Here is a 115,343-nt window from a genome sequence, read left to right as displayed (position 1 = left end):
CCAAGAATCAGCGCGAGTGCGTAACGAGGCTGCCGCAGCCGGCGCGCCTGTTGGCCGAAGCGGTTCCGAATGCTGACGCGCGTGAGGTAGAGCAGCGCGTCCACCATGACTATTCGCTCATTCGCGATCGCTCGTGAGCGCAAGGAAGACATCCTCCAGTCCTCGGCCCGCAAGCTGCGGTCGCTCGGCGACGATGGCGTCGAACGCGCCGTAAGCGATCGCCCGTCCGTGATGGATGACGAGCAGCTTGGTGCACAACTCCTCGACGAGGTGCAGCAAGTGCGAGCTGAGAATGACGGCGGCACCGTCGCTCGCGCGCGCGGCGATCGTCTGGCGCATGCGGCGCATTCCGGCGGGATCGAGGCCGGTGAGTGGTTCGTCGAGAATGAGGGCCGCCGGGTCGTGCAGCAAACCGCACGCAATCGCGAGCTTCTGTTTCATGCCGCGCGATAGTTCCGTGGGAAGCGCGCGATTCTTCTCGGACAGCTCGAGCTCGGCCAGGAGCGGTGGAATGCGCGCCGGCGCGTCGGCGACGCCGTACATGCGTCCGACGAATCGCAAATGCTCCTCCACCGTTAGGTACTCGAAGAGCTGTGGTTCGTCGGGAATGAAGGCCAGCCGCTGCTTCGCTTGAACGGGTTGAGTGGCAAGCGGGTGCCCGGCGATCGAGATGGTGCCGCGCGTTGGAGCGATGATGCCCGAGATCGTACGCAACGTGGTCGTCTTCCCGGCCCCGTTCGGTCCGACGAGACCGAGCACCTCTCCGGGCGCGACGCTGAACGAGAGATTCTCGACCGCGACGAGATCTCCGTACAGCTTCGTGAACGCGTCGACGACGATCAGCTCCGGCCTCTCACTTCGGAGTGATCGGAGATGGTCATCTCGCCGTGAATTCCCTCGACAACGGCTTCGTCTCCGACCATCGAGTTCTTGAGCGTCGAGCGGCGGACTGACGATTTCGAGCCAACGATCGTGTCACTCAACTCGGAGTCTTCGATCGTACTACCGGTGCTCACCGACACGTTTGGACCGATCTTCGAGGCCTTGAGCGTCACGTGGTCTTCGATGTACACGGGATCGACGAGCGTGACGTCCTTCGGCACCGACTTGGGACGTCGCGCCGCCTTCCGCTTCTCGAGGATCGTGCGATTCGTGTCGAGCAGGGTGTCGAGCTTCCCCGCGTCGTACCATCCCTCGACGTCGATGACTTTGATCTTCGCACCCTTGTCGATCATGTACTGGAAGGCGTCCGTGAGATAATACTCACCTTTGTTCGGCGGCTGCTTCAACACCCAATCGATTCCGTCGAGCATCAGCTTCCAGTTTTTCACATAGTACAAACCGATATTCGCGCGCTTCGAAATCGGCGTCGACGGCTTCTCGACGATCTTCGTCATGTTGCCGTCACGATCGGTGACGACGACGCCGAATCGCTGATAATCCTCGACCTCCTTCACCCAGATGATCCCGTCGGCATCGTGGCGCTTCACCACCGAGAAGTCGGCGTCGAAGATCGTGTCGACGAAAATGATCATGACGGGTTCGTCGATGTACGGACGGGCGAGCGCGACCGCATCGGCCGTCCCTCGCTGCTCCTTTTGCTCGACAAAAACGCTGGGAAACGCATACTTCGCGCGGGCGTACTGCTCGACCTTCTCCTTGAGGTGACCCGTGATGTAGATGACCTGATCGACGTTGCCGAGCGCTTGCAGGTCCTCCATTACATAATCGATCACGGGCTTGCCCGCGATCTTGAGCATCGGCTTCGGCGTAATGTGAGTGTGGGGCCGGAGACGGGTGCCTTTCCCGGCCAGTGGTATGATCACCTTCATGGTGCGCTCGTTCCCTCCCGTCCGTAGCGATCCGTGAGCCGCACGACGTCGTCGAGATGCGGCGTCGAGACCTCGAGGACGTCGCAGTCCGTTACGGCTTCCATCTGATGGATTGTGTGCGGCGTTATGCGATAGGCTTGGCCGATCCGAAGTCCGATGTCAGTTGGCTCCCCGTCGCCCCCATTCTGCCAAACGCGATAGATGATTTTTCCCGACAACAGGTAGACCGTCTCGTCCTTCACGTTATGGTACTGCACCGAAAGCGCCTGGCCGGCATTGATGTGCAGAATCTTACCGACGTACGTGTCGGTGCGCGCCCAAATGGTCTCGTGACCCCAGGGTTTCGGAACGTGCGTGATGTTGACGGGACCCGACATCGCGTAGAGGGTAGAGAGCTGAAGGTAGAGGGTAGAGAGCTGAGGGCAGAGGGTAGAAAGCTGAGGGCAGGTGGCTTCGAAGTACGCTTCACGCTAAACGCCGCGTTTGCGACGCGCTACGAGCATCGCTTTAGGCTCTACCCAGTACCCTCAATTTCTCTAGCCTCTACCCTCAGCTCTCTACCCGTAGCCCAGCGGGCATGCTCCGTGCTTCGGACGTGTCCAATGATCCTCGAACCGAAGTATCTGCCGAAGCTCGCAGCGACGGTGGGGCTGTTCACGCGCTATGGGCTGGCCGATTTTGCGAAGCAGCAAGGGCTGCAGGGCATCGCCCCCGAGCCCGAAAGCGCCGATTCGAATGGAGCACCCTCGCCGGAAAAGGCGAAAGCATTCCGCAAGCGACTGGTAGAGCTCGGACCGGCGTACGTCAAACTCGGACAGGTGCTGTCCACACGTCCTGATCTCCTTCCGTCGACGTACATCGAGGAGCTGGAGCTGCTGCAGGACGATGTCGGACCGATTCCGACCGAGGACGTGCGCGCAACGATCGAGGCGGAGCTGGGCGCACGAATCAGCAAGCTGTTCGAGACGTTCGACGATGAGCCGATTGGCACGGCGAGCCTCGGTCAGGTACACGCCGCAACGCTGCGCGATGGACGACAGGTAGTCGTGAAAGTGCAGCGACCGAACATCCGCGCGCAGCTCGCCGACGAGATCGAGTATTTCCGTGAGCTTGCCAGATTTCTCACCGCGCATACCGAGGCTGGATTGCGGGTCGACATGGTGGGAATCATCAAGCAACTCGAACGAGCGTTGGCCGACGAGCTGGATTACCGCATCGAAGCGCGCAACGCAGCGGCGTTCCGGCGGTCGCTCGCGGAATTTCCACGAATACTCATTCCGCGCGTCATCGAAGGCTACACGACCCACCGAGTACTCACGACGGAACGCATCCGGGGCGAGAAGATCAGCGAGGTCTCGCCGCTCACGCGCATCGAGCACGACTTCCACGCGGTCGCGGACGAGCTGACGCGGGCGTACCTGAAGCAGATCACGATCGACGGACACTTTCACGCCGATCCGCATCCGGGAAACGTCTTCGTCGTTCTCCCTGACGCGGAGAATCCACTCACGCCCTCGGAAGCGAAAGCCATCGATCGTCGCCACGCGACGCGCCCAGCCGTCACGCCGCTCGCACGCCTCGAGGCGCAAGCACAGCAGCACGCGGCACCCCAGCCGGACGACATCGACGTTCGACTCTCGCTCATCGACTTCGGGATGACGGCGCGACTCTCGAACGCGCTCCGCGATCAGATCATCCGCCTGCTGATGGACCTGTCGGACAATCGCTCCGACGACGCGGCGGCGACGCTCGTCGAGATCGGCGAGGAATTGCCGGAATTCGATCGCGCCAAATATATCCGCGACATCGCGGGACTCGTGGCCCGCAATTACGACCTCGCCGTCGGCGAGGTGCAGGCGGGCGCGATTCTCTTCGAGTTGATCAACATCTCATTTCACCGTGGGCTCCGGCTCCCCGCCGAGCTGACGCTCCTCGCCAAAGCGCTATTCAATCTGGACGCGGTGACCCGCGCGCTGGAACCGAGCTACAGTCCGATCACGACCATTCGCGAGTACGGCAGTCAGATCGCCGCCGACAAAGCCCGCCGCGAGCTCAATCCCCGCAAGCTCATGCAGCTCGTTATGCAGAGTGGCGATTTGCTGACGGCGTTGCCGCATCGCCTCGATCTCGTGACGCAGCGTCTCGCCTCGGGCGAGTTCGCGACGCGGGTGGAGGTGCCACAGCTGAGAATCCTTCTCGATGGCTTGCAAAAGGTGGCGAACCGGATCTTCTCCGGGCTGGTGCTGGCCGCGATCATCGTCGCGAGCGCGATGGTGATCACGACGCGCAAGACGCTCGGCACGTGGGGGTTCGTGGTCGCAGGTGCGGTGAGCGTTTGGATGGTCATCGCGATCTGGTGGAGCGATCGCCGGAAGCGGCGGGAGTAAGTCCCCAACAGCTCGTGAGGCTTGACGCCTCGCGCGCCAGACGACACCTTCCAGTCACCATGTGACTGGAAGGCTGGCGCACGTACGCGGACGCGGTGACACGCGTCCTTTCCCCTGCCTGACGAGGACCAACCGTGAGCCCACAAGGCGGTCGATCGTTTCGATTTCCCTCGCGCACGACGAAGCGCATTCGTGCCGACGTCGACGACGAGCTCTCCTTTCACATCGAGATGCGCGCGGCGGAGCTCATCGCGCGCGGCCTCAGCGAATCCGACGCGCGCCGCGAGGCCACGCGCGAGTTCGGGGACGTCGAGTTCACGCGCGAGTACTGTCGTCGCCTCGACGAAGGCGGTGAACGCGCCGACCGTCGCGGCGAGTGGCTCGGCGATCTTCGCCAGGATCTCACGCAAGCCAGTCGCGTGCTGAGGCGATCGCCGGGATTCGTCGCGATTGCTCTCGTCACTATCGCGTTAGGCGTCGGGGCGAACAGCGCGATCTTCACGGTGGTCCGCGGCGTCTTGCTTCGTCCCCTTCCTTTTGCGCAACCGGATCGCCTCGTCGCCGTTTACGAGGACAACCGGCCCGACCATTCGCCGCGCTCCCAGTTGGCGGCCGCCGACTACGTCGATTACCGCAAGCAACAATCGACCCTCACGGATATCGGCATCGTTGGCTACGCGACGCTCGATTATCAGGGTGCAACGGAACCCGTCGCCCTCCACGGTTTGCGCTTCAGCGCGAACGTCTTTTCGATTCTCGGCAGTCCGCCGATGCTGGGTCGCACCTTTGCGCCAGACGAGGACCAGCCCGGGCAGACGAGTGTCGTCGTCCTAACGTTCGCTACCTGGCGCGGAGTCTTTGGCGGGGACTCTACGGTTGTCGGACGGTCCGTCATGATGAGTGGCGTGCCGATGACGATCATCGGCGTGATGCCGCCTCGCTTCACGTTCGGCGGCGACGAACAGTTCTGGACGCCGTTCAATATTCAGCGCCAACTCGCTGACGTGAATCGCTCGCGCAAACTGCACAACATGGTCGCCGTGGCGCGACTGCGAGCGACTGTCACGCCGGCACGCGCCGAGAGCGATCTGCTCACGATTGCGCACCGGAACGAACAGGCCTTCCCGGCGTCGAACACCGGCCATCTCGTCAGCGTCGTTCCACTGCATTCGGCGCTCGTTGGCGATGCGCGGACCGCTTTACTCGTGCTTGCCGGTGCGGCCGCGTGTGTGCTGCTCATTGCCTGCGCGAATCTGGCAAATCTCGTCTTCTCCCGCACGTTGGGCCGGCAACGGGAGCTCGCCGTCCGCGCGGCGTTAGGCGCTGCGCGTGATCGACTCGTCAGACAACTGTTGACGGAAAGCCTGCTCCTCGCGCTCGTCGGCGGTATGGTCGGGTCGGCGATCGGCTGGGCGGCGACGCGGGCGCTGCTCGCCGTTGCACCCGACGCCCTGCCGCACGTCGGCGACGTCGCGATCGACCCGATGGTAATCGGTTTCGCACTGATCGTGTCGCTCGGCGGCGGCCTCCTGTTTGGTCTCGTTCCGGCTTGGGCGGGCTCGCGCGCGGACGCCGAACGCACGCTGCGCGACACCAGCCGCACGGTTGTGGGCCGTCGCGCCGACCGATGGCGACGTGTTCTCGTTGCCGGCCAGACAGCGCTTACGGTCGTGCTCCTCGTGTGCGCGGGCCTGCTCGTGCGTAGCCTCGACCGACTGCAGCGTGTCGAGCTGGGCTTCGACCCGGATCATGTGCTCCTCGTCAGCCTCGCGTTGACGTCGAACGCGTACGACACGCGCCCGAAGATCGCTCAGTTCTACGAGACGCTGTTCGAGCGCATCCGCGCGACGCCCGGTGTTCGCGTCGTCGGTGCGGCGTCGAGTGTGCCGCTGCGCGGGACATCGACCGCCGGACTGCACATCGAGGGCGAGGCAATGCCTAACGGTCCGCTGCCCTCGATCGGATACACGGCCGTGAGCGACGATTATTTCCGTGCCCTTGGCATTCCACTCCGGTCGGGTCGCGGCCTCGTCTCACAGGACGCGGCTGGCGTACAGCCCCGGGCCGTCGTCGTGAACGATGAAGCAGTCCGTCGCTTCTGGGGCGGACACGATCCCATCGGCGCTCGTGTTCAACTCGGCCCCGATCCACACGACCCGTTCTATCTCGTGGTCGGCGTCGTGGGCAACGTTAGGCAGGACGGTTTTGACGTCCAGCCCCGCCCGATCGCGTACACATCGTACCGGCAGGAGGGAGAGGCATACCTATCCCTCGTCGTCAAGACGACGAGCGACCCGTTGCAGGCGCTGCCCGCGATTCGCGCCGCCGTTCGTGAGATCGATCGTACCCTGCCGCTCATCGGCGTAACGACGATGGATGACGTCGCCGGCAATTCCCTGAGTCGGCGCCGCTTCTCGATGCTGCTCCTCGCGACCTTTGCCGCACTGTCCCTCGTCCTCGCGGTGGTCGGCACGTACGGCGTCTTGGCCTATACCGTCAGCGCCCGCACACCGGAACTGGGCGTCCGCATCGCCCTCGGCGCCACGACGCGCAATGTCCTCGGCCTCGTCGTCGGCCAGAGCATGACGATGTCCACGTTAGGCGTTGCCGCCGGCGTCGTCGGTGCCGTCGCCCTTACGCGGACGATCCGCGGCATGCTCTTCGGCATCGAGCCGACTGATGCGATCACGTTTATCGTGGTGACGACGGCACTTCTCGGCGCATGCGTTCTCGCCGCATTCATCCCTGCACGAAGAGCGACGCGCATCGATCCGGTCGAAGCGCTACGGCGCGACTGACTTGGCCTCGCCCGACGCCCCTAGCCCTCACCAGACGTCTTGCAAGCTGAACACATACCTGAAGCCTAAGCTGCCCTTCTGCGCGAACGACGGTCCGCCGGCGAGATCGGGTTGCTTCACGAACAGCGGGAAGTCGAGCCGGAAGCGGACGTCGCGATCATAGAGACGCCCCCGGAGGGAGAGGCCAACCCCCGCATCGAGCAGCATGCTCCCATCGAATTGCACGAAGTCCGACGAGGCGGCGGCAATGTCTCCGAACGCCGAGAACCAAATCGATCGCCTCCCGCTCGACCGATCCCCGAACTCACGAAGTCGCTGTGCCAGCTCGACATTCGCGGCGCCAACGCGCGAGAGCGCGGTACCGAATGAGTATCCTCTCAGCATCGCCCCCCCCAGCGGCATCACGTTGAGCCAGTCCTGCTTGTAGAGGGAGCCGAGCGGCCGGTACCAGTTGCTCCAGAACGACGTCAACGGGTCGGTCGTCGCCGCGAATACCGCCCGTTGAAGCGGGGCCCGGCTCTCCCCGCCAGCGTAGAGACGTCCGATCAGCGCGATCGTGCCGTTTTGGAAATACTGAACCTGAGTCCCCGAGAGGTCGCCGCGGACGTAGCCCTGCGCCATGGACCCGCCGACGCGCGGTCGCGCCAAGCCAACGCCGAGCGACCCGCCGAACCATTGATAGCTGCCGTCGTCCTGTTCCGGCATCCGCACCGTCGCCGTTCCTCCGAGCTCCGTTACCTGGTCGTCGGCCCATTGTTCGGGAAGGATGAAGCGATCGGTCGGGTACGCTCCCGTTAGGCGCGCGGTGACATCGATCCGCGGACCAGCGACGTAGGTGAACGGGCTCAGGTCCCAGTGACGCTGTAAATCGACCCGCGCGATGCCGTCGAGGAATGCGGCGTCGAAGCCCACACCGATCCATGGCCGTGACGCGCCCGGCATGTACGGATTGTCGATGCGCGCCCACGCGTTCACGTGACTCAACGTCGGCCGAATCGGACCTGCGGCGCCGGCGAGGCCGAGATCGTACTTATCGACGGTCGCGAGATAGCTCGCGCGCGCGCGGAGTCCGAGGCTCACCGCCTGCCCGTGGCAGTCGGTCGTCGAACAGAGCCCCCGCGAGAGCGGCTGCGAGTACCACAGTTCGGGCATCAAAGCGACGAGCGAGTGGTCGCGATCGTTCTGTTGCAAGAAGGGCCAGTCGAACACGACGCGCGGATTCCTGATGCCAAGAAAGCCACGCGACTCGACATCGTCGCGCCGATCCCAATCCCACGTGAAATGGTAGGGATCGATGCGCACCTCCTCGGGCTTCGTCGGGGTGATGATCTCGAGCGTCTGGCGATCCTTCAACGCGTCGCCGCGCGCGAGCGTCCACGTGGTTCCAACGCGCGCACCGACGAGCATCGGGTGCCGATACTCGCCGCGCTTCACGAGCTCCACGCGCGTGACCCACTGTCCGTCGGGACGTTGCATCGAGTGCACGTCGTGAAGCGCGTAATCGAGGAGGCCGCTCTGGTAGACCCACTCATTGAAGAACCAACCGAGGTCGTGGCCATATCGCCGCTCGGCTGACGCGCGCATCGCGGGCTCGTCGACGTGCTTGAGCGCCCAGCGGCTGAAATAGTCATGGAAGAAGTCGCGAAACGTGCTGTCGCCTAACACGTCGCGGAGATGCGAGTACATCAATTCGCCGCGACTGTAGATCATCACGTTATAAACTCCGAAGTCGCGGAAGTCGGCGGCGTTGGTTCCGATGGGCTCCGAGCGTCCCGCAAACTCGAGCGCGATGAGATCCAGATTCGCCGACTGCGACGGCGGGATCGTCTTCGCGTTGACTCGGTAGCCCTCGGGGATGCGCGGAGGCGGCAACGCCTGCGTCGCCAGCTCCTGCGGCGTCAGCCTCTGCGCCCACGACGTCTGGTACGAGGTCAGACCTTCGTCCATCCAACCCGAACGCCACTCGTTGTTGCCGAGGATGCCGTAGGTGAAGTTGTGTCCCGCCTCATGGAGAATGAGACCTTGGCTCGCGCCTCCGTCCATTATCATCATCGGGAACTCCGTGCCGCCGCCCTCGAGCCGGTGCACGTTCGAGAATTGAGGATACGCGTACGGGCCCCAGATGGACTCGAGCCACTTCAACGCGGTAATCGTCCGGTTGAGCGCGCGCCCGCCTCCCCATGTCGTGTCGTCCGCCGGCTTGTAGAGCACGTGAATCGACACGGTGTCCCACGTCTTGTATTGCGTGGGTGGGAGCTGCCTGACGTAAATGCCTCCCTCGTACCGATAGTCCGGCGATGCCGACCACGCAAAATGGTGCACGTTCTCGGCGAGGAAGCGCACGGCGCGGTAGCCCGATGGTACGTCGACGTTAGGCGCTGGGACTGTGTCGTAGGCGGTCTGCGCGAGACGCACTTCGCCGCCACGCTTGGCGCGCTCCCATCCCGGATCACCGGAGACCGGCACGCCCGTCGCGACGACGATCTGATCCTGCGCCAGCAGCAACGTCACGTCATAGGTGCCGTACTCGCCGTACAATTCGCCCGCTGGCACGAACGGGTTCGGCTCCCAACCGGCGCGATCATAGACGGCGACCTTCGGATACCACTGCGCAAAGTCCCAGGTGCGTCCGCGACGTCCTTGCCGTCGCAAAACCGTCGATGGACGCGCGTCCCACTCGAAGCCGACGCGAATCGAGTCGTGAGGTGGTACCGGACGCGGCAAGCGAAAGTGAACAACGGTGCTGTCCGGAGCGCCCGGGTAGTCGATGAAGACCGGAGCGCCATCAACCGTTGGGGGCGCCGTGAAGCGCTCGTAACCGTAGTCCGGATCGCGCAGATCCTGAAAGCGTACGCGTCCCTCGCGCTCGTCGACTGCACTCCACTTCGATCCCGGACGAAACGCGTTGAGGTACTGATGGAAGTACATCTCGCGCAGCGTGTCGGGGGAGTTGTTGACGTACACCAGCTCGCCTCGCGAGCGAAGACGCGTCGTTGCCTCGTCCAGTCGCGAGACGATCCGATAATGCACGCGCTGCTGCCAATAGCCGGTTGTGTCTCCGCTTGGTGGAGACGACTCGGCTGGGTTCTTGACGGCGCCCGGCTGTTGATACGGCGTTTGCAGCAGCAGCGCGGCAAAGAATGGAGCGAGCATTGAGAGTGGATTAAGGTTCGGTGAATTGTAGCAAGAGTGCGTTAGTCGGTGTACCGAAGACCTCGCATGCTCCTTGCGCCCTGTACTCCCGTGTGCGAACCATCACACACCGCTGGTTTGTAGACACTCGGATCTCGCCACTAGCAAGTAGCCCCAGGTGTTCTCCACCTGTCTTTTCTGCAACGGGCCCCTCGGCGCGAACGATTCAATCGAATCGTTCCCGGTCGGCCGCCGCATCGCCTTCGACGCGAAGAAGGGACGCCTCTGGGTGGTCTGCGCGCGTTGCGCGCGGTGGAATCTTTCACCACTCGACGAGCGCTGGGACGCGATCGATCAATGCGAGCGCGCGTACCGCTCCACGACACTGCGCGTCTCGACGGGCAACATCGGGCTCGCGCGATTGGCTGATGGACTCGAGCTCGTGCGCGTTGGAGCGCCGCTACGGCCGGAATTCGCCGCCTGGCGGTACGGCTCGCGTTTCAACCGGCGGCGCCGGCGGGTGCAGTTCGCGACGGTCGGTGGCGTCACCGCCGTGGCCGCGTTGGGCGTCGTCGCCGCGCCCGCGCTCGCGCCCTATCTGCTCACCGGAACCATCTCGATCATCGCCATTCCCGGGCTGACGACCATCATGGGTGCGATACCGATGGCTGGTCTGGTCGCCGCTCGCGATTACTGGCGCGAGGATCGTGTCGTGGCGCGGCTGCCGGCTCCGGCTACGGATAATTCCGCGCACGCGCCGGCGTTCGCTTTCTCTCGCGAACAGCCGCTCGTCGTGCGCGCGAACAAGATTGGGAGCTCGACGCTCGAGCTGCATTCCGACGGCTCTTCGACCCTGCACCTCGTGCATGACGGAGGCATTGCCCGCTATGTGGGCACGGCCGCGCTGCAAACCGCGAGCGTCCTCGTCGCGAGCTCGAATCGGCTCGGCGCCTCGGACGGCCAGGTTCGCACGGCGGTATCGCGGATCGAGCGGTTCGGCGATGCGGCGGGCTATCTCGCCTCCGTCTCGCACCTCGGCGCGGCGCGTGGACGCGTTATGTCTTTGCTAAACTCGTACCGGCAACTCGGCGCGCTGCGCCTCGATCCGGCCGAACGACTCGCGCTCGAAATGGCGATGCACGAGGAGACCGAACGTCGCGCGCTCGAGGGCGAGCTCGCACTGCTCGCGGCGGCCTGGAAGGAAGCCGAGGAGATCGCCGCGATCGCGGATGAATTGTGATTGGGGTGGTTGGCGATTGGTGGTTGGTGGGGAAGGAAAAGGCCAGCGAGCTTGGCTCGCTGGCCTTCCGAATTACAAACAACCAATCACCAACAACCAACCCGACAATCAACCATCCACCACCGTCACGGCACTACGGCAATCTTCTTGTCTACCTTCCCCGTTGGCTTCACGTACAGATCGAGCCACGCCGTGAAGCGCGCCCACTGATCGAGGATCGTCTCCTTCGTGACCTGGCCGTGGTCCTCGTACGGATAGATGTACAACGCCGCCGTCTTGCCCATGCCCTGCAGCGCGTGCAGGAGCCGCAACGAATTCGTGGGATCGGTGCCGACGTTCTGATCTTCGGCGCCGAGGTACATGAGCAGATTTCCGGTCAGATGGTCAGCATAGAGGAACGGAGACATCGCGAGATAGGTGTCCCGCGCCTCCCACAAGTCGCGTCGTTCGCTCTGGAAGTTGTTCGGCGTCAGCGTCCGGTTATAGGCGCCGTCCCCGGCGATGCCCGCCTTGAAGAAGGGCGTGTGCACCATCGCGTTGACCGTGCTGAAGGCGCCGTAGCTGTGGCCGCCGATGCCTAACCGCGACCGATCGATATACCCGAGCCGATCGAGCTCGTCGATCACCGCCGAGAGATTGTTGCGCAGATCGTTGACGTAGTTGTCGTTCATCCGACCCGCTGGTCCCACAACGGGCGCATCGGGCTGAACCACGGCGTAGCCTTGCGTGATGAGCAGTTCCTTATTGCTGGGCGCCGACGCATGGAACTGATTGCGATTCTCCGTGCGCTTGGTTCGGTCATATCCAGCCTGATCGGTATATTCATATGGATAGAACCAGAAAAAAGCAGGCAACCGTGTTCCTTCCTTGTAATCGCGGGGCAGCGTGACGTTGACGAAGAAGTGGTAGCCGTCGGCGCGCGTCACGAGCACGCGCTTCCTGATCGCCTGGCTGATCTCGGGCGCGTAATCCTTGTTGTGTGTCAACTGCGTGAGCTGACCGCTCTTCGTGTCGCGCAGGTAGGAGTCCGGCACCATCGACGGCGACTCGCGGACGACGATCGCGCGCGTGAAATCATCGTCGAGGGGCGCGGCAACACGCTCGTAGACGTCGGGCGAACTGAAGAAAACCCGCTCTTTCCTTCCCGTTTTGATCTCGACACGGTCGACGAAGGGCCGCGGCGCGCTGTCAGACCATGTGTGGTAATACTGCGTCCCGGTGAAGTATGCGGAATTGCCGTCACTCGAAAGCAACGCAACCTCGGTGACCGCCCGTCCTGGACGCGACATCAACGTCCCCGGATTCTCGTAGAACGTCATCGAGTCCGCCCCCGCCCCACCTCGCCCTGCGCCACCGCCGCCGAAGCGGCCACCACCTAACGTGCCAACCGAGAGGTTCACACCGCGAACGCGCGCGAGCGGATAGTGCTTCGTCGGCTCGCTGAGATACGTCGCATAGACCTGACTCGTGCCGTTCGTGTTCTCGGCGGCGAAAACAAGCTGGCCGTCCTCCGACCAGAGCAAGTCCCCGATGCGGCCATTGCTCTGGAAGATCTGCTTTGCGCTGCCGGCAGCGTATGGCGCTTCCCAGACATAGAGATGGTCACGGCGTGAGGCGCCGCCTCGTCCACCGCGTCCGCCCTGCGGCTCGTCCGCGGCGCTATCCGTCTGGGCGCCACGAGCCGCGGCCTCGAGCTGCAGATAGTACAGCCCTTTGCCGTTAGGCAGCCAGCCGAAGCTACGCTTCGCGGTGTCGCCGGTGATCGGCGAGCCACCGGCATCGTCGCCAAGCGCATTGTCGCCGTTGCGCAGCGCACGCTTCGCCAGTTCGGCGACAGCCTTGCCACTCGTGTCCCAGATCTCCTCCACCGTGCCGAAGTTCTGGTATTCCACGAGGTAGGAGAAAGGCTTCTGCATCGTCGTGACGCGGAAGAACGCACCGTCGGGCGACGGATCGACCGCCATGATCATCGCCGGCGCGCCGACTTTCTTCGCGGCGCCGGTCTTGACGTCGATGATTGCCAGCTGGCCCGTCGTGTAGTACTCGAGCTGAGCCTGCTCGTGCGGGTCATGAAGCAACGCGTACTCGCGATACGTGCGCGTCTTATTCTTCGCGCCGCCAACCATTCGAACCTGCGGGCCCGTCTCGATCGTAGGATGCTGTGGCTCCACGCCACGACCTTCGGGGACGAGAACAGTCACGAGCGACTTACCGCCGTTCGTCCACTCGACCGTGGTCACGAGCGTTGCGAGCAGAGGGGTCTTGGTGATCTTGCGCGACTTTCCGGTGGCGATGTCGGCGACGTAGACGTGGCTCGCGTCATCGAAGTTCGCGAGGTAGGCCAGCTCGGTGCCGTCCGGGGACCACTTCGGACTACTCACCGAAGCACCCTTGGGTGTCTCGATCGCGCGAGCCTGGCCCGTAGAACCATCGATTACCTCGAGGCCGGCGGCGCCACGCGTCGTTAGGACGCGCGCCCGATTCGCCTTGTAATCGACCTGCAGTCCGGCGAGGTAGTAGTGCGCCTTGCCGAACTGCTGGACGCTCGGCATGCCCTCGGTCTCGAGCTTCAGGAAATGTTTGTGATCGGGACTCTGGTTAGCAAAGGAGACGTTCTCCTGCCACGGCGCGCTCACGATCTTTTCGATCGCGACCGGCGGTTTGATGAACGTCTCTTTGGCCAGGATCTCCTTCAGTGCGCCTTGTTGCGCGACATCCTGCGCAAACAAAGGAAGTGGTGCCGCCATCGTGGCGACGAGAACGGCGGCAAATGGCCAGCGACCGATCAGCTGGGGCCGACGGGTAGGCATCGTGGGAACTCCGGTGTGGGCGTGGCATTGGGAGAGTGCGGACGGCGCACTGCCCCGTGCAAGTACGCTTTCCGGAACCGACCCGTTGAGGTGACTGGTGCTGGTCGTTGGTGGTCGGTGGGTGGTGGTTGGTCGGAATAGGAAAGGCCAGCGAGCTTGGCTTGCTGGCCCTCCGAATCACCAACGACCCGTCACCAACCAACAACCAATCACCCACAACCAACCACCAGCGGTTCACATCCGCAGCGCTAGCATCCTCGAACGTAACGATGTCAACCGACGCCGTACGGACCCGTCGAGTACGGTATCACCGACACGCACGACGACGCCCCCGAGGATCGCCGGATTCACGCTGAAGTGCGGGACGACTTCTTTGCCATACGCCCGCGACAGCTCCTTTGAGATCGACCGGCGCTCGCGGTCTCCGGGCTCCTGTGCGACGGTGACATTGGCGTGCAGCCGGCCCTCGACCTGGTCGACGAGATCGTGATATTCTCGCGCAATCACCGGTAGGAGCATCTGACGACGGTGGCTCACGAGGGCCTGTAGATAGCGCACGAAGAGCGGCGCCAGCTGTCCATCGAACGCACGACCCAGAATGCGATTCTTCTCCGCCGCCGAGACGCGCGGCGATTCGAGGAAGAGTCGGAGCGTGCGATCGGTCTGCATCGCCTCGGCGACGTCGCTCACCGCCTGTCCCCAACCGCGGAGATCTCCAGCGCGACGTGCCAGCTCGAGGAGCGTTTCGGCGTAATTGCGCGCGATGGTGATCTCACGCATCAGCGGCCACTCGTCGACATCGCCGGCAGTGATTCGAGAAAGCTCTCGACGAGCTCGCGATTCTTGGTGTTGTCGAGATTCTGCTCGATGACCTTGCTCGCGCCGGCGATGGCCAGATTCACTGCCTCGCGACGCAGCTGCGCCACGGCGCGCTCCTTCTCGTTCTCGATCTCCCGCCTCGCGCGTTCGAGGACGGCCTGCTGCTCCTGGCGCGTCTGCTCGAGCAGATCGTGCCGCATCTTCTCGGCGACGGCGCGCCCGTCGGCGATCAGCTTCTGTGCATCGCCGCGTGCCCCTTCGATTTCTCGGCGCCGCTCCTCGAGAAGCTTCTGCGCCTCTTCGCGGTCGCGCTTGGCACTCGAGAGCGCATCCTCGAGCGCCTTTTCTCGCTTCTCTACCGCGCCGAAGATCGCTGGAAACGCCTTCGTCTGCAGGATCCAGTAGAGGATGCCGAAGATGATCAGCGTCCAGAACATCAGGTTGACCCGGAGCTCGACGAGCGGAGGACTCTTCTCCGGCTCCTGCGCAAGCAGGATCGAACCGTTGCCAATCATGATGACGAGCGATAAGAGCAGCGTGCGCATAGTGAAGCTCGGTAAGTCTTCGTGTATTGAGTCGCTGCCGGAGCTCCCGGAGGCTCCGGCAGCGCGAGTTTAGAACTTGAGCGAGATCAGTAGGGCAACGACGACGGCGAACAGCGCTACGCCTTCGATGAGCGCGGCGAGAATCAATCCGCCAGTCTGGATCGTTCCGGCGATCTCAGGTTGGCGAGCCATCGCCTCGGTGGCCGAGCCACCAATGCGGCCGATACCGATGCCGGCGCCAATCGTTGCCAGGCCGGCACCAACGCCCGCGCCAAGCATGGCCCATGCGCCCTGATATTCCTTCGGCGCGTAGCTGGTCGCCGCCTGCAGCAGCGGAAGTATTGACATTTCTTGAATCTCCAATCGTGCTACGTGAAGTGCCCATGCTCCGCGCCGTTAGGCGCTACCCGTCAACGAGGTCCGGGCCTCAACGGGAATCGCTGGTCGCTCGACCAGTTACATCAGGCCGCGTGGAGCATGTGCGGCCGATAATTGGTGATTGGTGATTGGTGGTCGGTAGTTGGTCGTTTCCGCAAAAAGAATCACCAACCACTAATCACCAGTAACCGTCAACCCTAATGGTGTGCTGCCCTTATCTGCCCGATGAAAACTGCTGCGAGCAATGAGAAAACGAACGCCTGGATGAACGCCACCAGGATCTCGAGGAACATGATGAACAGCGCCATCGGCACCGCCGCAATGGCGATGAACCAGCCGAATAGGAAGATCAGACCGATCAGCGCGAGAATGATGACGTGGCCCGCGATCATGTTCGCGAAGAGTCGAATCGTCAGCGCGAACGGCTTCGTGAACTTCCCGATGATTTCAACCGGCGTCATGATCACCGACAGCGGCAGCCGTAGGTAGATCGGCATGTCGTGCGGCCAGTAGAGAATGGTCGAGATGTAGTCGCGGCCGAGCGCTTTCATGCCCGCGATCTCGACCACGATGAACGTGATGATCGCGAGCGTCGCCGTCACCGAGATGTTGCCGGTGGGCGTTGACCCATAGGGTACGAGGCCGAAGAGGTTACAGAACAGAATGAAGAAAAAGAGCGACAAGACGAATGGGATGTAGCGCTCGCCACCGTGGCCGCCCAGCACCGGCAAGAACACGTCCTTGCGCAGATAGAGCATCACGGCCTCGAGCCCGGCGGCAAAGCCGCGCGGCCGACCGATACGCTGGGTGCTCCGCACATGCGCGCGTGCCGCGAAGCCCACTACGAGTGCGACGCAGATCGCCGCGATCAAAAGCCAAACGACGTGCTTCGTCGGACCAAAATCGATGGTCCATTTGCCAATCCTTACATTCCATGTCGGCAGCGTGAACTCGCAACCCCACTCGGCGAAGCTCTTCACACACGGAAGCTCGATCTTCTTCGAGTCCGTGATGTGGGGCATGATGATGGCAGCCGGACCGATCGTCTTCTGCAGCGGCGCCGCCGGCTCCTGCGCGGAGGCAGAGGGGAGCGCAACGGCGAACGCCGTGATGAGCGCCAAAACGAGCGACCGGTATTTCATCGTCGCAGAAAGAGCGGCTCGAGAAGCGTCGAGAGGAAGAAGAACAACACGAGGCTGATGAGGGCCGGAACTGGAGCAAGGCCGATGACCTTCACGGCCAGCAAACCGTAGATGACCAGCGTCAGAAAGCGCAGGAGCGAACCAGCGCCCCAGCCCGCGACGGCGTTTTGAGTCACCATCGAACGGGTAACGGCGAACGCGGCAATCTGGACGACGGCAGCGACGCCGGCGCTGATACCGATCGCCGATACGGCGCCCGGACCCGTCAGCGCCAGCGTCAACAGCCAGGCGACGAGCGCGATCGTCGCCACGATCGCGAACGCATAGCGCGCGACGGCATGTGTCATCGTGATCCTCCGCCGAGGTCGCGCTTGGCCGATCCCATGAGCTTTCTATAGATGGAGTAGAAACCGGCGGCCGCACCGACGAAGACGCAAATCAAAACGAACCAGGGCGAGCTATGGAGCCGCTTGTCGAGCCAAATCCCCAGGAACACGAAAACAACGATGGTCAGCGCGAATTGCAGCCCGACTCCGGCGAACTCCGCTCCGGATGGCGGCTTCGACGCGTTTCGGATACTCGGCCGGCTGCCGGTGGGACCTGGGTCGTTCATGCTCCGCCCCGGGGTCATTGGCTCATTTCGGCGCGAAAGCTAGGAGCTTGTGAAATTTTTCGCAAGCGATCCATCGGCCAAAACGGGAGGATGCGCCGAAAGCGAAAATGGTGATCCAAGTCATTTTCACATCGCGACTTCTAGTGTTACTACTAATGTTGACCGTTCGTCACCGGCTTGGTAAGTTGCGCCCCGCTTCGATCTGTGAGCGGATCGCTTCGGCCAAACTCGCCGGCTCCGGCCGACTCCGCTCAACGCTGGTTTTCGTTTGGGGTTCATGTCCTCCACATCGCTTTCGCCGTCCCGCGTCGCCATCGCGCTCCTGTGCGCCGGCGCGCTTGCCTTTGCTTGTGGTCCTCGCACGCATTCGGAGGCGGCGTCTACCGCGAGCCTCGCGACCGCGGCACCAGTCGTTCAGCAGGGCACGCCGCACGCACATAACGACGGCGCGCCGCTCGCATCGAATCTCGACGTCAAGCCGGAGCGTGACGGCATCCGCTTCGCGCTGCGCGTGACGAATGAGACGAAGAAACACGTGGAGCTGTCATTCCCCAACGGTCAGACCCACGAATTCGTCGTCGTCGATTCCATCGGACGCGAAATCTGGCGCTGGAGCTCCACACGCCTGTTCACGCAGGCGGTCCAGAACAAGCTGCTGAGCAGCGGCGAGTCGATGCGCGTGAGCGAACAGTGGTCCCACCCGTCGCAGCACGGAAAGTATACGGTCATCGCGACGCTCAACAGCACGAACTTCCCCGTTCAACAGCGCGCGGATTTCCTCATCCCGTGATCGCCTAACGGCTGCGACCGTGTGAAATGGTGAGCCCGGCAGAAATGCGCCGGGCTTTGTCGTTCATGGCAGGCTAAACGCGGCGCGCGACGGTCTCGTCAGGCATCGACGCGGCGAAGAGGAGTGCCATGTCGGCGGGCAACTCCGGAGCGAATGGCAGCGGTGCGCTGCGCGCGGTGACGGCGCCGTCCATACCCAGCACGTGCGCGAGTGTCAGCGCACCGAAGCTCGCGTAGAGCTCCGCAGGCACGTCCGGCGCGACGATCCTCGCGCCGTACACCTGCACGGGACCGATCCCAACGAGATCGCTTCGGAGATCTGCCGCGCTCAACTCCCGAAGCGTGCGCACGAAATCCAATGCTTCGCTTCCGCGCGTGAACGTGAGCCGATGCAAAATGTTTACGGGTCGGCCGTCGTCATTTGTGGCGCGCATGAGTGGCTGCCAGGATTCTGATCCGTGGCGTCGGGTGCAGCATTGATGCCAAGCCTGGTCTCGAACCCGGAGCGGCGGGAACGATGCGTTTGCAATCGGTTAGCATCATCTCCACTCTTACCACCGCCCGCCGGCGCGCGTTAGCTTCAACGCGTTATCAACGGAGCGGACGGGGCGTGGCGACGCAGACGAAACCGGCCGACGACTCGCGCGATCTCGAGCTACTCGGTCAGCTCGCGCGCGCTCGGCGAGCGCTGGTCGAGCAAATTGGACGGCGCATCATCGGCCAACACAAGATCGTGGACGACCTTGTCGCGGCGCTGCTCGCCGGTGGACACGCGCTCCTCGTCGGTGTTCCGGGCCTGGCAAAGACGCTGCTCGTGCAGACCGTCGCGCAAGCGTTGGATCTGAGCTTCTCCCGCGTGCAGTTCACGCCCGATCTGATGCCGAGCGACATCACGGGAACGGAGCTGCTCGAAGAAGATCATTCGACCGGCCGACGCATCTTCAAGTTCGCGAGAGGGCCGATCTTCGCGAACGTCGTCTTGGCCGACGAGATCAACCGCGCGCCCCCGAAAACACAAGCGGCATTGCTCCAGGCAATGCAGGAGCACGCCGTGACGGCCGCGGGACACACGCATAAGCTGCCCGAGCCGTTTTTCGTGCTCGCCACGCAGAATCCGATCGAACAGGAAGGCACCTATCCCCTGCCCGAAGCGCAGCTCGATCGATTCATGATGCAGCTCACGGTCGGCTACCCGACGAAGGATGAAGAGGAGCGCATCGTCGCGGCCACAACAAGTGATATCGACGTCGATATCCGGCCGGTGCTGTCGGCGCCGGAGCTGTTGGCGCTTCAACACCTCGTCAGACGGTTGCCGGCGCCGCCGACGGTGGTGAGCTATGCCGTCCGGTTAGCACGGTCGACGCGGCCTAACGCGGATGAAGCGACGTCGATGGTGAAGAAGTACGTGAGCTGGGGCGCCGGTCCCCGCGCGTCACAATATCTCATCCTCGGCGCGAAGGCGCGCGCGGCCATGGACGGGCGCGCCGTGCCCGATCTCGAGGACGTGAACGCGATGGCCGTCCCGGTGCTGGGCCATCGCGTCGTCGTGAACTTCCAGGCCGAGGCCGAAGGCGTTACGCCGGAAAAGTTGATCAGCCTTCCCGTGAGAGCCTAACGGCTCAAGATCATCGATAGGCGGGAGTTACTGGGAATTCACGTGAGAGGACACCGCGGCGTTGCCTTTCATCGCCGCGGCCACGGCCTGGAGATTCGTCCAGACGGCGAGGGCACGGCCGCGTGAGGATGGACCGATGCGGACCGGCGTTCCTTCGCGAGCGCTCGCGTTGGGATAATGCGTCTCTTCGCCGAAGAGCGTGACGTGGGTGCCGCCCTTGGCGGGGACGATCACGGCGCGCGCGAATACGTCGTAGTAGCCGAGGATTCCCTTTTCTCGTGGCCCATAAAACTCTACGACGCCGGGCTGCGACGTCGCGACCGGCAAGCCATGCTCGGCAAAGGCTGTGACAAGCTGGTCGCGTGCGATGGCGGGCGCGGTCGCAAAGTCGAGGATGATCTCTGGCGAGGGAGCGACCGCCGCAAGGCGCGGCCGGACCGGACCGCAGGCGGCAAGCAGAACGAGGACCGCGAGGGATGGGAGCGAGCGGCAGGACGGCATGTAAGCCTCGGCGATTGCGACGGGGGATTATGCAGAGCGCGCAGGTCCCACGCTAGTCCAGGCCCTACCGATCGGCTCCCACGCTCGGCGATTAGAGTTTGCAAACTGCGTTACAACTCTCGCAATGCGCGACTCGGGCAATTTTCGAGGATTCCGTTGCAGGTTGCACGGGAACGTTCGAATGCTCGAACGCGTAGAGCGACACATCTCTTTCTGTAGCAAGCACGTACGGATATCGGTACTGCTGTTGCGTATGGGAGGACCAGAGCCCGCTTACAGTCGCGGGTTTGTCTCTCCTCCTCTGCAGCCCTACCTCTTCAGGACTTGCTCATGTTCAACTCCCGTACTGCCCGAAAGGGCTTCACGCTGATCGAGCTGCTGATCGTAGTCGTGATCATCGGCATCTTGGCGGCGATCGCGATTCCGAAGTTCGCGAACACCAAGAACAAGGCGTACGTCACGGCCATGAAGTCGGACCTTCGCAACCTCGTCACCGCTGAGGAAGCGTTCTTCTCCGATTCGACGTACTACACGACCGCGACGAACCTGACCGCGCGTAATACCTGGAAGAGCAGCTCAGGTGTCGGTATGCCCGGCGTCATCCCAGGCCCCGGCTATTGGTCGGCACAGGTTACGCACAGTCAGCTTTCTGGTGCGACCTGCGGTATCGGCGTGAACACGACCAGCCCGATCATCACCACGGCTGGCGACGGCGAGCCCGCCTGTTACGTGCCCTTGCCCTAACGGATAGGTCTAGAGGTTCGGGCCTAGAGGATCTCCGAACCGCCCCGCGGCTTTCCGCGGGGCGGTTCGCATTTTGTGCACTGGCGTCATGCCCATTCCACCACGTCGCCGACATGTACGGTGCCACCCGACAGCACCTGCGCAAATGCGCCACCGCGCCAGTCTGGTCGCATCGTTGCCTGGAGGCCCGCGAGTGCCTCCTCCATGCGCTCGCAGGGCGTGACTTCGCCGCCGATGAGCAATCGTGCATCGCCAATGCGCAGTATGCGGTCTCGCGTTCGCGCGAGCTCGATTCCGCTCACGAGCAGATTTGCGCGGCGGGTCGATGGATCGAGCCATGCGTTCAGTTCGGCCATGCACGCGCTCCATGCCTCTCGTGCAAGGATGGTCACCTGCCGGCGCCGGCTACGATCGACGCTGCCGGCGACGCCCTGTCCCTCGACGAGATCGGCCGTTGTCACCGGATCCATCGGGCCGCGGTGCGCTCGCTTGAGCCAGATCGCTTCGAGCCGCCCTCGCTCGCCAAGGACCTTCTCGGACATTCTTCTCGCTCACCTTTTGTCCCTAACGACGAGGCGCGCCGCCATAGGCGACGCGCCTCGTGTAAACTCTACGATTCGAGAGGTGCGCGAAAGGTCCTAGAACAATTCGATCCAACTACGCTGCGGGGCGCGGCTACCCATCGCCGAGTTGAGGAACACGGATGTCACGGCACATCGCGAGTAACGAATGGAACTGTTACCGGACAGTTTGCTTGCATCCGTGCTGTCGACAACGGTCGCGGCCATGACGCCGCCGTAGACGTGGTTCCCGGTACCCGTGAGCTTCACCGTTCCACGCACGATGATCTGTCCATAGAAGGTAAAGCCGCCCTGGATGCTCAGGTTGCCGTTGACGAGCAGGACCCCCTGACCCTGGTCGCCGTTGATCGAGATGTCGCCTGGCGCATAAACAACCGGGAAGTAGCTCTCACACGCGCCCGATGGCGTCGCGCGATTCGGGTCGCCCCAGTTCGTGTTGACGCTCGTGGCGCACACGGTCGTCCCACCGCTGCTGAGCGTCGAGGCCCTCACGTGCGTGAGCGTACCGCTAACCGATTTGTCGGCCATGGCGACGAGCTGTGGCCACTTCATCGTGCCATAGCTGAAGTAGGTATTGGTATCATTCGCGGCAGGGCTGATAGACACGAGCGGAGAACCCTGGATGCACGTACCACCTGCGCAGCTACCACCCCAGGCGAGGTTGGAGAACGAAGGCACAGCCACACCGGCCACGCCGGATCCTGCGGTTGGACAATTCCAACCCGCGAGCGACGTATCGTTTCCGCTGATCGCGGTGCTACCCCCGATCGTTACGGTACCGCGGCTCGTGAGTGCGCCGAGCTGATTCACCTTCGGCATGTTGAGCACGACGATCATCGCGACACGGCGACGAGCACTGAGCGGCGTGCCGTAGCCGCCCGCACGGCCTTCGGACACGATCAGCGACGAGAGCTGATTGAGCTTTGTGATACGAACCGTATCGACCCAGGAACCGTTCGCCGCGGCGTACGAGAGTGTCGTCACCGTGCCGGTCGTCTGCGTGTTCCAGGACTTGTTCCAGAGCGCATACGCGGAGTCGAGGCCGAGCTCCGTCGCCGATAGGGCGCGCTCTTCGACGAGCGAGTTGCGTCCGATTCGATAATACTGAATACCGGCCATGTAGCCGCCCGCGACCATCGCCCCGATAAGGACGATGGCGAGGAGCGACATCGCGAGCGCGAAACCGCGGCGCTGCCGGGTATGAGTCGAAGAATGCATTTGGGTAACCTCGTCAGGATCGATTGCGCAGAGCGACGGTGACGACGAGCGAATCGCTGTAGTAGTCCTCCGGCCGCCCGGGCATACGAATGGGATTCTCGGTTTGCGCTTTCGCGACGATGTCGATGCGCGCGACTTGCGGCGTCGTCGCCGTCACTGCGCCCGTCGAATCACGGAACACGAAGCGAAGGCCCGTCGACCCGGGGTTGGCGGAATAGGCCAGATACGGTCCGGCGACGGGCTGCATGGTGCCACACAGGCCTGCCGGACACTCCTGATAGCCGAGATACCACGAGCTCGAGCCCACGGGTTGAAACAGCTTGTACTTCGCGTGGCGATAGAAGCGGATGACGTTGCCGGGAACGACGTTCGCGGCAAGCGCCGTACTGAAGGTGAGCGTTATCGAGTTGCTCGCTTCGCTCGTCGTCGAGGTGAAGCCGGTCGACGTCGGGCATGTGCCAACGCCGAGTGCCGCGGTCACGGGAATGGGCCCTTGCCACGAGTCGTCGGAGAGGGCGCTCGTCGAGCCCGGATTGTACACGAACATCGTGTCCCCGGTGGTCGGGGCCGAGATCCAGGTGGTGAGAGCGCTCTTGTTCGACAGATTCGTTGGAGGAATGACAGCCGTTAGGCGCGCGACGCCGATGCTGCAGATGACGGAGATTCCCGTCGAGAGCCGAAAGTCGATCGCCGAATCCGACATCGCGTAGATGTCGCCGCCGACGGACGAAATGCCGCGCAGATCCGAGGGCAACGCCTCGCCGATGTCGCGCAGCGTCGTGCGCATGGCGATGAGATCGGTCGTGCTCGCGTAGAATCGCTGCTGGCGCAGAATGATCCGCATCAGCGCGCCAGCGACGAGACCGAAGATCACGAGCACGAAGAGCATCTCCGGGAGCGTGAAGCCGCGGCGGCGAGCAGCTAGACTCAGCATGGCAAGATCGTGTTGTAGGACTGTGTCCGCATTCCCTTCGTCGTCGGATACTGCACGGTCATGCCGATGCTCGCCCCGCGCGTCGTGCCGCTGACGCTGACGGACGTCACGGTCCAGCTCGTGATGACACTGCGAACCGTATCAGTACCGCTCGAGAGACTCGCGCAGGACTTTGCGCGGAGCTGCTCGATGTGCGCATTCGCGATCGTAGCGGCGCGCGATTGCACGGTGCCGCCGCCCATGAGTCGTGTCACGAGCGTCGCGCCCCCGGCGAGACCGAAGACGCCGACGCTGACGATCGCGAGCGCGACGAGCAGCTCGACCATCGTCACGCCACGACGTGCTTGCAGCCGAGCTGGTATCGCCTTCATATCGAGCACCCTCGGGTAATGATCTTGCCGAGCTTCGACATGCAGACGGAGTCGCGCATGCCGTCACGCGTGAGTACGACCTTTTCGGTGGTACCGGCGCCGACGGCAAAGCCGCGCGGGTCGAACCTGATCGTGTCGTGCGACGTCGTCGGAATGCTCACGCCATGCTCGCGCGAGAGATCGTGCGGCTGGCCGTAGACGACCTGCGTGCCTGACGAGTCGACGGTGACGGTGACGCTATTGCCGCTGCGAACGAAGCGCGCCTCGCGGCCGCGCTGGACCGCGAGTGCATGCGCCGTGGCGAGATAGATGGCCGTCTGCGTGCGCGCGGACCGCAACCCCGCGGAGGAGGATGCGGCGTGCAGCCGCGGAATGCTCAGGCTCGTGACGACCGCGAAGATGATCAGGACCACGATCATCTCGGTGATCGTATAACCAGACCGAGTGCGAAACAGGCCGACCTCCAACGTCGGAGACGTTGAGTGTTTAACGCGTTCTCATCGGCAGCAAACATTTCATTCCAGGCGACGAACCGAAGTGTCACCGGTCACAACGGCGACCGCCGTCGCGGTGTTCAGGAATTGAACACTCCGACGGCGGCCAATTATGATTCGCTAAACTGGATCCTATGCCCTAGCCCCTAAGTGCCCTAGCCCCTCCCGATCACCACACCGGCACGTCGTCGATCCAGGTGTTCGCGAGCGGAACGTAGTGATGCAGTTTCTGTGTCGCGCGCGAGACGTAGCACGAGTTATAAACGTACGTCTTCGTACCGTTCGCGGTCGCGTTGTCATTGATGTCTCCGGGCGGCGGCTGCACGGAGCCGGGCAGCAGGTAATTCAGCCCGCTCACCGTAGTACCCGCAGTGGTATTGTTCCCGTTCGACCTGAGCTGCCCGCCGACCATAATGATCCCCTCCCACATGTTACTGCCGGAGATCGTGAAGTCCGAGTCGGCGATGATGATGCCGCGGCCAGCGTTAGGCAGCGCGAAGCCGTTTGTGTGAACGCGAATCACTGGCCACCGGCCCGTGTCGGCCGCAAACCAGGTCGCATCAGGGAAGTTATCGGGAGGGACGGTGAAGTCCGCCGGCAGGGCATTCTGATTGATGATCGAATTCCAATCGATCGTCACCAGGGGCTCGAGCTGCGCCAGCGTCTTCGACGTGTCGAGCGGCGGATTGCCGGTGGGCGTGAAGCCGCCCGACTCTGTGTAGTCGCCCTTCGGCACCATGATCCCGGCGACGGCCGCCTTGTGGCCGCACTGATCGTTCCCGTCGATCTGTCCCGCGTTGCCTTGCTTGTTCAGCCCCGAGAGGCTGGTCCATGCACCGGTCACGTTCATCGTGATCGTCGACCATTGCACCATCAAGCCGACGGTGCGAGTGCTCGTGGTCGTGTCGTTGCCACGCAACTTGCTCGTCGAGTCCACGCCCCGCGCGCGTATGAAATACAGCGCCGGAATCGTATCCTTGATGCCCTGCTGAGGACGCAGCAAACGCGAAACGACAACCGCATAACCGCCGGGCGTAGTAAGCTGAACGCTGTCCTGCTGGCCCGCGGTCCCGGTGCCAGGGTCGCCGATGCATGTGTTACCGCTGATGTGGCAGATGCTGTCGCGCTGCACGATGAAGCGCTGCAAACCCATCTCCGCAATCTGATACGCACGGTTCTGCCCGCGCTGCGCCGTCGACGTTGTGCTTTCCGCCGCCGTTGCCGCGAGGCCCGCGGCGAGCGCAAAGCTCAGAACGACGAGGAACATGACGACGAGCGGAAGGGCGAACCCGACCCGATTCTTGAGTGCTTGCATAACGAGATCTCCTGAATCCGCTAGAAGCCGGGGTGATTGCGGAACAACACGGCCGTTTCCATCCGGGACTTCTCGGCCGTGCGCCCGGCCATGTGCGACGGACTCGAGCCCGTCAGCACGAGGGACACTCCGACCAGACTGTCGAGCACCGCTGGAGGAATGACAGTGGACGTATCGGTGTTACGAACGAAGAACTTGAAGCGTGCGCCAGCGTCGAAGGGAGCGACCAGCTCGTCGGCCGACCGACCGCCGACAAGGCGATACAACCCAAACCTTCCCGGGTAGCTGGCCGAACTGGCGAAGTAGTACGTGATGTCTTGATAGAGGAACACGGGCGCCCCGGGCTGAAGGCCCGCCGCCAACGTCATTGGCTTGAGGTCGAGCGCTCCCCAGGTGCGACCGGCGACCGTATCGAATCCGATCTTCGCGGTCAAATTGCATAACGTCAGCGATGACGAGGTCACCGGTGAGTTGGAGATCGTGTCGCCGGGAATGTAGGTGTACTTCCCAGTGACGTGATTTCGCCACGCCCAGCCAGCGTATTTTGCCATCGCCCGCACCGCCGAGTCCGCGACGAGCATGCTGACCGTCGTCGCCGAGCCGTTGTTGCCGCAGATGAGCCCCAATGCATACGGAACGCGCACCTCGAGGGTCTCGGGCGACGCGATGATCACGCTGCCGGCCGCGTCGGCGCCATCGTGCACCATGCGCAGATCGGAGAAGAGCAAGTTCATCGACGTACGGCCAATCGCACGCGCGTCACGCTGGGCGCGCTGCAGCTCGTACAGACGGCTCTGCGCCAGCATCATGCGCGTGAGCGCGGCACCGAGGACGGCGAGAATGACGAGACAGGCCAGCACTTCGATGAGTGAGAAGCCGGCCCGACGGCGCCCGGTTGATGAGTGGATTCTGATCATAGACAATTTGTCAGCACGTGGCCGTGCCAAGGACCGTCCCGCAGTTCGGAGCGCTACGGAGCATCGACAGCGACTCCTTGAGGAGGCTGTCGCTGGGGTAGCCCGTTTGCGGTACGATGGTGATCGTGATCGCAGTCGTCTGGCCGCTGGTGACGGTGCCGGTTGTCGAGAGCGTCACCCGGCGGATGTAGTTGAAGTTGCCGAGGGTGAAGCTCTTCGACGCAGGCAACTTGGCCGAGGTCAGGCTCGAGAACTGCATCGCCCCGATGATGTTCGCCTGTTGTTGCATTGCAAACGTGCGCTTCGCAATCACGTCGCTGCGCCGATTGGACTGCGCGATGGCCGACGAGATGTGACCGACGAACGTCATCATGATTGCGAGAACCATGACGGCGATCATGACTTCGATGAGCGAGAGGCCGCGGCGCGGCCTGCGCGAAACAGTGCGTGAGCTCATGAGTTCCTCACCGAACCTGAACCATCCCGCCCTTCGAGACCTTCAGACTGTGCGTGTAGCCATTCGAAGAGAGGGTGATGACCATCGTGTCGGAGGCGAAACCGTTGGGGTAGATCTCGATCCACGCCGACGACGGGTAGTACGTGACGTTGCTGCTCTTGAGGTTGTAACGGGAGCCGAACGCGGTCATGCGGTAGGTCGTCGTGCGCGCACGATCCGTAACGAGCATTTGCATACGGGCCGTGTCGCACCAGATGCGCACCGGCCGGCGAATACGCCCGGGCACGGCGAACGCCATGCGCAGGTCGTCGGCGAGACCGACCGTTGCTTTTGTCACGCGCTCGTGGGCGATGTATGCAGTGAAGCGGGCGATCGACAGAGTGCCCACCACGCCCATGATCACGAGCACGGTGAACAATTCCACGATCGTGAAGCCGCGGCGATTGAGAAGCATGTGAACCTTTTGAGAAGCGAGCGCGACGGAAGTGATAGTCGCGCCGATCACTTGGGTGACGAGCAGGAAGTGCGCCCTGTCACCCCCCTCGTTGACAGTGACTCAACTCCCTGCTGGTTCGCTAGTTAGGCTGTTTGCTGACCGATTCGCCAAAGGGGGCGTTCAGTTTGTGCGCTGGCGATGTGCACGATATGACGGCGAATTGCTTGGGGCCATTTGGCCGATCGTTCGTGCTCCACGTCACCTAACGCTGCCTAACGGTCAAAGAGAGTACGGAGAGTAGACTTTCTAACGGTTATGTGCTGCTGCACATCAGCGTCGTCAGAAGGCGACGCGCCGTCAACCGACGGATAGTGCTGCTCAGCTCACGTTGTTGCGGACGAGCATCGTCACGGCGGCGGAATCGTCAGGCCCGTTAGTCCATGTCGTGATTTCTTCGGGGCGGTGAGCCGTCCGGCGGTCCGCGCGATCTGGCCGCGCGTTCTCGTCATCTGGCCGCTCGTCCACGCGAGCTGCCTGCCGTCCACGTAAGTTGACCTCGGCGCCTCGCCATCCGACCAGCTGTCGTGATCGCGTGGCCGGCTGTTCCGATCATGTGACCTCGCGACCGCGCGACCTGACCTCACGTCTCGGTGAGCTGGCCGCGAGTCGCCGTCACCTGACCACGAGTTCCACTTCGCCGGCCGCGAGTCCCCGTCACCTGACCACGAGTTCCACTTCGCTGGCCGCGAGTCCCCGTCACCTGATCACGAGTTCCAGTGTGCTCACCTCCTGTCGCTGAGCGCCGACCGCTAGGTCGTGAGCGGTGGTGGCGCTCGTCAGGCGCGGCTCTCGTCATCCCAGCGCCGACGAGGCCCGTTAGGCACCACCGTCGAGTGGTCGCGCGGCGACGCGCGACGCAGGAGTTCCACGAGTTGCTCATGCGAGTAGTCTGCCCACTCCATCGGCCAATCGTGGAGATCGATCTCGCGCGCGCCGGCTGTGAAGCGAAGCACGGGAGTCGACGTGTCGTGGGCAACGCCGACGACCCAGATGCGGCCGCCGGGATAGCGGAACGTGCGCCAAACGTTGAGGTCCGTGACATCGGGTGTATCGTCACGCGCGCGCTTTCGCGCCCGCTCCGGGTCGTCCACCGCCTCTTCGCTGAAATCAGCGGCGCGCCTGATCTCCTCCACCGCTGCCGGGCCCCTGGCGTCCTTCTCCGTGCGCAGCTTCCGCTGCGGTACCTTTTCCGCTTTCTCCAACAAGACCGCCAACTCCGCATCGGGGAGCTCCGCCCAGCCCTTGGGAATCGGGTAGAGCCGGCGCTTATCGTCTCCAGCGTGCGTCTCGAACACAATCCAGCCAGTGTGATACAGCTGGGCGAGGTAGTCCTCATCCTTGGTGCGAGGACTCAGCTCGTCCGGCGCGACGTCCCACGCCCGCCACTCGCGCCCACTGCTATCGGTAAACTCTCGAACCGCCATCGCGCACCCTCGCGAACTCGTGATCATACATCCGTTCACATATTCTGACCGACGAGCCCATGCACATTTCGACCCATTGGCGCAATTCTTTCGTGACAACCGTCGCGCGGAACACCGGGGAGGCGGTGAACACGGCGATGCGACACTTTCGCGACAAGGCCGGCGTAGAGTGGCAAGTATTCCTCACGGCACGAGGAAGCGACGCCGTGTCGCGAGAGCATTTTCTGCCGGAAGCCTTTCGCGAAGGGTGGCTTGTGTTCGAATCGGCACAGGAAAAGCGACGGCTGGCGCCTGTTCCGGCAAATTGGGAATCACTCTCGAACGAGGCGCTCGCGTCGCTGTGCGCCAAGGCGTCGCCGCAGGTCGCTCGCGCGAAGAGCGGAGGCGAAGCAAAAAGCGCCGCGCCAGCAGAGTCGCTCACGCCGAAGCCGGCAGAGTCCCTCAAGCCAAAGTTGAAGGAGGCAGAGCAGCAGCTCGATCGTACGCTGGAGGAAGTGTGCGACAAGGCCACCGCTGCGGACCTCGACACGGGCCAACTGATCCGCGTCGAGGAGTCCCTGGCGCTTGCGGCGGAGGCGGCAAAGGAGGCGGTATCGCTCCGCCGGAAGCTGAAGGCGGACAGCGATCAGAGCGCGCGCTCACCGCGCGCACCGGCCGGCGGCGAGGGATCGGCGACGCCGCATGAGCCGAAGCCGTAACCGTTAGGCGGAGACCCTTCGCGACGACGCGAGAGGCCGGAACGACGATCCGCGCATCGAGTCGGACGCATGGCGCAACGTGAATTCACGGATTCTCATGGTACTCACTGGCTGATCTGGAACACGACACCGACGCCGGGGGCGGTGCTCGCGGGCGAGATGCAACAGGGATGGCTCACGTTCGAATCGGACGGGGAGCGGCGGCGCCTCGTACCCATTCCGCGCGACTGGGAGAAAGCGGCTACGGATCGCCTCGAGTTGTACTGCCGCGCCGCGCAGGCGGTATCGCGTACGACGCCCATTCACGGCATCCCGCCGGTGCCGGAGACGGAGACAGACGCGTGAGCCGCGAGCGCGCCCACACGAAACGCCCCGTCCGCTGTTGAAAAAATAGCGGCTGGCCTGTGTTCTGCCTGTGTGTCTCCGAACGACGGTCACCGTGAGTCCACGGTGAAGACCGTGAGTCGAGAACCGTGACGAGACCACTATGTCAGCCCGCAATCGCTTTGCCATCGCTGTGCTGCTTCCCTTGCTCTCACTGTCTGGCGTGGCAGTCGCGCAGGACTCCAGTTTAGTCTTTACGCAATCCGCGGCGACGACGCCGTCGTTGACGGCGCCCGCGCAGCACGGCACGCCGCAGAAGACATTCTTCACGCGTCACGACCTGGTGGCGACCGGTATTGCCGCGGCGGTGACCGGCGTCTTCATGCACTACGACGAGAAGATCGCCGATTGGTGGCAATCGCCGCACGTGCAAGGAAGTTCGAGCCTTCACCACACCGTCGACCAATTGACGCGTCTCAACGAGACGCCGCTCACGATCGCGTCGGTCCTGACGTATGGCGTCGGCCGGCTCTCGCACTCGAAAACAACAGCGGACGTCGGACTTCACTGGACCGAGGCGCTCGTCCTCACGGACGTCATCTGCCAGGCGATCCGTGGTCCTCTCGGACGAGCGCGGCCGCGCGTGTCACAGGAGGATCCGTTCAGCTTTCACTTCGGCCAGGGGTTCACGCACTTCGAGTATCGCGCCTTTCCCTCCATACACGCGGCCGTCGGCTTTGCCACGGCAGCAGCGCTCGTCGGTGAGATTCGCGAGCGCAATCAGAATGCATCTCGTTACGCGGCGCCGATACTCTACGCCGTGGCGATGATTCCCGGGACGACTCGCATGTATTTGAACCAGCACTGGGCGTCCGACGTCGTCTCCGGCGCGTTCATTGGCCAGCTCATTGGCGCGCGCGTCGTGCGGTACGCGCACACGCACAAGCCGAACAAGCTCGATCGCGCGTTGCTCGCGACGAACGTCGCGCCGAATCCCGGCGGCGGCATGATGGTGGTTGTCGACGTGCAGTCGCTGTTGAGCTCGCGCTGACCCGCTCACTCCGCGCGCATCGATTCCAGAGGATCGATGCGTGCGGCCCGCGCCGCTGGGACGACACCGGCAATGATGCCAACGAGCGCAATCAGCGCGGGAACGGCCGCGAAGGTGAATGGGTCGAGCGCACCGATTCCGTAGAGCATGCTGTCGAGCGCGCGCGTGAGGAGCGCCGCCGCAAACAGCCCCACGCCGATGCCAAGCGCAAGGACGCGGAGCGCTCCACTCAGGATCAAGCCCAGCACGTCACCACCGCGCGCGCCTAACGCCACTCGAATCCCGATCTCGCGCGTGCGCTGTGACACGCCGTACGACATCACTCCATACACTCCAGCGGCCGACAGAAGGAGCGCGAGGCCAGCGAACGCGAGTAGCAACACGAGAACGAGCCGTCGCGTCGTGAGCGATTGCGAGATGACGTCGTCCATCGTCGCAAGCTGAAAGACGGGCTGGGGGGCGACGCCGTGTACCGCCTCGCGTACGCCGCGCGCGAGGTCCTCCGGCCGCGCCTGCGCGCGAAGAACGAAAGTCATCTCCTGGGTGTTGAAGAGGGCCTGACTCACCGGCACGTAGAATTCGGCGCGCGGTTCCTGATCGAGCCCGAACTGGCGCACTGACTTCACCACGCCGACGATGCGACCACCTTCGGTCTCGCCGCTCGTGAGACGCCTGCCTAACGGCGAGCCGTCGGGAAAGTAGCGGCGCGCCAGCTCGTCGTTGACGATCACGACATGCTCGCTCGCCCGCGTGTCGTGGTCATCGAACTCACGACCGGCAATGAGCGGGATGCGCATGGCGTGGAAGTAGTTGCCGCTCACGAGACGAATCTCCGCGTCCGGCACCTTGGAGAGGTCTCGCTCCAGCGGCTGGTTGTCGATGCTGAAATACCGATCGGTCGCGCCACCCTGAATGGGCAGGAGGGTCGTGAACGCCGCGGCCTGAACTCCCGCAATGGCCCGTACGCGCTGGAGAACGGGCTCATAGAACCGAGTAAACCGTTCACTGTCGGCGCCCGGCTGAACCGGCGGCGCAGCGATGTGAAACGTGAGCACGCGATCGGGCGCGAATCCAGGGTCGGTGTCGAGCAGCGCGATAAAGCTTCGAATCACCAATCCCGCAGCGATGAGAAGGACGAGCGACAGCGCAACCTCGGTGACGATCAAGGTGTCGAGCGCACGACGCCGACCGGCGCCCGCGCTCGTGCGCCCGGCAGCTTCGGTGAGGTCCTCGCGCAGGTCGACCTGGCTTGCGCGCAACGCCGGCACGATGCCGACGAGCAGCCCCGTTGCAAGCGAGAGGACGATCGTGAAGGCGAGCACCCACAGTTGCAGGCCGATCGTTTCGGCGTTGGGAAGTATCGTCGATGCCATGCCGCGCAGGCCGGCGAGCGTCCCCCGAGCAACGAGTATCCCGAGGCCGCCGCCGACGACAGCGAGAACGGCGCTCTCCGTGAGCAGCTGCCTAACGAGGCGAGCTCGCGCGGCACCGAGGGCGGTGCGGATCGCAACCTCGCGCCGCCGGCCGGCGGCGCGCGTCAACAACAGATTCGCGACGTTCGCGCACACGATGAGGAGCACCACGCCTACGGCACCGAGGAGGACGAGTAGCGCGGGTCGTATCTTGCCCACGACCCAGCCGGCGAGTCCCATGACCTGAATGCCGCGCGTGCGCTGCGCCTGCGGGAACTCGAACGCGAGGCGACGAGCGACGACCGAGAGATCCGCCATCGCGCGCGACGAATCCACGCCCGCGGCGAGACGCCCGACGACGGTGAGCGAGTGGTTGCCACGATTCGTCACGTCGCCGATGCTCCGCCAGTCGAACGGCGCCCAGAAATCGTTATGCACCGGCGAGACCGGAAAGTCGAAGCGCGCCGGCATGATGCCGACGACGGTGACTTTCACCCCCTGCAGCGTGATCGGGGAGCCGACGAGATTCGGATCGGAAGCGAAGCGGCGACGCCAGAGGCCCTCGCTGATGACGACGACCGGATCGCCCGCGGGCGGTTGGTCGGCCTCGACGAAGGTTCGTCCCAGAAGGGGCCGCGCGCCGAGAACATCGAACAGATTGGTCGTCGCGCGCAGGCCACGCAGCCGTTCCGGCTCGGCGATGTCGCCGAGATCGCGGCTGATTGGCATGTACGCCGCGAGGTCACTGAAGATTCGAGTTTGCTTACGCCACTCGAAATAATTCGCCGGTGCAACCGACCCAGAGGCTGGTTTGCCGCCGGGACGCACATACGTCTCGTAGGCCATGACGAGCCGCTGTGGATCGCGAAAGGGCAGCGACTCGAGCAGCACGGCGCGAACGACCGAGAAGATGGCGGTATTCGCGCCGATCCCGAGCGCCAGGCAAAGGATAGCGAGGGCCGAGGTGAGACGCGCCTTCCAGAGGGAACGGAAGGCAAAGCGGACATCCTGGATGAGCGATTCCATCGGGCGTTTGGTGGACGCCCCATTGGACAGACCGACCGCTGTGTTAGGTTGGAAGCCGTCGATCAGTATTCGTTTGGCTCCTCGACCTGAACATGGATCGAAGCAGCTGCTACGGCTGCAATTTGAGATCGAGCGGATGTACGAGCGCGTTCGGCGCGAGAGCGACGTCGATGGTGGTGTCGCGGCTCGGGTCGAAGGAGGAACTCTCGGTCGGCGTGAAGCCGATGCGCATGAGCTTGAGATGGAAGCGCCGGTCGTACCGGCGCCGATGGCAAAAGTGTGGGAGTCCGGTCAATGTCCGGGCGTGAGTCGTTAGGCTCGAGTCGAGGAGGAGCACGACGGCGCCAGCCACGCCGCCGCTGCCGACGGCAGAGGAGACCGTGCCGTGGACGAGTTGCGTGCTGGTGACCGTCGGTCCCGCCAGCGCCAGCAGGAACGCGCCGGCGACGTATCGGCGTATGGCGCGAGACCGAGGCGTGCACCATGATGTGTGACGAGGGTGTGACGCCGGGATGTCACCCTAACGCCAAACGAGCATCGAGTCACGTGGTTACGCACATCGCCGTCCGGACCCTCGGCACCGTTGCGATCGACATCGGCCAGCGCCGGATCGGCCCGTCGTCGGGTCGATTGTTCGCGTTGTTGCTCTATCTGGCGACTCGTCGGGGACATCCGGTCTCGCGGCGAGTGGTCCAGGACTTACTGTTTCCGTCGGCAAGCAACGTTCAGGCGGCGCACAATCTACGACAGCTATTGTATCGACTGCGGCAGCTCGGCGCCCCGATCGAGGCTGACTCTAATCAAATACAACTGGCAGTCGATCAGTTCTCGGTTGATTGCTACGAAATCGCCGACGCAACCGGCCTTAAGACTTCCGACGTCGAGCTCCTGACGCAGGGTGTCTTCCCGGGCTACAACCCTGACATTTCCGAGAGCTACAGGGACTGGTTCGAGGCCGAGCGTTCTGACATCACTCTCCGGCTCAGCCGTGCCGTTGGTGCGCAGTTGCTTGAGTTGCGGCGAGTAGGACGATGGGACTTGATGGCCGGTGCGGCACGCGCGCTCCTCGCTCTAGATCCATTGAGCGAAGAAGGAACGCTCGCAAAGGCCGAAGCATTAGCGATTTCCGGTTCAAAGACTGCCGCGCTGAGCATTATCGACGAGTACCTGAAGGAAATAGGCGAAAACGAGCCACAGCTCCGCGTCGTGCCGACAGCCCTCAAGCGTCGGATTAGTGAGCGATTACCCGAATCGAATCAGCGTTTACAAGATGATCGGCTGTTCCTAGGTCGCGAAGAGAGCATGCGCCTAATGAGCGGTCTAGGAACCGAAGCGCGCTCCGGCAGACAGGAGATTTTATTGATTTGGGGTGAGCCGGGAGTCGGTAAGACCAGGCTTTTGACCGAATTTCGCTCACTTTCCGCTATGCAGGGAGGAATTACGCGATTTCTGTCGTGTCAACCGCACGACTTGTTCCGCCCGCTCGGGATCTTATGCGATCTAGTAAGTGAGTTGCTTCAATCGCCTGGAGCACTTGGATGCGATACGGCTGCGCGCGAAGTACTCGAGCGGTTGGCCAACACGCGCTCGGATTTCGGGGCGTCGCTCGAGGACATGGCAGTTGAGGTCCCAGTTTCGACCATAGTTCGCTGCGTCATCGATCTGGTAGGCGCAGTGACATCGGAATGTCCGGTCGTCGTTCTGATCGACGACGTGCAATGGCTAGATGCGGCGTCCGTCCGCGCCCTTCTTGGCGTCTTTGATAGTCATCCCGGCGCCCGCACTTACTTAATCTTGGCATCACGTAGCAGAACAGTTCTCGCTGACGTCGACAAGTATTCAAACAGCTTGCGCTCAGTTCGACTGGAGCCACTGGGGTCTCAGCCGGCCTTGGAGCTAGTACGTAACCTCCTCGGGAAAACGCTGCAGATCAATGCTGGATCAGTTGAGTCGCGCGTAGTGCAACAGGCGAAGGGTAACCCGTTTTTCATTCGGCTGCTCTGCTCGCATTTCGTTTCCACGATGGATCCTGAGTCGCTAGGTCAGACGCTGACGGAGATTCTCGAGCGTCGATTGGAACAGCTTTCACCAGATGCCACTCGCGTTCTGGAAGCGTGTGTCATTCTCGGGAAGAATTGCACCTGCGCGAGGCTTGAGGGTCTGCTCGAGCTTCCAAGACATAACGTGTTGAGAGCTCTCGAGGAGCTTGATGATAGAGCACTGGTTCAGATTGATGGTTGTTTCCTGCGTAGCCACGATCTGTTAACGGAAGCCGTGCAAAAGCGAATGTCTAAGTTTGTTTATCGGGCTGTGAATGCTGCAGCCGCTAACTTGCTCCAGAGCGAATGGAACCCTGCCGGAACTGGTTCCCTGCCGTGGGACTGCGCGGAACACTGGCGGCTAGCTGGAGAGGACGCCAAAGCGGTTGCGGCTCTCCGGAACTGCGCAAGGCAGTCATTAGAAATTGGTCGTTCGAGCGACGCACTCGCGACCCTAAAACGTGCTCTTTGCTTTAGTACTCCCGATTCCACTCGCGCCCAGATAATCGAGGATGCTTTGGGAGCGTTGTTGCTATGCATTAACTGGTCTGAAGGCTCCAAACTCCTTTATGAGTTGAAACAAATTCGAAGTCGGCTTGGCCGAAGACATTGGCGCCACGACAAATTCGAGTTGTTGGAGTTATCGCTTGCAATGCATGCAGATGGCGATCCGAGAGTAAACATTCATAGATTGAGCAAATGCTTAACGACGCAACATGCCACGTTAGGTCATCGGCTGTTCGCCGCGCGACACCTCATCATGATCGCGGAGTTAACATTGGACCGCGGGCTGGCGGAATTCGCATTCCAATCCATCAGCAGGTTGCCGACGGACAGGTACTGGCTCCCGTTTTCCGAGATGCTCTATCATACAGTGTTCGGCGACTCGAACTTGGTACCAGGACTAATCGAGAAGCTTGAGCCAGTCGACGACCTTCCTCAGCTGTTGGTGGTGCTGCTTAACATCGGGTACGCCCAATACAGAGTAGCGCGTTCGAGTGATGCTGAACGCACTCTTCTACGAGTAGTCGAGACGGCGCAGCGTTTTGAGATCGATTCAGCAGAAATGCATGGGGCATTGCTCCTTGCGCGATTACACTGGAGTCTGGGCCAAGTCGAGCAGAGCCAAGAATGGCATAGACAGTTCAGCGAATTACTATCGCGAAACGCCGATACTAACGTCTTGTGGGAGCATCGCATTCTTGGAGCGCGCATCGCCACTCGCGCCGGACGGATCGACGAAGCTCGCGAGTACATTAGTCTCGCTCGCAGGTGCAAGCACTGCGAACTCGAACTTCCGCAGTTACTCCTGATGGGCTGTGAATCCGATCTTCGAATTGCAGCTGGCGAGGAACCTTGCGACGACACAGAGCTTGATCGTTTTGTCTCCCTTCATCTGCGAGCGCGAAATCTCGGCCTTCAAGATGAGGCCACGCTGTCGCTCTTACATGCGCTGCAGTTGCGAGGACAGACTAGCAGAGCGGCGCGCCTATACGACGGCTACATGGGCGCTGCGCGACGGGACGGATTCGCCGTCCGCAATGACCTAGCTGATTGGGCGAGACGATTTGTTGACTCAGACTCGCACGAAGGTGAGAGCCACGCGGCGTCAAGCAGTCTCGCGAATTCCCCGTTTTGAGGCCAGCAGAGAGAGGGCTGGTATCGGAGAGGCGCTGCGCTTCGCGGGCTGGAAAAGGCTGTGCCAAATGGTACTCGCAATGAGCCGATCCGTGATCGCAGGATCGAATTGGCGGCCGCGGCAACGGATGATCTCAGATCTTACTTGAGCTTCACTTAGAGGCTGGCGGTAGGGCCGCTCACTTGTCATCGCGTCGATCGTGTCCGCGAACGAGATAATTCGCGCCGCCAGTGGAATTCTCTCGCCCGCGAGGCCATCAGGATATCCACTGCCATCCCAGTTCTCGTGATGGTGCCGAATAGCAGGAATTATCTCCTTTAAACCGCTCATCGTGGCGACAAGATTCGCTCCGTCCGCCGGGTGTTCCTGCATAGTTGACCATTCTTCAGATGTTAGTTTATCCGCTTTCCGAAGGATCGGTCCGTACTTCTCGTAAATCTTGCCCACGTCATGAAGTAGCGCCGCCTTTCCTATCAGTTCTGTCTCACGCACCGATAAGCCAAGCCCTCGAGCGATGATGACGGAATACCTCTGAACACGGCGTGAGTGACCGGACGTGTACAGGTCGCGGGCTTCTATCGATTTGATCATCAACTGCAGCAACTCCTCGTTTGTTCGCTGCAGCGCAAGATTCGCGGTCTGGACTTCACGAAGCCCCAGAAGCGGCACCCACAATGCCGCAGCGGCAACCGCACCATGTGCCGCGTAAAGCCACGCAAAGATGAATACCACTGGGCCCGCAAGGAAATCCATTGCTATCGTCGGCAGCGCCGTCTGTCGCCACAAACGAAGCAGGGCTTGTTCCTGCCTAATGGCCAAGTAACCACAGGCGATCATTGTGTTCGCCAGGATCGCAAACGCGATCGAAAGGAGCGCTGGAATGCTCGACGTTAGGGTGGCCTTGAGTAGAGAAGCCTCCGGGGCAAGGAGGAGGCTTCTCCCGCCAAGAAGTGTGTAAAGCCAAATCGCTCCCGAAACCGTTAGCGCATGCAACGCGACATTCAGCAAACCAGAGCTAACCTTGTTTCTATTGGTCGTCTCGACCAACGCTTTCACGATCACAACACCAGCAATAGTCGGCCAGCTCGGCACAACAAGGGAGCAAGCGAGGTAGGGAATAAACGCTATAGAACCGCGCGCTGAATTGGGCAGGACGAAACCGAGGAGTTCCGCTACAATTGCGAGCACCGACAGCAGGAGAATCGCAAATAGCTCTTCTGAGGAAACCTGTCGCGAGCGCAGGAACAGTGCGACGCTGCTGATCAGCGCCCCACTGAACACGAGTGCTCTGTATAACCAGAGTTTGCGATTCATACCCGTAGATACTGACCCCCGCCAACTCGCCCTGCTAGTAGATCGAAATAAAGCCGGTGAAACTGGCAAGTATCTCGGCGAGCCAACTCATATCGCGTCACCCCCCTTTCCATAGAGTCATCGGCTTTTGACCGATGCTATAAGGTTGGCTCCGCTCAACAGCTTGAGTTGAAACCTTGACCTCCGCTCGTCTTCGCTCTGCGAGGGAGGGGGTCTGTTTTGTGTGTTTAGAGGTGGCTAGTTCTCGCGTCGTCTCGGTGAGAAGTCGCTAATCACGCACTGATTCTCTGTCGGTGCTGCGGTGCTGAGAGTCTTTCCTGCCGCTGCAACAACACCCGCGTGGGATACGCCGCGAGGCGTGAGGTGGGAACTGCCTTACATCTCCGGATCGCCGTCGATCCTTCTCGATCTCGTCGGGCTGTCCTCTGCCCGCCGCCGTGTCGCGCTAACTTACACCATCTCTCATCTGGCGCTGTGAGCGCCCTCACCTTCCAGACGAGCGCGCCTCACTTCGCGCATCACTCGCCCGCCCTTTTCTTACTTCGAGTAGTCGATCCACCGATTCGTGGCATCCAAAACGGCCAAAACGCTCGCTGTTTCCTGACTTTCTTTCACTTCCGCGCTCCCCGTCAACAGCGCGCTCTCCCGGCCCGTCCGCGTCGTCAGACCCACGAACACGAACTGCCGATCGAACGCCTCGATCGTCTTGCACCCTTCCAAGCCCAGCACCCGCGCGTCGCCCTCGGCCTGCGTGATCGCCGACAGGGTCGCCCGCGCTGCGAGCTCGATGCGAAGACGCTCATTCTCGAGACCCTCCGCCTCACCCACATAGGATGATTCGCCCTTCCGCAGCGTCACCCGGCAGGCAACGCCCTTCGAGCGAGAACGCCGTACCTCGATGTCCTCGAAGTACAGCCGGCGCCCCACGGCGGCTTGCCCCGATGCAGGCATGACCTGGGGCATCGACTGCGGTGGCGTCGCGCGCGGCGCGCTCGCCGGCGCGGCAGACGCCAGAGGTGATGCGGTCAGATTGGAGATGCTTGGCGGCGGCGCCATCGTCTTCGCAGGGTCCGATTTGTCTGAACGAATTGCCGGCGGCGCGTCCGCACGCGGCGCAACTGGCGCCGCCGGCACGGCGCGTCCCTCGCTCGATGTCGCGACGCTGATCTTCTTGTGGCTCACACGCATCCCAAGATGCGCGATCAGCGCGCTCTCGACGTTCCGCACCGTCTGCTTCGGCGACACCTCATCCGTCGTCAGGATGTGTATCTCCTCAACGGCACCGGTGCCACTCGCGACGATGCGCGCCGAGATGATGCCCGGGAGGGTCGCCAGCAACTCTTCCGCGCGTTGAATGGGTAGGACGCTGCCCGCAATGAACGATGATTCAGGTAACGACACGGAGGATGCGACTCGGGTAGACACAGACAAGCTCCACCCTGGAAGTGGTGGCGCGAGACTTTTTTCAATGAATGCTGCTGGGACACAGCGCTCGGTCGGCGTCGACCAGTCGGCTAATGGCAGGCGCGCCAATATGCGAACAACAGGGGCATTTATCAAGCGATTGCGACTTGCGTCACCGATGCGTGACGGCTTCGCGACCAAGCGACTCAACCAATCGAGTACTCCTCCTCCGGAACGCGGTACTCCTTGATCTTCCGGTAGAGGGTGCGCTCGCCGATGCCCAACATCTCAGCTGCGCGGCGGCGATTCCCCTTCGTCTCCTTGAGCGCTGCCTCGATCACCGTCCGCTCGATGTCGGACATTTTGGTGCCGGGCAAAATGGTCACGACGTTGGGCGGCGGAGGCTGATCGAGTGGCTCGATTGCCGGCGCGCGCGCGCTCGCGAGGCTCGAGCCGCCGCCGACCCCGCCGCCATCGCGACTACCATTGATCGCCGCCGGTTGAACATCACCGATCCAGCCATCACGACGACGCGATTCCGCGCCGTCGGCGCCCTCCTCGTCGAACCGCCGACGTAGCTCCTCGACCTGCAACTTGAGCTCGATCAGGCTCCGCACGATGAACTCCAATTCGCGGCCAGCGGCACTGTTCTCCTCGCTTCGAAGTATCGGCCCGATGTGCACGGGCAAATAGCGGGAACCGCCGTCCCGAATTTGTCTGGGCAAGTCTTCGGGGTGAATCTCGTGCCCCGGCGAAAGCACGACCATGCTCTCGATGAGATTGCGCAGCTCGCGGACATTTCCCGGCCACGGATACTCGACGAGAATCTGCATCGCCGCGGCGCTGATGCCGTGAAAGGCGCGGTCGTGCTGCTTCGAGTAGTCCCTAATGAAGTGCCGAACGAGGATCGGTATGTCCTCGCGTCGGTCGCGCAGCGGCGGCAGGTGAATGCGAAGGACGTTCAGGCGATAAAACAGATCGCTCCGGAAGCTTCCCTGCTCCACCTGATCGCGCAGCGGCCGATTCGTGGCGGCAATGACCCGCACGTCGACTTTGATCGGCGACGCGCCGCCGACGCGCATGAACTCACGCTCTTCGAGCACCCGGAGGAGTTTCACCTGAGTGCCGATCGGGATCTCCCCGATCTCGTCGAGGAAGATCGTGCCTCGGTCAGCGAGCTCGAAGCGGCCCAACCTCCGCTCGGCAGCGCCCGTGAAGGCGCCCTTTTCGTGACCGAACAGCTCGCTTTCGAGCAGCGTTTCGGGCAGCGCACCGACGTTCACGGCAATGAACGGCTTCGCCTTGCGCGCGCCGAGCAGGTGGAGCGCGCGGGCGACGAGCTCCTTCCCGGTACCGCTCTCGCCTTCGACGAGCGCGGTGGCAGTCACCGGGGCCATTTGCTCGACCTGGACCATGACTTCGCGAACGGCATCGCTCTCGCCGATGAGCCCCGTTAGGCGCTGCAGGCGACGCCGCTCGAGAATGCGCTTGAGGCTCGCGAGGACCTCGGCGTAGTTGACCGGCTTTGGATAGAGCTCGACGTAGCCGGCGTCGCGCAGCCGCTCGAGGTGCTCGTCGTCCGCGATGTCGCTCAACCCAACGGACGCGGCGCCATCCCAGAGTTGCTCCTTCACAAGCGCCACGGATGCTGGATCGGCAAGATCACCACTGAAAACCATGACGTCCGGCTTCTCGCGGCGTATGGTCGCGCGCATGTCGTCGAGGGGAGAGACGACCGCCGTCTCGATTCCCTCCGCCTCGAGGAGCGCATTGAGCCTAACGGCTGGCTCGACGTCTTGCAGCGTGAGGAGGATCTTCATGCACGTGAAGCGTCGTGCGCCGCGCGCGGCGCATGTTCCGTCACGTCGCCACGGAGAATTCCGATTGCGTGGTCGATGATCGGATCGAGCGCCACCAGACTGTCGCGCACGGCGTTTGGAGAACCCGGCAGATTGACGATGAGGGTGCGACCTCGCGTGCCGCTGACGCCTCGGGAGAGCGCCGCGCGAGGAAACGTCGTTAGACATGTGATGCGGAGCCGCTCGGCGATCCCCGGCGCGTCGCGATCGATCACCGCGCGCGTCGCTTCGGGCGTCACGTCGCGCGGACTCAAACCCGTCCCCCCCGTCGTGAGCAGGAGGTCGACGCGGCCGCCGTCGGACCAGTCGGTTAAGGTCGTTGCGATCGGCACGACGTCGTCGGGCACGAGTGTACGCGCCGCGAGCTCATATCCCTTCGACTCCGCCCAGGCAACGATGGCGTCGCCGGACGTGTCGGCGCGTTCGCCGCGCGCGCCCGCGTCCGAAACAGTGAGGACGCCTACGCGCATGCTCAAATGAGGATTGTCACAGGTGGCTCGCTTCCTTATAGAAGGGCATCTTCACCACCTTCGCCGGAACGCGTTTGCCGCGTATGTCGACCTCGAGCGCCGTGCCTTCCTTCGTGGCGGCCGTCGGCAGGTAACACGTTCCAATCGGAATGCCTAACGTTGGACTCATCGTGCCGCTGCGAACCTCGCCGCTCGACACCGCTCCGGCGAAGACACCGTAGCCGTGGCGGGCAATGCTCCGTTTGTCGTCGGGAACGAAGCCGACCAGCTTCCGCGCGATTCCCGCCTCCTTCTGCGTGACGAGTGCGTCGCGTCCGACGAAGTCGCCCTTCCCCAACTTCACCAGCCAGCCGAGGTTGGCCTCGAGCGGCGTCGTCGTATCGTCGATGTCGTTGCCGTACAGCGCCATCCCCATCTCGAGGCGCAGCGTATCGCGGGCGCCCAGTCCTGCCGGCGTGACGCGCCCGGTACCAACGAGCGCTTCCCAGATCGCCGCCGCATAACGATTGTCGAAATACAGCTCGAAGCCGTCTTCGCCGGTGTAGCCGGTACGCGAGATGATCGACGGGTCTCCCGCGACCTTCCCCTCCACGAAATGATAGTAGCCGATCGTCGTTAGGTTGGTCTGGGTAAGCGTCTGCAGAATCTCGACCGCTTGCGGACCCTGGAGCGCGAGTAGTGCGATGTCGTCGCTCCTGTTGTCGATCTGCGCGTCGAAGGGGCTCAGGTGGCGCGAGATGTGGCCGAAGTCTTTGTCGATGTTCGATGCGTTGACGACCATCATGAGATGGTCGGCAAAGCGGTACACCAGACAATCGTCCTCGATCGTGCCTCGCTCGTTGAGAATCGTCGAGTAGTGGACCTGGCCGACGGCGAGCTTCGCAACGTCGTTGGTCGTCACATAGCTCACGAAGTCGACCGCCTGCGGGCCGGTGACGATGAACTCCCCCATGTGCGAGACATCGAACAAGCCACATCGCTCACGCACCGCCTTGTGCTCGGCGCTAATCCCGGTGGGGTACCGCACCGGCATCTCGTAGCCCGCGAAGGGGACGATCTTGGCGCCCAGTGCCCGATGAATGTCGTAAAAAGGCGTGCGCTTGAGCGCCCCAAGGGTGGCCGTATCGGTCATGCGAATCTCGCTCCGCCATCCGGATGATATGACAGTGAATATATGCCGGACTGACAGGACCGTATCCAGTCGTTGGCCGCCTGACAATCGATCGGGCGCGGCCCTGTATCTCTGATCAGTTCGACGGCAGAGCGCTGACGGTGAACGTCACCGAATTGAAGCGCGAGGTCGCCACGATTGCGATCTTGCCGGTGTCGGGACCGACGGTAATCACATTCGTGGTCTTCCCGGTCGAATCGGTGGTCCCAGTCTGGACCTGAAGCTGACCGCCATTGCTCGACCAGCTGATGTCGACTCCCTTCATTGCATTGCCGAAGCGGTCGGTCGCGATCGCCGTGAGCGTGAGTGGAAATCCGACTAACGCCGCGGCGCCGTCACCGCCGAACGCCGAGATCGTGCCGACGGTGTCGTTGACCAGATTGACCGTGAACACACCCGATGCGTCCGCAGTTGCGGCGGAAACTTTTGCTGTCGCCACAATCGCCGCCGAGAGATAGGTCGTGCTGACCTGGCCGTTGACGTCGGTGGTGTCGACGATCGTCGTCAACGAACCGCCGCCCGAAATGACGGCCCATCGCACCTGAATGTTGGGCAGCGGCGAGCCATCCGAGTTCTTCACGACGGCAACGAGCGGCGCTGAAGCGCGGTTCCCGACCAGAACCGTCTGCGAATCACCCGAAACTCTCGAGACGGACGCGGGCACCGAAGGCCCGAGCTTGTGATCGCCGCAGGCAATGACCGTGGCGACCGCCAGCGCAAAGGCCCCAAGGCGGAGAGCGGAATGATTCTTCATGGGACGCGAGTCCCGTTGGAGGATGCCTCGATGTGAACGGTGAATGATGCGGTCCAGACCTGTGAGACGATGGCAACGACGGTCGCCACGCCTGGAAAAGCGCCGGCCGTGTACCTGATCGACGCGTGGCCGGTGGCGTCCGAGGTGGACGTCGAATCGCTAACGGTTCCGCCGCCGCCCGTGACGATCCATGTCACGGTGGCGCCGGCGAAGGGCGACCCGTTGTCGTCGACGACGAGCGCAACAAGTGGATTTGCCGGGGCCGAACCGACGACGGCGAACTGATTGTCGCCACTGACGACCGAGATGCCTTGAGGGGCCGGCGGACCCGCGCTGTTGTTACAGGCCGACAGCGAAAGCGCGAACGTCAGGAAGGCGACGGATCTGCACGCTCGGGACGACGCGAGCGAAGATTGAAACCAGTGCATGGGATATTCGAGGGCGACTGCCCCCGACGGTACAGGGTGGATAGAGGGTGCGTTGAGTAGATTGACGCGGCGCCACGGAATCTGCGACCGCCTCCAGAAGTCTTAATTCTAGTCACGGTGAACGGCAGGGCTAACGCGAATCTTCGACCGTGAGGAGATTCGCGTCGCGGCTCAAAACCCATCGGCCGTCGGCAAGCCGACGGAAAACGCTCAGCACTGGACCGCTTCGGCGCAAAGCGGCGCCGCCCGCGAGCGGCGTCATCGTGACGATGAGCTGCGCCCGAGCATAGGCAAGATCCCCGGAAACAACGACCTCGCGTACATCCGACGTGGCTTCGATGCGATGGCTCGAGAGGCTGCTCAGGCTCCCGGCGAACTCCTTCTTGCCAAAGGGCGGCTGTCCTGCGACGAGAAACACGACGTCGTCCGACATCAGGGACAACACGGTCGGCGTGTCGCCAGCGGCGCTCGCGGTTAACCAGCTTGCAATCACGTCGCGGATCGCGCGTTCGTCGGGTGACATAGCGTGGGGCCCAGAGGGTTCGTTCGTGAACTCCAATCGCGACAGATGATGCCGCGGCCAACTGCATTCAATGCTTCGCTTCGCTAGGATCGCCCAAACCGACGAGTGCGAGGAGTTTCAACGCGTTCGTCGATGTCGCGAGGCCGGGACGGAGCAGATAGTCGAAGGTCATCCCGGCTGCGCCCTCACCATTGCCGCTCACGTGCTCCGTGAAGTGTACTGCCTCGCTCGCCGACGCCAGCGCTCCGTCTGCCGCGAGCGTCAGATCGTGAGTCGTGACGGCGCCGATCGCGCCGCTCCGGACGAGGTGCGTCAACACCGCGCGCGCGGCGATCAGCCGTTCGGCGGTATTCGTGCCGTGCAGAATCTCGTCCAGGAGATAGAGGAGCAGACTCGTCCGGGTCGGGGCGCGAGCGGCGTCCACGATTTCCTTTAGCCGCTCGAGCTCCGCCATGAAAAGCGATACGCCGCGCTCGAGCGAGTCGGCCAGCCGGATACTGGTGCGCAGCTCGACGACTGGCATCGTGAGACGCGCGGCGCACACCGGAGCGCCTGCCTGCGCGAGTACGACGTTAAGTCCGATCGCGCGGAGGAGCGTGCTCTTGCCCGACATGTTCGAGCCGGTGACGACCAGCAAGGTGCCGGGCGGCCCGAGGGTGACGTCGTTGGCCACCCGTGTGCTCGCCGGCAGTAGTGGATGGCCGAGGGCGATTCCCGTTAGGCGGTCGCCGAAGGGAGCGAGCTCCGGAAAGGTCCACTGCGGGTTGTCGTGCGTGAGCATGCCGAGTGCAGCGAGCGCTTCGACTTCGCCCAACGCGACGAGACTATCGCGTACGTGACGGCCGTAACGCTGGCGCCACCGGTCGAGCCAGGCCAGCGCGTGCACGTCCCACAGGACGAGCACATTGAGAATCGTGTGCATCAGCGAGCCCTGGCCCTCGACGAGGCCCAGCGCGCGCTCGAGGGCGCGCAACGCCTCGATACCGTCCGCGGTGCGCTCGCGCAGCTGTTGGAGCAGCGTGGCCGAAAACGATTCGGCGGCAATCTGGCGGAGCATGCGTCGCTGAATGCCGAGACCACTCGCATGCGCGAGCACATTCGTTAGGCCGGTGGAGAGCGCGGCGCGGTATCGGCCGAGCAGGAACAAGCCGACGAGCAGAGACAGTCCGGGAACGGTCCACGGCACGCGACGAAAGAACGCCAGTACCGTTGTCGCGAACGTGAGTAGAGGGACGATGCGCGCGGACCAGACGAGACCGCGCAACTGGCTCAACGAGAGATCGCCGGCGCCTTCTGCCCACTCGAGGAAGCTCTCGAACTGGTCGGGCGCAATTTCGCGGCCCTGCTGGGCCAGGACGGCGAGCTCCTCTCGGAGTGCCGTGACGGACGCGAGCTCGGCGACCGCGATCTGTCGATTCTTCAGTTCATCCGCGGCGGCGGCCGGGTCGAGCAACCAACGCAGCAGCGTTGGCCGTCCCGTCGGCGCACTCACCACATCGAGGAGACGGAAGAGCGACGCCGGCGTGCCACACACGTCGAGATCGGTCGCATATGGGTGACTTGCGGGAGCGCCTTCGCGAGCGTTCGGCAGCGACGCCCACGTGCGACGTACGCGTGCCGACCCGCGCGCATTGAGCTCATACAATGCCCGCGCGTGGGCCGCTGCGTTTCGCGCGCGACCATGCAGTGCGATGAGCACGAAGAAGGCGATGACGCTCGCGACGAGCGCAGGGGCGGCGAGCATCGCACGTCTCGCGTCGGAGAAGAGCCAGGCTCCGCAGAGAACGCAGACGAGAAAGTTGCCGAGACGCATGCTCGCAAGCGCGTCGGCGCGTCTTCCCATGACTGCTGCGGCTGCGGCGAAGTCCGCGGCCCGCGTCTCGTACCAGCTTACGACTTCGCTGTCGTCGTGCGCGATCAGGTCCTCAGCTCGTTCTCCGACTGATGACGTCGTGCCGCCGCACGCAACTCGTCGGCGGTCACCTCGCGCTGGTCGCCGATGTCCGGTGGCGCGCCACCGACCATTGCGCGCGCAAGATCGAACAGCACCAAAGGTAGCGGCCGGTCGCGCTTGAAGTAGGCCACCGCTTGAGCCTCGACGAGAATCAGCGCGATCCGGGGATCGTCCACCGTGCCTGCGTTCTTGTCGCCTGGACGCGCTTCACGGAACCAGATTTTCCAGTCCGGCTTGTGAAGCCCGCGGATGAGATCGCGATCACGCGAGAGAATTGCCCTGCCGCTCACCGACACCCATTCGCGTGTGCGGTCGCGGTAGTACGAGACATTCACATGCGGATCGAAGGCAAGCTCCTCGAACGTATTGGACTCGATGTTGGTGACGAACCAGAGATCGGCGCCCGCGGTGCGGCGCTGAGTCTGCATGGCGCGTGACACGAGCTGGCCATCCGAGCGCCGCGTGGTGAGCATCGCGACTTCGATGCCGTCGATGAGGTCGTACAGGTCGTCGACGTGAGAGTCTGACATGGTGGTTCGTTAGCGGGTGACTGGTGGTTGGTACCGATCACCTACGGGCAGGCTCCGTGCCGATGCCGCCCCCGTCACCGAATCAGCGGAACCTCTTGGCCTTCGTGTTTCGCGACCTCCATCTGTCGCAGCACCATACTATGGTAGCCACCGCGCTCGGTCATGAGCTGCTGATGCGTCCCGCGCTCGATGACGCGCCCGTCCTCCATTACGAGAATGAGAACGGCGCGCCGAATGGTGGAGAGGCGATGAGCAATTACGAAAGTCGTACGACCGGCGAGCAGCGTTGCCATCGAGTCCTGGATGAGCTGCTCGCTTTCCGTATCGAGATTGCTGGTTGCTTCGTCGAGGATGAGTATCTGCGGAGACGCGAGGATCGCGCGCGCGATCGCGAGTCGTTGCTGCTGTCCACCGGAGAGTTTGACGCCACGCTCTCCGATGAAGGTGTCATAGCCATCCGGAAGCCTGACGATGAACTCGTGCGCGTTCGCGCGGCGGGCCGCATCCTCGACGTCGGCATCAGTGGCGTCGTGGCGCGCATACGCGATGTTGTCGCGCACCGAGCCATCGAAGAGAAACACGTCCTGCTGCACAATGCCGAGCAGGTCGCGGTACGTGTGCAGCCGCAGGTCACGAATGTCCGTCCCGTTCAGCAGGATGCGGCCGCGCGAGGGATCGTGGAAACGCGCCACGAGATCGGTGACTGTTGTCTTGCCGGCACCGCTTCGGCCAACCAGGGCAATCACCGACCCGGCAGGCACGGCGACATTGAACTCGCGGACAACCGGACGGCCCTCGACGTACTCGAACTCCACCTTCTCGAAGCGGATCTCGCGCACGACTCGCGGCGCTTCACGCGCGTCGGGCCGGTCGGGCTTGTCGGCGTCCGTCGCCAGGAGCTCGAAGACGCGCTCCATCGCCGCGAGGGAGCGCTGCAGCTCGGAGAATGAGTTGACGATCGACCAGACCGGATTGAGCAGCAGAAAGGTGTACCACTGGAAGGCCATGATGTCGCCGATCGACGCACGACCGGCGATGTTGAGGTACCCTCCGTACCACACGATCACCACGTTCACGCCGCTGAGCAGCAGCGACCATGAGGTCCACAGCACGAGCTCGCGGCGGTGCGCGAACAATTCTTTTCGCAGCACCGTGTGTCGGCCGCGAAGATAGTCGAGGAGCTCACGCGTCTCGGCGCGGAACGCCCTAACGACGCGGATGCCCGAGAACGTCTCGCCGACGCGGCCATCGATCATCTCGGCGTCCTTCCTCAAAGACCGATAAATCGGTCGCACGCGCCGCGCGAACGTGAGGCTCGCCAGCACGACGCCGGGAATGACAGCCAGCGCGGTGAGCGCGAGCCGCCAGTTGAGCGACACCAGCACGACGACGGCAATGATGAGCCGAATGAACGAGACTGCAGGCGATACGATCGCCATTTGCAAGAGGCCGGTCGTGGTATCGATGTCGCCGGAGAGGCGCGACAGGATGCCGCCCGTCTTCATGTCCCACAGCTTGGATAGCGGAAGGTGCAGCAGCCGCTCGAACAGGGCGCGACGCAACGAGAGCATCACGCCAACATTGAGCAAACGCTGACGATAGTCCTTCAACGCACCGAGGGAATTCGAGATCACGATCACGACCAGGAACGTCAGACCCGCGATCTGCAGGCGAGACAACCGAGCCGCGACGTCGAGCACCTTGTTCAGCAATACGTGGTCGATGATGAACCGCATGAAGAGCGGCTCGACCATCTGCAGCGCACCCGAGATCAGAGCGAGTAGGAAGACCGCGGCCAGAGCGTAGCGGTGTGGCCGGAGCCAATGCAGGTAATCGCGGACGTATTTACGCCGGTTGCCACGCTGCTTTGCGGCCGCCGCAGTCTTGTCGTCCCCGTTGTCCGTCAGAGACGGTTCCACGCGCTTCGCGGCCTCGGCGTTCGTGGAATCGTCGAGGCGCTTGTGCTTGTAATCCTCGACGAAATCGCGGTAGCGCTCTCGCGAGGAGAGTCGGCGACTCTTGCTCATCGTCGACGATGATTGCGCCGGGATGCCGAAGGCACAAGATCGCGACGGCCCCGGTTTCCACCCTAACGCGTGGCGCGCGCTGATTCCGCTAGCGCTCGCTCGACCTCCTGGGCGTGTCCCTCAGGCTTCACGGTGCGGAAGATTTTCGCGATGCGGCCTTCCCCGTCGATGACGAAGGTGGTTCGCAGTACTCCCATATACTTTCGCCCAAACATCATCTTCTCGCCCCACACACCATACGACTCGGCGATTGCGTGATCGGGATCGGCCAAGAGGGTGAACGGCAGTTTGTACTTCGTCTTGAAACGCTGGTGCTTCTTCACGGAATCCGGACTCACACCGAGCACAATCGCATCCAGGTCCTCGAATTGTGGAAGCGCGTCGCGAAACTCGCATGCTTCCACCGTGCAGCCCGGCGTGTCGTCCTTGGGATAGAAGTACAGCACGACGGAACGGCCGCGGAGCGCAGACAAGGAGATCGTCTCGCCGGTGTCGGTGATGGCGGTAAAGGCGGGTGCCCGATTTCCTTCGTTCAACATGTCGATGATCTCGTGTGAATGGTGTACTCAGTGCCGAGCAGGCCTCGAAGCTAGCACGCGGTGCCAGCCGCGACGATGGGTCTGAACGAGGAATCCAGACCCGTCGCCGTTGGTTGCAGTACTAGCCGCTGCGGTGGACGTGCGCCATCGTCACGACGAGCGTTTTCGCGGGTCCAACTCCCGCAAGTTGCTCATCCTGTTGCTTTCGCAAACGCGAAACATACTCCTCGGCAAGGTGCTGTTCGTCGGCGCTCAGCGAGTATGGTGAGCGCCGACCGTGCAACGTGATTACCACCCGGTTCGCGAGCGCTTCGCCGTCGATCTCTCGCGATCGGTGCAGCGAGGCGAGCGCGGTGGCGAGCGCGGTCGCGTCAGCGCCTTCGGGCAGCAGAAGCAACGTCCGTCCCGTCGGACCAGGTTCCCGGATGATCGTCGCCGTCGCCGAGGAATCGGCCAGTGCCTTCACGAGCGCGATCGTCATTTCTCTCGTTTGTGCCGCGATCGGCTGTGGCATTCCAGCGAGCGCCGGCAGCAGGAACCAGATCAGCGCCGACCAATGTGTTCTGTTCGCAGACATCTCGTATCTCCTCTCAGGGGTCTGGGTAACACGTGATTCTCGTCTCGAAGAGCGCACCGTAGTAGTAGATGTCTCCCTGTTCGCAGTGGAAACTGACGGTGCCGGTGCCACCGGTCGTCGGCGGATAAGACACGGGCGGATAGTACGGCGCATTCGGACCTGTCGGCGGAGGCGGCGGACCTGACGGAACACCAACGGGTCCTGTCGGCGGCGTGGCGTTCGTGGAGTCTGTGGGCTGTTGACCGCCGTCGTCGCCTGACGAACACGGTGACGCTTGACTCGTCACCTGTGCGTTGGCCGCAACGCTCGACTCGTTGTTGCCGCTGCTCCCGGTCGAGACCGGGCCGAGACCGATGCTGACGGGCAGATTCACATTTGAGACATAGTAGCCGACCGTGGCGCTACCAGAGGCACTACAGGTAGGCGCACCATTGAGAGCCATCACGCCATTGAGCCGTCGCCGATTGTCGCAGGTGCCAAGGACGGCGTCGGTGCAATTGATGAGTTGCCCCGGACCCTGCGCCATTTCTCCGGACGAGGAATACGTGCTACCATCCTTTCCCGTTATGGTAACGCTCTGTACCGAGATTTCGGCCTGATCGCCGACGAATACGGCTTCTGCCTCGATGCCGTCCGGCACGTTGCTGGACTTGTCGACCTGACCGAAGTGCAGCGCCTCGTAATGCGAGATGATTTTCGGTGGCGAACGGTATGTGCCGCTCTCGTCGCCAGCGAGCAATGCGTTAGGCGTGATCGGGATGGGCGTCAACCTCGGATCGCCGGCGCTGTCCGGAATTCCGTTCGCCTTCCGCCAGGCGCGTCGCGCGTTTTGATACTCCGGGTGGCTGCGTGCCCAAGCGACGTCGAACACCCGCATCACCGAATCCGCCTGGCGTCCACTGAAGGTCTGCGTGTTGCCTTGCCGCAGAGACGCTTCCGACTTCGGTTGCGGCGTTCGGCCGCGAGGTGCGAGTGGCGCGTCGTTGCACGCCGCGACAGCCAGCGTGAGCAGGACGGCGGCCCGGAAAGCCGTCGATGATCTTTCGTGCATCGTATGATTCCTCCTGTTCGCGCGCCATCGCGCGCGTCGTTAGGTGTGCCTCGACCGCGGAACGCCCCGGACGCGTTAACGGTGCGAGGAGAGAGGGGCGACGGCGCGCGCCCAGCTCAGTGACACGGGACAAGGCTTGTCGTCATCGTGCCGACCCAGCTGGGTTCGCGCCGAATGCCCCAGGTGAGGAGCGGACGCTGCGCATCGTCCGTTCCGAGTGCTGGGTTGTACGGGCTGAGCTTCGCGTCGATGATCGCGAAGTCGCTCCAACCATTTGACCATGTGCTGGCGAGCATGCGCTTGCCATCTCCATCTGCCAGGACCGACAACACCGAGTGGTCGGGCCGCAGCAATACCTGCAACTCATCCGCGTTCGCGATCAGCGACGTCGGCATCGCCCGCCGCCACGTCGCACCTCGATCGAACGACTGCGTCGCATAGATGCGTCCCGGGCTCCCGCCTAACGACACACCCTGTGCCGGTTTCCCGGACGCGTCGGTCTGCTGGTACCAGAACGCGTACACCACATCCTTGTCGTCGACCAGCAGTCGACCATCGAAGTCAGGGCCGTCTTCGACACGAGAGATCGGGGCGGGTGGCGACCAGTTCCTACCACCGTCGTCGCTGCTCGTTATGAAAAATCCATCGATGGCTCGAACGGGCGGGCGCGTCATATTGCCCTGGATGAGGAGCACGACGCGCCCCGTGCTGAGCACGGCGAGTCGCGGATAGCCCACGTAAAGCGGGTCGATTCCCACACGACGGACCGTCCACGCGCCACCGTCGAAGCGAACGTATCGCAGTTCCTCGCCCTGGATTCCAACCATCAGGTGCAGTGAACGATCGCGAGCCACGATCGGCGAAGCCTGCGCCGTAGTCCATCGGATCAACCCTTCAGTCGTGAGAAGGCGCGCGGGAGGGCCCAGCGTTGCCCCGTCGAATCGTGAATACCAGAGGCTGCGCACCATGAAGAGCGACGACATCTCCACACTGTCGCGGCTTCCCCATACGACGTGTGCGTAACCGTCGGCATCGCTCGTCGCCACTGGCATCCAAGGACCCGATGCGAGATCAGCCGGCCACGGCACGAGTTGCACTCCGCGGTCTTTCCCGATCCTGACTCCCGCCGGGTATTCCTCGGGCTTGAGGGACGGTTGCCGCTTGCCGGACGTTAATGGCCAGACGCGCGCACCGAGCGAGTCGAAGGTTTCGATCGGCCAGCCCGCGATGAATACGTCGCCGCGCACCCGTGTGATCGACGGATGCGCCACGAAGACTGTGAAGCCGTCAGGCGTCCGCAGCTCATGTGGAGACAGCCACCGTTCGCCAACGCACGAAGTGGCCGTGTCCTCCACTCTCTGCCCCACGGCGATGCACGCACTGGCGACCAGTGAAGCGAGCGCGCTCAGCGCCGCAACGTTCCGCACCGTCATTCGCCGCTCCGATGGTGTTGCGTCATGCGGCCGACGTTATCGAGTCCCGTCAGGCGCCCGACACCTCATCCGGCGTGATGCGTCACTTCACCAGCTGGCTCCCATGCTACAGCTTCGCACGCTCGGCGCGAGCGAGATTCATGTTGGCGACGAGCGAATTGGTCCGGAGCAGCCGATTGCATTCGCTTTGGTCTTCCTGCTCGCGACCAGCAGCCCCGCGCCGTTGACGCGTCGCGAGCTGGCGTCCCTGCTCTGGCCCGATGTCGGCGACCGCGATCGAAATCACCGCTTCCGGTCGCTGCTTCACCGTCTGAGGCGGCTGGGCGTTCCCCTCGTATGCTCCGAGGTCACGGTGGTGCTGGAGGAAATTGCCGTCGACTATCGGCGCCTCACGAAGAGTCCACGGTCTGTCGCGGACGTGCGGGCAGACGTCCCCATCATCGGCGCTGTTTTGCCGAATCTTTACCTCACCGCGTCATCCCTACTTGCCGACCGCATCGATGACGTACGCGACGTGATCACGGCGACGGTGATGCGCTGGTTGCGCACCGCCATCGGCGTTGCCAGGGCGGAAGGAGACTGGGCTCTCGTCGAGCGATTGGCTCGCCTCGCACTGGTATTCGATGACGCGAGCGAGGACGCCTGGCTCAGCCTGGCCGAAGCACAATGCATAACGAGCGATGAGGCTGCGGCGCTTCGGACGCTCGACGAATTCGCCGGACTTCTCGGCGCGAACGAGCAGAGTATGCCGGCGACGATCTTGCGGCAGCGAATCGTCGAGGCACGAGCGAGTGGTTCGCCGGCTAAGGACGTCGACTGCTCGGTATTGATCGGCCGCGACGACGTGCTGCGCCGGATCTGGTCCGCTGTCTCGATGGCGCGCGAGGGACTTGGTGGCGCGATCGTTCTCTGGGGCCCGGCCGGCATAGGAAAGACACGCCTGCTCCGCGAGGTCGAACGCGTGCGCATGATCGAGTCGGTTCGCGTCGTTCGCGTCGGCGCGCAAGCAGTCCACGCGCTCCGACCGTTCTCGCTCGTCGTCGAGCTGATCGCGCGGCTGCTCGATGAGCCCGGCGCTGCCGGATGTGTACCAGAGGCCTTCGCGGCTCTGCAACGGCTCGCGACACCGAAGTCGCCTAACGGCTTGCCAGCTGAATCGCTATCCCCCGACGTACTTTATGACCTGCTCATCGAGTTGCTCGAGGCAATCGCCGAGGAAGGACCGTTGATGATTCTGATCGACGACATGCATGTCGTCGACGGCGCGATCTGGCCGTTTTGGCGCGCCATGTTTCGCTGGAGCACCGATCACCGCGTCCACTGGCTGCTCGGTTATCGGGCACTGCGCGAAGCAGAGCTCCTGACGCTTCCCGAAGCCAGTCTCCTTCATCGTGTTGCGATCGGCTGCCTGCACCGCACGGAGGCCGCACTGCTCGTCGACGGCAGGCGACGGGGATGCTGTCTCCTAGATTTCGATGACATTTTTGCGCGCGTGGGCGGACACCCAGCGCTGCTCTGTGCGTTCGCGCGCTCGGTCGACGAGCTTCCGCGCTCGACGGCCCGAATCGTCGACGACTGGATCGCGCGCCTGGCCGCTGCTCCCCTCGACGTCCTGCGTCTCCTTGCATCGTTAGGCGGGAGCGCCACCGCGCGATCGTTGGCGGATGTGGCACCCCTGAACCGCGCCGAGCTCACGACCGCACTTGGCGAACTCGCGCGGATTGGGCTCGTGTACGAGAACGCGGGGATCGTACACGCTCACCAGGTCTGGGCCGATGCCGCGCTCGCCCTGTATGGACGTGCCGATCGATTCGCGATCAACATCGACTGACCGATCGAGCGGTTCAGCCGAGCGATTCTTCTCCCATCAAGGCCGCCATGATCGCCTTCTGCATGTGCAGGCGGTTCTCGGCCTCGTCCCAGACGCGGCTCTGCGGCCCGTCGATGACGTCCGCGCTGACCTCCTCGCCGCGATGCGCCGGAAGACAGTGCAGGAAGATTGCTTTCTTCGACGCGTTCTTCATGAGCTTCGCGTTCACGGTATAGTTCGCGAACGCACGCGCTCGCTCGCGCTGCTCCTCTTCCTGTCCCATCGACGCCCAGACATCGGTGTTCACGACGTCAGCGCCTTCCGCCGCTTCCATCGGATCGCGTACCACGCGCACCTTCGCCTTCTTGAGCGCGCGCGCGAGCAGGTGATCCGCGGGCTCGTAGCCCTCGGGACAGGCGAGCGTGAGATCGAAACCGAGGACATACGCCGCGTTGATCCACGAGTTCGCCATGTTGTTGCCGTCGCCGATCCACGCGTAGCGCAACCCCTCGACGTCGCCGAGCTGTTGCCTAACGGTGAGCAGATCGGCGAGCACCTGGCAAGGGTGTACCAAGTCCGTGAGTCCGTTGATCACCGGCACTGACGCGTACTTGGCCAGCTCCTCGATGTCCTGGTGTGCGAAGGTGCGAATCATGATCCCGTCGACGTATCTCGAGAGCACGCGCGCCGTGTCCGCGATCGGCTCGCCGCGCCCAAGCTGCACGTCGCGCGGCGAGAGAAAGAGAGCGTGGCCGCCGAGTTGATACGTGCCGACCTCGAACGACACGCGCGTTCGCGTCGATGACTTCATGAAGATCATCGCCAGCGACTTCCCCTCGAGCGGTCGATTCTTGTACTTGCCGGCCTTCATCCTGTCGGCGAGATCGAACAGGCTCGCGATCTCGTTGCGGGAAAAGTCGGGGATCTGGAGAAAATCGCGTTCCATTTCGAGTTGCAAATGCGAGAGGAATGGGAGCGAGCGAGCCGCGGAAGCGGTTAAGCTAGCGACTCTCGCAACATCCAAGAGGTCAGGCAGTCTGCAAGCAGCAATGGCTGTAACGTTCCTGGACGGCACCGCAGAAGCGGGCCCGCATCAACGGATTACCAACAGCCCGCCGCCCGGCCCGCGCGTTGCTTTATACGAGGCCAAACTGAAAGACCATCTCACTCGATACTAGCACACCCGTCGCGAGGCGGGGCCGCAAAGCCAGGAGCGTCGAAGGGTGAAATGCCCGACGACGTCGTCCGGTTGCCGAAGGTGAACCGAGCCGCGCATGGCCGGTCCGATCGCGAGATCGACCGCACGAGCGCGCCAGGACCTCCTAGGCATCCACGCTGAGCGGCGACGTTCCCGGCTCACGCGAGATGCCTTTCGCGTTTTTACTCGACTCACCGCGATGACGCGGGAGGAGGTCACGATGTTCACACTTCGAACCAAACGCTCGGCGAATGCGTTCGCCGACCTCGAGGCACAGCTGCGCGCGTTAGGCGCGAGCGGCGACCGCCTTGCCGAAGCGACGACCTCGCTTCGGGCGTCTGCGAGAATCTTTGCCGCGGCTTCGGCCCGCCTGCGCGCGAGCGCGGTGCGACGCCGGTCGACGCGGCCAATGCTGAAACTGCTGTAGCAAGTGGAGGAAGTGGATCGAGGGAGGGACAGGCAGCGTGGCGGTTGAGGGGCCGCCCGCTGCGACCAAACGGCTCGGCGAGAACTCGCCGAGCCGTTTGGTATTCTATATATCAACTCGCTTATTACCCGAGTGGTCGGAGGCGCTCAGAGAATCCATTTGCGCAGATCCTCGTCTTCGGCAATCGTTTTGAGCCGCTCACGCACCATTGCCGGATCGACGACGATACGGGCCGCCGTGCCGTCAGGGAGCTCGTAGAGGACTTCTTCGAGCAACGTCGTCATGACGGTGTGCAGACGACGAGCGCCGATGTTCTCCATCCGCTCGTTCACCTGCGCTGCTATACGCGCGATCTCGCGAATGCCTTCGTCGGTGAAGTCGAGTGACGCACCATCCGCGGCGACGAGCGCCGCGTATTGCTTCGTGAGTGCATTCTCCGGCTCCGTCATGATGCGGACGAAGTCTTTCTCGGTGAGTGGCTTCAGCTCGACGCGAATCGGGAATCGTCCCTGCAGCTCTGGAATGAGATCGCTCGGCTTCGACACGTGAAACGCCCCGGCAGCAATGAAGAGGACGTGATCGGTCTTTACCATCCCGTATTTCGTCTGGACGTTGGAGCCCTCCACGATCGGCAACAAGTCGCGTTGCACACCCTCGCGTGAAACGTCGGGTCCGCCCATTTGCGACCGCTCGCCGGCAATCTTATCGATCTCGTCGAGGAAGATGATGCCTAACTTCTCGACCCGTTCGAGGGCGTCGGAGGTGACATCCTCCAGATCGATCAACCTCTCGAGCTCCTGCTCGAACAACACGCGGCGCGCCTCGCTCACCTTCACGGTGCGCTTCTTCGTGCGCTTCGGGAGCATGCCCTGCAGCATCTCGGTGAAGTTCTCCATGCCCTCGGGAGCACCCTGAGACGCGAACATGTCGAACATGGGCGCCGTCGCCGGCACTTCGACCTCGACCTCGCGCGTCTCCAGCTGTCCATCGCGGAGCAGCTGGCGGAGCTTCTCGCGCGTCCGCTGATATCGCTCCGTTGCCGGATCCGTGCGCTCCTTCGTGACCGCGCCACTCCCCGACACGACGAATACGCCTAACGTGTCCGTCTCCTCGCCCCCGTTCGACTCGGTGACCTCCTTGCGTGCGCTGCCGTCGACCGTCTTCGGTGGCGGCGGAAGCAGCAGGTCGAGGAGTCGCTCGTCGACGCGCTCGTTCGCCAGATCCTCGACTTCACCTTCGCGTTCGCCGCGCACCATGTCGATGGCGCTCTCGACGAGGTCGCGCACCATCCCTTCGACGTCGCGACCCACGTAGCCAACCTCGGTGAACTTCGACGCCTCGACCTTGATGAATGGCGCACCCGCGAGCTTGGCGAGGCGACGCGCGATCTCGGTCTTTCCAACCCCGGTTGGGCCGATGAGGATGATGTTGTTCGGGCTGATCTCCTCGCGGATGGACTCGGGCGCTCGTTGCCGGCGCCACCGATTGCGCAGGGCGATCGCGACCGCTTTCTTCGCGTCGCCCTGCCCAACGATGTACCGATCGAGCTCCGAAGCGATCTGCTTCGGCGTCAGATCGGCGAGTCGAGCGAGAGTTTGTTCGGTGCGGTTAGATGGCATGAAAGAAGGGGCTAGCCCCTCACGCTTCCAGGATCGTGACGTTCGTATTGGTATACACGCAGATCTCGCCAGCGATTCGCAAGCTTCGCTCGACGATCTGCTTCGGTTCGAGATCGGTGTTCGCGATCAGCGCCCTTGCCGCGGCGAGAGCGTACGGACCGCCAGAGCCGATAGCCAGTACACCATCATCCGGCTCGATCAGCTCTCCGGTTCCCGAGATCACAAATCCGTGATCGCGGTCCACCACGACGAGAAGGGCCTCGAGACGCCGGAGCACGCGATCGCTTCGCCAATCCTTCGCCAGCTCCACGGCAGCGCGCGGCATGTTCTCGGGATACCGCTCGAGCTTTTCCTCGAATTTTTCGAACAGTCGCATTCCGTCAGCCGCGGAACCAGCGAATCCCGCAAGCATTCTTCCATTCCGCAGCGGTCGGACTTTCAGCGCGTTCGACTTCATGACCGTCTCGCCGACGGTCACCTGGCCGTCCCCACCCAGCGCAACCTTTCCGTTCTTGCGCACCGCCAGAATGGTGGTCGCACGTATCCGCGGCAGCAGGTCTGTCATGCACCGGAAGATACTGCGGTGGCTAGGACTTAGTTATTTGAGGCGCGGGTCGTCCGGTGCAGATGGTCGCGGAATCTGGCGATCGCCCTCCCGAGGCTTCTTCCGACGGTCGGTAGCCGGCCAACCGCTCCCTACGGAGCGCGTCGCGTCTCCCGCAACCGGGCGCTCAACCTCGCCAGCGACTGGGGGAGACGTGACTAGCTCGCTGTTCTGCTCCGCTTCCTCGCGCCGCCGCAGTGGTCCCCGATTCACGAAGAGCTCGCGTACGTAACGTCCGTTGAGCGCCGTCCCGATGACGAGGAACGCGGCGCCGATAATCACGACGAGGATCGAGTAACGCCAATTGTCGCGTCCGATGAACGCCGCGGCGAGCGCGAGCACACCGAGCCCAATCATCGCCTCGCCGTTACGGTGGCGCTCGATGCGTCGCCGACGCCGGCGCTCGTGCGCGACCACCGTATCTGGCGTCCATGCATCGAACAAGATGCCGATGCCGAGCATGGCAACGAGGACGCCAATGATGAGGGGAAACGTCTCGACTCGCACGGGATGAGGATTGTGATGGAGCAGCGACGTGCTCGACAATCCAATGCACTCCGCGGGCCGCGGCCTTTCGCGGCGGCCTGCGTTCTACGCCCGCGGGTGCGCCTTCTGATAGACCTTCTTCAGCCGCTCGACCGACGTGTGCGTGTAGATCTGGGTCGTCGAGATTGACGCATGGCCAAGCAGTTCCTGCACCGCGCGCAGGTCAGCGCCTGCGTCGAGCAGATGCGTCGCGAACGTGTGGCGAAGCGAGTGCACCGTTAGGCCAGCCTCTTCGTCGATCTCTCGCAGGAAAGCGGTCACGGCCTTTTGTATGGCACGCACCCCGATGCGACGCCCCGTGCGCGCGAGAAATACGGCCATTCGGTCGCCGCGCGGGGCGATCGACCGTAGCAGCGCGTCTCGCTTGGCCTCGTAGTTTCGCAGAGCGAGCGTGGCCGCGTCGCCGATGGGAACGATGCGCTCCTTGCGTCCTTTGCCGCGCACCTTTACCTGCTGCGAGACGAGATCGAGATCCGAACGGCTGAGCCCCTGGAGCTCGGAAAGCCGCATGCCCGTCGAGTAGAACAGCTCGAGGATGGCGAGGTTTCGGACATCGACGAAGCCCCCTTCCCACGCCCGCACTTCCGCGGTCTGGAAGAGCAGATCGATCTGCGCACGATCCAGATACCCTGGCAGATAGCGCTCCAGTCGCGGCGCGCCGACGGCACGCGCGGGGTTGGCATCGACGATCTCGTTCCGGTGCATGTATTTGTAAAAGCTCCGCACCGCCGAGAGCGTGCGCGTCATCGATCGTTTGCTCAATCCACGCCGTGCCAGGCGCGCGAGAAAGCCTCGCATCGCAAGCCGATCGACGCCCTGCCATGTCCATGCGTCGGCGCCGTAGTGCTGGGCGAGAAAATCGAACAGCTCGCGCAGATCGCGGCGGTACGCCTTGACAGTGTTCGGCGAAACGTCGCGCTCCTTCTCGAGATGGATGAGAAAATCCGTAATCTCGCCCGGCAGAGGCGCCTCTGACTCGGGCGAGTCGTGCGGCGGCGTGTCAGCCGTGCGCGGCGACGAGCGTTTCGTCATGTATCCATTTCCGCATGTCGGCGAGCGCGCGCTCGGCGAGCTGCTCGCGCTTCACCCGCTTATCGCGCACGGGTGTGCTCAGTTCGTCGAGGAGGCCGAAATTCGCATTCATCGGCTGAAAGTAGCGCGGATCGGCATCGCGAAGATACCGGTACAGCGCGCCGAGCATCGTTGTCGGCGGCGGCACGCGCGGCTCCTCGCGGTTGAGCATTCGTGAAAGATTGATCCCGGCAAGAAGCCCAGTCGCCGAGCTCTCGGTATAACCCTCGACGCCAGTCAGCTGCCCGGCGAAGAGCGTCGTCTCCCGCGTGCGCAGCGCAAGATATGGCGACAGCGCCGCCGGCGAATTGATGTAGGAGTTTCGATGTATCGAGCCGTAGCGCAAGAACTCGGCGTTCTCGAGACCGGGTATCATCCGAAAGACACGCTGCTGCTCCGGATAGCGCAGCCGAGTCTGGAATCCAACGAGATTCCACATACGGCCAGCACGATCCTCTCGCCGCAGTTGAACGACCGCATGCGCCTGACGCCCAGTCCGCGGATCTCGAAGCCCGACAGGCTTCATCGGCCCGAAGCGAAGCGTGTCGCGTCCGCGCCGCGCCATTTCCTCGACCGGCATGCAGCCTTCGAAGTATGGGAGCGAGTCGAAGTCATGGGCGCTTGCCCGATCGGCCTGTACGAGCGCGTCGAGGAAGGCGTCGTATTGCTCCTGCGTCATCGGGCAGTTGATGTAGGCCCCCGCCTGGCTCTTCTCATCCTCGGCCGCGTTAGGCATCGTCTCCTTGCCGTAGCGCGACGCCCGAAAGGTGACGGCTTCGTCGATCGAGTCCGCCGCAACGATCGGCGCAATGGCGTCGTAGAACGCGAGCGACTCGACGCCCAGCGCCGCGGCGATCGCGGTCGCAAGGGAATCCGACGTCAACGGGCCGGTCGCGACCACGCCCCTCTCCGGGAGCGACGTCGCCTCATCCCGCGTCACTCGGACGCGCGGGTGCGCCGTTAGGCGATCGTGTACCGCTTGCGAGAAGACGTTGCGGTCGACGGTCAGCGCTGTACCACCGGGCACGCGCGCCGAATCGGCCGCCTCGAGAATGAGCGAGCCAAGGATGCGCATCTCCGCCTTGAGCAGGCCGTGCGCGTTGGTGGTCTCAGTGCTCTTGAAGGTGTTCGAGCACACGAGCTCCGCCAGCCGATCCGTCTTGTGAGCCGGCGTCGGGCGAAGTGGCCGCATCTCGTGGATGACCACATCGTGGCCACGCTCGGCGAGTTGCCAGGCCGCTTCGCTGCCGGCGAGCCCACCACCGATGACCTCTATAGGTTGCCGCATCGCAGTCCAATGTACGTCGCCGGCGTTGAGGTTGACCATCGCAGAACGCCAGAAAGTCTCGCGAAACGCGAAGCGCAGGAACCATTGCGTGCGCTGACGCACCAGAAAATAGTGGCGTAACGAGCACTCATTCGGACAGCGCGTTCCGAACGATTTCGACACCATGACCGGATTTTCGCAGCGTGCAACGAACTCTCTCATTAGGAATGGCGCTTGCCTAACCATTGGCGCGCGGGACGCCCGATCGTCAGGGCACGCCCGTTCTGACGCGCCGCAGTGTACGCGTGCGCCGATGACACGTTCACGATTCCCGAGGACTTTCGCATGCACGTATCGACGCTGGTACGGCGGAGCGCTGCCCTGCTCGTGGCCCTGGTGGGCGCGAGCGCGTGCTCAGATGCCACGAGCGCGCCGCCGGCCGCCGAACGGCCGGCATTCGATGTTCAAGCTCTACAGCCTGAGGCGTCGCGATCGAGCTCCGACTCGAAGTCGTCGAAACAGGATGGCGGGGATGACGTCGCAACGCTCACGATCGATCCGAACGTCTCCCGTACGTATGCCTTTGGGTCGAACTGGATCTACTTCCCGGCTCAGTCTATCTGCGACCCCGCGACATCGGGTTATGGAGTGACGCAGTGGGATTCGCCCTGCACGCCCGTGAATCATCCGATTCAGGTCACGGTACGTTGGTCGAGCAAGGGTGGCTACGCCTTCGCGCAATTCTCGCCGGAGTTGCGTTTCGTGCCGGCGGATGCGCGGACTGTATATCGTTGGGTTGTGCTGTCCTTGTACACGGACCGGCAGCTTCATACGTCCGGCGCGTACAGCATTCTGTACGACGCCGGTGACGACGGATACGTGGACGAGTCCATCGCCGATCCAACGCTTCGTGCATGGCTCGACCCGCTCCACAATACGGTGTATCGCCGAGTGAAGCACTTCAGCGGCTATATGGTCGCGGCTGCGTACTCAGGGTTCGGAGGGATCGGCGATGCTTCCTATTGAGCTCCCAACACTCGACAACAACTTCCGATTGCTGCAGCTACCGGCACCGCCGCCCCAATGTGACAAGCGACCGACGGCTCCGAGCCCCTCTTCGGGCTACATCATCGCGGTCGGATAACGCAGTCGCCTAACCGCAGCGAAGCGTTGATGGACTTGTCCATCAACGCTTCGCTGTCGTTCGGCATAAAGGGAGCAAGTCGAACAATGAGAGGCGAAGCGCTCGCGCCGTGGGTGCCACTCCCTCCCGGTCGTCCCCGTTGTCGACATTTTGGTGCGGCGTTGGCGAAGGTGTTGCAATTGCATCCTGTGATACCCGCTCGATGCTGAACGAACAGCCGAGGGGTTCGCGAAGGGACCGCAGCGAGATGGCAACATGTCGTACCTCATTCACGAGCACACCGCACGCGTAAGAGCCCGCGACGGCACCGAATACCGTCCGCGTACATGTGCCGACGTTCGCGGCGATGGCACTTGGAGTGGCTGGATTGAATTCGTTCCGGCCGGCGGCCGCGGAATCGTGCTGTCAACCGAGCAGGAGACATCACAGCCCGATCGCAAGGCGGTCGAATACTGGGCGGGAGGGCTGGAACCAGTCTACCTCGAGGGAGCTCTCGAGAGGGCTTTGAAGCTGGCAGCGATCCGCTCCTAGCAGACGACGTCCCGCGAGAGCTTGCGCCGTCTGGCCGTTCCTGCGCCGGAACGATAAACATCTGCACGTTACCAGCAGATTGCACGATCGCAGGCAATCTGCGGCGCGGAACGCAGGTTCATGAGCCGCAAGACGATGCCTAACGTCAGCCTATTTCGTGCTTTCCGCTGGGTCATTTCACCCGACGAAAAACTGCACGTGGCTATCGTGTAGTCCTCGTGACAGTTAGGCAAAGACGCACTTGCTCATGTGCGCCCATGTCGTTCCGAGTTCAAGCGTTTCGGCAATTGGTACGAGGATTGACTCTGGTAATGTAGTTTGGCCGCACACTGTAAGGATTCTTTTCACTAATAACGTTCCAGCGAGGTCTCACCATGCTGAAGCGACGATGCTTCGCGGTGTCCGAGCTCGATTGCAAAACGTCGATCGCCCTTCACGGCATCGCGTTGCCACCGCGGCACGACGATAGAACGGGCGCCTACCACCGAGCCGCATTCACTATCCTCGAGCTGGTCGTCGTCATGACGATCGCTGGCGTCATTATCGCGATCACTGGCAAGAGTGTTTCCGGCGCCTTCTCGGGCAACTCGCGCAGTTCCGCGACGCGGGTCGTAAGCGCGACGCTCTTTCAGGCTCGCGCCATTGCCATTCAGCGCAGCCGGCAATCCTGGTTCGTGCGCAGCGGCAATACCCTAAAAGTCCTTGGTGACTCGTTAGGTGTCCACGTCCAGCTTGGGAAGACGGTCGATCTCGCGCAGCGCTTCGGCGTGACGCTCAGCACCGTGGCGGCGCCAACCGTCACCGACACGACCGTCTCGTTCGACTCGCGTGGCCTGATCACCGGCACGCCGACCTCCCTCAAGATCATCGTCAGCAAAGGATCCAAATCCGACACCGTGTGCGCAACGGGGCTGGGCAACACGCGCGCAAGGGGATGCTGACGATGCCCGCTCAGCTCGAACCCAACAAGCAACACCGAATACGCGCGCGGCGCGGCTGGACTCTCGTCGAGCTTCTCGTCGCGTTGATGGTCTTCTCGGTGGGCGCACTTGCGATGGTTGCCACGTCGGCGAACGTCATCACGCTAATGACGGCCGCCAAGAACAGATCGCTCGCGGCCTCGCTTGCCGAGGCGCGTTTCGAGCGTATGCGATCGCAGTCGTGCTCCGCGCACACGTCGGACTCGGCCAAGACCAACGGCATCAACCAGACGTGGACAGTGGTGAACCTCGCCCGTGCCGACGACGTCACGGTTCGAGTGACCTTCGTCGCCAATCGTCGGACCCAGACGCGCATCTATAGGAGCTTCATCTCATGTTGAAGCCAGCCACGAGACGCGCCGACCGACCGGCTCGCGCGGGTCTCACGCTCATCGAGCTCATGGTCTCGATGGTCCTGCTTGGCCTTTTGGGTGGCCTGATCATCGGCTTCCTGCTCAAGCAGGACCGCTTCTACACGGGCGCCAACGAGATACTGCTCACGCGGACGCAGGTAAGACAAGCAGCAGTGATGATGCCGAGCGATCTCCGCTCGATTTCCGGCAAGGGTGGCGACATCTACGCCATGAGCGACACGTCGATCGAGTTCCGAGCGACATTCGGCAGCTCCTTCATCTGCTCGAGCACCAGAGCGAGCTCGCAGATCGCCATTCCAGCGGTCACGCTCGCGAAAGGCTCGGCGCTCACGGTCTGGTCGCGGCAGCCGAGCATCGGTGATTCACTGATGCTCTACGTGGATTCGACCAGCACGTCGGCGAAAGACGATACGGTATCGCTACACAAGATCACGGCCACGGGCATTGCCTTCTCGAATGCGAGTCCTGGCTGCACGTCCGCGAGCGGGCTGATGAAGTCGACGGACGTTTCGGGGTCCAATCCGAGTTTCAACTTTACTCTCTCGCCGACGCAGTCCGCGACCGTGAGCACGGGCGCGGCGGTGCGATTCTTCAAGAAGGTGCACTACAGTCTGTACAACGCGGCCGATGGTTCCTGGTATCTCGGCTATTACGACTGCATCACGGGCCGAGTGCCGGTGTGCAATGCGATCCAGCCGATTGCGGGGCCGCTGCGCCCGTACGTCAGCGGACACCCGGAGCTCGCCGGTGTGCGTTTCACGTACTACGACACCCTCGGTAACGTGACGGCGACCAGGACGAGTGTCAGCCGGATCAGCATTCTTTTGCAGGGTCAAGGAACACGAACCATACAGCTTGCCGGGGGCTCGCCGCAGACGTTCCAGGATTCGCTGCGCGTCGAGGTCGGCCTCCGCAATTGGAAATGAGGACTTTATGAACGCAATGACGCGTAGCCGCCGCGCTGGTATGGCGCTGCCGATGGTGCTTGGCGCTATCGTCATCGTCGGGACGCTGATTACCGGCGTGATGTATCTCGCGACGCAGGAGTATCGCGTCGGCGCGAACACGCTCAACGAGGCGCGCGCCGAGTCGGCGGCCGAGCTGGGACTCAACCGCCTAACGAGTGACTGGGATCAATCCAAGAACACGTCGATGGTCACCGGCGACACGCTCCGAGTGAGCTATACCGACGTCGGCGGCGCGAGCGTGAACGTGTTCGTGACCCGTTTGGCGGGCCCCTTCTTCTGGGCCGTCTCGGAGGCGCAAACGCGCGGCAACAGTCTCCAGTACGGTTCTCGGCGCCGATTCGGCTCGTTATTCCGCCTGAACACGCCGGCCCTCAACTTTCTCGGCGCGGTGACGGCGGCCGGCAATGTCAAGGCGAGCGGCAACGTGACCGTGAGCGGAAACGATGCCAACCCGTCTGGATGGGCTTGCAGTACAACGCTCACCAACGTGCCTGGCGCAGTCCTCAGTCCCACGGCCACTGTAACCTTCAACGGTGTGGCGACCGTCAGCGGCAATCCGCCCTACACCACGAATGTGGCCGCTAACGACACGAACACGTACTTCAATTACGGCGGCTTGAGTTATTCATCGCTTGCGGCGTTGGCGAACATCACGCTCGGCAGCGGGACGTACAACGGCATGGGTCCCGTCGTGAACGCTGGCGTCTGCCAGAAGACCAACACGAGCAACTGGGGCGATCCCGTACGACACACTCCCGCGGCGGCGTGCGAGAGCGATTTCCCGATCATTCATATCACCGGCGACGCGCATCTCAGTACGGGTGCCGGGCAGGGAATTCTGCTCGTCGACGGCGACCTGACTGAATCAGGAAACTTCAGCTTCACCGGCGTGGTGATCGTGCGCGGTACGATTCGCTCGAGTGGCAACAGTAACGCCGTCATCGGCGTGGAGATGGCCGCGGCGGTCGACCTCGGTGACGCGGTGACGCTCAGCGGAAGCACGAACATTCAATATTCGTCCTGCGCGGTCCAGCAGGTTCTGTCGGCCTCATCGAATCTGACGACGGCGAAGGGTCGAGCCTGGGTGAATCTCTACTAGGTCGAACGTCTCCGGCACCGAAGACCAGTATGTTGCCGGGTTAGCGCACCAGGACAATTCAAGTTGCCGGGCTCACCACCGAGGTCCGCGATTCACTGCGGGTCGAGTTGGGCTCCGCAATTGGAGGATTATATGAACGCGATGACGCGTAGCCCCCGTGCGGGAATGGCCTTACCAATGGTGCTCGGCGCAATCGTGATCGTCGGGACGTTGATCACTGGCGTGATGTATTTGGCGACGCAAGACTATCGCGTCGGCGCCAACACGCTCAACGAGACGCGGGCGGAAACGGCTGCCGAGTTGGGGCTCAATCGCCTAACGACCGACTGGGATCAATCGAAGAACACGACGATGGCCGTTGGCGACACGCTCACGAAGAGCTATACCGACGTGAGCGGGGCCACCGTGAACGTGTTCGTGACCCGCTTACCCGGGCCCTTCTTCTGGGCGGTGTCGGAGGCGCAAACGCGCGGCAACAGCCTCCAATACGGTGCTCGGCGCCGATTCGGCTCGTTATTCCGTCTGAACACGCCGGCCCTCAACTTTCTCGGCGCGGTGACGGCGGCCGGCAACATTCGCGTGAGCGGAAACGTCAACGTGAACGGAATGGATGCCAACCCGTCTGGATGGGCTTGCAGTGGATCGCTCACCAACGTGCCGGGATCGGTCATCACGCCGACGGCGACGACCACGGTCAACGGTTCCGTGACGATCAACGGGAATCCACCGTTCACCACCAGTGTTGCAGCTGGCGATTCGAATACCTACTTCAATTACGGCGGATCGACTTATTCATCGCTTGCGGCGTTGGCAAACATCACGCTCGGAGGCGGGACATACAACGGCATGGCGCCGGCGGTGAGTAGCGGCGTCTGTCAAAAAACAAACCAGAACTGGGGCGATCCCGTCCGCCACACTCCCGCGGCGGCGTGCGAGAGTTACATGCCGATCATTCACATCACCGGCAATGCGACACTCACTAACGGTACTGGACAGGGCATACTACTGGTCGACGGCGACTTGACCAAATCAGGAAACTTCAGCTTCACCGGAGTGGTGATCGCGCGCGGCACGATCCGATCGAGCGGCAGCAACAACGGCATTATCGGCGTCGAGATGGCGGCGGCGCTCGACGAGGGTGATGCGGTGACGCTCTCCGGAAGCACGTCGATTCAGTATTCGTCCTGCGCGGTCCAACAGGCGCTGTCGGCTTCCTCGGCACTCACAACGGCGAAGGGGCGCGCCTGGGTGAATCTGTACTAGCTGGGCAGAGGGCGGCGGGCAGAGGGCAGAAGGTAGAGAATGCCAGAGGGCCGTAGGCAGAGTGCAGAGGGCGGAGGGTCCGAACGGCTTCGCGACCCGCGCTCTCTGCCCTTAGTCCCTCTACCCTCAGCGCCCTACCCTCTGTGCTCTGCCCTCTACCCGGCAAGCGCCTCCGCCGAATCTTCCTTTTGCGGCACATCCCACTCGTTGCCGCACTTGAGGCACTTGCGGTATTCGCCGCGCGCCTTGCTGAACTTCACTTCTGCGCCGAGATATCCGCACTCGGGACATTTCTCCGCGACGGGTTTGTTCCAGACGACGAAGTCGCAGTTCTCGTTCGAGCACGCGTAGAACGCCGTGCCGCGCTTCCGTGAGCGACGCTCGACCAGCTCGCCCCCGTCCTTCGGGCAGAACACACCCGTCGGCATCGAACGCGTCCCGCGGCATTTGGGGAACGTGCTGCAGCCGAGGAATTGACCGCTGCGTCCTTGCCGAATGACCATCGGCGAGCCGCAGAGATGACACTTGTACTCGGTCATCACGGGCTTCGCACGCTCGCCCTTGAGTGGCCGCGTGTACTTGCACTTTTTCGGATGGTTCTCGCAGGCGAGGAACGGGCCGAAGAAGCCGCCACGCGGCTCCAGCTTTCCGCCACAGTCCGGACAGCGCAGGTTCGCGACCTCGGACAGATCGTGCGCGGCCGCGATCAACGCGCCCGCGTCGACCTTGTTGAGTGACTTCTCAAATGGCTTATAGAAGTCCTTCAATACCTTCTGCCACTCGAGCTCACCGCCCTCGATCTTGTCCAGCTCTTCTTCCATCTCCGACGTAAAGCTCACGTTGAAGATGTCGGGGAACTGCTTGACCATCACCTTCTCCACCGTCTCACCCAGCTCGGTGGGGAAGAAACGCCGCTGCTGCAGCTCGACATACCGCCGATCGGCAAGAACGGATATGATCGATGCGTACGTCGAGGGGCGGCCAATGCCTAACTGTTCCAGCTCCTTTACCAGGCTCGCCTCCGAGTACCGCGGGGGCGGCTCGGTAAAGTGCTGCGTTGGCGTGATGCCCCTGCATGGCACATTCTCGCCGACGGCCACGACGGGCAGCGCCTGCTCGTCCTCGAGCGTCTTGTGCTCGCCTTCCTCGTGCGCCTCACGATAGAGCACCAGATAGCCCTGGAACTTCACGATCGAGCCGGTGGCGCGGAACAGATAGCTGCGACGGCCAATGTCCGGCTGCTTCGATGCCGGAATGTCGAAGTCGACTGTCGTGGTATCGAATACCGCCGGCGCCATCTGCGACGCCATGAAGCGCTGCCAGACCAGTTGATAAAGTTTGAACTGGTCGGGCGTGAGATGACGCTTGATGGTTTCCGGTCGGCGTGAAGGATCCGTTGGCCGGACGCTCTCGTGCGCGTCTTGCGCGTTCCCCTTGTTCTTGCCGTACAGCTGCGGGCCGGCGGCGAGGAATTCCTTACCGAAGAGCGTGTGCAGGTATTCGCGCGCCTGTCCCGCCGCGATTTCGGCCACGCGCGTCGAGTCGGTTCGCATATACGTAATCAGACCGACCGCACCCTCGTCGCCGAGATCCACTCCCTCGTAGAGATCTTGAGCGACGCGCATGGTGCGCTTCGACCCAAACGAGAGCTTCTTCGCTGCCTCCTGCTGTAACGTCGACGTCGTGAAGGGCGCCGCCGGATTCTTGCGTCGCTCGCGGCGCTTCACATCCGTGACCGTGAAAGTCTTTTTGCCCTTCAGGTCACCGAGGATGCGATCTGCCTCCGCCTTGTTCGGGATCTCGGCCTTCTTGCCGTCGATGTGATGAAGCTTGGCCGTGAATTGCTGCTTGTCCTTCTCGAGCAGCGCCTCGACGGTCCAGTACTCGACCGGCTTGAACGCGCGAATCTCGCGCTCGCGCTCGACGATGAGTCTCAGCGCCACGGTCTGCACGCGGCCCGCAGACAGCCCCTTCTTCACCGTCCTCCATAGAACGGGGCTCGCCTTGTAGCCGACGAGCCGATCGAGCACGCGACGCGCCTGCTGTGCCGCGACTTTTTTCTCGTCGATCGACCCCGCTTGCTCGATGGCATTCCGTACCGCGTCCCGCGTGATTTCGTGAAAGAGCACGCGCTTGATCGGTACGTTCGTTGCGCCACGCTTCGGCTTGATTTGGAACGCAACGTGAGCGGCAATCGCTTCGCCCTCACGATCAGGGTCGGTGGCGATAAAGACTTCGCGTGAATCCTTCGCGGCGCTCTTCAGCTCCGCGATCGTCTTTTCCTTTCCAGGAATGGGAATGAGCTCCGGCTCAAACCCCTTTTCGATATCGATGCCGAGCTTCTTCTCGGGTAAATCCATGATGTGGCCAACGGTCGCGCGAACGCGATATCCGCGGCCAAGGTACTTGCCGATGGTTTTCGCCTTGGCGGGCGATTCGACGATGACGAGCGACTGAGATCCAGCCGGCGCTGGAGAAAGCTCGTCCTCATGCACTTCGGCCGCGACGTGCCGGCCTCGCGTGCCCTTGCGGGACGCGGAGCCAGTCGCCTTGCGAGCCGACGTGCGGGTTCTAGTACCGGTTTTTCGAGCAGCCATTCTGGGCAGCCTTGGTCTCGAGTACGGAGTGATGCCTTACTAATGAACGGTTTGGTTGTCGCCCCCCGACGTTTGATCTTCGTAGCCCGCGCCTTCCATTAGAGAACGCAAATCATCCAGCGCGATACGACCGTCGATCTGCGCGAGCGCGCGCTCGATGATGTGCTCTAGGTCAGCGGCACTCAGCGCACCGCTGCCGTTCAGCGCCAGCAAATGGCCCCACGCTTCTGGAGCGAAGCGGCCGCGCTCGTGTGGACCGAGGACTCTAAAATTCAAGGAACGAAAAAGGTTATTGGTCCAAAAGCACGGGGAAACATAGACGACCAGAGCAAGGGAACCGTGCCCAAATACTCCGGCAATGGTCAATCCAGCGCACGTCGGCCGCAAGCGACTCTATTACCGCGTGCCCAGCGCGAGGGACGAAACTTTCTTGATAACCTCTTCGACGCTAAGAAGTTCCGCCTCAATTACATGGTCGGCAGACTCGTATGCGGCCTTCCGCGAGTCCAGCAACCTGCGAATCTCGCCGAGGGGATCCGGACGCATCAGTAGCGGCCGGCTGCTCCGCTCGGCACCCAGACGCTTGAGCGCGGTTTCTGGTCTCACGCGCAGATAGATCAGGCGCGCTGGTGGTCGAATGAGGGCTACCACCTGCGGGTTGGACACCCACCCGCCGCCAGGTGCGAGAATCATGTTGCCCATCTGGCTCAGCTCCTCGGTGAGCGCGCGCTCGAGCTCCCGGAAGTGACCCTCGCCTTTCTCGCCGAAAATCTCGGCGATCGTCTTACCCTCCCGACGTTCGATCTCGTGATCGAAGTCGAGGAACGTACGCGCGAGTCGCTCGGCGACCGCCTTTGCCACCGTTGATTTACCCGCGCCGGGCAGCCCCACCAGTACCAGATGCGGCCGCCGAGGATCAGCCGCCGATACGGGATTGGAGGTACGAAAGGTAGCCGTCATAGTTACGCCTCGTCTCCGCAAGGGAGTCACCACCGAACTTCTCGAGGAAAGCCTGAGCGAGCACCAGGGCCGCCATTGCCTCCGCGATTACACCCATAGCAGGAACGGCGGTAACGTCGCTTCGCTCGGCGACTGCGGCGGCAGGCTGACCGGTGCTGACGTCCACGGTGGCCAGGGGCCGCATGAGGGTAGAGATCGGCTTCATCCCTACATGTAAGACGAGTGGTTCCCCGTTGGTGATACCACCCTCGAGCCCACCAGCGCGGTTGCTGCGGCGCCGTACGTTTCCAGCGAGGGGACGTTTCGGCTGTGGGTCGATCTCGTCGTGAACCTCGGCGCCGGTGCGATGCGAGGCCTCGAAGCCTATTCCGATCTCTACGGCCTTCACCGCGGGAATGGACATGAGTGCGCCGGCGAGTCGTCCGTCGAGCTTCCGATCCCACGATACGTGTGATCCGAGTCCGACGGGAAGGCCATCGCAGATGACTTCGCAAATTCCGCCGAGTGTGTTTCCCTCGCGCTTGGTGACATCGATTTTCGCGATCATGGCCTGCTCAGCGTCCGAATCGAGCGTACGCAGCGGCGATGCATCGGCCGCCGCGTTGATGTCGTTTGGCATGGGATCGGGACGCTTCGCATCGATGCCGCCGAGGTGGATGACGTGACTCCCGATCGAGACGCCGAATTCGGTGAGGAACCGCTTGCATATCGCCGCGGCGGCGACGCGCGCGGTCGTTTCGCGCGCCGACGCGCGCTCGAGAATGTCGCGAGCATCCTCGCGGTCGTACTTCAGCAAACCTGAAAGATCCGCGTGGCCCGGGCGCACGCGTGTGACGGCCCGCTTACGTTGGATAGAAGGTGGAGGGTGGAGGGTAGAGGGTGACACCTCCTCATCGCGAAGCGCGGGATCCATGATCTCCTGCCAGTTTTTCCAGTCGCGATTGTGAATCAACATCGCGATCGGCGAACCGATCGTCTGGCCGGCGCGCACGCCCGAGAGAAACTCGACAGCATCTTTCTCGATCTGCATTCGTCGGCCGCGGCCATAGCCCTGCTGGCGTCGCGCAAGCTCGACGTTCACTTGGTCGGCGACGAGTGAGAGACCGGCGGGCATCCCCTCGAGAATGGCGAGGAGCGCTGGGCCGTGCGATTCGCCGGCGGTGGTGAAGCGAAGCATGTGGCGGACTATAAGCGGAGAAAGTCCCGCCTCAAAACGGCAGAGGGTAGAGGGTGACAACCCTCTACCCTCTACCCTAGCCCCTCGCCTACGGACCCGGCTTGATATCGGTGGCGGTGAGATCGATGACGACAAGCCCGGCACTCGAGAGACCGAACAGCTTGAGCAGAGTTCCCGGCGGATCGCCGGGGAACGGACGACTCGCGCGTAGTGGGCCATACAGATTGCCCTTCAACGTGAGCCTCCCACGCTGGAGGAAGTACGCGATGTCGATGATCTCGATGTGCCCATCTTGCGACCCGGCGAATGCCAGTCGATCAGTCGAGACTGTCGCATTGCCGTTGGCACCCGGATGGAATGCGACGCCGGCGCCATTGTCGAACGAGTTGTATTTCCCTTGCAGACGCAGGTGGAAGGGATTCTGAATCGCCGCGAAGTACGATTCATTGCCGTGCGCGGCCAGGGTCGTGCCTGTGCTGTCCACGGCGACGCCGAAGACTCGTTCGTTGGCGTTGTCGATGAGGTCCGTGACCGCGACGCCTGGCGAGAAGAATCCCGGCATGGCGCAGCAGGCATCGTTCACCATCATGATTCGGCCCGCGCCACCAGTGTTTCCTTCGCCGAATGCCACCCAGGTGTGATCGCCGCTCTCGGCGAGGAACGTGGTATCGGTGAGCGCGAGTGAATTGATGTCGAGGTTCGCAATGAGCTCCGCGTCGCTCGTACTACCAAGCTTGGAGACGGCACTCACGACGTCGGAATCTTGCCCCACGAGATTGCCGGCCAGCTGGCCATACGGATGGTCGTAGACCGTGAGCAGATCCGATTTGATCGTCCCAGTGAATTTCGTGATGAACGCGGAGTCGATGTTGAAGAGCACCCACTGCGCGCTTCCCGAACCAGTCGACGTCCCATATTGCCAGATTTGCTGAGGGTCTGGCACCGGGAGCGCTGGATCGAGCCAGCGAATCGTACCCGCGGGTGCCGACGCAGTCGGCATCGTGGAGTAGAACACACGACCAGCCTTTGACACGGCGAGGTACTGCGGACGGTCGGAGTAGCTGACCGGCCCTTGCAGCGAGAGCGTGATTCTTCCCGTGTTGATGTCCTGCGTCTGGCTGACGATGAACGCGTACGTGTTGCGCGTGAGAATTCGCTGGCTGAGGACTTCGGCTTTCGTCCCCGTGCCGACATACACGCGACTTATGTTCGTACCGCCGGAGTTAGCGACGTACAGCGTGTCGTTGCTGTTGCCGAACGCGAGTCCCCACGGCTCCGACCCGACCGGGATACCGCTGCTTGCGAAGGTCTTCGTCGAGCCCTGCCAGATCTCGAGTCGATTGTTGTTGATGTTCGACACGAACACGTTGCCGTGCGCGGTATCGATTGCGATGTCACCGACGGTCGTATTGATGCCGCCGTACGGCAGCGGGTATGTGCGACCGTACACGACGACTGTCGTATCGGTCCAGGCTCGGGCCATCGTCGGCTGCGCGACGGTCGTTCCATTCGAGACGGAGTACCCCTTCCTCCCTAACCGGTCTATTGCAAATGTGCTGATGCGCAGGTTCCGGCCCTGCTCCGCGTTCGTGAGCGGCAGGTGAACCCACTGCGAGACGTTGTTGAGCGGAGTTGCAACGGCAATGCTATCGCGTCGAATCTCGACGCCGATACTGTCCTTCACGATGACGCCGGCCGTCACCGTGGCGCTCGATCCGGACGAGTTCACGAGCACGGAGTCGGTGAGCTCGATGCGCGGCGACACCACTTGAGTCACCAGTGGCGGCGTCGTGTCCTGACCCTTCACGAGCAGAGTCAGCAACGCGATCGAGCCGGGCTTGCCGTTGACGTCGATGCCCGACGCCGTGAACTGTAGGCGCCCGCCGACTGGCGCGTTCAACGGAACGTTGACGCTTCCAGTCCAGGTGGTGTCTTTCGGGCCTAACGGGAAACTGCCAGTCGTCGTGTAATTGACTGGTGTCGGCCACGCACCCAGGCTCTGGACGTTGATCGTCAAGCTCGCCACGCCGTCGGCATGCGTCGCATGGGCAGTGACGCCCATGTCGCCACCGGCGAACACCTGCGTCGTCGGCAGCGGCGTGATGAAGTTGACTTTGGGTCCGGTGACGACACGCACCACAGCCGTGTCGGCGCCGGTCTTCGACGAGTTGTCGGTAGCCGTGGCGACGACGACGAGGCTGTCCAGCGACGTATCGACTGGAGTGGCAGGGTGCAGATAGCGCCGGATCACCGTGTCGCGGAGTCCCGATCGGAATCCGCCGACGGTAATTGGGTTATACCGATTGCTGATCGACAGGGTACCCAGATCCGCGCTGCCGTTGACCGTCAGGCCGAACAGCTGCACGCTCGCAATCGAGGAATCCTCGACGACGTGCACGGCAACGAGAATCGAGTCGCCGACGTTGACGGGACTGGGCTGCAGCGTGTCGATCGACACCACTGGGGCACCCTTCACCCCTCCGCCACCCGATCCACCACCGATAAACGGATTCAATGGCGTACGCTGGTCGCACGAGGCGACCAGCGCAACCGCGGCAACCACCGCCGCGCATCGTATCAGATGAACTCGCTTCATAGGTACACTCCGGTCAGCCGTCGTGTCGGATCCGTCTTAGCGACGGATCTGGTCCGACGGCTGCTGACCGTCGTCGATGATGTGAGGCGTGATGAGAATCAGCAGATCGCGCTTCGCTTCCGTGCGCTGTGTGACTCCGAAGAGCTTCCCGATCAGCGGGAGGTCGACCAGGAGAGGGATTCCGGATTTGGCGAGTCGGATCGTGGTCTGGGTGAGTCCACCCATGACCGCCGTTTCGCCATCGCCAACCAGGACCTCATTGTCGACGCTCTGTCGCGGGAACACCGCGCCGATATCGCCGCCGAGATCCTGCACGTCCGAGTTCTCGACGTGCACGCGCATCTGGATCTGGCCGTTGGCCGTCACCCGCGGTGTCACGGTGAGGATGACACCCGTTTCCTGAATTCGCACCGTCGCCTGCGGGAACGCACCGTTGGCCGTTCCTCCCGACGACGCGTCGATGACGCGAATCGGGACCTGAGTGCCCGCGGTGAGGTTGGCCGTCCGGTTGTTGAGCACACTCGCACTGGGCTCGGCCTGCACGTCGAGAAGCGATACTTGCTGGAGCGCTTCGAGGAACGAGGTGAAGTCGAAGCCACCGATCGCGGTCGAGTAGACGAGCTGCAGCGCCGCCGAAGGCACGCGGGCCGCGGCATTCGCGATCGCGGCGAGCTGATTGCCGCCTAACGCGATCGAATTGCCCGTGTTCGTGGCGCCGCTGGAATCCGTCCGCTGGACAATGTCGCTGAAGAACTGCGCCTGACTCCCGAGATCGTACCGCAGGCCGAGACCCTCGAGTTGCGTGCGATCGACAAGAACGATCTTCGCTTTGATGTTCACCTGCGGCTGGCGCAGGTCGACGCTCTTGGTGTACGACTCGAGCTCGTCGAGGTTCGTGGGGATGTCGGTGATGCTGATGCTGTTTGTGAGTGAGTCGGCGGTGACTGCGCCTCGTATCGGGCAGTTGGGATTCAACTGAATGGCGGGCGTCCCGTTGGGCTGCGTCGGGGTCGGTGCGGCGCCGCCGATGGTGACGCGGCTGCAGTCGCGCGACAGACGCTCCTTCACCATCTCGGCGACGGTGGTGGAGCGCGCGTAGTTCAAGCGCAGCGTCCGCGTCAAGAGCGGCTCGGCGTTTTGGCGGCTGACGAGATGCGAGAACGTGTCGACGATGATGATGCCGTTCTGATCTTCGACGGCATCGAAACCATTCGCGTTCAGAATGGCGCGCATCGCGACGTCCCACGGCTGATTCGAGATCTCGGCCGTGACGTTGCCAGTCACTTCCTTCGCGGGGATGATCGTACGTCCCGAGAAGGCAGCGAAGGCAGCGAGCACGTCGTGAATGTCGGCATTCTCCCAAGCGATCGTGATGCGTGGCTGCTGCGAGCGTTGCTGCATCGACGTGAATTTCGACGCACCAAGGGTCGGCTCACGGCGTGGCTCGCTCACCTTGGCTGTCGGCGTGCGCGATTCCGTCACCTCGACTTTGGCCGCGCGGTCGGCGATCGTGCTCGCTGGCATGTCGTAGCCGATGTGCCATGGCTCGAGGCGATCGCTCTTCCCTTCGACCGAGACACGGACTTCGTTCTTGCCGCGCACGACCGCATAGGGCCGCGCGCTCTCCAGAGTGAGCACGACGCGGACGATATTCTTCCGGTACTGCGAGTAGCGCACGTTGGTGATGCCAGCGCGCGCGATTCGATCGTACACTTCCGTCGGGATGCCTAACGTGGCTCCATTGATGTCGATGACGATCTTGTCCGGATTGCTGAGCGCGAAGTTCTCGACCTCGACGGGTCCGTCGACGCCGATGATCATCTCGGTGCGATCGGTCGTGGGGACGACACTCAGCGAGATGACCGCCGGTGTGCCCGGCGTTCTGGATTCGCGGAGGCCGCGGGTGTCGTGTTCCGCAGGGATCGAGCGGCCGGCCGCACCCGGCGTGGCGCTCGCGGGACGTGCCGAAGTCACGCTCAAGCCGAGCGCGACGAGGGACGTCGTGACCAGCGTCAGGCCTCGAATCATCTGTGCCTCACTCTCGTGGTGTCACCGAGGACGAGCGAATCCTGACGATTGAAGCCGAACTCCTCGATGGTGAAGATGATGGTCTTGGGTTTGATCTGCGTGACGCGCATCCGGCCAAGGGTCATGCCGGTCGTGACGCGCCACTGCCCACCCGCGATGTCGCGGAGGATGGCGACGGGGCGACGCCCCGATAAGTCATAGAGAATTCCGGTCAGGCGTAAATCGCTGAGCGTTGGCCGGAGATCGCTCGTTGTCATGAGCGAGACGAACGGATCGCGACGCGTGTCGCGCGCGTAATCGAATGATTCGCGCATAACGGGCGCGTCGACGTTGGTATTGTTGGCGGTGTTGGTCGCGGGCTTTGCCGTGCCTTGCTGCACCACCGTCGATTGGTTCGACGCCGGCGACTGCGCGGGCGCTGGTGCCGGCCGCGCACCGGGCGCCGTCGGCACAGCCTGACCCGTCTCTTTCGCAAGCTGCGCGTTCTGCGCGGCGGCGGCGTTCCGGGCGGCCTGGATCGGGCCAGCGCCTAACGGGGCAGACGGCAGGATCGCGGGTCCGCCCGATTGGGCGGGCGCCATGGCGCCGACGACTTTCGCGGCACCATTCGTATTGGGCGTCACGTTCTGAGCCACCTGACGAGGCGACTTGGCCGCGTGCGGCTTGGCGGCCAGCGCCGTCGAATCCGTCGGCGAGCTGAGATGCAGCAGCGCGAGCAGCACCACCCCGAGCTTGAGCAATGAACCGAGCTTGCTCAACACGAGGTTGAACTTGTAGGCGATCGCCGCGATGAGAACGAGGACGGCGCCAATGCCATTCACCTTCTTCATGGAGCCCCCTGCCTCGTCGGCTTCGCGGTCTCGCCCGAGGTTGCGGCGGCCGGCTGCACGCCGCCGTGCGCGACGTATGTCTGAATCTCGAATCGCGCGTCGAGCAGTGATTCGCCGGAGCGCGCTTTCTTCTCGCCCTTTCCGCCGGTGACGATGAGATTGATGTTCATCGGCGCGACGATACGATCGAGGGTCGCGATATTCGTGAGGAACTGCGCGATCTCGTGATAGCCGCCGAGCACGCCGACTTTGTATTTGTAGGTATCGAACTCCTCACCTGGCTGCGGTCCGGCTGGCGCGACGTCCTGAAGCTCGAGACCGGCGCGCCGCGCCGCCGTGGAGACTTGGTCGAGCAGCGCCGGGACTTCGTTCGTCGACGGCACCAAACGACTCAGCAGAGCGAGATTGCGTTCGTAGCGCTGCGCGTCCTTCCGCGCGCGATCGAAGGCGCCGGCCTTGATGTCGGCCTTCACCTTGTCATTCATCGTCTGGAGGGCGGTGACATGCGTGTCCAGCGTCGCGATCTCCTGCGCCTTGTCGCCGAACATGTACATGAAATACCCACCAATCGCGCCCAGTGAGAGCACGATCACGATGAGCAGAATCTGATCGCGTTGCCTGGTAGGAAGGAGGGCCATGGTTACTTCTCTGACGCGGTCAAAGGAATACGCTTAATCACCGACGTATCCGGACGGGTGTACGTCACGTCGAGTGTGAACTGCGTCACGTCTTTTCCCTGATCCTGCGAGAGCTGCGAGTTGTTCAATTGCACATCACCGAAGAAGGGCGACGCCTCGAGCTGTCGCATGAAGCGCGTGAGCGCCTGGATGTCGGGAGTGAGCCCGATCATTCGAATGCGCACTTCGTCGCGTGGCACCTCGACGTCGACCTTCTTTGCTTTCTTGCCTTTCTTCTCGTCTCCCGTCTCCGGCTTGGCGCCGGCGGCGACGTTCACGGAACCCTGGGGCGTTCCCATGAATGAGAGCGAGGAGAGCCAGGTATACGGAGGCAACGCCTTGCTCACTTCGTCGAGCACGTGCGGCCAGATGAACCGGTCCTCGTCGATGGCGCGGATGAGGTTCATCCGGCGCAACAGCGTGTCGCGACGCGCGTCCGCGCGCTGACGTTCCTTCAACGCGGCGGCATAGCGCGACGAATCGGCGAGTGCGGCTTGCTCGGCCGCATTGAGCGAGGAGACGCGCTGCTCCTGGTAGAGATAGGTCGTGCCGACGACCGCGACGCTCAACACGACACTGCCGACGGCGCTGATCAGCCACGGATCACGAATCTTCTGCGTGATCCCGGCGAGCAGCGCGCCGAAATTGATCTTCCTCGCCGCGCCGCCACTACCGCTGCGGCCCGACTTCTTCTTGCCCGATCCGGGGAGGAGATTGATTTCGATCATGAGAGGCGCTGACTCGGCGACACGGCGGTCATTCGTTAGGCGACCTTGCGCAGGGCAAGGCCGATGGGAAGCATCAACAGCGGCGCGATCTCGTCAGTCACGAGCGTGTCGAGCGCGCCGTCCCGCACTTTGAGGTTCGCGAGCGGATTGGCTTGTTCGACCCGCAAGTGCAGGCGATTCGCGAGGAACTCACTGAGCCCCGGGATGCGCGATCCGCCACCGCAGGTGTACATCGCCCGGATCTGCGCCGTACGCGAATTCGACGCGAGAAACGCGACCGCGCGCTCGACGCCGACGGCGATCTCTTCGCCGCGGCTCGCGAGCACCGCTTCGATGTGCGGCGAGCGATCGTATCCCTGAAGCAGCGCTTGCGCCTCGTCCGGACCGAGGCCGCGCTCGCGCTGCAGATCTTCACGGAACCGGCGTGTACCGACGGTAATGTCGCGGGTAAGAATCGGAACACCCTCGTCGAGGATGTTCACGTTCGTCACCTCGTGACCGATGTTCACCAGCGCGACCAGACCGCCGAGTGCGTCCGGATGATTGATCTCGAATGCGTTGTGGAGCGCAAACGCGTCGACGTCGACGGCCGCGGGCTGCAAGCCGGCATCGCCGAGGACGCGCACCTTCGATTCGATCAGCTCGCGCTTGGCGGCGACGAGGAGCACGCTCATCTCGAGGCCCTCGCCGTCCGGATCCAGAATCTGGAAATCCAGCTCGACCGACTCCATGTCGAACGGGACGTGCTGCTCCGCTTCCCAGCGCATGAGCTCACGCGCCTGCTGTTCCTTGACGCGCTCGATTTGAATCTTCTTAATGATCACATCGCGGCCGCCGACGGCGGTCACGACGTGTTTCGATTTCACGCCCGCGGCGGCGAGCGCCGTTTGCACGGCCTCGGCAACGATGCCAGGGTCCATGACTTCGCCTTCGACGATCGCGTCGGCGAGCAGCGGGGCGACCGCAGCCTTGATGAGCTCGGGCTCCCGTTTCGAGTGGTCGATGACGGCGACCTTCACCAGCCCGGAGCCGATGTCGAGACCGACCGTCGTCTTCTTGCGACCGAATAGTCCCATGGGAGCGGTACGGACCTGGAAGCGCGACGACCGATCACCGAACGTCCACGCAATCGTCGCGGGAGGAGGGAAACGCGGACGGGTAGTTTGTCCGCGCGCTTCTATGTTGTAAACTTACTAATACACATGCCTAACATGCTGTGACACATCGCGCTTGCTCCGTTCCTTCACATCACGACGCACGCCCGAAGCGGGGCACGCTGACCGCGCGAGTGGGTCACTTCTACCGGGTAGAACGACCAACGACCCCAAGCGTAACATCGCATCTGTAGTGAACTGACACGGTGTCGCCACTCTCAAAACAGCTCCGACCATGCGCGTTCACGCACGCGATGAGGTTGCAGCCATGACGCGATGCCGTGTTCAGCGTCACAGCGTGAGCGACGCAACGTCGTCGTGTGTGTGAGTATCACCTCATTTGTCGCCGCATGAGAATCGGTCGTATCGCTGCTCTCGCGCCACGCGTACACCGCCCCGCTGATCGTAATGTTGTCAGCGAGCGTCTCGATGCCGCGCCTCGCGACAATCTGACCGGAAAACGTGAACGGCCCGGTGATCGCGAGATGTCCGTCGACCAGCAGGACACCTTGCCCGGCCCCACCGTCGATCGTGAGATCGCCCGATGCAAATACGAGCGGCACGCGCGTGCCGCACGCCGACGACGGTGTCAACGGAGCGCCCCAGTTGGCGTTCGTCGCGACGCAACGTCCGTCGACAATACTCGGTGCTGGTGCGACGCGCGCATCACGACCGAGTTGAATATCCGCGCGACTCGCGAGCTCGCTCCACCACGCGTTCGCGATACGCAGGTAGCTGCCCGAGTCCGCGGCGAGCGAATCGTGCGTTACCGATGGCGCGGTGCCGGGCGGAATGTCCGCGTCGAGCGTGATCGTCGCATTGGGCGACAGAAGTACTGCTGATGATGTCGAATCGCTGCACTGTCCCGTATCCAGAACGAAGCGCACCTGCGGCCCGACGATGACGCCAACGGCTGAAACGAGCCCGCCATGCAATCGCGGGGCTTCGATCGGAAGGCGAACCAGCAGATTGACGCGTCGTGCAATGTTCGTTGCGACGAGCCGCGACTCCGCCGTGATCGAAAAGACGCGCATCGTGAGGCGCGTGATGTGAATCGTCGTCATCACGTTCTCGTTGGGTGGCACGATGATGCGAATGCTGCTGCCCACCGCCTGACGGCTTCGCTCCGCCGAGCTCCAACTGCTCACGGTCGCATAGACCGCCGCCTCGGCGGCGGCGAGCAGCTGGGCACCGTGCCCCGTCGCAATCGCGTTGCGATGGGCTAAACGCTGCGCAAAGAGTACCGCCACGCTCGTCAGAGCGCAGACGACGAGGAAGTACAATACGGAGACGAGGGCTACGCCGGGCTGCCCAGGAACGCTCGCTGCACTCCAAGCTGAGTCTTCGCTCATTGGCGGTTGCGCAGGGCCACGACAACGGTCAGCGACTCACGCGCGACCATCGCCGCCGGCGCAGTATCAGAAATGAGCACGGACTCAATCCGCGCAATCGTGCGGGTGTCAGCAGCGCCGGAATTGATGCGTTCGCCCGCGCTGTCGAAAAACACGAAGCGCGTGCCGCGATCGCCGGAGACCGCGGCGAACGGTCCGCTGACTGGCTGAATGCCGTTGAATTGCAGAGTCGTAGTGCTCCAACTGCGCATGCCGAGGTACCAGCGGCCGTCGCCGCCCCGATAAAAGCTGAAGCGCAGCGGGCGTGTGACGCGGAGGACTGCGCCTGGAGTGGCGACGAGACTGTCACGCAGATCGGCTGCCCAGAGATGGGTGACGTCGAAGACGGTTGCACCATCGGCGTCGGTCACGGCGGCACAGCTGTCGGACGCCCGGCGTATCGCTCTGAGACGCAACACGCGCCACTGCTCGCCGGAGTCGCTGTCGAGCAGAACCCAAGCAGTGTCGCCGTCCTCGACGGCAGGGACCGCCGATCTAGCCCCGGCGCCAAGAAATGGCGCGAGAATCCACGTCGACGCAGTTCCACCGCACACGAGCGCGTTCGCGATCGTTTGGCGAAGTTGGATCGAGCTGTCGCGCGCTTCTCCGATCGCGATGTCGCCGCTGGCCGGCGAGAGGCCGCGCAGGTCGATTGGCAAAACCTCGGCCGCCCCACTGAGCTGCTCGCTCACGGCGACGCGAATGGCCTCTCTCCTCAATTGCGCGTCGAGATGGCCGCCGATTGCGAATACGAGGCTCAGCACGAGTGCACCCAGCACCAGCGAGATACTCACCTCGGCAAGAGTGAACCCCGGGCGCGATCTGCCCGCGGAGGCCGGACGGACTAACATCGCGCGCCAGTCCGCACTACGGTCACGCGCGGACCACGCGTCGTTGCGGCCACGACGCTGTCACCGATGACACGTGTCTCGTTAGGCCCAATGACCTCGGCGTACCACTCGGTGACGCCCGTGCCGGCGCGCGCGACGCCGATACCCGTCGCCCCGCAGCCAACGCTGGCAGCGCGCTCGAGCCGAACGGAGGCCAGGCGAAGGGCGGCTACGTCGCGCCGCAATGCGTCGGCGTCTCGTGTGCTCGCCGCCACCATGCCGACCAGCGCGATCAGCCCGACGTCGAGCAATACGAGCGCAACGAGCAACTCGATGATCGTGAAACCGCGGCGCGAGCGCGCATGCGGCGACGACCCGAGCAATCGATGATGAGATGGAACGCCAGTGCCTGGACGCATCGCGCCGGTTGCCTCGCTCGCGTGAATGGCGCCAAGCTACTCACCTCGCGGCGGGCTGAATGAGCCTTTGGTTGCCGTCCGAATTGTTTCGACGCGGACCGCTCAGTGATGTGCCTTACGCGCCCAACCGACAGGCGGCGTAGGACGTCGGCGAGCTCCGCGCGACTGGGGTGCTTCCGCAACCGGTGCCGCGATGACTGGGAACAGCACGTGAAAGGCTGCGCCACCCTCACGAGCGGTCGTCACCCAGATCGTACCCTGAAAGTTGTCCACGATTCGCGATACGATCGCGAGGCCAAGGCCGGTTCCCTTCCCGGCTGGCTTGGTCGTGAAAAACGGGTCGAAGACGTGCTCCGCGATCTCGCGTGGAATGCCCGGTCCCGAATCGGCAACTATGATTTTGGCGATCTCGATGGCGTCGTGGCCGGCGAGCCAGCGCTGCGCACGGAGCGAGGGGGGATGTTCGATGATGTGGTCACCACCGTCGGCGGTGCGCCGCGTCGCCGGCTGGCGCAGGGTGAAGCGCGCCGCGCACTCGAGCCTAACGACGATCTGGCCACGTCCATTCATTGCGTCAACGGCGTTGACCAGCAGATTGACGAAGAGCTGCTCCAGATCGTGTCGATCGCCGGAGACGTACAGTGGCTGTTCGGTGAGCTCGAGGACGACGTCGACCGACGTGAAGGCGTGTTGTGAGCGTAGGAGCGCGACCGAAGCACGAACGACGTCGTCGACGGCAACTGGTTCCGGTGCCGGCGGCCGAGCGCGTGCGTAATCGAGCAGACCTCGGACGATTCGCTCGATGCGCGCGCCCTCGCGCTCGAGCGCCGTCAGCAGCTCGATCGAATCACTACGCTCGCGAAGACCAGCTCGGAGGTGGTGGACGTGGCCGAGGATCGCGCCGAGCGGATTGCCGATCTCGTGCGCGACGCTTGCCGCCAGTCGGCCAATGCTGGCCAACTTCTCGGCGCGAACGAGCTGCGTCTGGTCCTCGAGCGCACGCGCGGTCAATCGATCGATTGTCGATGCCACGTCGTGCAGTTCGACAACCGATGTCGCCGGCATGCGTCGAGCGAGGTCTCCCGCGACGATCTCTTCGGCAGCCTTTGCAAGCGCGCGCAACGGACGGATGATCGCGTCGCGCACAACGAGCGTCGCCCAGGCGACGAAGAGAACGACGTCCACGGCGACGACGACAGCGAGGATCGCGGGATCGTGCACCGCAAGCAGGCGGCGCGGAACCGACAGTAGCGCCACGGGAAGAATGACCGCGGCCGCGAGCAGCATGGCGAACCGGATCAGCAGCTCCGTTTGGAGCGATCGGTGAGGACGGTCGAGGGGCGATGTCATCGGCGAAGGCTCCTCACAATGACGATTCCCTGGGCCGCGAGTGACGTGAGGCGTCGAGGGTTGAGGGTTGAGGGTGACAAAGGAAAGGCCCCGTGACTAGGTCACGGGGCTTCCTCCGCATCGCGCTCAGCGCTCTGCGCATTCCACGCTACGCATTAGGGCACGTAGCAGGCGGGCTCACCGTCGCCAGCCGTGGTGATGATCGGGCTCGTGGTGTTGACGCCGATACCGCAGGTTGAACCAGAAAGCTGACTGTGCGTAACCGTCGCCGACCAGTAGCCCGGCCCGGGGGTCACGCCTGGGACGCCGACGCCAGACGAGTTCTTGAACCCGTTACGCGCGACGAGCGTCGTCGCGGTCGTGTAGTACGTCGAATCCGAGAAGAACGCTTCCTCAGCCGTGACGAGGTTGCGCAGGTCCGACTTCATCGCCGTGACGTACGCCTTGTTCTTGGTGTTCGCGAACTTCGGAATCGCGATCGCCGCCAAGATGCCGATAATCACGACTACGATCAGCAGCTCGATGAGCGTGAAGCCCTTTCGATTGCGGAGCATTTTTCTACTCTCCGGGGGAAGTGAACGAAATGGGAGCGCGTGGCTCCGCTGTTTATTCGGTACTAAGCAAGGCAACGGATGGGCCACGTGATTATTACTTTCTAAAAACGCGTGGCAGCACGGCTTAGGCGGAACGGTCAGCGGCCGGTGACGTTCGCCACACGAGCGAATTGCGAGGTCCCTAGCTTTTTGCCATCGTCAAAGGAGGACATCGCGGCGCGCGGATGCGGGCTCTTTGTCCTATCGTTAGGCAACCTTGCCCCGCCAGACGGCGCCTTGCCCATGACGCTGTCAGCGTACTGTACGATGCGGCGCAGCTCCTTGAGTCGCGCACCACCGTACTCCATGGCCAACAACGCCTGTTCGCGCGCTTCCACGGGCTGGTTCGCATAGGCCAGACACAACGCGAGATTCTGCCTCCCCTCCCCCTGCCTGAAACGCGGAGCGATCGCGAAGGCCCATTTGTACAACGGGATGGCGGCAGAGTACATCCCGTTGGTTTGGTACTGCATCGCGAGGTTGTACGCCATGAACGGATCATACGGGAAGAGTGCCAGCGCGCGACGATAGTAGTGCTCTCCCTCCTTCTTGCGACCTGTCTCGAACATCCACGCGCCCAGCATGTACTGAGCGCGATAGCTCTGCGGGGAGTCGACGACGGATTGTGTGAACAATCGTTCATTGTCGTGCCAAACCATGGTGCGGGTGACACTGCGCCAGGAACCGGCGACCAATATGCCAGCGAGCGCTGCGATCGCGACAAGCCGTACGTTGCGCGCGGCACCATTCGAGTGCGCGCGCGCAGCGGCGTTCACCACCCAGCGAATGATCGCTCCGATGACGAGCATCGCGCCGAAGCTCGGCAGAAAGAGCGTTCGCTCGGACAGGATGATACCGGCAGGCACGACAAAATTGCTCGTGGGCAGCAGCGTTAGGCAGAGCCACGCCACGCCGAAGCTCGCGACACGGGCCGCTCCGCGCTGCTTCCACAGCACGACGCCGAGGCCAAGAATGCCGACGAGGAGTAGAAGCCCTGGGAGTTGAACGAGGCTCGGCCCCTGCGCGATATCGATGTACGGCGGCGCGTACTCCGTGGAGAGATGCGCCGGCCACAGTAGCAGACGGATCCACTCGGGGACGACGCCCAACATCGTCAGCACGCGGTTCGCGTAGCTCAGGCCCAACGCCTGAAAGACAATGAACGGCTGAAAGCCGGAGATGTCACCGTGTTTCACCACGTCGCGCGCGGCGAGGAAAAGCACCGCAATCAGCGTCTGCCAGAGCAGCAGCGGGCGGGCCGACGCAAGACGCGCACGCAATGAACGTTGCTCGCTCACGAGAATGGCCTCGACCGCGACCACCAGCGCGGGCAGCACGATCGCGTGCTCCTTGAAGAAGAGCGCGGCCGCGTAGCACGCGCAGATGGCGGCGCCTTCGCGGATGGAAAGATCGGTGCCCGTTAGGCGACGGCGCGCGTAGATGCCGACAGCGATGAGCAGCAGGAACGCGACCCACAGCTCCGACTGCCCCACGACGTTCGCGACGGCTTCGACGTGCACGGGATGCACCGCGAAAAGAGCCGCGACGATCCACGCGACGGCCAACGGCAGCAGCATTCCGGCGATCCAGAAAATCGCGATGGTGATCGCGCCGTACAGTGCGATGTTGACGGCGTGGAAGACCCACGCAGCTCCGTTTCCCAGGACCCACTCGGTAGTGAATGCGAGCATCGTCAGCGGCCGATAGCCGTCGCTGCCGTAGGCCTTCGGCCAGTAGGGCCGCGCGAAGACGTGCCACCAGCCCTGGAGCGTATGAACGGTGCCGTTCCTCTGAATGATGTACACGTCATCGTAGGTGAAGCCGCTCCGGACGCCGATGCCTGACGAGAGCGCAACGATGACGAGCAGAACTGCCGCGAGCAGCCACCATCGCGTTCGCGGCGACGGGTTGCGGAGTGCGATGGCGAGACGTCTCATCGCGCAAGATGGAATCGCGTGATGTGCCAGAACGCGGCGATGCCATCGCGCCAGTTGATTTTCTTCCCTTCGGCATACGTGCGACCGCTGTAGCTGATCTGCACCTCGAAGATCCGCGCCTTCGCCTGCGCGAGCCGCGCGGTGACCTCTGGCTCGAAGCCGAATCGGTCCGTCGTCAGTTTCGGCAAGATGACGCCGCGCGCCAGATCACCGCGCATGGCTTTGTAGCACGTCTCCATGTCGGTGAGGTTGAGGTTCGACAACATGTTCGAATACATCGTCAGCACCTTGTTGCCGACGGAGTGCCAGAAGTAGAGCACGCGATGCGGTCCGCCGAGAAAGCGCGAGCCGAAACACGCATCGGCGCGACCGTCGACGATGGGCTCCAGCAGCTGGCGCCAGTCGGCAGGATCGTATTCGAGATCGGCGTCCTGAACGATGACGACATCACCGGTGCTCATCGACAACGCCTGGCGAATCGCCGCGCCCTTGCCGCGATTGACGGGCTGTAGATGGAGCCGGTCGATGCGTCCCTCGTCCAACAGCTCCTGCAACAGCTGTCGCGTACCGTCGGTGGAGCAGTCATCGACGACAATGATCTCTTTCTGGAACGGCGTCGCGTGAATCTCGTCGAGAATGAACTCGAGCGTGTTGCGCTCGTTATACACTGGAACGAGCACGGACAGGCGGAGTGTGGCGCGATCGAGCGGGGTGCGATGACGTCGTCGCTCGCGCGCCAGGGCGCTTTCGGGATCTCGTCCCGACGCGGACGAGCTAGGTGCAATCTCAATCATCGTGACTTGGGAATGAGGACCAATCCCCCATCGGGGAAGGTGTCGACCACTACGAAATTCGGAGGCGGACCGAGGACCAGCTCGCGCGCGGCGTCACGCATCGCTCCAGAGGAGACAACCACTGCGGTCGGGCGATAGTGCGAGACGACCGAGCGAATCACCGCCGCGGCTTCCACGGACGTACGCTGACCGAAGTATTCGTCGACGGTGAACGTGCCAACCGGCACCGTCGGCCGTCCCGTATAGAGATAGACCTCACTTTCTGCTTCGGTTGCGAGTACGGCGTCGCGCGGTGTGTGTGTTGCAACCCAGACCAGTAGTGGATGCACGTTGCGCGAGATCAGACGCGGAATGCTCGACCACCACTCATGCCGATAGCCGCGCACGTTGTATACCCCATAGCCACAGGCGAGTAGAACGCTCGCGGCAAGTGCGGTCATCCGTGCCGCGCTCGCGTACCGCGCGGAGGGCCGCCAGCGGATCACCTCACGCACACCGAGCACCGGCAGCGCGATCACGAGCGGCCACACGCACCACAGAAAGCGTTGGGGATTGAAGGGCCACACGATCACGATCGCGCAGTAGAGTACGAGGAACACGGTGGTGACCGCTGCGCGCCGCCAGAGCACACGCGCACCGATCGCCGCCAGCACCGCAAGCGCGCTCAATGCGAGATAGCGCACGACGGTCGGTGTACCGGCTGCGGCGAAGACCTCGAACATCGCCGCGATGTCCGCGCTCGTGCGCGGCACGGTGCGAAGGATCAGGCCAAGTCCTTCCGCGCGTAAGCCTGAGGCGAACCACGGACCATAGGACTCGTAGTTCCCGCGCATCGTCGTCGGCACGACGCCGGCATGCGTCGCAACCCAGATCTGCCAAGGGAGGAGAATGGCGACGACAATGGCAGCAAAGATCGCGGCGTCCCGCAGGCGTCGGCGCGAGGCAAGCACGAGCGCGACTGCGCCAATCAGGGCAATCCCGTGGGTGCGGACGAGCGTCGCGATCCCTACGAGCAACGCCAGCACGACGACGTCGCGCGCGCGCCTCGAGTCTTCGTCGACGACACGCTCCGCCAGCAGAAGCGTTGGAAGGAGCAGCGCGAGGAACAGCGGCTCCGACATCACCAGCGCGCTGAGCGTCAGCGTTGGAATGCCGAGCGTCGCGGCGATGGCGAATGCCGCCGCACCAAGATCCGACATGCCCAAGCGCGCCCGCACGAACCAGAAGCAACCAGCGGCCGCGCCGCCCATGAAGAGCGCATTCGCGAGCTTGAAAACAACAACGTTCGCCGGAAATGCCGGGAACAACCACCAGAGAAGCGCGAGTACCGCCGGATAACCAGGCGGAAAGTGCGTTGCGGGTGGCGCACCGGGCACGTGCAGCCATCGATAGCCGTGACCAGTCGCGAGTGCTTTGCCGAGGATGACATACATGCCATCGTCGTGCGCGACGCCGACCGGAAGTCCGTCGACAATGATTGCGCCGACGGCAAAGACCAGAGCACCAACGAGCACGGCCACGAGCCATGCGGGTATCGCACGTGTCACGGTCAGGCGCGCGGTGGCCGGAATCGCGGGGACGGCGCCGGTCATCGGGATCTGCTCATGTCGGTCACTGCGGAGGGAGGTGATCCGGAGAGGAAGGGCGAGCTCGCGGCTCTCATGGGCGAATCACCGCAAAGACGGCGACACCGGGAACCGCGTCGACCTCCCGTAGCCCGACGGCGTGGGGTGACTGGGAGGCCGCGTGCTCGATGGCGCGGGCCGCCGTGATGGTCGTGGGAACGACCGTCACGACGTACCGCACATGGAACTGCCTAACGAGCTCGCCAAGCGCGGCGACGTCCGCGGCCGGGTCGCGTGCCTTCACATATTCGGCGGCAGTAAAAGAGACGGGCGGCATCGCCGGTCGCTGAGTGAACAGATAGACGAGTGGCTCGGCGTCGGCGACCACGATGTCGTGTGGATTGGTATTCTGGCTAATCCAGCGCATGACCGGCGCGATGCTCCGCGTTGCGTCGCGCACTGGGGCGGCCCACGAGCGATCGCGGTAGGCGAGCACTTCGGCGCGGGTAAGGCCAAGACAAAGCAGCGCAAGTACGGCGAGGAGTGCGTGCCTGACGATTCGTGTCGGTTGTCGGTCGGGGCTCCAGCGTACGACGCCGGCAGCACCCTCCACGGCCAGCAGCAGCACGAGCGGCCACACGCCCCAGATAAAGCGCCATGGCGTGTACGGCCAGAGCAACGTGACGGCGACGTATGCACTGACGAAGGCGATCGTCACCGGTGCGCGCCGGCGGAGTCGGAATGCGCCGAGAACGAGCAGCACGAGCGCGAACGTGAGCGGAACCAGGCGCACCATACCCATCTGCCACGGCGCGAATCGGTCGGCGAGGAGCGCCGCCGTCTCAGCGGCATTGCGGGCCACGGTATGGGCAAGAAACGGCAGCCCTCCACCCGTGACGCCATCCACGAACCACGTAGTGTACGAGCCGTAACTCCCGCGCAAGGTTGGCGCCAATACCGCTTCGTGAAGCGCGACCCAGAGTTGCCACGGCGCGAGAACGATTGCGGCGCCGGCGATCGTCAGCGCAGCGCGCCGCCACTCGCGATGCACTGCAAGGACGAACGCTAGCGCGGCCACGAGCACGAGCCCGTGCGCGCGAACGAGCGCGAGACTACCGGCAGCTGTGCCGAGAAGAAGGTCTTGCAGCGAAGTACCTCTCGAGGCGACGGAGCGCTCCGCGCGAGTGAGGACGAGAAAAAGCAGCGCGAGAAATGTGATCTCCGACAACACCAGCGTCGTGAGCTGGATGAGGGGCAACGACAGCGTGCCGACAAGAGCGAACGCCGTCGCGGCGAAAGGCGGCCATTGGAGACGGCTGATCAGAAAGCGCGCGCTTCCCCACGCAACAAGACCGAGGAGTGCCGCGTTCGTGAGGAGGATAATCGTTAGGTTTCCGGGGAATCGCGGCGCGAGCGTCCAGAGCAGCGCGAGCAGCAGTGGATATGCGGGCGGGTAGTGCGTCGCGATCGGCGCGCCGGGGAGGTGGAGATACCGATACCCGTTGCCGCTCGCGATGGCTTTCGCGAGTACGAGATAGACGCCGTCGTCGTGAAAGATTCCCACCGGGTATGGCGCGACGATGGAAGCGGCGACGGCACAGACGAGCGCCGCCGCGAGCAGCGGCGCGAACGTGCGAAGCGCTTGCGCGAGGGGAAGAGGCTCGTCGCGGACGTCCGTGGCAGCGACGGCCACAGAGGCGGCAGCACTCACGCGGCTTCGACTCCGTACCGCGAGAGCTTCCGGTAGAGCGTCGAGGGATCGATGCCCAGCACCTCAGCGGCGCGAGACTTGTTGCCCCCTTCGCTCTGAAGCACCCAGAGGATGTATGCGCGTTCGATCGCCTCGAGGGTGGGATTGAGCGGTGTCCGAGGCGACACCAGTGGTTCAGCCTTTCGCTGCGTTACCCGTTCGGGCAACGAAGCCAGCGTGATCTCACTTCCGATTGTGACAATCGCCGCGCGTTCGAGCGCATTCTCCAGCTCGCGCACGTTGCCGGGCCACTGGTACTCCTGCAGAGCCTCGAGCACGCCGGGCCCAAGCTGCTTGGGCGCTTCACTGCGTGTTTCAGAAATGCGATGTAGAAAATGCTCAACGAGCATGGGGATATCGTCGGCGCGCTGACGCAGCGGCGGCAGGTGCAATGCAATGACGTTCAATCGATAGTACAGGTCCGTACGGAAGCCTCCCGACTTGATCTCCTCTTCCAGATCGCGGTTCGTTGCGGCGATGAGGCGCGTATCGATCGGAATCGCTTCCGTCGCACCCACGGGAATGACTTCGCGATGCTGCAGGACACGGAGCAGCTTGATCTGCGTCGCCGGAGTCGTCTCTCCGATCTCGTCGAGGAAGAACGTGCCCATCGCGGCGGCGGTGAAGAGGCCCTCCTTGTCCTTCACCGCGCCCGTGAAGGATCCTTTCACGTGGCCGAAGAGCTCACTCTCGAGCAGCCCTTCGGGGAGCGCACCGCAGTTGATCGAGAGAAACGCTCCTTCGGCGCGGTTGGAGAGCTCGTGGATATAACGGGAGACGACTTCTTTTCCCGTACCAGATTCACCCTGAATGAGTACCGTCGATTCCGTCGGAGCCACGGTCTCGGCGAGACGCAGTACGTCGAGCCAGCTCTTGCTGCTACCCACGGGACGCGTCGTCCCGCTGCGCTCGCGACGACGAATCTCTTGCTTGAGCGATTTGTTCTCGACGCGCAGCTTTCGGTGCTCCGCGGCGCGGCGCAGGATCGCGACCAGCTCGTCGTTGCGGAATGGTTTCTGGATGTAATAGAAGGCGCCTTCATTGACTGCTTGCATTGCCGATTGCAGCGTTGCCTGTGCCGTCATGAGAATGACAGGGCAATCGGGATCACGCTGTTTCGCGGCAGCCAGGATTTCGACGCCCGTGACATTCGGCATCCGAATGTCGGTGAGTACGATGTCCGGCGTGGCGGCGAGCAGGTGCTCGAGTCCGCGCTTGCCGCCCTGCGCGAGAAGCGGGCTGAACCCCTCGTTGCGAAGAAGGATGTTGAGCGAATCGAGAATTCCCGATTCGTCGTCCACCACGAGGACGGTTGGCTTGCCGTTCGATGAGTCGGTCACGAGGCGCTCCCGATAACGTTAGGCGCTGCGGATGATCGGCATGGAGGCAGCCGGCGTATCGACGACGCCTTGCCTCATGGGTTGAGTTCGAGGCAAAACGATGGTGAATCGCGTACCGTTGCCGCCGCTATCCACGAAGACGAGCCCGCGATGTGCTTCGATCGCGCGCTGAACGACGGCCAGGCCGAGGCCACTGCCGCCGGGCTTCGTGGTGAAGAAGGGATCGAAGAGGCGATCGCGAATCTCGAGCGGGATCCCCGCGCCGGAATCGCGGACGCGGAGGGCGACCGTGCCCGCGTCGAAGGTGACGCCCACAGGAAGCGGATCGAACGAACCTGGCGTGACGTCGATGTGAACGACTCCGCCGTTGGGCGATGCCTGGAGCGCGTTCAACACGAGATTGAAAACCGCTCGATGCAGCAGATCGTCGTCACCGTCCACAATGAGCGAGACCCGACCCGGCGTCTCGCACACGATGCTTACGTCCTTTCGCTCGGGACGCGCCTCGGCGAGACGCGCGGCGTGCCGCGCAACGTCGCCCATGTCCACGGGTCGTGTCTGCGCGACGCGAACGCGCGCGAAATCGAGAAACTCCGAGAGAAGACGCGAGAGGCGGTCGGACTCGCGCACGACGAGGCCGGTGAGCGTACGCTCATCGTCACCGGCGCGTGGCATCCTGGCGAGCTGCTCGACCGCCGACCGAATCGACGCGAGTGGATTCTTGATCTCGTGCGCGAGCGATGCACTCAGCTCAGCGATCCCTTCCAGCCGCTCGGCGCGCAAACGCAACGCGTCGATCCGTTTCTGATCGGAGATGTCCTGGAAGATCGCGGTTGCCGTCCGATCGAGCTCACCGGCCTCGCCATCCGTATATGTCGTGGTGACGCCGATCGGAAATCGCCGGAGCACCGTCGAGACCAATCCCTCGGCCCGCGTCGTCCGGATCTGATCCTTTACCGAACGTTCGAGCGCCTGCGACAGCTCGGGAGCGATGGCGCCGATGCGCGCGAGAATCGGCTCGCCGATGTGCGACCGCAGATTGGCGCCTAACAACTGCTCGGCGGTTGGATTGACATATAGTAGGCGGCCGCCGGAGTCGACGGTGATGACACCACTCCGGATGTTGCGAAGTATCTCATCGGCTTGGAGCCGTGCCGCCTGCAACTGCGCAACGAGTCGCTCCTTCCCCGCCCCGGCACGCTGCAATTGCGCGCCGAGGTACGCGCTGCCCAACGCCACGCTGGCGAACACGCCGAGTTGGAGCCAAACTGCCGGGACCAGCGATGTACCCGAGATCAGCACCGTGTCCGCGACGTACAACACGTTGCCCAGCGCGGCGATGAGCAAGCCACCACCCACCGGCAGGAGGAGACTCGCCGTCGCGATGATGAGGATATACAGTGCCGCAAACTGCGAGGTGCTCCCGTTCGTGACGTGCACGACCGCCGTGACGAGCAGGAGATCGAACGTCGACTGGAGATAGAAGAAGGTCGGCTGGAGCGCCTTTTGATATATTTCGCTGTACCATGCCGAGAGCACGGTGACGCCCGTCGCCAGCGCGAAGGCGAGCGAGGCGACCAGGAGCTTGTGTGTATCGGTATCTTCGCGGGTCCAAACGAAGACTGCCGCGGCGAAAATTGCCGTGGCCACCGACATGCGTCCCATATACACCCAACGCAGCAACCGCCGTGGATCCAACATCGCTTCCAGCGAGTGGTGCTGGACGCGCGACGTGGCGGCGACGGCGGGTGCAGGCGCTGACGGCGTGGGCGTTCGAAGAGGAACGGGTTGCGGTGTCACGACGACGAGGTGGGGATGCGACTGTTGCAAAGTGCGAGACGGTGCGAGCCGTCCGGAGTCTTGCATTCTGCTATGCCTGTTGACGATCACGGCTGGCGCTGGTTTCCACGGACGCGGCGGCGCTGATGTCTAGTGCGTTGCCATGCCTCGTGTTCGCTGCGTTGAGGGCCGCCGCGCCAAATGGCGCGGCGGGGATCGATGCGGAGGGAGTCACGGCGCGAATCGTTGTCGTCCTGGCGCTCGTTTTCGCCAATGCCTTCTTCGTCGCCGCCGAGTTCGCGCTCGTCGCCACGCGACGCAGTCGCGTGGAGAATCGCGTCGCGGCTGGCGATCGGAGCGCGAAGCTCGTTGAACGAACACTCAAGGATCTCGACCGCTACATCTCGGTTACTCAGGTCGGTATTACGCTCGCGTCTCTCGCATTGGGCTGGTTAGGCGAGGACGCGATCGCCCTCCTCATCGACGGCATCCTCGCCCGACTCGGCTGGTCCATGCCCGCCGCCGCGGTGCACACGACAGCGGCCGCAGCCATCGCATTCGTCCTGATCGCGTTCCTGCATATCGTGCTGGGCCAACTGACGCCGAAAGGGCTTGCGCTCGTGAGGCCGGAGCGAACGAGCGCGCTCGTCGTGCGCCCACTCATCGGCTTTTCGGTATTGCTGTCGCCGTTCATTACGGTCCTCAATGGCGCCGCGAACGGCGTGCTGCGGCTTTTCGGCGTGCGGTCGTCGCGTTCCCTCGAGCGCGTGCACTCGCCGGAAGAACTGCGCCTACTCGTTATGCAGTCGCGCGCGCATGGGGCGCTCGACGAGTCCGACAGCCTCATGCTCGCCGGCGTCTTCGATTTTCACGAGAAGCGCGCACGGGACGTGATGCGTCCCCGCACCGATATCGTCGCGATTCCGGTCGACGCCAGCGAAAACGACGTATTGCAATTCATGCGATCGGAGCGCTACTCGCGCTATCCCGTCTATCAGGAAACGCTCGACGATGTCGTCGGAGTGCTCGTCGCAAAAGATCTGTGGCTCAAGGAGAAGGGCGCGTCGTTCGATCTGCGCACGCTGATTCGTAAGCCACTGTATGTCCCCGACAACCGTCCGGCGGTGCGCGTGCTCGACGATCTGAGGCGGACGCGCGCGCACATGGCGGTCGTTCTCGACGAGTATGGCGGAACCGCCGGCATCGTCACGCTCGAAGATCTCGTCGAGGAAGTGATCGGCGACATCAACGACGAGTACGACTTTGCCGTGCGCGAAGCCATCGAGGCGAACGGCGTGCTCGAGCTGGCAGGATCGATGTCGCTCGTGGACGTCCGCAGCGATTATCGCTTGCCCATTCCCGACGGCGACTGGACCACCCTCGGTGGCTACACGTTCGCGCGACTCGGGCGCGTGCCGCGGATCGGCGATCGCGCTGGTTTTCCCGGGGGCGAGCTGGAAGTGGTGGCGATGGATGGCCGTCGCGTCGCCGCGGTGCGCGTCGTTAGGGTCGACGATCGCGGCCGGCGCCGGACGCCCGCGAGCTCGCCGCGTCCGGCGAGTGCGCCTTCATCGGCGCCGCCACCGCCTGCCACATGAGCGACGACGACATCGTCGTCTCGTCGGCGCTCACAATCCCGCAGGCGGAGCTGAGCTTTCGCGCGTCGCGAGCGGGTGGGCCCGGCGGCCAGCACGTCAACACGTCGTCGACGCGAGTCGAGCTGTTATGGGATCTCACGCGCTCGACGGCGGTGACGGACGACGTCCGCTCTCGCCTGCTCGCGAAGCTCGCGTCGCGTCTCGACGCGGAAGGCATGGTGCGCGTCGTCGCCAGCGACCGCCGAAGCCAGTCTCAGAATCGCGACGCCGCCGCGGAGCGACTCGCGGAGATCGTTAGGAAGGCGCTCATTGTCCCGAAGAAGCGCCGCCCGACGCGTCCAACCGGCGCCTCACGTGAGCGACGTCTATCCGAGAAGCGCCAGCGTGGCGAGCGAAAGCGCGATCGCCGGCGCGGCGACTACGACTGACTGCACGTATCCTTCTTCCTGACAGCGACATCGCCCGGTCATGTCGGGGCAAGCCGCGTTCGTGTCGAGGGAAGCCGCAGTCGTGTCGGGTGAAGTCACGGTCGTGTCGTGTGAAATCACGGTCGTGTCGTGTGAAATCACGGTCGTGTTGCGAAATGCTGGCGTCGCCTGCCAACAAATCAGGGTGACTGCCAACGTTGTCGCGGTCGTGCCATACATTGCCGCGGTCCTGTCATGTATTGCCGCGGTCGTGTCATATAATGCCGCGGTCGTGTCATATAATGCCGCGGTCGTGTCGTATATTGCCGCCGTCGTGTCGTACACTGCCGCGGTCGTGTCATACATTGCCGCGGTGCACTCGCTCTGAGCAAAGGGCGCCCTCGGTTTTGCGCGCATCGCCATCGAAGTTGCTGCCGGCGCCGACGCTTTTGTCATGGTCGCCTGACGAGTCGTCACGGGCGCCTCACGATTTGGCAGGTGATGCTGCCTAGACGGCGGCGGCGCCGAGGTTTCTGCCGCGGTTGCCTTCGAAGTTGGAACGGTCGCCTTCGAAGTTGGGACGTTCGCCTTTCTTGCCGGAGGCGCGGCGCCGGCGGCTGGCCGCTTCGCGCTCGCGAAGCTCCTCGATGCGATCGAACCAGTGCGAGCGATCGACGTCGGTGAAGACTTCGGCATCGTGTGTCAACCGGTGTCGCAACGAGCGGAACGCGCGAGGTAGTTGTTGCAGGTAGCCCTAACGACGCGCGAGGGAGCTGCCGAGTCGCGAGAGCGCGCGTGTCTTCTCGTCGAACAGATACGTCGCGCGATCGGGCGCCAGCGCGGCCAGCTTCGCATCCTCCGCGCCGCGATCGTACACGATCCACAGGCGCGCACTCGCGAGATCGGGATCGTTCGCGACGAGACTCTCGTGCACATAGTGCCACGGAGCGTACCGCACGAAAAGAATCGCTCGCCGATCGGGGATCGCCGAATTGACGAAGTTACGCCAGCTACGAAGCGTATTGTGACTGAGGTCGGCGAATTGGCGCGCGCCATTGATGCGAGGAATCGCGAACCAGAGGAGAGCGCCAACCAGCGCGGCAGTCGCGAACGTCGGCAGACGCTGCACTTCATGCAGCAACGCTGCACTCGGCGCGCGCACGCGCTGGACGATCATCGTCGTAACCATCCACAGCCCCAGCGAGGCGGCAAAGGGCAGTAGCCAGGACGACTCGAGATAGTACAGCGTCCACGGCGGCGGGTGCGCGTAGCTCAAGTAGGAAACGAAGAGCGCAACGGCGCACGCCAGCGCGTACGGCCCCTCACGAATCGGACGACCTACCGCGAGCAGTATCAGTCCGATGATCGCGAATGGCGCGAGTAGTGTCCGCACATCCGGCCGGCGCCAGGTTCCGAGACTACTCTCGCTGATCTCCGAGAGACGTGCCCAGGTCTGTGAAGGGAGATTCGCAATTGTATAATTTTTGTGTAACCCCCCGAACTGCTGCGCAAATCGCGACATCACTGGCGAGAGCTCACGGCGAGGTGGCGTCGTATCCAGGCCGAAGCCAGGCACGTCCCACGGCATATACTCGCGCGACCAGACATTCCACGGCATCGAGCGCCAGCTGCCAGTCACCTTCGCATTGCTGACGAATACAATCCCAACGATGGCCGCACCGATCGCCGCCGCGGGCGCGATCGTGCGCCAGTGCCAGGCGCGGTAACGGGTCAGGGTCCAGATTACGACGAGGCCGGTTGGAATGGCGTAGGCGACCATCGTTAGGGGTCGAGTGATCCCGCCCCACGCGACGCAGGCCGTGACCAGCGCAAGCCAGCGCGCCTCACGACGCTCACGGAATTCCAGAAGCGCCCAGAAGCCGAGCAACCAACAGAGAGTCGTCGTGTTCTCGGAGAAGTAAGAGCTGTGGAAGCGCAGCTCCGTGCGTCCGAGGAGCCAGAGGCAGAACGTGAGCAGCGCGACCCAGGAATTCGAGACCCGTCGCGCCAGCGCGAAGATGAGTGCTCCGCAGGCCGCCACGAGAAGCAGCGGAACGAGACCGGGCAATCCGAGCCAGATGCCTGGAACGAGCAGCAGGCTGTGTCCCGGCGGATACTTGGACGCGATGACGGGATCGGTGAAGACGTGAAATTGCTCGAAGAACGCCGGAATCGGGGCGGCGGGCTCGGTCCACTTTCCGTGTGCGAAGATCTGCGCCTGCAGCAAGTAGGAGACTTCGTCGTGTACCGTGCCGACGTCGTTCAGCGACCGCCACACCGTCCACGTCACCGCTGCCGACAGCAGCGCCGCGGCAACGAGCGGCGCTCGGCCAGCAAGCACGCGGTTCGTGGACTCCCATTCGGTTGCGTTCTGTCGTAGTCGCCGAACAAGGAACACCGCGAATGCGGCGAGAATCAGCTCAGGTATCCAGAGCATGACCCCGTCGCAGGCCCAGTACGCTCAGAAAGAAACTGAAGAGAATGGTCTGGAAGCCGAGCGTCGTGAGCGTCACGCCGGGAATGGCCCAGCGCATCGTGTGGCCGTAGCTCAGATGTCCGAAGTCGACGGCCCACCACTGCGCAACCGATCCGCCGAGGAGCGCGAGTCCCGCGAGCATCGTCACCGCGCCGACGAGCAGGCCTCGCTCGAGCGAGGCAGAGCGACTCCATTTCGTTAGGCGTGGATCCGCGGGAAGCAATCCTTCGCTGATCGCGAACACTTTCGTGAGCAACGCAAAGACGATCGACTGATAACCACCGATGACGCTGAGGCTGGCGAACAGGAGCGTGTGCACGTCGAAGGTGATTCGGCCGATCTGCAGTCCTGGCATGGCGATGCCATAGCCGATCGCGCCGAGGAGCAGGAGGAGCGCGCCGGGGATGAGAAAGAGCCAGCGCGGACTGTAGAGCATGAAGAAGCGCAACGTCCGCCAGCCATCGCGAAAGGTCCGCAGATGTGGCGCGTGCGCCTTGCGTCCATCGGGATGGAGCGTGATCGGGACCTCTGCCACGCGCGCCCCGAGAAGACTGGTCTTGATGATCATCTCGGTAGCGAACTCCATCCCGGTGCAGCGTTGTGCGAGGCGTTCGTAGTGGGCGCGGGTAAAGCCGCGCAGGCCGCAGTACACGTCGCTCACCGGCGCGTTGAACCAACCGCGGGCGAGCCAGGAGAACATCGGATTGCCCCACCAGCGGTGGAGGAACGGCATCGCGCCTGGAAGCAGTGTTCCACCCCCAGACGGAAGGCGACATCCCTGGGCAAGGTCGTAGCCTTCGCGCAGCTTTTCGAGGAAACGCGGGATTTCGCGGAAGTCATAGCTATCGTCCGCGTCGCCCATGAGGATGTATCGGCCGCGCGCGGCAGCGATCCCGCCCATGAGCGCCGCGCCGTAACCTTTTTCACGAACGCTGACGACGCGAGCCCCGAGCTGCGTAGCGATCGCTGGCGAGCCGTCGGTCGAACCATTGTCCGCGACAATCACCTCGCCCGAGATCCGGTGACTGCGCAGCGTGTCCATGGCCTTGCGAACGCAAGTGCCAATCGTGTCCGCCTCATTGAGGCACGGCATCACGACTGAGATCTCGACGTCTCGCGGGGCGATGAACGGTTCGGCGAGTCGTAGCGCGCTGGTCACACTGATCGCTCCTTGAGGGAGTAACTCTCAGAAGACGATCTAGCCGGGGCAGGCGGCACCGTCGGCTGACGGTGCAGGGTGTCCGCTTACAGACTTCGGACACCCATATGTCCCTTAGTGAACTCCTTATCACGTAAGAGGGTTTACGGGGGGCAAGTGTGACGACTACCCTTGAGAAGCAGCATTGTTGTACTCGCTTTGAGATACCGCGTCTGGCGTAAGGGTCAGGCATTGGGGACGTGTCTTCATAGACAGGCGAGCTCAGATCGAAAGCCTATGAGGCACGTCACTTGCCCGCCTGCATAAGCGCGTCGGGATGCGGGCACGCAGGATTGGCCCGCGTCCTGGCACCTCTTTTAGCTGCGGCTCGTCCGCGAGGACTCGAAATGCTTTCGCATCGCGTGCGTTGGGTGGCCCGCCATATACCGCTCCTCGCTTTGCTCTCACTCATCACTGCGCCGATCTCACGTGCAACAGCGCAGTACTTCGGGCGGAACAAGGTCCAGTACGAGAGTTTCGCCTGGAAAATCCTCCGCTCCGATCACTTCGACAATTTCTTCTATCCGTCCGAGTCGCTGATCGTACGGGACGCGGGGCGCATGGCCGAGCGCTGGTACACGCGACATTCGGACACCTTCCGTCACGCGTTCGATCGCAAGTCGCTGATCTTCTACGCCGACCATCCGGATTTCGAGCAGACGAACGTCATTGGCGAGCAGCTTGGCGAAGAGACGGGCGGTGTGACGGAAGGATTGCGCACCCGCGTGATCATGCCGTTTACCGGCATCTATTCCGACAACGACCACGTGCTGGGCCACGAGTTGGTGCACGTCTTTCAGTACAACATTGCTGAAGGCGCTCCGGGCGGCGGACTCCAGCGACTCAACGCACTACCCGGGTGGCTCATCGAGGGCATGGCCGAGTATTTCTCCCTCGGCCGTCAGGATCCGCTCACCGCGATGTGGATGCGCGACGCGGTCATGCGGAACAAGTTCCCGACGGTCAAACAGCTCACCACCGATCCCCGCTTCTTCCCATATCGCTACGGCCAGGCGCTCTGGGCGTACGTCGGCGGCAAGTGGGGGGATCGCGCGATCGTCGACGTATATCGCACGTCGCTGCGGGTCGGCTGGGACGCCGCGCTCGTGCGCGTGCTCGGCATCAACGACGACTCACTCTCGAAGGAGTGGGCAGCGGCGAACCGCGCGATGTATCTGCCCCAAATCGCCGGACGGACCAAGCCGGATTCCGAGGGCAAGACGATCATCGGTCTGGGCAAGAAGCTGAGCGAGCAGCAGAACGTGTCGCCGTCCGTGAGTCCCGATGGCAACTACCTCGCGTTCGTGACGCAGCGCAATCTCTTCACGACCGACATCTACATCGCCGACGCGCACACCGGGAAGCTCATCAAGAAGCTCGGCGGTCCGGAGAGCGATCCGCACTTCGACGCGATCAGCTTCATCAACTCGTCAGGCGACTGGTCGCCGGACGCGAGCAAGTTCGCGTTCATCGTGTTCTCGAACGGCAACAACGAGATCGCGATTCTCGACACGCGCTCGACACGCGTCGAGCGGCGCATCAAGATCCCGGGCGTGGGCGCGATGAGTCACGTGTCGTGGTCACCCGACGGCAGGACGCTCGCGATCTCCGGGCAGCATGGCGGGATCGGCGACCTGTTCCTGCTCGATCTGCAATCGGAGCAGGTGAAGCAGCTCACCAACGACCGCAACGCGGACATCCAGCCGGCGTGGTCGCCGGACGGCAAGATGCTCGCGTTCGCAACCGATCGCGGCCCGGAGACGGACTTCAACACGATGAAGTTCTCACCGCTCCAGATCGCAACGATGGAAGTTGCCACGGGCCGGATTACCGTTTACTCACCGTTCCCACACGCAGCTCATAATATCAATCCGCAGTGGACGCCGGACGGCCGCGAGCTATACTTCGTCTCCGATCCGGACGGCATTCCGAACATCTATCGCCTCAATCTCGCGACGAACGACGTACATCGCCTAACGAACGTCGCGACGGGTATCAGCGGCATCACGTCGATCTCGCCGACGCTCACGGTCGCGCAGAAAACCGGCCGGGTGCTGTTCACGGTGTTCGAGGGACAGGGCTTCACGATCCGCGCGCTCGAGCCGGATCAGGCGCAGGGCGAGCCGGCCGTGTTGACCGACGGCGCACAGGTGGCGTTAGGCAGCCAGCTCCCGCCGGGCGATGTGACGCGCAGTCTCGTCATGACGTACCTCGCCGATCCGGTCGATGGCCTGCCCTCCGGAGGCGATTTCAAGGTGACGCCCTACAAGGCGTCGTTCTCGCTCGACGCGCTCGGTCAGCCGTCGGTGGGCGTCGTCGCGGGCGGGCCATTCGGAACCGGTGTTGCCGGCGGCGTCTCGGCGTTCTTCGGCGATCAGTTGAGCGATCAGACGATCGCGACCGCGATTCAGGCCAACGGGACCGTCCGCGACATCGGCGGCGCCGTCTACTATACAAACTTGCGAAACAGGTGGAACTACGGCGCGGGACTCGAGCACGTGCCGTATCTCACCGGCGGTATCTTCTACGATACCGCGACGGTCGGAGGGGTGAACTGCCTGTGCGCGATCGACCAGGTGCTCGAACGCATCTACATCGATCAGGCGTCGCTCTTCTCGCAGTATCCCTTCGACCAGACCAGGCGCGTCGAGTTCAATGTTTCGGCGACACGACTCGGCTTTCAGGCGGAGCTCGATCGATTGGTGACGGACCCGTCGTTTTCACAGGTCCTGGACGAACAACGCACGAACATTCCGACGCCGCCCGCGATCTACTACGCACAACCGGAGATCGCTTTTGTCGGCGACAACTCCTTTGCTGCCTACACATCTCCCGTCGCGGGACAACGGTACCGGCTCTCGTATTCACCGACGATCGGCAACATCAGCTTCCAGACGTTGCTCGCGGACTACCGGCGCTACTTCTTCATGCGTCCGGCGACCCTTGCCTTCCGCGGCATCAGCTACGGCCGGTACGGAAAGGACGCCGAGAGTTCGCGCCTCTCACCACTGTATCTCGGTGAGGAGACACTCATCAGAGGCTATGGCTTCGGCTCGATTACGCAGGAGGAGTGTCTCGTTGGCCAGAGTCAGCAGAGCTCCTGTCCGGTCTTCGACCGCATGCTCGGCAGCCGGATGGCAGTCGTCAACGCCGAGCTTCGCATTCCGCTCTTTGGCGGCTCGGAATTCGGTCTCTTGAACTTCCCCTTCCTGCCGACCGAAATCGCGCCGTTCTTCGACGGCGGCGTCGCCTACACGAGCACGCAGGCGCCGGATTTTCGCTTCTCGACGAATCCGGCAGACGCCGCGCAGCGTGTCGCGACCAACTGTCAGAATCAGCCGGTGTCGACGCAAACGAACTTCGGCATCGTCTGCACGGACCGCATTCCCGTGTTCAGCACGGGCGTCACTGCGCGCGTGAACTTCCTCGGCTACATGATCTTCGAGGCGTACCTCGCCCACCCGTTCCAACGGCCAGGAAAGAGTTGGGTCTGGGGCTTCCAGTTAGCGCCAGGATGGTAGACGAATACGGGGGTAGGGGCTCGAGCATAGGGGCTAGGGATCGAACTCCCTAGCCCCTATGGCCGAGCCCCTAACCCCTTTGCTCTCACCACGAGTACAGCGCGCGGTAAATCTCGGCGTTTCGTTCGACGATGCGGACGTAATCTCGCGTCTCGGTGAACGAGATGCGCTCGACGAAGATCTCCGGATCGTCGGTGCCGGACTTCGCCGCCCAGCGTGTCACGCGCGAGCCGCCCGCGTTGTATGCCGCGAGGACGCGCGCAAGGTCCTCGTACTGACGAATCGACGCCGCGAGGTGAGTCGCCCCGAGCTCGAGATTGGCGTCGGGGTCGAACAGCAGACCGGGGTCCCAGAGTGGATAGCCTAACGAGCGAGCAATCTGCTGTCCGACGGGAGGCATGACCTGCATCAAGCCACGCGCCCCGGCGACGGAGACGGCGCGCGGATTGAAGCTCGACTCCTGCCGAATGATCGCGGCGACGAGTGTCGGCTCGATCGACCGAGCCCGCGCCTGCCGCACAAGCTCGGACTGATCGATCACGGGATACGCCAGCCGATAGGCGCGCGCGTCGCGCGTACCCGCATCGATGATTTTCCAGGCGAGCTTGATCGCACGCGACGTTTGACCGTGGTCGCGGAGCGCGGCCGCTGTCGCGAGTAGCCGATCGGGCGTCGCCGCCGCCGCGCCCTCGAGCGCGTCGTACTCGAAGCGCGCCTCGGTGTCCATCCCGAGCTGCTCGAGCGCCACGATGCGACGCATCGCGCTGTCGACGGCGGGCACACGGAGAAACCGATCGACCGCCGGACCGCCGCCCGGCGGCGACCACGGCGCGAGGTTGAGCCGCTTCGCGCTCGTCGCGGCGTAGTACGACAGCGGCTCCCGGGCAATCACGTCGCGCCACGCCGCGTCGGCGCGGGTGCGGTCGCCCGCCACCAGCCAGGCGCGACCACTCCAGTATCTGGCGGCCGTGGCCTCACTCGATCGCGGATAGAGCCTAACGAGCGAATCGAACTGCACGGCGGCGGCGCGGCCGTCGCCTTTGATGTACGCGATCAGACCGACGCGGAATCGCGCGTCGTCCGCACGCGGGCTCGTCGGGTACGCGCGATACAGCGCGCGAAAAAAACCAACCGCTTCATCGTCCTTGCTGTCGTCCGTTGCGAGATCGCCAAGGAGATACAGTGCCGATGCAGCACCGGTCGTGTCGGCGCGATACTCGTCCGCCACTGCGCGCAGGGCCGTCCGTGCACCGTTGCCATTGCCGCCTAACACCATCGCGCGCCCACGCTGATACGCGGCTTCGGCCGCCAGGTTGCTCGGAGACTGCACCCGTTCCAGGACGGCGGGCGCATCGTGATACTTCCCTGCCCGGATGAGCAGCTCGCCATAATCCAGACGGTCCTTCGACGTCGCTTCCGCCGAGCCGAGACCCTTCGCGTAGCCCGCGAGCGCTCGAGCCACCGGCCCTGCCGCGTTGGCACTTCGCGCAACTGCCAGTTCCTCGTCCGGCGTCAGCGCTGGAAAGGCATGGTCGAGCACGTCGACGGCCAGTCGGGCGTCGGCCGTGCCGCCCTTTGCGCGGAGGTACCTAACGACACTGTCTCGGATCGCTGCGCGCGTGCTGCTGTCGGCCGTCGGACCAAGACGTAGACGGAAGGCACTCGCCATGGCGCCGAGTCGCTCGTACCGGACAGCCGCACCAACGAGGTCGCCGGCGCGCTCGCGCGCAAGGGCGTCCGTCCAGTCGATGCGCTCCCGGGCCGGAGCGCTGCGGATCGCCGCGAACGATCGCGTCCGCGTCACCGAGTCATTGGTGACCCCCGCGGCGCGCAGGGTGAGCCAATCCTTGATATCGCGCAACTCCAGGCTCGCTCGCTCGTACGTCGCGCGCGCGCTGTCCCGCTGGTTCAATCGGTCGAGTGCGCGCGCGAGTAGCACGAGCCGCGTCGCGCGTGCGTGCGTGTCGGTGGCGCGCCTAACGGCGGAATCGGCGTACACGGCCGCGGAGACCGTGTCGGTCCCGCGCTCCAGCGCACTGCGCGCCAGCAGATCATAGCCCGCGCCCGCGAACTGTGTTCCGAGCCACGGCTGACCCTTCAGAAGACGATCGACTTCGGTCCACCCCTCCCAACCCGCCGCCGCTCGCGCCGCAAGCATGAGCGCGGCGGGCGTTCGACGCGCCGGATCGCGCAAGACGGGCGCGAGCAGTCGTGTCGCACGCCACGCGTGACCGGCGTCGAGCGCGTGTTGTGCGGCGGTGAGCGCCGTGTCCGCGGCGATCGCGCGCACGTACGACCGGTCGTTGAGCGCGACGTCACCGCGCGCGTCCTCCGCCGAACCCTGTCGACAGGCAACGATGACCGTGAGTAAGAGACAAAGACAGACGGATCGAAACATGCGAGGAGCCGCGCCCTATCGATCGGCAGTCGCGGCGGGCCGCTCCATCAACCAGTACGCGAACCACTGTCTCAATCGTCCGAGTCGATCGACGAGGAGCCACGGCTCGCCGGAGCGAGACAGCTCGTGCGTCGAACGCGGATAGCGCACGAACTCGACGGGTGTGCCCTGCTTCTTGAGCGCCATAAACCAGAGCTCCGCGTTGCCAATCGGCGTCCGGAAATCATCTTCGGACTGAACGAGGAGTGTCGGCGTCTTCACCTTCGACACGTGCCGAATCGGCGACAATGAGTCGTACATCGCGAAGTTGTCCCATGGCTTTCCGTAGAACTCGAACTCGGTCAGACCCTGCGCGTCGGACGCGCCGTACCAGTACGTCCACTCGCTGATCATGCGATCGGCCTCGGCGGCCTTGAATCGATTCGTCCTGGTCTCCACCCACGCCGTCATGAAACCGCCGTATGAGCCGCCCGTGACGCCCATGCGCGTCGAGTCCACATCGGGCCGCTTCGCAGCGATGTCCACCGCTTTCATTAGATCTTGGTAATCTTCCGCGCCCCAACGGCCGCGCGTGCTGTAGGTGAAGTCGGCACCGTAGCCGCTCGAGCCGCGCGGATTGGTGAACAGCACGAACATGCCCGTGGCCGCGAGATTCTGAAATTCGTCGAACCAGTTCTCGCCGTATGCCGAGTGCGGGCCGCCGTGAATGTACAGAACGAGCGGATACTTTTTTCCGGGCTGATACCCGTACGGCTTCATCAGCCAGCCTTCGATCTCGAGGCCCCCAACGGACGGGTAGGTGAAGCGCTCCGCATCCGACCACGCGACCTCGGAATCGATCTTGTCGTTGAAGTGCGTGAGTTTCTTCTCATTGCTTCCATCGGCGTTGGCGACGAAGAGCTCGGTGGGGTGCGTCAGATCCGTCGCGACGAACGCGACTCTCTTGCCCGCGACGTCGAAGCTCGCTCCGTTGATGCGCCGACGACCGCCGAGAACCGGAGTCATCTTCTTCGTCGCCGGATCGACGCGAAACACGGCGCTGCTGCCGCCGACCGACGTCGTCATCGCGATGCTGCCATCGGCAAGCCAATCGATGTTTTCCGGCTCGTTGCGGAAGGCGCCGAGGATGTTCTCCGGTGTTCCACCTAACGATGACACGACATACACGCGAGCGCTCTTCGTCCGTCCGGGGCGTCCGACGAATGCGATGCGCTTGCTGTCGGGTGACCAGACGAGATCCGACTCCACGCCCATCCACGTCGCGACCCTTCGCGGCGTTCCACCGGCTATCGGAACGACGAACATGTCGACATCGTTCCGATCGACGTCGTCACGCTTCCTCTCGTACGGGAGCTGCGCGATCGAATCGCGTTCCATTTCGACGACGGAGTCCGGTCGCAGCCGTGCATCGGCAACGAACGCGACCCATTCGCCATCCGGCGAAACGACAGCGCCGCGGTGCGAGTAGCGTGTGTCGGTAATTCGGCGTTTGGGTGAGTCGTCGAACGATTGCGCCCAGATCTGCACCGGGCGCCAGCGGCGTGCCTCACGAGGACCGGCAAGAAAGCCCTGATCGTTCGACTTGTAGCGCATGTCGTACACATGCCGTCCATCGAAGCGCGCCGGATCGAGCGGCTTCGTGATGGCGCCGTAGGGCGGCCGCGCCATCACCTGCATTTTGCCGTACGGATCGTCTTGCCGTTTCGCGCTGTCGGCCGGTACGGAATCCGCTTCGCTCCACACGGCGAGGTGTCCGTCGCTCGTGACCGATGTCCCGCGTGGAAAGCTCTCCTGCTGAAAGGCCTCGCCGCCCGGTTGGTCCATGCGGAGCATCCACGTCGTCCCATGTCCGCCGGAGCGCGTCGACGTGAAGAGCAAATATCTCCCGTCCGGCGACCACCGGGGATTGCTGCTTTCGGTACTCGGCGACGTGAAGCGAACGGCGTCGCCGCCGCTCGTCGCTACGACCCAGACTTCACGATGATACTTGTTCTCGCGCTCATTGATCGACTGCACCGTGAACGCGACGCGTCCACCGTCGGGCGAGATGGCCGGCCCGCTGAGTGTCGAGAGCTTGTACCAGTCGGAGAGCGCAAAGGCGCGCTTCGTCGCTTGCTGGGCACTTAGGGCGAGCGGAGCGGTGAGAGCGGCAACTGCCGCCAGCGTCCAGCGCATGCTGTGGACTCCGTTGGGGTGGACGGGAAGATGATTGTCTGTGAGCGCTCAACGCCTGAGATGGGCCACGGCGCTGATCTCGATCAGAATTCCTCGCAGATTCGCGCCGATTGCCGTGCGTGTGGGGTAAGGCGGCCGGAACGTCTCTCTATAAATGTCGTTGAACTTGCCCCAGTCATCGACATCGGCGAGATAAACTGTCGTCGAGACGACATCATCTAGCGTGGCGCCTGCCGCGGCGAGAGCACCCTTCACATTCGCGAGCGTCTGGCGCACCTGGCTCTCGATGTCGTCGCCGGGCAAAGCGCCGGTGCGCGGATCGCGGGGCACCTGACCGGAAATGAATACGAAGTCTCCGGCGCGAACGGCTGGCGAATAGGCACCCACTGGCTTCGGCACATCGGCCGGGAGGAAGGCCGGCTGCCAGGAGCGGGGGCTTGTAGTCGTCGCATTGGCCATCGTGCACGCTCGTGTTGAAGAAGGTAGGATGAAGTGTGAGAATCTCCGACAAACATAGTCCCACCGCCACGCCCTCACCTCTGCTCCCGTGACCGACCTCTTTCCCGAGCTCGAGACGCCGCTACCGATCGTGGACCTCGACCGACTCGAGCGCAATCTCGATCGCGCCGCTCGTTATGCAGCGAGCCATAACTTGGCGCTCCGTCCGCACATCAAGACGCACAAGTCGCCACGCCTCGCCGCCGAGCAGCTCAAACGAGGTGCTGTAGGACTCACCTGCGCGACGCCGTACGAGGCGGAAGTCATGAGCGAGGTCGCGGACGACATTCTCCTCGCCTATCCGCCGGTCGGCGCGTTACGCGCGCGGCGCATCGCTGCTTTGCCCGATCACGTGCGGCTCACCGTGGCGCTCGATTCGGTGACGGCCACAGACGATCTCGCGGCGGCGGCCCGCGCCGCCGATCGCGAGATCGGTGTGTATGTCGAGCTCGATCTCGGCATGCATCGCGTTGGACTTCCCGTTGTCGACGACGCGATCGCGCTCGCGCGCCGCGTCAGGGCGGCCGCGCCGCTGCAGTTTGCAGGAATCGCGTTCTATCCCGGGAACATCCGCGAGCCAGCCGCATCGCAAGACGCGAAGCTGGACGCCTTGCGAACGGGCGTGAGCGATGCGCTCGCGCGCTTCGAGCAGGCTGGCCTCGCGGTAACCGCCGTGAGCGGCGGCTCGACACCAACGATGTGGCGAACGCACGAGCTGTCCGGGGTGACCGAGTTCCGGCCGGGCACGTACATCTTCAACGATCGAACGACCGCAGAGATCGGCACGTGTGATTGGAGCGAATGCGCACTCACGGTGCTGGCCACCGTCGTGAGCACGGCGGTTCCGGGACAGGCGGTGATCGACGCGGGAAGCAAGGCGCTTGGCCGAGAGCCACTGCGCGGCGCGGGCGCCGAAGATGGGTTCGGCTCACTCCTCGAGCATCCCGAAGTCGTCGTCAAGGGGATGTCCGAAGAGCACGGGCTGCTCGACCTGAGTCGGTCGACGTGGCGTCCGGAGGTTGGGGATCGCGTTCGGGTCATCCCCAACCATGTCTGCATCGTCGTGCATCTCAACGACGTAGTGGTCGGCGTACGGGGCGCGAACGTCGAGACGAGCTGGCCGGTCACGGCGCGCGGACGCGGTTACTCGTTAGGGACCGCCGCGAGTGTCGGCTAACCGATGATCGAGCGGCGCGGATACGCGCGTTAGGCACCGATATCCGCGGGCTGCCAAGCGGGCGATGCTGCCGGGGCCTTTCTGCTGCTCGTGCCCAATTGACGTGGCCGTCGTCGTCCGGGCGTCGGGGTCGGTGCGTCATCTCCGAAAAGCAGCACGGCATCGGGCGGTAGCGCCGCCCGCATAACGCGACCGCTCAGCGGAGTGTCGAGGCCGGCGCGCTCAGCGGCTGTGATCGCGCCCGCGCTCGCGAACAGGTAGCATCCCTGACGCGTCGAGCTGCGACTACGCGCCGGCACGTGGAACCACACGACAGCACGCTCGTCGTGGGCCCGCGGCGCCCCGCGACGCGGCACGATATGCGCCACCAACGCGTGACAAAACTCCACCGCTTGCGCTACGTCTTCGAAGTACACTGCTTGATATGCACCGATCATCGCCGACATCGTCACCATGCGAGTGCCACGCCCCCTCGATTTATAACCACTCCGGCGATCTCGATCCAGCCATCATTTGACATGGCGAGCACGACGTCTATTCGTCGCTGCAGACGAGATGGCTCGTCACTCGTTATGAAATCACGCGACGCGAAGAAACGCCTCGATGTTCGACGCGTACCCACTCGGTAACGGTACCTTCCAATGACCGATTTCTTTGACGACCTCGACGACGAGTTCCCGCTGGGCGACGGCACCGCCGACACGGCCGGGTCCGTCATCTGCCCGTACTGCGGCGAGGAGAACATGATCGCACTCGATCCCGGCAGTGGCGGTGATCAGGATTACGTCGAAGACTGTCAGGTCTGTTGCCAGCCGTGGCGTGTGCACGTGCACTACGACGCGCAAGGTTCAGCGTCGATCGCAATCGAGCCCGAAGCGTCGTGAAGTGCGACGCGTCAGCGACTCGCCCCGGGCCGGAACATGAGATCGACAGCGAGCCAGAGGGCCTTCGTCGTTGGATAAAGCACAATCGGAGCGAGGATCGCGATCGCGACGGTGATGGCCGTCAGCAGATTCCACGGCGGCTTCGGCCAGGTCGCGAGCAGTCCGGCGACGAATGCAAACATGGCAACGAGCTCGGCGGCGACGAAGTTGAGTAAATACGCGCCGTAGAAGTAGTCGCTCTCGCCACGATCCAGCTCGAGCCCGCACGACGGACATTGACGGCGCATGCGCATGAAGCTCTCCCAGACGCCGCTCGAGCCACATCGCGGACAACGGCGCCGGATGGCACGAGCGACTAACTGCTGCCCTCGGTTGCTCACCGCGTCTTCACATGCACATTCACCGACATTCCCGGTCGCAACGGCCGATCGGGCCCGAGGCCTTTCGTTATGCGAATCCTCACGGGAATGCGCTGCACGACCTTCGTGAAGTTGCCCGTTGCGTTGTCCGGCGGGAGCAAGGCGAACTTCGATCCTGTCGCCGCGGCGACGCTCTCGACGACGCCTTCCGCCGTGACTCCGCCGTAGGTGTCGACGTCAATGTCGACCGGCTGACCCACACGAATGTCGGAGAGCTGTGTTTCCTTCATGTTCGCGGTGACGAACACGCCGGTGTCAGCGACGACCGTGAGCAACGGCTGACCGGCCTGCACGAGCTGGCCGACCTCGACCTGTTTGCGCGAGACAATCCCCGGCGCCGGCGCGCGTACCTGCGTATATCCGAGCTGCAGCTGCGCATTGTCGCGCGCCGCACGCGCCGCTTTGAGTCGCGCGTCGGCGAGACGGACACCCGCTTCCGCGTTCGTCACCGACGCGCCCGCAGCCGCAGCTTGTCGCTCGAGCGCCGCGACATTCGCGTCCGCGGTCTGCACCGCGGCCTGGGCTGCGTCGAGCTGCTGCTTGGAAACGATCTGCTGCGCGACGAGCTGGCGGTATCGGTCGAGATCAGAATGCGCCTTTTGCGCGTTCGCCCGCGCTGCGTCGATCTGCGCGCCAAACGCGGCGTGCTGACTGGCAGCGTTCGCGACCTGCGCTTGCGCCTGACCGGTCGCGCCACCGCTTCCGGCCGTTGCGACTGCTGCAGCGAGATCGGCGTCCGCTTGCGCGAGACGGACCTGATACTCGGATGGATCGATCAGCACCAACATCGAATCAGAGCCGACGTGCGAGTTGTCCTCGACGGTCACCTTCTGTACGTACCCGCTGACTTTGGCGAGCACGGGAATGAGATGACCGTCCACTGCCGCGTCGTCGGTGGATTCATGAGCGCGGCCGTAGCTCCATTGCTTGAACACCCAGATGAGGCCAATGAGCACGAGAACGCCGACGATGGGCAGAATGAAGCGTCGCTTCGAGGAGCTCTTCGGCTCGGGGGTTTCGACGGGACGGATCTGCTTATCCGATACGTCCTGTTGCATCGCGGTTGCCATAGCGAGAATTCGTTTTGATTGAGCGTGTAGAAAACTAGCGAAGTTGGGTTACTGCGCCTTCGGCGTGCGCGAGCGAGACGCGCGCGACCTGCAACGACGTGAGCACATCGATGTACTGGCTGCGGGCGGCATTCAGCGTGAGGGCGGCGTTCACGACGTCGGCGTTGCCCGAGATCCCGGCGCGGAAGCGCTGTCGCGCCTGATCCACTTCCTGCTCGGCGAGACGCAGTCGCTCGCGCGACGCGCCGATGGCTTCGCGAGCAGACGCGAGATCGAGCAGCGCGCCGCGCACATCGATGGACGCTTGTTGCTCGAGGTCTTTTCGCCGGACATCGAGCTCGCGCGTCATCGCTTCCTGTTCCTGAATGCGCCCTTCGCGACGAAAGCCGTCGAAGACCGGCACCGATACTTGCACGCCCCAGGTATACGTTGGCAGTAAGCGCGTCGAGCCGGTCTTGCCGACGACACCATCGTCGCCGAATGCGCTCAGGCTCGGCAGCCGCTCGGAGCGAATGGCAGCCACGTTCTGCCGAGCGGCGAGGATCTGCTCGTCCATTGCCCGAAGATCTGGCCTGTCACGCAGCGCACGCGCCGTTGCCGTCGCTTGATCGAGCGCGAGATTGTCGGTCACGTCTGAAGACAGGGTGTCGGTCAAATCCAGCGGCGTATCGAGGCCGAGGTTGAGGCTGCGAAGCAGGTCGAGCTGCGCCTTGTCGCGATCGTTGCGCGCTGATATCAACTGATTGCGGACGCCCGCGAGCTGCGACTGCGCGCGCGTGACGTCGAGTGCAACGCCCACACCCGCCTCGAGCTGACTCTGCGCGATCGTGACCAGGTCACGCGCAAGGACGGAGTCCGCGAGGCGGGCTTTCAATTGCGCATTCGTGTGGAGCACGCGAACGTACGCGTTCGCCGCTTGCGTGGCGGCCGCATCCCCGGCGCTCGTGACATCGGCCTGCGCGGCGTTCGCCTGCGTTTTCGCCGTCCGCATTTTCTGCACGGCGCTGTAATCGATGATGTTCGTCTGCACGCGGCCGCGCAGATCGACGGTGTTCACGGGGCCGAGCACCTGGCCGTCCGGATTGAACAGTGGAGGCTGGCCGGGCGCGGTCGGCAGCGTGATGCCGAAGGTCACCGAGTTGAACGTGCGGCCGCTTTGGAGCGCGTTGCCGCTCAGCTCGGGCAGGAGCGCGGCGCGCGCCTGAGTAACGCGAGCGGCTGCCTCCGCGGCTCGTTGCTCGGCGCCCTGAACGCTATTGCTCTGGTGGGCGGCGCGGCGCGCGGCGTCGCCAAGGGTGATGCGCACGGGTTGGCCTAACGACGGCGCCGGCTCCTGGGCGACGAGCGGCGCGCCGCCAATGGCCAGCGAAGCCAGGGCGACCGCTGTGGAGCGAAGGACGGTATGATGAGGGAATTTCATTTCGATGAATGGCTTTCCCGCGCCTTTTTCGATGCCGGCGCGGGGCGAATAGCGTGGAGATAAAAGTCGAGCACTTCGTCCACGACCTGCTCGTCGGTTTTGTTCGCGGTTGCCCTGAACAGATCGCGGTGATTGCACCACATCGCGTGCATGAGCAGCATGGGGCCGAGCATACGCGCGGTGACGGCCGGATCGACATCGCGGAATTCGCCGGTGCGAACGCCACGCTCGATGATGCCGGTGACCAGGCGAAGACTGCGCTCCACGACCTCACGTCCATAGAAACGCGCTAGATCGGGAAAATTGCTCAGTTCCGCATGAATCAGCCGAAAGAGCGCGGCGAAGTTCGGCGATCTCAGAAAGCGCCAGTAGCCACGCACGAACTGCGCGAGCGTGTCGGCGGCAGACCGTTGGGCCGCCGCGGCGAGCTCTCGTTCGGCACGTTCGATTTGCGCGATGATGGTGTGACGGATGACCTCGCGAAACAGCTCTTCTTTATTGGGGAAGTAGAGATAGATCGTGCCTTTGGAGAGCCCGGCGCGTTTGGCGATGTCGTCGAGGCGGGCGGCAGCGAGGCCTCGCTCACCGAAGATTGCGAGTGCCGCATCGATGATTTGCTGCGGTCGCTCCTCGGGGAGTCGGCGCCAACGCGGTTCTTGAGAAGACGAGATCGTCATTGATTTGTGACCGACCAGTCAGTAAGCAGGCTCGGGTGTTGGGCGTTCATGCTCGTCTGGGAGAGCGACGTCGCTCGTCGATTAAATTACTTACGGGTCAGTAATATGCGCGCTTCCAGGACCGAATGCAAGGCGCACCAGGCAAGTCGACGCCCGCGTTAGCTTGGGGACATGCCGAATCCTGCGACGGATAGCGCGGGCGCCGTCCGAATCGACAAGTGGCTCTGGGCCGCGCGGTTCTTCAAAACCCGATC

General features: G+C 63.3%; 106 protein-coding genes and 1 riboswitch (2 of these 107 cut by a window edge). Of the genes, 26 read left to right on the top strand and 80 right to left on the bottom strand.

Annotated elements, in window-relative coordinates; all coding sequences use genetic code 11:
- The 4 genes in view from VGH98_20970 to VGH98_20955 are tightly spaced (at most 23 nt apart) and all read right to left on the bottom strand, a layout consistent with a single transcriptional unit that may run on beyond the window.
- On the bottom strand, positions 1 to 152 hold the 5' end (the start) of the coding sequence (locus VGH98_20970; protein HEY2378465.1) for a putative ABC exporter domain-containing protein. It extends 1,582 nt beyond the left edge of the window; the window shows 152 of its 1,734 coding nt (coding positions 1-152); the start codon lies at positions 150 to 152; the stop codon falls past the left edge of the window.
- Positions 118 to 816: an ABC transporter ATP-binding protein gene (locus tag VGH98_20965; protein HEY2378464.1), complete on the bottom strand. Its 699-nt coding sequence runs from the start codon at positions 814 to 816 to the stop codon at positions 118 to 120. Before VGH98_20965 ends, VGH98_20970 begins: the two co-directional genes overlap by 35 nt.
- 23 nt (positions 817 to 839) lie before the next feature.
- Positions 840 to 1,832: a nucleotidyltransferase family protein gene (locus tag VGH98_20960; GenBank protein ID HEY2378463.1), complete on the bottom strand. Its 993-nt coding sequence runs from the start codon at positions 1,830 to 1,832 to the stop codon at positions 840 to 842.
- A complete protein-coding gene (locus VGH98_20955; protein ID HEY2378462.1) occupies positions 1,829 to 2,209 on the bottom strand; it encodes a cupin in 381 nt (126 codons plus the stop codon). The genes VGH98_20960 and VGH98_20955 overlap by 4 nt, the downstream gene beginning before the upstream one ends.
- 225 nt (positions 2,210 to 2,434) lie before the next feature.
- Here VGH98_20955 and VGH98_20950 point away from each other — a divergent pair, with 225 nt between their 5' ends.
- Positions 2,435 to 4,219: an AarF/UbiB family protein gene (locus VGH98_20950; protein HEY2378461.1), complete on the top strand. Its 1,785-nt coding sequence runs from the start codon at positions 2,435 to 2,437 to the stop codon at positions 4,217 to 4,219.
- A gap of 134 nt (positions 4,220 to 4,353) precedes the next feature.
- On the top strand, positions 4,354 to 7,017 hold the full coding sequence (locus VGH98_20945; protein HEY2378460.1) for an ABC transporter permease: 2,664 nt from the start codon (positions 4,354 to 4,356) through the stop codon (positions 7,015 to 7,017).
- A 27-nt stretch (positions 7,018 to 7,044) separates the two neighbouring features.
- On the opposite strand, the gene VGH98_20940 is transcribed toward VGH98_20945, so the two are convergent.
- On the bottom strand, positions 7,045 to 10,170 hold the full coding sequence (locus tag VGH98_20940) for a M1 family metallopeptidase (protein ID HEY2378459.1): 3,126 nt from the start codon (positions 10,168 to 10,170) through the stop codon (positions 7,045 to 7,047).
- Between the two features lie 157 nt (positions 10,171 to 10,327).
- Here VGH98_20940 and VGH98_20935 point away from each other — a divergent pair, with 157 nt between their 5' ends.
- Positions 10,328 to 11,389, top strand: a complete 1,062-nt coding sequence (locus VGH98_20935) for a hypothetical protein (protein ID HEY2378458.1) — start codon at positions 10,328 to 10,330, stop codon at positions 11,387 to 11,389.
- Between the two features lie 125 nt (positions 11,390 to 11,514).
- Here the strand turns inward: VGH98_20935 and VGH98_20930 are convergent, their stop codons facing one another.
- The 7 genes from VGH98_20930 to VGH98_20900 all read right to left on the bottom strand — a co-directional run bounded on the left by VGH98_20930 (position 11,515) and on the right by VGH98_20900 (position 17,696).
- Complete coding sequence (locus tag VGH98_20930) at positions 11,515 to 14,199, bottom strand: prolyl oligopeptidase family serine peptidase (protein ID HEY2378457.1); 2,685 nt, start codon at positions 14,197 to 14,199, stop codon at positions 11,515 to 11,517.
- Positions 14,200 to 14,433: 234 nt separating this feature from the next.
- Positions 14,434 to 14,979, bottom strand: a complete 546-nt coding sequence (gene atpH / locus VGH98_20925; protein HEY2378456.1) for an ATP synthase F1 subunit delta — start codon at positions 14,977 to 14,979, stop codon at positions 14,434 to 14,436.
- Positions 14,979 to 15,563, bottom strand: a complete 585-nt coding sequence (gene atpF, locus VGH98_20920; GenBank protein ID HEY2378455.1) for a F0F1 ATP synthase subunit B — start codon at positions 15,561 to 15,563, stop codon at positions 14,979 to 14,981. The genes atpH and atpF overlap by 1 nt, the downstream gene beginning before the upstream one ends.
- Positions 15,564 to 15,632: 69 nt before the next feature.
- Positions 15,633 to 15,911 (bottom strand): ATP synthase F0 subunit C, encoded by a 279-nt coding sequence (gene atpE, locus VGH98_20915; protein ID HEY2378454.1) that lies wholly within the window; start codon positions 15,909 to 15,911, stop codon positions 15,633 to 15,635.
- 227 nt (positions 15,912 to 16,138) lie between these two features.
- Positions 16,139 to 17,083, bottom strand: coding sequence for a F0F1 ATP synthase subunit A (gene atpB / locus VGH98_20910; GenBank protein ID HEY2378453.1), 945 nt, complete (start codon positions 17,081 to 17,083; stop codon positions 16,139 to 16,141).
- Positions 17,080 to 17,430 (bottom strand): hypothetical protein, encoded by a 351-nt coding sequence (locus VGH98_20905; protein ID HEY2378452.1) that lies wholly within the window; start codon positions 17,428 to 17,430, stop codon positions 17,080 to 17,082. Before VGH98_20905 ends, atpB begins: the two co-directional genes overlap by 4 nt.
- The gene (locus tag VGH98_20900) at positions 17,427 to 17,696 is read right to left on the bottom strand and encodes an AtpZ/AtpI family protein (GenBank protein ID HEY2378451.1); all 270 of its coding nucleotides are present in this window, start codon (positions 17,694 to 17,696) and stop codon (positions 17,427 to 17,429) included. The genes VGH98_20905 and VGH98_20900 overlap by 4 nt, the downstream gene beginning before the upstream one ends.
- 277 nt (positions 17,697 to 17,973) lie before the next feature.
- Here VGH98_20900 and VGH98_20895 point away from each other — a divergent pair, with 277 nt between their 5' ends.
- Entirely contained in the window at positions 17,974 to 18,486 is a 513-nt protein-coding gene (locus VGH98_20895; protein ID HEY2378450.1) for a BsuPI-related putative proteinase inhibitor, read from the top strand.
- A 73-nt stretch (positions 18,487 to 18,559) separates the two neighbouring features.
- Here VGH98_20895 and VGH98_20890 read toward each other — a convergent pair whose 3' ends face one another.
- Positions 18,560 to 18,919 carry a hypothetical protein gene (locus VGH98_20890; protein HEY2378449.1) on the bottom strand — a complete coding sequence of 120 codons (360 nt, stop codon included), beginning with the start codon at positions 18,917 to 18,919 and terminating at the stop codon, positions 18,560 to 18,562.
- Between the two features lie 176 nt (positions 18,920 to 19,095).
- Between VGH98_20890 and VGH98_20885 the strand changes: the two genes are divergently transcribed.
- Positions 19,096 to 20,100 carry an AAA family ATPase gene (locus VGH98_20885; GenBank protein ID HEY2378448.1) on the top strand — a complete coding sequence of 335 codons (1,005 nt, stop codon included), beginning with the start codon at positions 19,096 to 19,098 and terminating at the stop codon, positions 20,098 to 20,100.
- Positions 20,101 to 20,127: 27 nt separating this feature from the next.
- On the opposite strand, the gene VGH98_20880 is transcribed toward VGH98_20885, so the two are convergent.
- Positions 20,128 to 20,601, bottom strand: coding sequence for a hypothetical protein (locus VGH98_20880; protein HEY2378447.1), 474 nt, complete (start codon positions 20,599 to 20,601; stop codon positions 20,128 to 20,130).
- 330 nt (positions 20,602 to 20,931) lie between these two features.
- Between VGH98_20880 and VGH98_20875 the strand changes: the two genes are divergently transcribed.
- Positions 20,932 to 21,345 (top strand): prepilin-type N-terminal cleavage/methylation domain-containing protein, encoded by a 414-nt coding sequence (locus VGH98_20875; GenBank protein ID HEY2378446.1) that lies wholly within the window; start codon positions 20,932 to 20,934, stop codon positions 21,343 to 21,345.
- An 86-nt stretch (positions 21,346 to 21,431) separates the two neighbouring features.
- Here the strand turns inward: VGH98_20875 and VGH98_20870 are convergent, their stop codons facing one another.
- From VGH98_20870 to VGH98_20825, 10 genes are all read right to left on the bottom strand, one after another.
- On the bottom strand, positions 21,432 to 21,887 hold the full coding sequence (locus VGH98_20870) for an MOSC domain-containing protein (protein HEY2378445.1): 456 nt from the start codon (positions 21,885 to 21,887) through the stop codon (positions 21,432 to 21,434).
- A 96-nt stretch (positions 21,888 to 21,983) separates the two neighbouring features.
- Positions 21,984 to 23,144 carry a hypothetical protein gene (locus VGH98_20865; GenBank protein HEY2378444.1) on the bottom strand — a complete coding sequence of 387 codons (1,161 nt, stop codon included), beginning with the start codon at positions 23,142 to 23,144 and terminating at the stop codon, positions 21,984 to 21,986.
- 13 nt (positions 23,145 to 23,157) lie between these two features.
- Positions 23,158 to 24,078: a type II secretion system protein gene (locus tag VGH98_20860; GenBank protein ID HEY2378443.1), complete on the bottom strand. Its 921-nt coding sequence runs from the start codon at positions 24,076 to 24,078 to the stop codon at positions 23,158 to 23,160.
- A complete protein-coding gene (locus VGH98_20855; protein HEY2378442.1) occupies positions 24,072 to 24,449 on the bottom strand; it encodes a prepilin-type N-terminal cleavage/methylation domain-containing protein in 378 nt (125 codons plus the stop codon). Before VGH98_20855 ends, VGH98_20860 begins: the two co-directional genes overlap by 7 nt.
- Positions 24,446 to 24,916 (bottom strand): GspH/FimT family pseudopilin, encoded by a 471-nt coding sequence (locus tag VGH98_20850; protein HEY2378441.1) that lies wholly within the window; start codon positions 24,914 to 24,916, stop codon positions 24,446 to 24,448. Before VGH98_20850 ends, VGH98_20855 begins: the two co-directional genes overlap by 4 nt.
- Positions 24,917 to 25,112: 196 nt before the next feature.
- Positions 25,113 to 26,258, bottom strand: a complete 1,146-nt coding sequence (locus tag VGH98_20845; GenBank protein ID HEY2378440.1) for a hypothetical protein — start codon at positions 26,256 to 26,258, stop codon at positions 25,113 to 25,115.
- Between the two features lie 20 nt (positions 26,259 to 26,278).
- Complete coding sequence (locus tag VGH98_20840) at positions 26,279 to 27,175, bottom strand: prepilin-type N-terminal cleavage/methylation domain-containing protein (protein ID HEY2378439.1); 897 nt, start codon at positions 27,173 to 27,175, stop codon at positions 26,279 to 26,281.
- Positions 27,176 to 27,185: 10 nt separating this feature from the next.
- The gene (locus VGH98_20835; protein ID HEY2378438.1) at positions 27,186 to 27,632 is read right to left on the bottom strand and encodes a prepilin-type N-terminal cleavage/methylation domain-containing protein; all 447 of its coding nucleotides are present in this window, start codon (positions 27,630 to 27,632) and stop codon (positions 27,186 to 27,188) included.
- A gap of 7 nt (positions 27,633 to 27,639) precedes the next feature.
- Positions 27,640 to 28,086 (bottom strand): prepilin-type N-terminal cleavage/methylation domain-containing protein, encoded by a 447-nt coding sequence (locus tag VGH98_20830; GenBank protein ID HEY2378437.1) that lies wholly within the window; start codon positions 28,084 to 28,086, stop codon positions 27,640 to 27,642.
- A gap of 818 nt (positions 28,087 to 28,904) precedes the next feature.
- A complete protein-coding gene (locus VGH98_20825; GenBank protein HEY2378436.1) occupies positions 28,905 to 29,552 on the bottom strand; it encodes a hypothetical protein in 648 nt (215 codons plus the stop codon).
- A gap of 59 nt (positions 29,553 to 29,611) precedes the next feature.
- Between VGH98_20825 and VGH98_20820 the strand changes: the two genes are divergently transcribed.
- From VGH98_20820 to VGH98_20810, 3 genes are all read left to right on the top strand, one after another.
- A complete protein-coding gene (locus tag VGH98_20820) occupies positions 29,612 to 30,250 on the top strand; it encodes a hypothetical protein (GenBank protein ID HEY2378435.1) in 639 nt (212 codons plus the stop codon).
- Between the two features lie 69 nt (positions 30,251 to 30,319).
- The gene (locus VGH98_20815) at positions 30,320 to 30,595 is read left to right on the top strand and encodes a hypothetical protein (protein ID HEY2378434.1); all 276 of its coding nucleotides are present in this window, start codon (positions 30,320 to 30,322) and stop codon (positions 30,593 to 30,595) included.
- Positions 30,596 to 30,737: 142 nt separating this feature from the next.
- On the top strand, positions 30,738 to 31,625 hold the full coding sequence (locus tag VGH98_20810) for a phosphatase PAP2 family protein (GenBank protein ID HEY2378433.1): 888 nt from the start codon (positions 30,738 to 30,740) through the stop codon (positions 31,623 to 31,625).
- A gap of 5 nt (positions 31,626 to 31,630) precedes the next feature.
- On the opposite strand, the gene VGH98_20805 is transcribed toward VGH98_20810, so the two are convergent.
- Complete coding sequence (locus VGH98_20805) at positions 31,631 to 34,063, bottom strand: ABC transporter permease (GenBank protein HEY2378432.1); 2,433 nt, start codon at positions 34,061 to 34,063, stop codon at positions 31,631 to 31,633.
- A 109-nt stretch (positions 34,064 to 34,172) separates the two neighbouring features.
- Positions 34,173 to 34,415, bottom strand: a complete 243-nt coding sequence (locus VGH98_20800) for a hypothetical protein (protein HEY2378431.1) — start codon at positions 34,413 to 34,415, stop codon at positions 34,173 to 34,175.
- A gap of 194 nt (positions 34,416 to 34,609) precedes the next feature.
- Between VGH98_20800 and VGH98_20795 the strand changes: the two genes are divergently transcribed.
- Positions 34,610 to 37,741: an AAA family ATPase gene (locus VGH98_20795; GenBank protein HEY2378430.1), complete on the top strand. Its 3,132-nt coding sequence runs from the start codon at positions 34,610 to 34,612 to the stop codon at positions 37,739 to 37,741.
- On the opposite strand, the gene VGH98_20790 is transcribed toward VGH98_20795, so the two are convergent.
- The 15 genes from VGH98_20790 to VGH98_20720 form a co-directional block, all read right to left on the bottom strand.
- Positions 37,712 to 39,055 (bottom strand): HD-GYP domain-containing protein, encoded by a 1,344-nt coding sequence (locus VGH98_20790; GenBank protein HEY2378429.1) that lies wholly within the window; start codon positions 39,053 to 39,055, stop codon positions 37,712 to 37,714. The two genes, VGH98_20795 and VGH98_20790, sit on opposite strands and share 30 nt — an antisense overlap.
- Before the next feature lie 537 nt (positions 39,056 to 39,592).
- The gene (locus VGH98_20785; GenBank protein HEY2378428.1) at positions 39,593 to 40,456 is read right to left on the bottom strand and encodes a hypothetical protein; all 864 of its coding nucleotides are present in this window, start codon (positions 40,454 to 40,456) and stop codon (positions 39,593 to 39,595) included.
- A 209-nt stretch (positions 40,457 to 40,665) separates the two neighbouring features.
- The gene (locus tag VGH98_20780; protein HEY2378427.1) at positions 40,666 to 42,279 is read right to left on the bottom strand and encodes a sigma-54 dependent transcriptional regulator; all 1,614 of its coding nucleotides are present in this window, start codon (positions 42,277 to 42,279) and stop codon (positions 40,666 to 40,668) included.
- The gene (locus VGH98_20775) at positions 42,276 to 42,788 is read right to left on the bottom strand and encodes a MogA/MoaB family molybdenum cofactor biosynthesis protein (GenBank protein HEY2378426.1); all 513 of its coding nucleotides are present in this window, start codon (positions 42,786 to 42,788) and stop codon (positions 42,276 to 42,278) included. Before VGH98_20775 ends, VGH98_20780 begins: the two co-directional genes overlap by 4 nt.
- 16 nt (positions 42,789 to 42,804) lie before the next feature.
- Positions 42,805 to 43,920 carry a glycine cleavage system aminomethyltransferase GcvT gene (gene gcvT / locus VGH98_20770; GenBank protein ID HEY2378425.1) on the bottom strand — a complete coding sequence of 372 codons (1,116 nt, stop codon included), beginning with the start codon at positions 43,918 to 43,920 and terminating at the stop codon, positions 42,805 to 42,807.
- A 115-nt stretch (positions 43,921 to 44,035) separates the two neighbouring features.
- Positions 44,036 to 44,713, bottom strand: a complete 678-nt coding sequence (locus VGH98_20765; GenBank protein ID HEY2378424.1) for an Ig-like domain-containing protein — start codon at positions 44,711 to 44,713, stop codon at positions 44,036 to 44,038.
- Positions 44,710 to 45,141, bottom strand: coding sequence for an Ig-like domain-containing protein (locus VGH98_20760; GenBank protein ID HEY2378423.1), 432 nt, complete (start codon positions 45,139 to 45,141; stop codon positions 44,710 to 44,712). Before VGH98_20760 ends, VGH98_20765 begins: the two co-directional genes overlap by 4 nt.
- 130 nt (positions 45,142 to 45,271) lie before the next feature.
- Positions 45,272 to 45,664 (bottom strand): SgcJ/EcaC family oxidoreductase, encoded by a 393-nt coding sequence (locus VGH98_20755; protein ID HEY2378422.1) that lies wholly within the window; start codon positions 45,662 to 45,664, stop codon positions 45,272 to 45,274.
- Positions 45,665 to 45,731: 67 nt separating this feature from the next.
- Positions 45,732 to 47,507 carry a hypothetical protein gene (locus VGH98_20750; GenBank protein HEY2378421.1) on the bottom strand — a complete coding sequence of 592 codons (1,776 nt, stop codon included), beginning with the start codon at positions 47,505 to 47,507 and terminating at the stop codon, positions 45,732 to 45,734.
- 74 nt (positions 47,508 to 47,581) lie between these two features.
- Positions 47,582 to 48,148: a pyridoxamine 5'-phosphate oxidase family protein gene (locus tag VGH98_20745; protein HEY2378420.1), complete on the bottom strand. Its 567-nt coding sequence runs from the start codon at positions 48,146 to 48,148 to the stop codon at positions 47,582 to 47,584.
- 74 nt (positions 48,149 to 48,222) lie between these two features.
- Positions 48,223 to 50,175 carry an ABC transporter ATP-binding protein gene (locus VGH98_20740; GenBank protein HEY2378419.1) on the bottom strand — a complete coding sequence of 651 codons (1,953 nt, stop codon included), beginning with the start codon at positions 50,173 to 50,175 and terminating at the stop codon, positions 48,223 to 48,225.
- A gap of 62 nt (positions 50,176 to 50,237) precedes the next feature.
- On the bottom strand, positions 50,238 to 50,714 hold the full coding sequence (gene bcp / locus VGH98_20735) for a thioredoxin-dependent thiol peroxidase (protein HEY2378418.1): 477 nt from the start codon (positions 50,712 to 50,714) through the stop codon (positions 50,238 to 50,240).
- A 121-nt stretch (positions 50,715 to 50,835) separates the two neighbouring features.
- A complete protein-coding gene (locus VGH98_20730; protein ID HEY2378417.1) occupies positions 50,836 to 51,291 on the bottom strand; it encodes a hypothetical protein in 456 nt (151 codons plus the stop codon).
- 13 nt (positions 51,292 to 51,304) lie between these two features.
- Positions 51,305 to 52,342 carry a hypothetical protein gene (locus tag VGH98_20725; protein ID HEY2378416.1) on the bottom strand — a complete coding sequence of 346 codons (1,038 nt, stop codon included), beginning with the start codon at positions 52,340 to 52,342 and terminating at the stop codon, positions 51,305 to 51,307.
- A gap of 116 nt (positions 52,343 to 52,458) precedes the next feature.
- Entirely contained in the window at positions 52,459 to 53,775 is a 1,317-nt protein-coding gene (locus VGH98_20720) for a sialidase family protein (GenBank protein ID HEY2378415.1), read from the bottom strand.
- Between the two features lie 103 nt (positions 53,776 to 53,878).
- On the opposite strand from VGH98_20720, the gene VGH98_20715 reads away from it, so the two are divergent.
- The gene (locus tag VGH98_20715; protein HEY2378414.1) at positions 53,879 to 55,606 is read left to right on the top strand and encodes an ATP-binding protein; all 1,728 of its coding nucleotides are present in this window, start codon (positions 53,879 to 53,881) and stop codon (positions 55,604 to 55,606) included.
- A 13-nt stretch (positions 55,607 to 55,619) separates the two neighbouring features.
- Here the strand turns inward: VGH98_20715 and argF are convergent, their stop codons facing one another.
- Positions 55,620 to 56,531: an ornithine carbamoyltransferase gene (argF, locus tag VGH98_20710; protein ID HEY2378413.1), complete on the bottom strand. Its 912-nt coding sequence runs from the start codon at positions 56,529 to 56,531 to the stop codon at positions 55,620 to 55,622.
- A gap of 220 nt (positions 56,532 to 56,751) precedes the next feature.
- Positions 56,752 to 56,842, top strand: a riboswitch (cyclic di-GMP riboswitch).
- 161 nt (positions 56,843 to 57,003) lie between these two features.
- Here argF and VGH98_20705 point away from each other — a divergent pair.
- Complete coding sequence (locus tag VGH98_20705; GenBank protein HEY2378412.1) at positions 57,004 to 57,210, top strand: hypothetical protein; 207 nt, start codon at positions 57,004 to 57,006, stop codon at positions 57,208 to 57,210.
- Between the two features lie 146 nt (positions 57,211 to 57,356).
- Here the strand turns inward: VGH98_20705 and hslU are convergent, their stop codons facing one another.
- From hslU to VGH98_20675, 6 genes are all read right to left on the bottom strand, one after another.
- Positions 57,357 to 58,829 carry an ATP-dependent protease ATPase subunit HslU gene (gene hslU / locus VGH98_20700; protein ID HEY2378411.1) on the bottom strand — a complete coding sequence of 491 codons (1,473 nt, stop codon included), beginning with the start codon at positions 58,827 to 58,829 and terminating at the stop codon, positions 57,357 to 57,359.
- Positions 58,830 to 58,848: 19 nt separating this feature from the next.
- Complete coding sequence (gene hslV / locus VGH98_20695) at positions 58,849 to 59,385, bottom strand: ATP-dependent protease subunit HslV (protein HEY2378410.1); 537 nt, start codon at positions 59,383 to 59,385, stop codon at positions 58,849 to 58,851.
- A 42-nt stretch (positions 59,386 to 59,427) separates the two neighbouring features.
- Positions 59,428 to 59,940, bottom strand: coding sequence for a hypothetical protein (locus VGH98_20690; GenBank protein ID HEY2378409.1), 513 nt, complete (start codon positions 59,938 to 59,940; stop codon positions 59,428 to 59,430).
- A gap of 84 nt (positions 59,941 to 60,024) precedes the next feature.
- Entirely contained in the window at positions 60,025 to 61,011 is a 987-nt protein-coding gene (locus tag VGH98_20685; protein ID HEY2378408.1) for a tyrosine recombinase XerC, read from the bottom strand.
- Positions 60,980 to 62,338, bottom strand: coding sequence for a methylenetetrahydrofolate--tRNA-(uracil(54)-C(5))-methyltransferase (FADH(2)-oxidizing) TrmFO (gene trmFO, locus VGH98_20680; protein HEY2378407.1), 1,359 nt, complete (start codon positions 62,336 to 62,338; stop codon positions 60,980 to 60,982). Before trmFO ends, VGH98_20685 begins: the two co-directional genes overlap by 32 nt.
- A gap of 200 nt (positions 62,339 to 62,538) precedes the next feature.
- Entirely contained in the window at positions 62,539 to 62,664 is a 126-nt protein-coding gene (locus VGH98_20675) for a hypothetical protein (GenBank protein ID HEY2378406.1), read from the bottom strand.
- On the opposite strand from VGH98_20675, the gene VGH98_20670 reads away from it, so the two are divergent.
- From VGH98_20670 to VGH98_20640, 7 genes are all read left to right on the top strand, one after another.
- Positions 62,663 to 63,343, top strand: coding sequence for a hypothetical protein (locus VGH98_20670; protein HEY2378405.1), 681 nt, complete (start codon positions 62,663 to 62,665; stop codon positions 63,341 to 63,343). The two genes, VGH98_20675 and VGH98_20670, sit on opposite strands and share 2 nt — an antisense overlap.
- Positions 63,344 to 63,716: 373 nt before the next feature.
- Positions 63,717 to 63,992, top strand: coding sequence for a hypothetical protein (locus VGH98_20665; protein ID HEY2378404.1), 276 nt, complete (start codon positions 63,717 to 63,719; stop codon positions 63,990 to 63,992).
- 374 nt (positions 63,993 to 64,366) lie between these two features.
- Positions 64,367 to 64,933 (top strand): prepilin-type N-terminal cleavage/methylation domain-containing protein, encoded by a 567-nt coding sequence (locus VGH98_20660; GenBank protein ID HEY2378403.1) that lies wholly within the window; start codon positions 64,367 to 64,369, stop codon positions 64,931 to 64,933.
- A 2-nt stretch (positions 64,934 to 64,935) separates the two neighbouring features.
- The gene (locus VGH98_20655) at positions 64,936 to 65,313 is read left to right on the top strand and encodes a prepilin-type N-terminal cleavage/methylation domain-containing protein (GenBank protein HEY2378402.1); all 378 of its coding nucleotides are present in this window, start codon (positions 64,936 to 64,938) and stop codon (positions 65,311 to 65,313) included.
- Positions 65,307 to 66,272: a prepilin-type N-terminal cleavage/methylation domain-containing protein gene (locus tag VGH98_20650; protein ID HEY2378401.1), complete on the top strand. Its 966-nt coding sequence runs from the start codon at positions 65,307 to 65,309 to the stop codon at positions 66,270 to 66,272. The genes VGH98_20655 and VGH98_20650 overlap by 7 nt, the downstream gene beginning before the upstream one ends.
- 7 nt (positions 66,273 to 66,279) lie before the next feature.
- Positions 66,280 to 67,413, top strand: coding sequence for a hypothetical protein (locus tag VGH98_20645; protein ID HEY2378400.1), 1,134 nt, complete (start codon positions 66,280 to 66,282; stop codon positions 67,411 to 67,413).
- Between the two features lie 141 nt (positions 67,414 to 67,554).
- Entirely contained in the window at positions 67,555 to 68,676 is a 1,122-nt protein-coding gene (locus VGH98_20640; protein HEY2378399.1) for a hypothetical protein, read from the top strand.
- Between the two features lie 155 nt (positions 68,677 to 68,831).
- Here VGH98_20640 and topA read toward each other — a convergent pair whose 3' ends face one another.
- From topA to VGH98_20535, 21 genes are all read right to left on the bottom strand, one after another.
- On the bottom strand, positions 68,832 to 71,273 hold the full coding sequence (gene topA / locus VGH98_20635) for a type I DNA topoisomerase (GenBank protein HEY2378398.1): 2,442 nt from the start codon (positions 71,271 to 71,273) through the stop codon (positions 68,832 to 68,834).
- A gap of 39 nt (positions 71,274 to 71,312) precedes the next feature.
- Positions 71,313 to 71,639 (bottom strand): DUF494 family protein, encoded by a 327-nt coding sequence (locus VGH98_20630; protein HEY2378397.1) that lies wholly within the window; start codon positions 71,637 to 71,639, stop codon positions 71,313 to 71,315.
- 30 nt (positions 71,640 to 71,669) lie between these two features.
- On the bottom strand, positions 71,670 to 72,233 hold the full coding sequence (locus VGH98_20625) for a shikimate kinase (protein HEY2378396.1): 564 nt from the start codon (positions 72,231 to 72,233) through the stop codon (positions 71,670 to 71,672).
- Positions 72,190 to 73,410 carry a chorismate synthase gene (aroC, locus tag VGH98_20620; GenBank protein ID HEY2378395.1) on the bottom strand — a complete coding sequence of 407 codons (1,221 nt, stop codon included), beginning with the start codon at positions 73,408 to 73,410 and terminating at the stop codon, positions 72,190 to 72,192. Before aroC ends, VGH98_20625 begins: the two co-directional genes overlap by 44 nt.
- An 88-nt stretch (positions 73,411 to 73,498) precedes the next feature.
- The gene (locus VGH98_20615; GenBank protein ID HEY2378394.1) at positions 73,499 to 76,006 is read right to left on the bottom strand and encodes a hypothetical protein; all 2,508 of its coding nucleotides are present in this window, start codon (positions 76,004 to 76,006) and stop codon (positions 73,499 to 73,501) included.
- Between the two features lie 36 nt (positions 76,007 to 76,042).
- The gene (locus VGH98_20610; GenBank protein ID HEY2378393.1) at positions 76,043 to 78,034 is read right to left on the bottom strand and encodes an AMIN domain-containing protein; all 1,992 of its coding nucleotides are present in this window, start codon (positions 78,032 to 78,034) and stop codon (positions 76,043 to 76,045) included.
- Positions 78,031 to 78,864 carry a hypothetical protein gene (locus VGH98_20605; protein ID HEY2378392.1) on the bottom strand — a complete coding sequence of 278 codons (834 nt, stop codon included), beginning with the start codon at positions 78,862 to 78,864 and terminating at the stop codon, positions 78,031 to 78,033. Before VGH98_20605 ends, VGH98_20610 begins: the two co-directional genes overlap by 4 nt.
- On the bottom strand, positions 78,861 to 79,502 hold the full coding sequence (pilO, locus tag VGH98_20600) for a type 4a pilus biogenesis protein PilO (protein HEY2378391.1): 642 nt from the start codon (positions 79,500 to 79,502) through the stop codon (positions 78,861 to 78,863). Before pilO ends, VGH98_20605 begins: the two co-directional genes overlap by 4 nt.
- A 2-nt stretch (positions 79,503 to 79,504) precedes the next feature.
- A complete protein-coding gene (locus VGH98_20595; GenBank protein HEY2378390.1) occupies positions 79,505 to 80,269 on the bottom strand; it encodes a PilN domain-containing protein in 765 nt (254 codons plus the stop codon).
- Between the two features lie 35 nt (positions 80,270 to 80,304).
- Entirely contained in the window at positions 80,305 to 81,345 is a 1,041-nt protein-coding gene (pilM, locus tag VGH98_20590; protein ID HEY2378389.1) for a type IV pilus assembly protein PilM, read from the bottom strand.
- A 296-nt stretch (positions 81,346 to 81,641) separates the two neighbouring features.
- A complete protein-coding gene (locus VGH98_20585; GenBank protein HEY2378388.1) occupies positions 81,642 to 82,775 on the bottom strand; it encodes a hypothetical protein in 1,134 nt (377 codons plus the stop codon).
- Positions 82,772 to 83,665, bottom strand: a complete 894-nt coding sequence (locus VGH98_20580) for a prepilin-type N-terminal cleavage/methylation domain-containing protein (GenBank protein ID HEY2378387.1) — start codon at positions 83,663 to 83,665, stop codon at positions 82,772 to 82,774. The genes VGH98_20585 and VGH98_20580 overlap by 4 nt, the downstream gene beginning before the upstream one ends.
- Positions 83,659 to 84,063: a prepilin-type N-terminal cleavage/methylation domain-containing protein gene (locus tag VGH98_20575; protein HEY2378386.1), complete on the bottom strand. Its 405-nt coding sequence runs from the start codon at positions 84,061 to 84,063 to the stop codon at positions 83,659 to 83,661. Before VGH98_20575 ends, VGH98_20580 begins: the two co-directional genes overlap by 7 nt.
- 102 nt (positions 84,064 to 84,165) lie before the next feature.
- A complete protein-coding gene (locus VGH98_20570) occupies positions 84,166 to 85,413 on the bottom strand; it encodes an ATP-binding protein (protein HEY2378385.1) in 1,248 nt (415 codons plus the stop codon).
- A gap of 155 nt (positions 85,414 to 85,568) precedes the next feature.
- Positions 85,569 to 85,967 carry a prepilin-type N-terminal cleavage/methylation domain-containing protein gene (locus tag VGH98_20565; protein HEY2378384.1) on the bottom strand — a complete coding sequence of 133 codons (399 nt, stop codon included), beginning with the start codon at positions 85,965 to 85,967 and terminating at the stop codon, positions 85,569 to 85,571.
- Positions 85,968 to 86,104: 137 nt separating this feature from the next.
- Positions 86,105 to 87,943, bottom strand: coding sequence for a tetratricopeptide repeat protein (locus tag VGH98_20560; protein ID HEY2378383.1), 1,839 nt, complete (start codon positions 87,941 to 87,943; stop codon positions 86,105 to 86,107).
- Positions 87,940 to 88,737 carry a glycosyltransferase family 2 protein gene (locus VGH98_20555; protein ID HEY2378382.1) on the bottom strand — a complete coding sequence of 266 codons (798 nt, stop codon included), beginning with the start codon at positions 88,735 to 88,737 and terminating at the stop codon, positions 87,940 to 87,942. Before VGH98_20555 ends, VGH98_20560 begins: the two co-directional genes overlap by 4 nt.
- On the bottom strand, positions 88,734 to 90,329 hold the full coding sequence (locus tag VGH98_20550; GenBank protein ID HEY2378381.1) for a hypothetical protein: 1,596 nt from the start codon (positions 90,327 to 90,329) through the stop codon (positions 88,734 to 88,736). The genes VGH98_20555 and VGH98_20550 overlap by 4 nt, the downstream gene beginning before the upstream one ends.
- Before the next feature lie 67 nt (positions 90,330 to 90,396).
- Complete coding sequence (locus tag VGH98_20545) at positions 90,397 to 92,013, bottom strand: hypothetical protein (GenBank protein HEY2378380.1); 1,617 nt, start codon at positions 92,011 to 92,013, stop codon at positions 90,397 to 90,399.
- Positions 92,010 to 93,392, bottom strand: coding sequence for a sigma-54 dependent transcriptional regulator (locus tag VGH98_20540; GenBank protein HEY2378379.1), 1,383 nt, complete (start codon positions 93,390 to 93,392; stop codon positions 92,010 to 92,012). The genes VGH98_20545 and VGH98_20540 overlap by 4 nt, the downstream gene beginning before the upstream one ends.
- Before the next feature lie 18 nt (positions 93,393 to 93,410).
- Positions 93,411 to 95,258 (bottom strand): ATP-binding protein, encoded by a 1,848-nt coding sequence (locus VGH98_20535; GenBank protein ID HEY2378378.1) that lies wholly within the window; start codon positions 95,256 to 95,258, stop codon positions 93,411 to 93,413.
- A 59-nt stretch (positions 95,259 to 95,317) separates the two neighbouring features.
- On the opposite strand from VGH98_20535, the gene VGH98_20530 reads away from it, so the two are divergent.
- Genes VGH98_20530 through VGH98_20520 form a run of 3 tightly spaced genes read left to right on the top strand, consistent with a single transcriptional unit; the run spans position 95,318 to position 97,564 of the window.
- Positions 95,318 to 96,769 carry a hemolysin family protein gene (locus VGH98_20530; GenBank protein ID HEY2378377.1) on the top strand — a complete coding sequence of 484 codons (1,452 nt, stop codon included), beginning with the start codon at positions 95,318 to 95,320 and terminating at the stop codon, positions 96,767 to 96,769.
- Positions 96,766 to 97,197 (top strand): alternative ribosome rescue aminoacyl-tRNA hydrolase ArfB, encoded by a 432-nt coding sequence (arfB, locus tag VGH98_20525; GenBank protein HEY2378376.1) that lies wholly within the window; start codon positions 96,766 to 96,768, stop codon positions 97,195 to 97,197. Before VGH98_20530 ends, arfB begins: the two co-directional genes overlap by 4 nt.
- Positions 97,198 to 97,237: 40 nt before the next feature.
- On the top strand, positions 97,238 to 97,564 hold the full coding sequence (locus VGH98_20520) for a hypothetical protein (GenBank protein HEY2378375.1): 327 nt from the start codon (positions 97,238 to 97,240) through the stop codon (positions 97,562 to 97,564).
- A gap of 120 nt (positions 97,565 to 97,684) precedes the next feature.
- On the opposite strand, the gene VGH98_20515 is transcribed toward VGH98_20520, so the two are convergent.
- The 3 genes from VGH98_20515 to VGH98_20505 are packed head-to-tail and all read right to left on the bottom strand — an operon-like array spanning position 97,685 to position 100,811.
- Positions 97,685 to 97,882 (bottom strand): hypothetical protein, encoded by a 198-nt coding sequence (locus VGH98_20515; GenBank protein HEY2378374.1) that lies wholly within the window; start codon positions 97,880 to 97,882, stop codon positions 97,685 to 97,687.
- Positions 97,883 to 97,930: 48 nt separating this feature from the next.
- On the bottom strand, positions 97,931 to 99,613 hold the full coding sequence (locus tag VGH98_20510; GenBank protein HEY2378373.1) for a hypothetical protein: 1,683 nt from the start codon (positions 99,611 to 99,613) through the stop codon (positions 97,931 to 97,933).
- Positions 99,597 to 100,811: a glycosyltransferase family 2 protein gene (locus VGH98_20505; protein HEY2378372.1), complete on the bottom strand. Its 1,215-nt coding sequence runs from the start codon at positions 100,809 to 100,811 to the stop codon at positions 99,597 to 99,599. The genes VGH98_20510 and VGH98_20505 overlap by 17 nt, the downstream gene beginning before the upstream one ends.
- Positions 100,812 to 101,197: 386 nt before the next feature.
- Here VGH98_20505 and VGH98_20500 point away from each other — a divergent pair, with 386 nt between their 5' ends.
- The gene (locus tag VGH98_20500; GenBank protein HEY2378371.1) at positions 101,198 to 104,371 is read left to right on the top strand and encodes a hypothetical protein; all 3,174 of its coding nucleotides are present in this window, start codon (positions 101,198 to 101,200) and stop codon (positions 104,369 to 104,371) included.
- A gap of 85 nt (positions 104,372 to 104,456) precedes the next feature.
- Here the strand turns inward: VGH98_20500 and VGH98_20495 are convergent, their stop codons facing one another.
- The 3 genes from VGH98_20495 to VGH98_20485 are packed head-to-tail and all read right to left on the bottom strand — an operon-like array spanning position 104,457 to position 109,403.
- Entirely contained in the window at positions 104,457 to 106,769 is a 2,313-nt protein-coding gene (locus VGH98_20495; protein HEY2378370.1) for a transglycosylase SLT domain-containing protein, read from the bottom strand.
- A 15-nt stretch (positions 106,770 to 106,784) separates the two neighbouring features.
- Positions 106,785 to 108,944 carry a S9 family peptidase gene (locus VGH98_20490; GenBank protein ID HEY2378369.1) on the bottom strand — a complete coding sequence of 720 codons (2,160 nt, stop codon included), beginning with the start codon at positions 108,942 to 108,944 and terminating at the stop codon, positions 106,785 to 106,787.
- A gap of 48 nt (positions 108,945 to 108,992) precedes the next feature.
- Positions 108,993 to 109,403 carry a Rid family detoxifying hydrolase gene (locus VGH98_20485; GenBank protein ID HEY2378368.1) on the bottom strand — a complete coding sequence of 137 codons (411 nt, stop codon included), beginning with the start codon at positions 109,401 to 109,403 and terminating at the stop codon, positions 108,993 to 108,995.
- An 88-nt stretch (positions 109,404 to 109,491) separates the two neighbouring features.
- On the opposite strand from VGH98_20485, the gene VGH98_20480 reads away from it, so the two are divergent.
- The gene (locus VGH98_20480) at positions 109,492 to 110,619 is read left to right on the top strand and encodes an alanine racemase (protein HEY2378367.1); all 1,128 of its coding nucleotides are present in this window, start codon (positions 109,492 to 109,494) and stop codon (positions 110,617 to 110,619) included.
- Between the two features lie 29 nt (positions 110,620 to 110,648).
- Here the strand turns inward: VGH98_20480 and VGH98_20475 are convergent, their stop codons facing one another.
- A complete protein-coding gene (locus VGH98_20475; protein ID HEY2378366.1) occupies positions 110,649 to 111,065 on the bottom strand; it encodes a hypothetical protein in 417 nt (138 codons plus the stop codon).
- A 195-nt stretch (positions 111,066 to 111,260) separates the two neighbouring features.
- On the opposite strand from VGH98_20475, the gene VGH98_20470 reads away from it, so the two are divergent.
- The gene (locus VGH98_20470; protein HEY2378365.1) at positions 111,261 to 111,503 is read left to right on the top strand and encodes a CPXCG motif-containing cysteine-rich protein; all 243 of its coding nucleotides are present in this window, start codon (positions 111,261 to 111,263) and stop codon (positions 111,501 to 111,503) included.
- 11 nt (positions 111,504 to 111,514) lie between these two features.
- On the opposite strand, the gene VGH98_20465 is transcribed toward VGH98_20470, so the two are convergent.
- From VGH98_20465 to VGH98_20450, 4 genes are all read right to left on the bottom strand, one after another.
- Positions 111,515 to 111,796: a DUF983 domain-containing protein gene (locus VGH98_20465; GenBank protein HEY2378364.1), complete on the bottom strand. Its 282-nt coding sequence runs from the start codon at positions 111,794 to 111,796 to the stop codon at positions 111,515 to 111,517.
- An 83-nt stretch (positions 111,797 to 111,879) separates the two neighbouring features.
- On the bottom strand, positions 111,880 to 112,980 hold the full coding sequence (locus VGH98_20460) for an HlyD family secretion protein (GenBank protein HEY2378363.1): 1,101 nt from the start codon (positions 112,978 to 112,980) through the stop codon (positions 111,880 to 111,882).
- 46 nt (positions 112,981 to 113,026) lie between these two features.
- Entirely contained in the window at positions 113,027 to 114,412 is a 1,386-nt protein-coding gene (locus VGH98_20455) for a TolC family protein (protein HEY2378362.1), read from the bottom strand.
- On the bottom strand, positions 114,409 to 115,089 hold the full coding sequence (locus VGH98_20450; protein HEY2378361.1) for a TetR/AcrR family transcriptional regulator: 681 nt from the start codon (positions 115,087 to 115,089) through the stop codon (positions 114,409 to 114,411). Before VGH98_20450 ends, VGH98_20455 begins: the two co-directional genes overlap by 4 nt.
- 171 nt (positions 115,090 to 115,260) lie before the next feature.
- Between VGH98_20450 and VGH98_20445 the strand changes: the two genes are divergently transcribed.
- On the top strand, positions 115,261 to 115,343 hold the beginning of the coding sequence (locus tag VGH98_20445; GenBank protein ID HEY2378360.1) for an RNA-binding S4 domain-containing protein. Its footprint extends 337 nt past the window's final position; the window shows 83 of its 420 coding nt (coding positions 1-83); it begins with the start codon at positions 115,261 to 115,263; its stop codon lies off the right edge, out of view.

This window comes from Gemmatimonadaceae bacterium (assembly GCA_036496605.1).
GTDB lineage: Bacteria > Gemmatimonadota > Gemmatimonadetes > Gemmatimonadales > Gemmatimonadaceae > AG2.
Note: the sequence above shows the minus strand (reverse complement) of the source record. Positions and strands in the feature narration are given on the sequence as shown.

Bases quoted from the DNA above. Each gene is read 5' to 3' on its own strand.
- VGH98_20815 (HEY2378434.1), top strand. From the start codon at position 30,320: ATGGCGCAACGTGAATTCACGGATTCTCATGGTACTCACTGGCTGATC.
- VGH98_20855 (HEY2378442.1), bottom strand. From the start codon at position 24,449: ATGAAGGCGATACCAGCTCGGCTGCAAGCACGTCGTGGCGTGACGATG.
- VGH98_20810 (HEY2378433.1), top strand. From the start codon at position 30,738: ATGTCAGCCCGCAATCGCTTTGCCATCGCTGTGCTGCTTCCCTTGCTC.
- VGH98_20520 (HEY2378375.1), top strand. From the start codon at position 97,238: ATGTCGGGGCAAGCCGCGTTCGTGTCGAGGGAAGCCGCAGTCGTGTCG.
- VGH98_20510 (HEY2378373.1), bottom strand. From the start codon at position 99,613: ATGCTCTGGATACCTGAGCTGATTCTCGCCGCATTCGCGGTGTTCCTT.
- VGH98_20570 (HEY2378385.1), bottom strand. From the start codon at position 85,413: ATGACATCGCCCCTCGACCGTCCTCACCGATCGCTCCAAACGGAGCTG.
- VGH98_20895 (HEY2378450.1), top strand. From the start codon at position 17,974: ATGTCCTCCACATCGCTTTCGCCGTCCCGCGTCGCCATCGCGCTCCTG.
- VGH98_20820 (HEY2378435.1), top strand. From the start codon at position 29,612: ATGCACATTTCGACCCATTGGCGCAATTCTTTCGTGACAACCGTCGCG.
- VGH98_20580 (HEY2378387.1), bottom strand. From the start codon at position 83,665: ATGTTAGTCCGTCCGGCCTCCGCGGGCAGATCGCGCCCGGGGTTCACT.
- VGH98_20870 (HEY2378445.1), bottom strand. From the start codon at position 21,887: ATGTCCGAGAAGGTCCTTGGCGAGCGAGGGCGGCTCGAAGCGATCTGG.
- bcp (HEY2378418.1), bottom strand. From the start codon at position 50,714: ATGTTGAACGAAGGAAATCGGGCACCCGCCTTTACCGCCATCACCGAC.
- VGH98_20530 (HEY2378377.1), top strand. From the start codon at position 95,318: ATGTCTAGTGCGTTGCCATGCCTCGTGTTCGCTGCGTTGAGGGCCGCC.
- VGH98_20890 (HEY2378449.1), bottom strand. From the start codon at position 18,919: ATGCGCGCCACAAATGACGACGGCCGACCCGTAAACATTTTGCATCGG.
- VGH98_20450 (HEY2378361.1), bottom strand. From the start codon at position 115,089: ATGACGATCTCGTCTTCTCAAGAACCGCGTTGGCGCCGACTCCCCGAG.
- trmFO (HEY2378407.1), bottom strand. From the start codon at position 62,338: ATGCGGCAACCTATAGAGGTCATCGGTGGTGGGCTCGCCGGCAGCGAA.
- VGH98_20575 (HEY2378386.1), bottom strand. From the start codon at position 84,063: ATGCGTCCAGGCACTGGCGTTCCATCTCATCATCGATTGCTCGGGTCG.
- VGH98_20940 (HEY2378459.1), bottom strand. From the start codon at position 10,170: ATGCTCGCTCCATTCTTTGCCGCGCTGCTGCTGCAAACGCCGTATCAA.
- VGH98_20585 (HEY2378388.1), bottom strand. From the start codon at position 82,775: ATGAGCGAAGACTCAGCTTGGAGTGCAGCGAGCGTTCCTGGGCAGCCC.
- VGH98_20470 (HEY2378365.1), top strand. From the start codon at position 111,261: ATGACCGATTTCTTTGACGACCTCGACGACGAGTTCCCGCTGGGCGAC.
- VGH98_20845 (HEY2378440.1), bottom strand. From the start codon at position 26,258: ATGCAAGCACTCAAGAATCGGGTCGGGTTCGCCCTTCCGCTCGTCGTC.
- VGH98_20865 (HEY2378444.1), bottom strand. From the start codon at position 23,144: ATGCATTCTTCGACTCATACCCGGCAGCGCCGCGGTTTCGCGCTCGCG.
- VGH98_20485 (HEY2378368.1), bottom strand. From the start codon at position 109,403: ATGGCCAATGCGACGACTACAAGCCCCCGCTCCTGGCAGCCGGCCTTC.
- VGH98_20835 (HEY2378438.1), bottom strand. From the start codon at position 27,632: ATGAGCTCACGCACTGTTTCGCGCAGGCCGCGCCGCGGCCTCTCGCTC.
- VGH98_20790 (HEY2378429.1), bottom strand. From the start codon at position 39,055: ATGAATCGCAAACTCTGGTTATACAGAGCACTCGTGTTCAGTGGGGCG.
- VGH98_20660 (HEY2378403.1), top strand. From the start codon at position 64,367: ATGCTGAAGCGACGATGCTTCGCGGTGTCCGAGCTCGATTGCAAAACG.
- VGH98_20640 (HEY2378399.1), top strand. From the start codon at position 67,555: ATGACGCGTAGCCCCCGTGCGGGAATGGCCTTACCAATGGTGCTCGGC.
- VGH98_20670 (HEY2378405.1), top strand. From the start codon at position 62,663: ATGCACGTATCGACGCTGGTACGGCGGAGCGCTGCCCTGCTCGTGGCC.
- atpF (HEY2378455.1), bottom strand. From the start codon at position 15,563: ATGCGCACGCTGCTCTTATCGCTCGTCATCATGATTGGCAACGGTTCG.
- VGH98_20475 (HEY2378366.1), bottom strand. From the start codon at position 111,065: ATGTCGGCGATGATCGGTGCATATCAAGCAGTGTACTTCGAAGACGTA.
- VGH98_20500 (HEY2378371.1), top strand. From the start codon at position 101,198: ATGCTTTCGCATCGCGTGCGTTGGGTGGCCCGCCATATACCGCTCCTC.
- VGH98_20745 (HEY2378420.1), bottom strand. From the start codon at position 48,148: ATGTCAGACTCTCACGTCGACGACCTGTACGACCTCATCGACGGCATC.
- VGH98_20460 (HEY2378363.1), bottom strand. From the start codon at position 112,980: ATGCAACAGGACGTATCGGATAAGCAGATCCGTCCCGTCGAAACCCCC.
- gcvT (HEY2378425.1), bottom strand. From the start codon at position 43,920: ATGACCGATACGGCCACCCTTGGGGCGCTCAAGCGCACGCCTTTTTAC.
- VGH98_20565 (HEY2378384.1), bottom strand. From the start codon at position 85,967: ATGCTCCGCAATCGAAAGGGCTTCACGCTCATCGAGCTGCTGATCGTA.
- VGH98_20610 (HEY2378393.1), bottom strand. From the start codon at position 78,034: ATGATTCGAGGCCTGACGCTGGTCACGACGTCCCTCGTCGCGCTCGGC.
- VGH98_20750 (HEY2378421.1), bottom strand. From the start codon at position 47,507: ATGGGAAGACGCGCCGACGCGCTTGCGAGCATGCGTCTCGGCAACTTT.
- VGH98_20905 (HEY2378452.1), bottom strand. From the start codon at position 17,430: ATGACACATGCCGTCGCGCGCTATGCGTTCGCGATCGTGGCGACGATC.
- VGH98_20755 (HEY2378422.1), bottom strand. From the start codon at position 45,664: ATGTCACCCGACGAACGCGCGATCCGCGACGTGATTGCAAGCTGGTTA.
- VGH98_20930 (HEY2378457.1), bottom strand. From the start codon at position 14,199: ATGCCTACCCGTCGGCCCCAGCTGATCGGTCGCTGGCCATTTGCCGCC.
- VGH98_20760 (HEY2378423.1), bottom strand. From the start codon at position 45,141: ATGCACTGGTTTCAATCTTCGCTCGCGTCGTCCCGAGCGTGCAGATCC.
- hslU (HEY2378411.1), bottom strand. From the start codon at position 58,829: ATGCCATCTAACCGCACCGAACAAACTCTCGCTCGACTCGCCGATCTG.
- VGH98_20655 (HEY2378402.1), top strand. From the start codon at position 64,936: ATGCCCGCTCAGCTCGAACCCAACAAGCAACACCGAATACGCGCGCGG.
- VGH98_20775 (HEY2378426.1), bottom strand. From the start codon at position 42,788: ATGCGCGTAGGCGTCCTCACTGTTTCGGACGCGGGCGCGCGCGGCGAA.
- VGH98_20765 (HEY2378424.1), bottom strand. From the start codon at position 44,713: ATGAAGAATCATTCCGCTCTCCGCCTTGGGGCCTTTGCGCTGGCGGTC.
- VGH98_20535 (HEY2378378.1), bottom strand. From the start codon at position 95,258: ATGCAAGACTCCGGACGGCTCGCACCGTCTCGCACTTTGCAACAGTCG.
- VGH98_20550 (HEY2378381.1), bottom strand. From the start codon at position 90,329: ATGACCGGCGCCGTCCCCGCGATTCCGGCCACCGCGCGCCTGACCGTG.
- VGH98_20830 (HEY2378437.1), bottom strand. From the start codon at position 28,086: ATGCTTCTCAATCGCCGCGGCTTCACGATCGTGGAATTGTTCACCGTG.
- VGH98_20605 (HEY2378392.1), bottom strand. From the start codon at position 78,864: ATGAAGAAGGTGAATGGCATTGGCGCCGTCCTCGTTCTCATCGCGGCG.
- VGH98_20880 (HEY2378447.1), bottom strand. From the start codon at position 20,601: ATGCCGTCCTGCCGCTCGCTCCCATCCCTCGCGGTCCTCGTTCTGCTT.
- VGH98_20730 (HEY2378417.1), bottom strand. From the start codon at position 51,291: ATGTCTGCGAACAGAACACATTGGTCGGCGCTGATCTGGTTCCTGCTG.
- VGH98_20955 (HEY2378462.1), bottom strand. From the start codon at position 2,209: ATGTCGGGTCCCGTCAACATCACGCACGTTCCGAAACCCTGGGGTCAC.
- VGH98_20495 (HEY2378370.1), bottom strand. From the start codon at position 106,769: ATGTTTCGATCCGTCTGTCTTTGTCTCTTACTCACGGTCATCGTTGCC.
- VGH98_20615 (HEY2378394.1), bottom strand. From the start codon at position 76,006: ATGAAGCGAGTTCATCTGATACGATGCGCGGCGGTGGTTGCCGCGGTT.
- topA (HEY2378398.1), bottom strand. From the start codon at position 71,273: ATGGCTGCTCGAAAAACCGGTACTAGAACCCGCACGTCGGCTCGCAAG.
- VGH98_20825 (HEY2378436.1), bottom strand. From the start codon at position 29,552: ATGGCGGTTCGAGAGTTTACCGATAGCAGTGGGCGCGAGTGGCGGGCG.
- VGH98_20725 (HEY2378416.1), bottom strand. From the start codon at position 52,342: ATGCACGAAAGATCATCGACGGCTTTCCGGGCCGCCGTCCTGCTCACG.
- VGH98_20720 (HEY2378415.1), bottom strand. From the start codon at position 53,775: ATGACGGTGCGGAACGTTGCGGCGCTGAGCGCGCTCGCTTCACTGGTC.
- VGH98_20555 (HEY2378382.1), bottom strand. From the start codon at position 88,737: ATGATTGAGATTGCACCTAGCTCGTCCGCGTCGGGACGAGATCCCGAA.
- arfB (HEY2378376.1), top strand. From the start codon at position 96,766: ATGAGCGACGACGACATCGTCGTCTCGTCGGCGCTCACAATCCCGCAG.
- aroC (HEY2378395.1), bottom strand. From the start codon at position 73,410: ATGCTTCGCTTCACCACCGCCGGCGAATCGCACGGCCCAGCGCTCCTC.
- VGH98_20740 (HEY2378419.1), bottom strand. From the start codon at position 50,175: ATGAGCAAGAGTCGCCGACTCTCCTCGCGAGAGCGCTACCGCGATTTC.
- VGH98_20805 (HEY2378432.1), bottom strand. From the start codon at position 34,063: ATGGAATCGCTCATCCAGGATGTCCGCTTTGCCTTCCGTTCCCTCTGG.
- VGH98_20560 (HEY2378383.1), bottom strand. From the start codon at position 87,943: ATGAGACGTCTCGCCATCGCACTCCGCAACCCGTCGCCGCGAACGCGA.
- VGH98_20960 (HEY2378463.1), bottom strand. From the start codon at position 1,832: ATGAAGGTGATCATACCACTGGCCGGGAAAGGCACCCGTCTCCGGCCC.
- VGH98_20685 (HEY2378408.1), bottom strand. From the start codon at position 61,011: ATGACGAAACGCTCGTCGCCGCGCACGGCTGACACGCCGCCGCACGAC.
- VGH98_20950 (HEY2378461.1), top strand. From the start codon at position 2,435: ATGATCCTCGAACCGAAGTATCTGCCGAAGCTCGCAGCGACGGTGGGG.
- VGH98_20650 (HEY2378401.1), top strand. From the start codon at position 65,307: ATGTTGAAGCCAGCCACGAGACGCGCCGACCGACCGGCTCGCGCGGGT.
- VGH98_20675 (HEY2378406.1), bottom strand. From the start codon at position 62,664: ATGCGAAAGTCCTCGGGAATCGTGAACGTGTCATCGGCGCACGCGTAC.
- VGH98_20900 (HEY2378451.1), bottom strand. From the start codon at position 17,696: ATGAACGACCCAGGTCCCACCGGCAGCCGGCCGAGTATCCGAAACGCG.
- VGH98_20490 (HEY2378369.1), bottom strand. From the start codon at position 108,944: ATGCGCTGGACGCTGGCGGCAGTTGCCGCTCTCACCGCTCCGCTCGCC.
- VGH98_20625 (HEY2378396.1), bottom strand. From the start codon at position 72,233: ATGACGGCTACCTTTCGTACCTCCAATCCCGTATCGGCGGCTGATCCT.
- VGH98_20780 (HEY2378427.1), bottom strand. From the start codon at position 42,279: ATGAAGATCCTCCTCACGCTGCAAGACGTCGAGCCAGCCGTTAGGCTC.
- VGH98_20455 (HEY2378362.1), bottom strand. From the start codon at position 114,412: ATGAAATTCCCTCATCATACCGTCCTTCGCTCCACAGCGGTCGCCCTG.
- pilM (HEY2378389.1), bottom strand. From the start codon at position 81,345: ATGGGACTATTCGGTCGCAAGAAGACGACGGTCGGTCTCGACATCGGC.
- pilO (HEY2378391.1), bottom strand. From the start codon at position 79,502: ATGGCCCTCCTTCCTACCAGGCAACGCGATCAGATTCTGCTCATCGTG.
- VGH98_20665 (HEY2378404.1), top strand. From the start codon at position 63,717: ATGTCGTACCTCATTCACGAGCACACCGCACGCGTAAGAGCCCGCGAC.
- VGH98_20705 (HEY2378412.1), top strand. From the start codon at position 57,004: ATGTTCACACTTCGAACCAAACGCTCGGCGAATGCGTTCGCCGACCTC.
- argF (HEY2378413.1), bottom strand. From the start codon at position 56,531: ATGGAACGCGATTTTCTCCAGATCCCCGACTTTTCCCGCAACGAGATC.
- atpE (HEY2378454.1), bottom strand. From the start codon at position 15,911: ATGTCAATACTTCCGCTGCTGCAGGCGGCGACCAGCTACGCGCCGAAG.
- atpB (HEY2378453.1), bottom strand. From the start codon at position 17,083: ATGAAATACCGGTCGCTCGTTTTGGCGCTCATCACGGCGTTCGCCGTT.
- VGH98_20860 (HEY2378443.1), bottom strand. From the start codon at position 24,078: ATGCTGAGTCTAGCTGCTCGCCGCCGCGGCTTCACGCTCCCGGAGATG.
- VGH98_20645 (HEY2378400.1), top strand. From the start codon at position 66,280: ATGAACGCAATGACGCGTAGCCGCCGCGCTGGTATGGCGCTGCCGATG.
- VGH98_20595 (HEY2378390.1), bottom strand. From the start codon at position 80,269: ATGATCGAAATCAATCTCCTCCCCGGATCGGGCAAGAAGAAGTCGGGC.
- VGH98_20875 (HEY2378446.1), top strand. From the start codon at position 20,932: ATGTTCAACTCCCGTACTGCCCGAAAGGGCTTCACGCTGATCGAGCTG.
- VGH98_20715 (HEY2378414.1), top strand. From the start codon at position 53,879: ATGCTACAGCTTCGCACGCTCGGCGCGAGCGAGATTCATGTTGGCGAC.
- atpH (HEY2378456.1), bottom strand. From the start codon at position 14,979: ATGCGTGAGATCACCATCGCGCGCAATTACGCCGAAACGCTCCTCGAG.
- VGH98_20840 (HEY2378439.1), bottom strand. From the start codon at position 27,175: ATGATCAGAATCCACTCATCAACCGGGCGCCGTCGGGCCGGCTTCTCA.
- VGH98_20465 (HEY2378364.1), bottom strand. From the start codon at position 111,796: ATGCGCATGCGCCGTCAATGTCCGTCGTGCGGGCTCGAGCTGGATCGT.